93 protein-coding genes, 2 tRNA genes, 1 other RNA gene and 3 pseudogenes (2 of these 99 cut by a window edge) are annotated in these 115343 nt (G+C 58.0%); 27 read left to right on the forward strand and 72 right to left on the reverse strand.

The features are described 5' to 3' along the window. The 15 genes from pnp to rlmE form a co-directional block, all read right to left on the reverse strand. Positions 1-1321: the 5' portion of a polyribonucleotide nucleotidyltransferase gene (gene pnp, locus QOL84_RS15215; protein WP_053117036.1), read on the reverse strand. 785 nt of this gene lie to the left of the window's left edge; 1321 of the gene's 2106 nt are visible here — the first part of the coding sequence; its start codon is at positions 1319-1321; its stop codon lies beyond the left edge, outside the window. A gap of 193 nt (positions 1322-1514) precedes the next feature. Next, complete coding sequence (rpsO, locus tag QOL84_RS15220; RefSeq protein ID WP_003197723.1) at positions 1515-1784, reverse strand: 30S ribosomal protein S15; 270 nt, start codon at positions 1782-1784, stop codon at positions 1515-1517. A gap of 142 nt (positions 1785-1926) precedes the next feature. Further along, positions 1927-2844, reverse strand: a complete 918-nt coding sequence (truB, locus tag QOL84_RS15225) for a tRNA pseudouridine(55) synthase TruB (protein ID WP_283437726.1) — start codon at positions 2842-2844, stop codon at positions 1927-1929. A 4-nt stretch (positions 2845-2848) separates the two neighbouring features. Continuing rightward, positions 2849-3250 (reverse strand): 30S ribosome-binding factor RbfA, encoded by a 402-nt coding sequence (gene rbfA / locus QOL84_RS15230; RefSeq protein WP_007915259.1) that lies wholly within the window; start codon positions 3248-3250, stop codon positions 2849-2851. 160 nt (positions 3251-3410) lie between these two features. Beyond that, positions 3411-5942: a translation initiation factor IF-2 gene (gene infB, locus QOL84_RS15235; protein ID WP_158830207.1), complete on the reverse strand. Its 2532-nt coding sequence runs from the start codon at positions 5940-5942 to the stop codon at positions 3411-3413. Positions 5943-5969: 27 nt separating this feature from the next. Further along, complete coding sequence (nusA, locus tag QOL84_RS15240; protein ID WP_008088341.1) at positions 5970-7451, reverse strand: transcription termination factor NusA; 1482 nt, start codon at positions 7449-7451, stop codon at positions 5970-5972. Positions 7452-7498: 47 nt separating this feature from the next. Further along, complete coding sequence (gene rimP, locus QOL84_RS15245; RefSeq protein ID WP_129388969.1) at positions 7499-7957, reverse strand: ribosome maturation factor RimP; 459 nt, start codon at positions 7955-7957, stop codon at positions 7499-7501. 139 nt (positions 7958-8096) lie between these two features. Further along, positions 8097-8173: transfer RNA gene (locus QOL84_RS15250), tRNA-Met, on the reverse strand. A 97-nt stretch (positions 8174-8270) separates the two neighbouring features. Further along, a tRNA-Leu gene (locus QOL84_RS15255) sits at positions 8271-8356 on the reverse strand. A gap of 22 nt (positions 8357-8378) precedes the next feature. Beyond that, on the reverse strand, positions 8379-8765 hold the full coding sequence (secG, locus tag QOL84_RS15260; RefSeq protein WP_016986497.1) for a preprotein translocase subunit SecG: 387 nt from the start codon (positions 8763-8765) through the stop codon (positions 8379-8381). 4 nt (positions 8766-8769) lie between these two features. Further along, a complete protein-coding gene (tpiA, locus tag QOL84_RS15265; protein ID WP_283437727.1) occupies positions 8770-9525 on the reverse strand; it encodes a triose-phosphate isomerase in 756 nt (251 codons plus the stop codon). Positions 9526-9590: 65 nt separating this feature from the next. Next, positions 9591-10928, reverse strand: a complete 1338-nt coding sequence (glmM, locus tag QOL84_RS15270; protein WP_283437728.1) for a phosphoglucosamine mutase — start codon at positions 10926-10928, stop codon at positions 9591-9593. Positions 10929-10944: 16 nt separating this feature from the next. Beyond that, positions 10945-11796 (reverse strand): dihydropteroate synthase, encoded by an 852-nt coding sequence (gene folP, locus QOL84_RS15275; protein ID WP_283437729.1) that lies wholly within the window; start codon positions 11794-11796, stop codon positions 10945-10947. An 8-nt stretch (positions 11797-11804) separates the two neighbouring features. Then, complete coding sequence (ftsH, locus tag QOL84_RS15280; protein ID WP_016986501.1) at positions 11805-13712, reverse strand: ATP-dependent zinc metalloprotease FtsH; 1908 nt, start codon at positions 13710-13712, stop codon at positions 11805-11807. Positions 13713-13914: 202 nt separating this feature from the next. Then, positions 13915-14544, reverse strand: coding sequence for a 23S rRNA (uridine(2552)-2'-O)-methyltransferase RlmE (rlmE, locus tag QOL84_RS15285; RefSeq protein ID WP_008088328.1), 630 nt, complete (start codon positions 14542-14544; stop codon positions 13915-13917). A gap of 101 nt (positions 14545-14645) precedes the next feature. Between rlmE and QOL84_RS15290 the strand changes: the two genes are divergently transcribed. Then, positions 14646-14954 carry a YhbY family RNA-binding protein gene (locus QOL84_RS15290; RefSeq protein ID WP_129388960.1) on the forward strand — a complete coding sequence of 103 codons (309 nt, stop codon included), beginning with the start codon at positions 14646-14648 and terminating at the stop codon, positions 14952-14954. Positions 14955-14963: 9 nt separating this feature from the next. Here the strand turns inward: QOL84_RS15290 and QOL84_RS15295 are convergent, their stop codons facing one another. The 8 genes from QOL84_RS15295 to grpE form a co-directional block, all read right to left on the reverse strand. Beyond that, entirely contained in the window at positions 14964-15368 is a 405-nt protein-coding gene (locus QOL84_RS15295; protein ID WP_129388957.1) for an MFS transporter, read from the reverse strand. 28 nt (positions 15369-15396) lie between these two features. Continuing rightward, positions 15397-15873 carry a transcription elongation factor GreA gene (greA, locus tag QOL84_RS15300; protein ID WP_129388954.1) on the reverse strand — a complete coding sequence of 159 codons (477 nt, stop codon included), beginning with the start codon at positions 15871-15873 and terminating at the stop codon, positions 15397-15399. Continuing rightward, positions 15870-19091 carry a carbamoyl-phosphate synthase large subunit gene (carB, locus tag QOL84_RS15305; RefSeq protein ID WP_129388951.1) on the reverse strand — a complete coding sequence of 1074 codons (3222 nt, stop codon included), beginning with the start codon at positions 19089-19091 and terminating at the stop codon, positions 15870-15872. Before carB ends, greA begins: the two co-directional genes overlap by 4 nt. A gap of 125 nt (positions 19092-19216) precedes the next feature. Next, positions 19217-20353 carry a glutamine-hydrolyzing carbamoyl-phosphate synthase small subunit gene (gene carA, locus QOL84_RS15310; RefSeq protein ID WP_129388948.1) on the reverse strand — a complete coding sequence of 379 codons (1137 nt, stop codon included), beginning with the start codon at positions 20351-20353 and terminating at the stop codon, positions 19217-19219. A gap of 257 nt (positions 20354-20610) precedes the next feature. Then, entirely contained in the window at positions 20611-21417 is an 807-nt protein-coding gene (gene dapB, locus QOL84_RS15315) for a 4-hydroxy-tetrahydrodipicolinate reductase (RefSeq protein WP_129388945.1), read from the reverse strand. A 9-nt stretch (positions 21418-21426) separates the two neighbouring features. Continuing rightward, positions 21427-22551, reverse strand: a complete 1125-nt coding sequence (dnaJ, locus tag QOL84_RS15320) for a molecular chaperone DnaJ (RefSeq protein WP_007915222.1) — start codon at positions 22549-22551, stop codon at positions 21427-21429. Between the two features lie 296 nt (positions 22552-22847). Then, a complete protein-coding gene (gene dnaK / locus QOL84_RS15325) occupies positions 22848-24764 on the reverse strand; it encodes a molecular chaperone DnaK (protein WP_283437730.1) in 1917 nt (638 codons plus the stop codon). Between the two features lie 102 nt (positions 24765-24866). Continuing rightward, the gene (grpE, locus tag QOL84_RS15330) at positions 24867-25433 is read right to left on the reverse strand and encodes a nucleotide exchange factor GrpE (RefSeq protein ID WP_129388939.1); all 567 of its coding nucleotides are present in this window, start codon (positions 25431-25433) and stop codon (positions 24867-24869) included. A gap of 240 nt (positions 25434-25673) precedes the next feature. On the opposite strand from grpE, the gene recN reads away from it, so the two are divergent. Then, entirely contained in the window at positions 25674-27347 is a 1674-nt protein-coding gene (recN, locus tag QOL84_RS15335; RefSeq protein WP_053117017.1) for a DNA repair protein RecN, read from the forward strand. A gap of 81 nt (positions 27348-27428) precedes the next feature. On the opposite strand, the gene fur is transcribed toward recN, so the two are convergent. Continuing rightward, complete coding sequence (gene fur, locus QOL84_RS15340; protein WP_129388933.1) at positions 27429-27833, reverse strand: ferric iron uptake transcriptional regulator; 405 nt, start codon at positions 27831-27833, stop codon at positions 27429-27431. A gap of 97 nt (positions 27834-27930) precedes the next feature. Here fur and QOL84_RS15345 point away from each other — a divergent pair, with 97 nt between their 5' ends. Continuing rightward, positions 27931-28461, forward strand: a complete 531-nt coding sequence (locus QOL84_RS15345) for an outer membrane protein assembly factor BamE (RefSeq protein ID WP_129388930.1) — start codon at positions 27931-27933, stop codon at positions 28459-28461. Between the two features lie 61 nt (positions 28462-28522). Here the strand turns inward: QOL84_RS15345 and QOL84_RS15350 are convergent, their stop codons facing one another. Genes QOL84_RS15350 through QOL84_RS15360 form a run of 3 tightly spaced genes read right to left on the reverse strand, consistent with a single transcriptional unit; the run spans position 28523 to position 30675 of the window. Then, positions 28523-28837 (reverse strand): RnfH family protein, encoded by a 315-nt coding sequence (locus tag QOL84_RS15350; RefSeq protein ID WP_283437731.1) that lies wholly within the window; start codon positions 28835-28837, stop codon positions 28523-28525. Continuing rightward, a complete protein-coding gene (locus QOL84_RS15355) occupies positions 28830-29264 on the reverse strand; it encodes a type II toxin-antitoxin system RatA family toxin (RefSeq protein ID WP_008088301.1) in 435 nt (144 codons plus the stop codon). The genes QOL84_RS15350 and QOL84_RS15355 overlap by 8 nt, the downstream gene beginning before the upstream one ends. 7 nt (positions 29265-29271) lie before the next feature. Next, the gene (locus QOL84_RS15360) at positions 29272-30675 is read right to left on the reverse strand and encodes a sodium-dependent transporter (protein ID WP_283437732.1); all 1404 of its coding nucleotides are present in this window, start codon (positions 30673-30675) and stop codon (positions 29272-29274) included. Between the two features lie 119 nt (positions 30676-30794). Between QOL84_RS15360 and smpB the strand changes: the two genes are divergently transcribed. After that, positions 30795-31277: an SsrA-binding protein SmpB gene (gene smpB, locus QOL84_RS15365; RefSeq protein WP_008088297.1), complete on the forward strand. Its 483-nt coding sequence runs from the start codon at positions 30795-30797 to the stop codon at positions 31275-31277. Between the two features lie 119 nt (positions 31278-31396). Here the strand turns inward: smpB and QOL84_RS15370 are convergent, their stop codons facing one another. After that, positions 31397-32164, reverse strand: coding sequence for a GntR family transcriptional regulator (locus QOL84_RS15370; RefSeq protein ID WP_129388921.1), 768 nt, complete (start codon positions 32162-32164; stop codon positions 31397-31399). 262 nt (positions 32165-32426) lie between these two features. Between QOL84_RS15370 and QOL84_RS15375 the strand changes: the two genes are divergently transcribed. The 8 genes from QOL84_RS15375 to QOL84_RS15410 all read left to right on the forward strand — a co-directional run bounded on the left by QOL84_RS15375 (position 32427) and on the right by QOL84_RS15410 (position 42386). Beyond that, positions 32427-34121 (forward strand): lactate permease LctP family transporter, encoded by a 1695-nt coding sequence (locus QOL84_RS15375; RefSeq protein WP_283437733.1) that lies wholly within the window; start codon positions 32427-32429, stop codon positions 34119-34121. Positions 34122-34282: 161 nt separating this feature from the next. After that, the gene (locus tag QOL84_RS15380; RefSeq protein ID WP_283437734.1) at positions 34283-35107 is read left to right on the forward strand and encodes a (Fe-S)-binding protein; all 825 of its coding nucleotides are present in this window, start codon (positions 34283-34285) and stop codon (positions 35105-35107) included. Next, entirely contained in the window at positions 35104-36558 is a 1455-nt protein-coding gene (locus QOL84_RS15385) for a LutB/LldF family L-lactate oxidation iron-sulfur protein (RefSeq protein ID WP_283437735.1), read from the forward strand. Before QOL84_RS15380 ends, QOL84_RS15385 begins: the two co-directional genes overlap by 4 nt. Further along, a complete protein-coding gene (locus tag QOL84_RS15390) occupies positions 36558-37229 on the forward strand; it encodes a LutC/YkgG family protein (RefSeq protein WP_283437736.1) in 672 nt (223 codons plus the stop codon). Before QOL84_RS15385 ends, QOL84_RS15390 begins: the two co-directional genes overlap by 1 nt. Next, a complete protein-coding gene (locus tag QOL84_RS15395; RefSeq protein ID WP_283437737.1) occupies positions 37226-40036 on the forward strand; it encodes an FAD-binding and (Fe-S)-binding domain-containing protein in 2811 nt (936 codons plus the stop codon). The genes QOL84_RS15390 and QOL84_RS15395 overlap by 4 nt, the downstream gene beginning before the upstream one ends. A 129-nt stretch (positions 40037-40165) precedes the next feature. Further along, positions 40166-40444, forward strand: a complete 279-nt coding sequence (locus QOL84_RS15400) for a hypothetical protein (protein ID WP_283437738.1) — start codon at positions 40166-40168, stop codon at positions 40442-40444. Positions 40445-40540: 96 nt separating this feature from the next. Then, positions 40541-40929, forward strand: a transfer-messenger RNA (tmRNA) gene (gene ssrA, locus QOL84_RS15405). A 185-nt stretch (positions 40930-41114) separates the two neighbouring features. Beyond that, positions 41115-42386, forward strand: coding sequence for an integrase domain-containing protein (locus QOL84_RS15410; protein WP_283437739.1), 1272 nt, complete (start codon positions 41115-41117; stop codon positions 42384-42386). A 129-nt stretch (positions 42387-42515) separates the two neighbouring features. On the opposite strand, the gene QOL84_RS15415 is transcribed toward QOL84_RS15410, so the two are convergent. The 4 genes from QOL84_RS15415 to QOL84_RS15430 form a co-directional block, all read right to left on the reverse strand. Continuing rightward, positions 42516-43775 carry an RES family NAD+ phosphorylase gene (locus QOL84_RS15415; protein ID WP_283437740.1) on the reverse strand — a complete coding sequence of 420 codons (1260 nt, stop codon included), beginning with the start codon at positions 43773-43775 and terminating at the stop codon, positions 42516-42518. Between the two features lie 242 nt (positions 43776-44017). Further along, a complete protein-coding gene (locus QOL84_RS15420; protein ID WP_283437741.1) occupies positions 44018-47170 on the reverse strand; it encodes an AAA family ATPase in 3153 nt (1050 codons plus the stop codon). Continuing rightward, positions 47167-47841: an ABC-three component system middle component 1 gene (locus QOL84_RS15425; RefSeq protein ID WP_283437742.1), complete on the reverse strand. Its 675-nt coding sequence runs from the start codon at positions 47839-47841 to the stop codon at positions 47167-47169. The genes QOL84_RS15420 and QOL84_RS15425 overlap by 4 nt, the downstream gene beginning before the upstream one ends. Continuing rightward, positions 47838-50297, reverse strand: a complete 2460-nt coding sequence (locus tag QOL84_RS15430; protein WP_283437743.1) for an ABC-three component system protein — start codon at positions 50295-50297, stop codon at positions 47838-47840. The genes QOL84_RS15425 and QOL84_RS15430 overlap by 4 nt, the downstream gene beginning before the upstream one ends. 405 nt (positions 50298-50702) lie before the next feature. Between QOL84_RS15430 and QOL84_RS15435 the strand changes: the two genes are divergently transcribed. Continuing rightward, positions 50703-51305, forward strand: a complete 603-nt coding sequence (locus QOL84_RS15435; protein ID WP_283437744.1) for a GNAT family N-acetyltransferase — start codon at positions 50703-50705, stop codon at positions 51303-51305. 1202 nt (positions 51306-52507) lie between these two features. Here the strand turns inward: QOL84_RS15435 and QOL84_RS15440 are convergent. The 7 genes and pseudogenes from QOL84_RS15440 to QOL84_RS15470 form a co-directional block, all read right to left on the reverse strand. After that, positions 52508-54490: a DUF3732 domain-containing protein gene (locus QOL84_RS15440; protein WP_283437745.1), complete on the reverse strand. Its 1983-nt coding sequence runs from the start codon at positions 54488-54490 to the stop codon at positions 52508-52510. Continuing rightward, a complete protein-coding gene (locus QOL84_RS15445; protein ID WP_283437746.1) occupies positions 54474-54977 on the reverse strand; it encodes a three component ABC system middle component in 504 nt (167 codons plus the stop codon). The genes QOL84_RS15440 and QOL84_RS15445 overlap by 17 nt, the downstream gene beginning before the upstream one ends. Continuing rightward, positions 54974-56164, reverse strand: coding sequence for an ABC-three component system protein (locus QOL84_RS15450; protein ID WP_283437747.1), 1191 nt, complete (start codon positions 56162-56164; stop codon positions 54974-54976). The genes QOL84_RS15445 and QOL84_RS15450 overlap by 4 nt, the downstream gene beginning before the upstream one ends. 510 nt (positions 56165-56674) lie before the next feature. Next, positions 56675-57877, reverse strand: coding sequence for a phospholipase D family protein (locus tag QOL84_RS15455; protein ID WP_283437748.1), 1203 nt, complete (start codon positions 57875-57877; stop codon positions 56675-56677). 55 nt (positions 57878-57932) lie between these two features. Further along, positions 57933-58484, reverse strand: a pseudogene (locus QOL84_RS15460) (IS66 family transposase); the annotation flags it as partial. 74 nt (positions 58485-58558) lie between these two features. Next, entirely contained in the window at positions 58559-59926 is a 1368-nt protein-coding gene (locus QOL84_RS15465) for a DNA-processing protein DprA (protein WP_283437749.1), read from the reverse strand. Then, positions 59926-62001, reverse strand: a complete 2076-nt coding sequence (locus QOL84_RS15470; RefSeq protein WP_283437750.1) for a RecQ family ATP-dependent DNA helicase — start codon at positions 61999-62001, stop codon at positions 59926-59928. The genes QOL84_RS15465 and QOL84_RS15470 overlap by 1 nt, the downstream gene beginning before the upstream one ends. Positions 62002-62805: 804 nt before the next feature. On the opposite strand from QOL84_RS15470, the gene QOL84_RS15475 reads away from it, so the two are divergent. The 4 genes from QOL84_RS15475 to QOL84_RS15490 all read left to right on the forward strand — a co-directional run bounded on the left by QOL84_RS15475 (position 62806) and on the right by QOL84_RS15490 (position 67272). Continuing rightward, positions 62806-63231, forward strand: a complete 426-nt coding sequence (locus QOL84_RS15475) for a hypothetical protein (RefSeq protein WP_283437751.1) — start codon at positions 62806-62808, stop codon at positions 63229-63231. Between the two features lie 53 nt (positions 63232-63284). After that, positions 63285-64691, forward strand: a complete 1407-nt coding sequence (locus tag QOL84_RS15480) for a DUF2252 domain-containing protein (protein WP_283437752.1) — start codon at positions 63285-63287, stop codon at positions 64689-64691. A 484-nt stretch (positions 64692-65175) separates the two neighbouring features. Next, the gene (gene rimJ, locus QOL84_RS15485; RefSeq protein ID WP_283437753.1) at positions 65176-65763 is read left to right on the forward strand and encodes a ribosomal protein S5-alanine N-acetyltransferase; all 588 of its coding nucleotides are present in this window, start codon (positions 65176-65178) and stop codon (positions 65761-65763) included. Between the two features lie 69 nt (positions 65764-65832). Then, positions 65833-67272, forward strand: a complete 1440-nt coding sequence (locus QOL84_RS15490; RefSeq protein WP_283437754.1) for an ArnT family glycosyltransferase — start codon at positions 65833-65835, stop codon at positions 67270-67272. Positions 67273-67418: 146 nt separating this feature from the next. On the opposite strand, the gene QOL84_RS15495 is transcribed toward QOL84_RS15490, so the two are convergent. Together QOL84_RS15495 and pmrG are read right to left on the reverse strand one after the other, a co-directional pair. Continuing rightward, on the reverse strand, positions 67419-68249 hold the full coding sequence (locus QOL84_RS15495) for a phosphatase PAP2 family protein (RefSeq protein ID WP_283437755.1): 831 nt from the start codon (positions 68247-68249) through the stop codon (positions 67419-67421). Beyond that, positions 68246-68917 carry a lipopolysaccharide core heptose(II)-phosphate phosphatase PmrG gene (gene pmrG, locus QOL84_RS15500; protein ID WP_283437756.1) on the reverse strand — a complete coding sequence of 224 codons (672 nt, stop codon included), beginning with the start codon at positions 68915-68917 and terminating at the stop codon, positions 68246-68248. The genes QOL84_RS15495 and pmrG overlap by 4 nt, the downstream gene beginning before the upstream one ends. A gap of 286 nt (positions 68918-69203) precedes the next feature. On the opposite strand from pmrG, the pseudogene QOL84_RS29520 reads away from it, so the two are divergent. Continuing rightward, positions 69204-70232, forward strand: a pseudogene (locus QOL84_RS29520) (methyl-accepting chemotaxis protein); the annotation flags it as partial. Between the two features lie 261 nt (positions 70233-70493). Continuing rightward, positions 70494-71090 (forward strand): annotated as a pseudogene (locus QOL84_RS29525) (methyl-accepting chemotaxis protein); the annotation flags it as partial. A 310-nt stretch (positions 71091-71400) separates the two neighbouring features. Here the strand turns inward: QOL84_RS29525 and QOL84_RS15510 are convergent. The 8 genes from QOL84_RS15510 to QOL84_RS15545 all read right to left on the reverse strand — a co-directional run bounded on the left by QOL84_RS15510 (position 71401) and on the right by QOL84_RS15545 (position 82002). Beyond that, positions 71401-71820: a type II toxin-antitoxin system VapC family toxin gene (locus tag QOL84_RS15510; RefSeq protein WP_283437758.1), complete on the reverse strand. Its 420-nt coding sequence runs from the start codon at positions 71818-71820 to the stop codon at positions 71401-71403. Beyond that, entirely contained in the window at positions 71817-72062 is a 246-nt protein-coding gene (locus tag QOL84_RS15515; protein WP_283437759.1) for a FitA-like ribbon-helix-helix domain-containing protein, read from the reverse strand. Before QOL84_RS15515 ends, QOL84_RS15510 begins: the two co-directional genes overlap by 4 nt. 89 nt (positions 72063-72151) lie before the next feature. Beyond that, positions 72152-73480 carry a DUF1329 domain-containing protein gene (locus QOL84_RS15520; RefSeq protein WP_430458732.1) on the reverse strand — a complete coding sequence of 443 codons (1329 nt, stop codon included), beginning with the start codon at positions 73478-73480 and terminating at the stop codon, positions 72152-72154. 208 nt (positions 73481-73688) lie between these two features. Beyond that, on the reverse strand, positions 73689-75647 hold the full coding sequence (locus tag QOL84_RS15525) for a DUF1302 domain-containing protein (protein WP_283437761.1): 1959 nt from the start codon (positions 75645-75647) through the stop codon (positions 73689-73691). Between the two features lie 50 nt (positions 75648-75697). After that, positions 75698-76987, reverse strand: a complete 1290-nt coding sequence (locus QOL84_RS15530; protein ID WP_283437762.1) for a phospholipase C/P1 nuclease family protein — start codon at positions 76985-76987, stop codon at positions 75698-75700. Between the two features lie 229 nt (positions 76988-77216). Next, positions 77217-78785, reverse strand: a complete 1569-nt coding sequence (locus tag QOL84_RS15535) for an FGGY-family carbohydrate kinase (RefSeq protein WP_283437763.1) — start codon at positions 78783-78785, stop codon at positions 77217-77219. Between the two features lie 20 nt (positions 78786-78805). After that, positions 78806-80401 (reverse strand): glycerol-3-phosphate dehydrogenase/oxidase, encoded by a 1596-nt coding sequence (locus tag QOL84_RS15540; RefSeq protein WP_283437764.1) that lies wholly within the window; start codon positions 80399-80401, stop codon positions 78806-78808. 5 nt (positions 80402-80406) lie between these two features. After that, a complete protein-coding gene (locus QOL84_RS15545; protein ID WP_283437765.1) occupies positions 80407-82002 on the reverse strand; it encodes an FAD-binding oxidoreductase in 1596 nt (531 codons plus the stop codon). 210 nt (positions 82003-82212) lie between these two features. On the opposite strand from QOL84_RS15545, the gene gliR reads away from it, so the two are divergent. Further along, the gene (gliR, locus tag QOL84_RS15550; protein WP_283437766.1) at positions 82213-83229 is read left to right on the forward strand and encodes an AraC family transcriptional regulator GliR; all 1017 of its coding nucleotides are present in this window, start codon (positions 82213-82215) and stop codon (positions 83227-83229) included. A 478-nt stretch (positions 83230-83707) separates the two neighbouring features. Next, positions 83708-84073 (forward strand): DUF6124 family protein, encoded by a 366-nt coding sequence (locus QOL84_RS15555; protein ID WP_283437767.1) that lies wholly within the window; start codon positions 83708-83710, stop codon positions 84071-84073. A 395-nt stretch (positions 84074-84468) separates the two neighbouring features. On the opposite strand, the gene QOL84_RS15560 is transcribed toward QOL84_RS15555, so the two are convergent. The 8 genes from QOL84_RS15560 to mdaB all read right to left on the reverse strand — a co-directional run bounded on the left by QOL84_RS15560 (position 84469) and on the right by mdaB (position 92277). Continuing rightward, entirely contained in the window at positions 84469-84837 is a 369-nt protein-coding gene (locus tag QOL84_RS15560; protein ID WP_129388804.1) for a glyoxalase superfamily protein, read from the reverse strand. Between the two features lie 151 nt (positions 84838-84988). After that, positions 84989-86446 carry an N-acyl-D-amino-acid deacylase family protein gene (locus QOL84_RS15565; protein WP_283437768.1) on the reverse strand — a complete coding sequence of 486 codons (1458 nt, stop codon included), beginning with the start codon at positions 86444-86446 and terminating at the stop codon, positions 84989-84991. A gap of 1 nt (position 86447) precedes the next feature. Beyond that, positions 86448-87308 (reverse strand): MurR/RpiR family transcriptional regulator, encoded by an 861-nt coding sequence (locus QOL84_RS15570; RefSeq protein WP_283437769.1) that lies wholly within the window; start codon positions 87306-87308, stop codon positions 86448-86450. A 16-nt stretch (positions 87309-87324) separates the two neighbouring features. Then, complete coding sequence (locus tag QOL84_RS15575; RefSeq protein WP_283437770.1) at positions 87325-88674, reverse strand: GntP family permease; 1350 nt, start codon at positions 88672-88674, stop codon at positions 87325-87327. A gap of 658 nt (positions 88675-89332) precedes the next feature. After that, on the reverse strand, positions 89333-89560 hold the full coding sequence (locus QOL84_RS15580) for a Fic family protein (RefSeq protein ID WP_283437771.1): 228 nt from the start codon (positions 89558-89560) through the stop codon (positions 89333-89335). A 97-nt stretch (positions 89561-89657) separates the two neighbouring features. After that, the gene (locus tag QOL84_RS15585; RefSeq protein ID WP_283437772.1) at positions 89658-90551 is read right to left on the reverse strand and encodes an NAD-dependent epimerase/dehydratase family protein; all 894 of its coding nucleotides are present in this window, start codon (positions 90549-90551) and stop codon (positions 89658-89660) included. A 103-nt stretch (positions 90552-90654) separates the two neighbouring features. Next, positions 90655-91566, reverse strand: coding sequence for a LysR family transcriptional regulator (locus QOL84_RS15590; protein ID WP_283437773.1), 912 nt, complete (start codon positions 91564-91566; stop codon positions 90655-90657). 120 nt (positions 91567-91686) lie between these two features. Beyond that, complete coding sequence (mdaB, locus tag QOL84_RS15595) at positions 91687-92277, reverse strand: NADPH:quinone oxidoreductase MdaB (protein WP_105709250.1); 591 nt, start codon at positions 92275-92277, stop codon at positions 91687-91689. Between the two features lie 184 nt (positions 92278-92461). On the opposite strand from mdaB, the gene QOL84_RS15600 reads away from it, so the two are divergent. Further along, positions 92462-92776, forward strand: coding sequence for a putative quinol monooxygenase (locus QOL84_RS15600; RefSeq protein WP_283437774.1), 315 nt, complete (start codon positions 92462-92464; stop codon positions 92774-92776). Here the strand turns inward: QOL84_RS15600 and QOL84_RS15605 are convergent. Then, a complete protein-coding gene (locus tag QOL84_RS15605; protein ID WP_283437775.1) occupies positions 92766-93530 on the reverse strand; it encodes a sulfite exporter TauE/SafE family protein in 765 nt (254 codons plus the stop codon). The two genes, QOL84_RS15600 and QOL84_RS15605, sit on opposite strands and share 11 nt — an antisense overlap. 212 nt (positions 93531-93742) lie before the next feature. On the opposite strand from QOL84_RS15605, the gene QOL84_RS15610 reads away from it, so the two are divergent. The 3 genes from QOL84_RS15610 to QOL84_RS15620 all read left to right on the forward strand — a co-directional run bounded on the left by QOL84_RS15610 (position 93743) and on the right by QOL84_RS15620 (position 95669). Further along, complete coding sequence (locus tag QOL84_RS15610) at positions 93743-94624, forward strand: LysR substrate-binding domain-containing protein (RefSeq protein ID WP_283437776.1); 882 nt, start codon at positions 93743-93745, stop codon at positions 94622-94624. Positions 94625-94819: 195 nt separating this feature from the next. Beyond that, the gene (locus QOL84_RS15615) at positions 94820-95326 is read left to right on the forward strand and encodes a flavin reductase (protein ID WP_045123182.1); all 507 of its coding nucleotides are present in this window, start codon (positions 94820-94822) and stop codon (positions 95324-95326) included. 67 nt (positions 95327-95393) lie between these two features. Continuing rightward, positions 95394-95669: a LysR family transcriptional regulator gene (locus QOL84_RS15620; RefSeq protein WP_283437777.1), complete on the forward strand. Its 276-nt coding sequence runs from the start codon at positions 95394-95396 to the stop codon at positions 95667-95669. A 33-nt stretch (positions 95670-95702) separates the two neighbouring features. Here QOL84_RS15620 and QOL84_RS15625 read toward each other — a convergent pair whose 3' ends face one another. The 7 genes from QOL84_RS15625 to QOL84_RS15655 form a co-directional block, all read right to left on the reverse strand. Beyond that, entirely contained in the window at positions 95703-96263 is a 561-nt protein-coding gene (locus QOL84_RS15625; RefSeq protein ID WP_283437778.1) for a chorismate--pyruvate lyase family protein, read from the reverse strand. Positions 96264-96343: 80 nt separating this feature from the next. After that, positions 96344-96709 carry an ArsR/SmtB family transcription factor gene (locus tag QOL84_RS15630; RefSeq protein WP_283437779.1) on the reverse strand — a complete coding sequence of 122 codons (366 nt, stop codon included), beginning with the start codon at positions 96707-96709 and terminating at the stop codon, positions 96344-96346. A 128-nt stretch (positions 96710-96837) separates the two neighbouring features. After that, entirely contained in the window at positions 96838-98289 is a 1452-nt protein-coding gene (locus tag QOL84_RS15635; RefSeq protein WP_283437780.1) for an efflux transporter outer membrane subunit, read from the reverse strand. Positions 98290-98299: 10 nt separating this feature from the next. Further along, complete coding sequence (locus QOL84_RS15640; RefSeq protein WP_129388765.1) at positions 98300-101377, reverse strand: MexW/MexI family multidrug efflux RND transporter permease subunit; 3078 nt, start codon at positions 101375-101377, stop codon at positions 98300-98302. After that, positions 101374-102474 (reverse strand): efflux RND transporter periplasmic adaptor subunit, encoded by a 1101-nt coding sequence (locus QOL84_RS15645; RefSeq protein WP_283437781.1) that lies wholly within the window; start codon positions 102472-102474, stop codon positions 101374-101376. Before QOL84_RS15645 ends, QOL84_RS15640 begins: the two co-directional genes overlap by 4 nt. Positions 102475-102609: 135 nt before the next feature. After that, positions 102610-103767 (reverse strand): acyl-CoA dehydrogenase family protein, encoded by a 1158-nt coding sequence (locus QOL84_RS15650; RefSeq protein ID WP_129388759.1) that lies wholly within the window; start codon positions 103765-103767, stop codon positions 102610-102612. 228 nt (positions 103768-103995) lie between these two features. Then, a complete protein-coding gene (locus QOL84_RS15655) occupies positions 103996-104904 on the reverse strand; it encodes an NAD(P)-dependent oxidoreductase (protein ID WP_346772244.1) in 909 nt (302 codons plus the stop codon). A 122-nt stretch (positions 104905-105026) separates the two neighbouring features. Here QOL84_RS15655 and QOL84_RS15660 point away from each other — a divergent pair, with 122 nt between their 5' ends. Then, complete coding sequence (locus QOL84_RS15660; RefSeq protein ID WP_283437782.1) at positions 105027-106172, forward strand: LLM class flavin-dependent oxidoreductase; 1146 nt, start codon at positions 105027-105029, stop codon at positions 106170-106172. Positions 106173-106272: 100 nt separating this feature from the next. Here QOL84_RS15660 and rfbA read toward each other — a convergent pair whose 3' ends face one another. The 5 genes from rfbA to QOL84_RS15685 all read right to left on the reverse strand — a co-directional run bounded on the left by rfbA (position 106273) and on the right by QOL84_RS15685 (position 112825). Next, positions 106273-107196 (reverse strand): glucose-1-phosphate thymidylyltransferase RfbA, encoded by a 924-nt coding sequence (gene rfbA / locus QOL84_RS15665; protein WP_129388750.1) that lies wholly within the window; start codon positions 107194-107196, stop codon positions 106273-106275. 63 nt (positions 107197-107259) lie between these two features. After that, entirely contained in the window at positions 107260-108342 is a 1083-nt protein-coding gene (rfbB, locus tag QOL84_RS15670; RefSeq protein ID WP_283437783.1) for a dTDP-glucose 4,6-dehydratase, read from the reverse strand. A 64-nt stretch (positions 108343-108406) separates the two neighbouring features. After that, the gene (locus QOL84_RS15675) at positions 108407-110584 is read right to left on the reverse strand and encodes a prenyltransferase/squalene oxidase repeat-containing protein (protein ID WP_283437784.1); all 2178 of its coding nucleotides are present in this window, start codon (positions 110582-110584) and stop codon (positions 108407-108409) included. A gap of 22 nt (positions 110585-110606) precedes the next feature. Further along, entirely contained in the window at positions 110607-111815 is a 1209-nt protein-coding gene (locus QOL84_RS15680; RefSeq protein ID WP_283437785.1) for a glycosyltransferase family 28 protein, read from the reverse strand. A 38-nt stretch (positions 111816-111853) separates the two neighbouring features. Continuing rightward, complete coding sequence (locus tag QOL84_RS15685; protein WP_283437786.1) at positions 111854-112825, reverse strand: acyltransferase; 972 nt, start codon at positions 112823-112825, stop codon at positions 111854-111856. A gap of 567 nt (positions 112826-113392) precedes the next feature. Between QOL84_RS15685 and QOL84_RS15690 the strand changes: the two genes are divergently transcribed. After that, the gene (locus tag QOL84_RS15690; protein WP_008083343.1) at positions 113393-113737 is read left to right on the forward strand and encodes a cupin domain-containing protein; all 345 of its coding nucleotides are present in this window, start codon (positions 113393-113395) and stop codon (positions 113735-113737) included. 261 nt (positions 113738-113998) lie between these two features. Here the strand turns inward: QOL84_RS15690 and mmsB are convergent, their stop codons facing one another. Together mmsB and QOL84_RS15700 are read right to left on the reverse strand one after the other, a co-directional pair. Continuing rightward, on the reverse strand, positions 113999-114886 hold the full coding sequence (mmsB, locus tag QOL84_RS15695; protein ID WP_283437787.1) for a 3-hydroxyisobutyrate dehydrogenase: 888 nt from the start codon (positions 114884-114886) through the stop codon (positions 113999-114001). 9 nt (positions 114887-114895) lie between these two features. Continuing rightward, positions 114896-115343, reverse strand: the 3' end of a protein-coding gene (locus QOL84_RS15700; RefSeq protein ID WP_283437788.1) for a CoA-acylating methylmalonate-semialdehyde dehydrogenase. 1079 nt of this gene lie beyond the right edge of the window; 448 of the gene's 1527 nt are visible here — the last part of the coding sequence; its start codon lies beyond the right edge, outside the window; its stop codon occupies positions 114896-114898.

Raw genomic sequence — 115343 nt, forward strand, 5'->3', positions numbered from 1 at the left:
TCGAGCTCGAACCGTTGGATTCGGTGATTTCCGAAACCACACGGATGGTGTACGGGAACACGTCAGCGGCTGGCAGCATGGCCGAAACCGAACGACGGGCCAGACGGCCGTGACCGATTTCACGACGACCAGCACCACCCATGCGACCACACTCGCCTACCGAGAACGGAGGGAAGTTGTAGTGCAGCATGAACGGGTCTTTTTTCTCGCCTTCCAGGGTGTCCAGCAGCTGTGCGTCACGGGCAGTACCCAGAGTCGCGACTACCAGAGCCTGGGTTTCACCACGGGTGAACAGCGCCGAACCGTGAGTCTTCGGCAGAACACCGACTTCGATGTTCAGCGGACGTACGGTCTTGGTGTCGCGGCCGTCGATACGTGGCTTGCCGTTTACGATGTTTTCGCGAACGGTGCGGTATTCGATTTCGCCGAAAGCGGCTTTGACTTCGCTGGACGAAGGCTGGCCTTCTTCACCGGACAGCTTGGCAACAACCTGATCCTTCAACTCACCCAGGCGAGCGTAACGGTCAGCCTTGATGGTGATGGTGTAAGCCTGGGAGATCGCCTCGCCGAACTCGGCACGGATAGCGCCCAGCAGTTCGGTGGCTTCTGGAGCAGGAGCCCAGTTCCAGGTTGGCTTGGCAGCTTCAGCGGCCAGTTCTTTCACAGCGTTGATGACAACCTGGAATTCGTCGTGAGCAAACAGTACCGCACCCAGCATCTGGTCTTCGGTCAGCTCTTTGGCTTCCGATTCAACCATCAGGACGGCGTCGGAAGTACCGGCAACGACCATGTCCAGGCTCGAAGCAGCTTGCTGCTCGTAAGTCGGGTTCAGCAGGTAGCCAGTGCTTTCGTGGAAGGCAACGCGAGCGGCGCCGATCGGGCCGTCGAACGGGATGCCCGAGATAGCCAGGGCAGCCGAGGTACCGATCATCGCAGCGATGTCCGGATCGGTCTTCTTGCTGGTGGAAACGACGGTGCAGACAACCTGCACTTCGTTCATGAAGCCTTCTGGGAACAGCGGACGGATCGGACGGTCGATCAGTCGGGAAGTCAGGGTTTCTTTCTCGGAAGGACGGCCTTCACGCTTGAAGAAACCGCCAGGGATCTTACCGGCAGCGTAAGTCTTTTCCTGGTAGTGAACCGACAGAGGGAAGAAGCCCTTGCCTGGATCAGCTTGTTTTGCACCGACTACAGTCACCAATACGCTGACGTCGTCGTCAACGGTGACCAATACTGCGCCGGAGGCCTGACGGGCGATACGGCCAGTCTCGAGGGTAACGGTCGATTGACCGAACTGGAATTTTTTGATTACCGGGTTCACGGTGTCCTACCTTCTTTGTGGCTCTTGGGGGAACTGGTTTCTTGCGAATTCTTGGGCAATGTCGGGAATCGGCCCAACGCCTGTCCAGGGTAAAACGTGTATCCAGATAAAACTTGAGGCTGGGAGCCTGCAAGACGCCGGCGGTAAACCGCTGACGTCCGACAGACCACCAACCTCATAGCGCAATCGCTGATTAGCGACGCAGACCCAGGCGAGCGATCAGAGCGCTGTAACGGCTCACGTCCTTGCCTTTCAGGTAGTCCAGCAGCTTGCGACGCTGGTTTACCATGCGGATCAGACCACGACGGGAGTGGTGATCTTTACCGTTGGCCTTGAAGTGACCTTGCAGTTTGTTGATGTTGTGGGTCAGCAGTGCAACTTGCACTTCTGGCGAACCAGTGTCACCAACAGCTTGCTGGTAGTCAGCAACGATTTGAGCTTTTTCTTGAACGTCGAGAGCCATGAGGCAATCCTTTTATCAGGAAACTGTTTCAGGGAAACAGCTTCAACAGGCCAGGGACAAATCCCTGTATCTATAAATGAGTCGTGACCGTGCCTGTTAACAGCCACACTCGCCGACCTGCTGTTACACAGGCCGGTTCCGGTCATTCTGACCGAATCAGTCGACGTGGCGCGATGCGCCCGTCTTCGCTCACTTCACCGATACCGATGAAGCGACCATTGTGATCCTGTACCCGTACCATGCCGAACTTCGGCGCATCCGGGGCACGTACCGGCTGGCCATTAAGCCAGTAGAACGCGCTCGCTTCCGAGAAGTGCAGCAACGGCCAATCCAGCAGGCCGCTGTCCGATGGCATCAGGAAGCGGTCGACCGCCTCGTTGCCGCCTTCGGCATGTACCGCTTCCAGCTCTTCGAGGGTGACGGTCTGTGCCAGGGTGAAAGGCCCGGCCTGGGTACGACGCAGTTCTGCGACGTACGCACCACAACCGAGTTGCTCACCGATATCCTCCACCAGGGTGCGAATATAGGTGCCCTTGCTGCAATCCACCGCAAGACGCGCAGTATCGCCTTCGAAGGCCAGTAATTCCAAGCGCGCAATAGTAACAGAACGCGGTTCGCGCTCCACTACTTCGCCTGCACGGGCCAACTTGTACAACGGCTGGCCATCACGCTTGAGTGCCGAGTACATCGGCGGTATCTGACTGATTTGCCCGCGAAATTTCGGCAATGCCGCCTCGACATCGGTGCGACCAACGGTCACCGGGCGCTCCTGCAAAACTTCACCTTCGGCGTCTGCCGTGGTGGTGGTCTTGCCCAGTTGCGCCAGGGTTTCGTAACCCTTGTCGGAATCGAGCAGGTATTGCGAAAACTTGGTTGCCTCACCAAAGCACAACGGCAAGACACCGGTGGCCAATGGATCGAGGCTGCCGGTGTGCCCGGCCTTCTCGGCATTGAGCAGCCAGCGAACCTTCTGCAACGCGGCGTTGGATGTGAACCCCAACGGTTTGTCGAGCAGGATGATACCGCTGACGTTACGACGGATACGTTTGACCTGAGCCACCGAATTACTCCTTGGTGTCTTCAGGTTCAGCAGCGACCGGGTGCTGATTGTCTTCAGCCACGGCACGCTCGATCAGCGCCGACAAATGCGCGCCACGGACGACGGATTCGTCGTAGTGGAAGTGCAATTGCGGCACGCTGCGCAGTTTCATTTCACGGGCCAGTTGCATACGCAGGAAACCTGCGGCTGCATTCAGCACCTTGATGCTTTGCGCGATATCTTCAGCGTTGTCCTGGCCCATCACGGTGATGAAGATCTTCGCGTGACCGACGTCACGGCTGACTTCCACTGCGGTAATGGTGACCAGGCCGACGCGCGGGTCTTTGACTTCGCGACGGATCAGTTGAGCCAGCTCGCGCTGCATCTGATCGCCGATACGTTGGGTACGGCTGTATTCTTTTGCCATGATTTTGTTACCTGTTACTGCCCCGCGGCGAAACCCGCAAGGTCTGAAAGCGGCAAACGCCCGGCCTGACAAATGCCAGACCGGGCGTTGCGTTTAGAGTCCTTGTGATGCGCCACACCCTTGGGTGCGGCCGACCATCACGGCTCCTGAAGTGCGCGAGTTAGAGGCTGCGAGCAACCTGAACCTTCTCGAAGACTTCGATCTTGTCGCCGACTTTGACGTCGTTGTAGCTCTTCACGCCGATACCGCATTCCATGCCGGCACGTACTTCGGAAGCGTCATCCTTGAAGCGGCGCAGGGATTCCAGCTCGCCTTCGAAGATAACGATGTCTTCACGCAGTACACGGATCGGACGGTTACGGTGCACAACACCTTCGATCACCATACAGCCTGCGATCGCGCCAAACTTCGGCGAACGGAACACGTCACGCACTTCGGCGATACCCAGGATGTTCTCGCGAACATCGCTGCCGAGCATACCGGTCAGGGCTTTCTTGACGTCTTCGATGATGTCGTAGATCACGTTGTAGTAACGCATGTCCAGACCTTCCTGCTCGACGATCTTCCGTGCGCCAGCATCGGCACGCACGTTGAAGCCGAACAGTACAGCGTTGGAAGCCAGTGCCAGGTTAGCGTCGGACTCGGTGATACCACCGACACCGCCGCCGACTACGCGCACTTGAACTTCGTCGTTGCCCAGGCCATTCAAGGCACCGTTCAACGCTTCCAGCGAACCACGGACGTCGGATTTGAGGACGATGTTGAGCGTCTTCTTCTCGGCCTGACCCATGTTTTCGAAGATATTTTCCAGCTTGCCGGCGTGAGCGCGAGCCAGTTTGACTTCGCGGAACTTGCCTTGACGGAACAGAGCCACTTCACGGGCTTTCTTCTCGTCAGCAACAACGCTCATCTCGTCGCCAGCGTCCGGAGTACCGTCCAGGCCGAGGATCTCGACAGGGATGGATGGACCGGCTTCCTTGATTGGCTTGCCGTTCTCGTCGAGCATGGCACGCACGCGGCCATAGTTCGAACCGACCAGGACCATGTCGCCTTGGCGCAGGGTACCGTCTTGAACCAGAACGGTTGCAACCGGGCCACGACCTTTGTCGAGACGCGATTCAACCACAACGCCACGGCCAGGAGCCGACGGAGTTGCTTTCAGTTCGAGAACTTCAGCTTGCAGCAGAACAGCTTCGAGCAGCTCGTCGACGCCAGTACCGACCTTCGCCGAAACCGGTACGAACGGCGTATCACCGCCCCACTCTTCGGAAGTCACGCCGTGAACCGACAGTTCGCTACGGATGCGATCGAGATCAGCGCCCGGCTTGTCGATCTTGTTCACTGCAACAACCAGTGGAACGCCAGCCGCTACAGCGTGCTGGACAGCTTCAATGGTCTGCGGCATCACGCCGTCGTCCGCTGCAACTACCAGGATCACGATGTCGGTCGCCTTGGCACCACGGGCACGCATTGCGGTAAACGCGGCGTGACCCGGGGTGTCGAGGAAGGTGACCATGCCGCGTTCGGTTTCAACGTGGTACGCACCGATGTGCTGGGTGATACCACCGGCTTCGCCAGCAGCTACCTTGGCACGACGGATGTAGTCGAGCAGGGAAGTCTTACCGTGGTCAACGTGGCCCATTACGGTCACGACTGGTGCACGGGAGAACGACTCGCCTTCAAACTTCAGGGACTCGGCCAGGGAGTCTTCCAGGGCGGTGTCGCTGACCAGGGTCACTTTGTGGCCCAGTTCTTCGGCTACCAGTTGAGCAGTTTCCTGATCAAGCACCTGGTTGATGGTCGCTGGGGTACCCAGTTTGAACATGAACTTGATGATTTCAGCAGCCTTGACCGACATCTGATTGGCGAGATCGCCAACAGTGATGGTCTCGCCGATCTGCACATCACGCACGACAGGGCCGGTTGGGCTCTGGAAACCGTGGGCGTTGCGCTTCTTCAGCTTGGCCTTGCCGCGACCACCGCGACGGAAGCCATCGCTTTCTTCGTCGGTAGTGCGTGGCGCCACGCGTGGAGCCGGCGCTTTTTCTTTGACCGAGGCGCGATGCGGAGCGTTTTTGCGCTCGCCATCACCACCACCGCTGCGACGATTGTTGTCGTCGGCACGTGGCTTGTCCGGACGGCGCTGTTCGTTCTGCTTGTTGCGAACGTCAGCAGACGGAGCTGGAGCAGCGGCAGCGACCGGTGCGCTTTCGCGTACAGGTTCTGCAGCGGCAACCGGCGCCGCAACGGCGGCGCTGTTAGCGTTCTGCGCAGCAGCAGGCTGGTTACGCGCTTCTACTTCGGCGCGTTGCTTGGCTTCTTCTTCAGCCTTCTGACGGGCAGCATTTTCTACTGCGCGACGCTCATCCAGTTCACGCTTGCGTTCGGCTTCGATTTCTTCCGGGCTACGCTGTACGAAAACTTTCTTTTTGCGGACTTCTACGCTGATGCTTTTGCTACCAGCCACACGCAGGGTGCTGGTGGTTTTACGCTGCAGCGTGATCTTGCGTGGTTCTTCCACTTTCGCCTTGTGGCTGCTTTTCAAGTGAGTCAGCAGGGACTGCTTCTCACTGTCAGTCACATTTTCTTCGGCGGCGGTGTGCGGCAGACCTGCCTCACGCATCTGCTGCAACAGGCGCTCTACCGGTGTTTTGACCTCATCGGCCAGTTGTTTCACCGTGACTTGCGTCATGCACTTCTCTCCTCAGGCCGCGCCTAATTACTCGAACCAGTGGGCTCGGGCGGCCATGATCAACTTGCCGGCACGATCATCGTCAATGCCGTCGATGTCGAGCAGGTCGTCAATAGACTGCTCGGCCAGGTCTTCGCGGGTAATTACGCCGCGCACCGCCAGTTCCATCGCCAAATCCTTGTCCATACCCTCAAGCGAGAGCAGGTCTTCGGCCGGATGGGCGTCTGCCAGCTTTTCCTCAGTAGCGATGGCTTTGGTCAACAAACGATCCTTGGCACGAGCGCGAAGCTCGTTGACGGTATCTTCGTCAAAGCCGTCGATGTTGAGCATTTCTTCCAACGGTACGTAGGCAATCTCTTCCAGGCTGGTGAAGCCTTCATCTACCAGCACCTGTGCCAGGTCTTCGTCGACTTCCAGCTCGTCGATGAAGTTGCGCAGGATGTCGCCGGTTTCTGCTTGCTGCTTAGCCTGGATGTCCGATTCGGTCATCACGTTCAGGGTCCAGCCAGTCAACTGGCTAGCCAGACGCACGTTCTGACCACCGCGACCGATGGCCTGAGCAAGATTGTCTGCGCCAACGGCGATGTCCATTGCGTGGGCATCTTCGTCAACGATAATTGCCGCAACCTCGGCCGGGGACATGGCGTTGATCACGAACTGAGCCGGGTTGTCGTCCCACAGGACGATATCAACACGCTCACCGCCCAACTCACCCGACACTGCCTGGACGCGCGAACCGCGCATACCGATGCAAGCGCCCTGCGGGTCGATGCGTTTGTCCTTCGAGCGGACGGCGATCTTGGCACGCGAACCCGGATCACGGGACGCAGCCATTACTTCGATCAGGCCTTCAGCGATTTCCGGCACTTCGATGCGGAACAGCTCGATCAGCATTTCCGGCGCGGTACGCGACAGGATCAACTGCGGGCCGCGGTTCTCGGTGCGGATTTCCTTGAGCAGCGCACGCAGACGCACGCCAACACGGAAAGTTTCGCGAGAAATGATGTCTTCACGGGCCAGCAACGCTTCAGCGTTGTTACCCAGATCGACGATCACGTTGTCGCGGGTGACTTTTTTCACGGTGCCGGAGATGATTTCTCCCAGGCGCTCGCGATAGGCGTCGACCACTTGAGCGCGCTCGGCTTCACGTACTTTTTGCACGATGACTTGCTTGGCAGTCTGTGCAGCAATACGGCCGAACTCGATGGATTCGATCTTTTCTTCGACGACGTCGCCAACGTTGGCACCAGGATGCGTTTCGGCAACCTTGCTCGGCCAGGTTTCGATGGCCGGATCGTCGAGATCATTCTCTTCGACGACCGTCCAGCGACGGAAAGTTTCGTATGCCCCGGTGTGGCGGTTAATTTCCACACGCAGGTCAACTTCGTCTTCAAAACGCTTTTTGGTAGCAGTGGCCAAAGCCAGCTCCAGCGCTTCAAAAATTACGCTTGCCGGTACGCCCTTTTCATTGGATACCGACTCAACAACCAGCAGTACTTCTTTGCTCATCGTACGCCTCGCCTTTCGCAAGCCATTGGATCCGCGGGATCCGCGTCTCAGTCAAAACTGGGAATAATGTTGGCCTTGTCGATCATATCGATCGGCAACAGGAACTCATGGTCTTCTACATGCACCACGACATCCTGTTCTTCTACACCGCGCAGAAGGCCCTGAAAGTTGCGCCGACCTTCAAAAGGCGAGCGCAGCTTGATCTTCACTTGTTCACCGGCAAATTTTGCAAACTGCTCAAGAGTGAACAGTGGGCGCTCCATGCCAGGCGAGGAAACTTCGAGGGTGTATTCAACGGTGATTGGATCTTCAACATCCAGCACACCGCTGATCTGACGGCTGACAATGGCGCAATCGTCCACCAGCACACCGCCCTCTTTATCGATATAAACGCGCAACATCGAATGACGACCCTGAGCCGAAAATTCGATACCCCAGCATTCATAGCCCAGGGCCACGACCACCGGGGCCAGCAAGGCCTGCAACTCTTCTAGCTTGCTCGACACCTGAACCCCCTAGTGCATGATATGTGCATGCTTTGCAAAATAAAAAAATGGGCGAAACGCCCATCCTTGAAACGCCGTCGAACAGCGGCGTTGAAAGTGTCCAGCTAACAAAAAGCCCCTTAAAAGGGGCTCCTTAAACTGGTTGCGGGGGCCGGATTTGAACCGACGACCTTCGGGTTATGAGCCCGACGAGCTACCAGACTGCTCCACCCCGCGACAAAGCTGGGGCGGAAGTATACGACCGATCCCTTATAGGGTCAATGTAACCTTCCACCTGCAAGAAAGCCCGCAACAGCGGGCTCTCCTGACTAATTGGTACCGAGAAGGGGACTCGAACCCCTACACCCTATGGGCACAACCACCTCAAGGTTGCGTGTCTACCAATTCCACCACCTCGGCAAAACTACGTTTGAAACCCTTCTTACTTCTGCTCTTGAGCTGGAGGTACGTCAGTCGCTGGAGTAGCCGACTTTTGCTCTTGAAGCACCGGGACATCATCAGAAGCCGGTTGTTGTTGCTTAGGCACTTCCAACACTGCTGGATTTGGGAGACCTGCCTGAGTCAGCTGGTGAGCCTTCTCTTTAGCAAAGTAACCTAACCCCAAGCTGGTTATGAAGAAACCGGCGGCAAGTATAGCAGTAAACTTACTAAGAAAGGTAGAGGAACCTTGGCTTCCGAACACAGTATTTGAAGCACCTGCTCCGAAAGACGCGCCAGCATCCGCACCTTTACCCTGCTGCAGCAAAACCAGAGCTACTACGCCCAATGCACCCAGCAGATGAAAAACGACTACGACTGTTTCCAGCATTTTTTCAGTTTCCCGCGGCGCGACAAATCGCACCGAACTCATCTGCATTCAGGGAAGCTCCACCAATGAGCCCCCCATCGATATCCGGCATGCCGAACAGTTCGACCGCATTGGCCGCCTTCACGCTGCCGCCGTATAGAAGCCGCACACCTCGTGCGACTTCAGAATTCTCTGCCGCCAGCTGCTCGCGAATGGCTTTATGCACATCCTGAGCTTGCTGCGGCGTTGCAGTCAGTCCGGTACCAATAGCCCAGACCGGCTCGTAAGCGATGACTGCCTTGGCAAAAGCACCTACACCCAGCTCCTCGATGATGCTGCCCAGCTGACGCCCGACAACCTCAAGAGTTTTTCCGGCTTCGCGCTGCTCGAGGGTTTCCCCTACACACAACACCGGAATCAAGCCACATGCCTGTGCAGCTGCAAACTTGCGATTCAGCATTCCGTCTCGCTCACCCATAATCTGGCGGCGTTCGGAGTGCCCGATAAGCACAAGGGAACAACCTGCATCCACCAACTGACTCGGCGCAATCTCACCGGTCAATGCACCTTGCATGGATTCCACCGCAGAGTTCTGCGCACCGACCGAAATCGACTTGCCTTTCAAACCATCAATCACTTGATTGATATGCAAGCAAGGCGGGAATACCGCAACATCAACACCGCTTGGCAAGGCCAGATGACGAAGGCCGTTGATCAGCTCAGCGACGCTGGCGCGGGTACCGTGCATCTTCCAGTTACCAGCTACCATAGGGCGACGCATGCTGTACCTCGTCGGTCAAAGTGGGCGCAGATGTTACCCAACACAATCATGCCTTGCAAGCCGAATCAGGCAGAAACTTCAGTTACCAGTTTTGCCAGTTCTTCGGCATAGCTGCGAACCTGCGTTTCGTCTTCGCCTTCAACCATTACGCGCACCAGAGGCTCTGTCCCGGACTTGCGCAAAAGTACCCGGCCGCGACCCGCCATAGCTTGGGTTACTCGCGCACTGGCTTCCTTGACAGCCGGGTGCTCCAGCGGGCTTTCGCCGCCACCGAAACGCACATTGATCAGCACCTGAGGACACTTGCGCAACGCCTGACGCGTCTGCGCCAGACCTTCATTACGTGCTTTCAACGCCATCAGCACCTGCAACGCCGCAATAATGGCATCACCGGTAGTCGTGTGATTGAAGCAGACAATGTGCCCCGAATTCTCACCACCTACCAGCCAATTGCGCTCGAGCAACTCGGCGATTACATAACGGTCGCCTACATTGGCACGGATAAACGGAATCGAAAGATCCGCAAGTGCCAGCTCAAGGCCCAGGTTACTCATGAGCGTACCCACGACGCCACCCTGAAGCTTGCCACGCTCATGCAGGTCACGAGCGATGATGAACAGCAACTCGTCACCATCGACGATGGCACCCGTGTGATCGACCATCAACACCCGATCACCATCACCATCAAAGGCGATACCCAGATCCGCATGCTCAGCCAGCACCGCAGCCTGCAGTGGCTCCATATGAGTCGAGCCGCAGTTGTCGTTGATATTCAGGCCATTTGGCTGCGCCGACAGCACCACGACTTCCGCACCCAGCTCACGGAAAACGCTAGGCGCTACCTTGTAGGTCGCACCATGCGCACAATCGATAACGATCTTGAGGCCGGCAAAACTGGTGCTGGTGGGCACACTGCTCTTGCAGAACTCGATGTAGCGGCCAGACGCATCGTTGATTCGCGACACCTTGCCGATCTTGCTCGACTCGACCACCGTCATCGGCGCATCAAGCAATTCTTCGATCATCAATTCCAGCTCATCAGGCAGCTTGGTACCTTTGCCCGAGAAGAATTTGATGCCGTTGTCGTCATGCGGATTGTGCGATGCGCTGATCACGATACCGGCCTCAGCCTGGAACGTACGCGACAGATAGGCAATAGCCGGTGTAGGCATCGGACCGAGCAGCATCACATCGGCACCTGCCGACGTCAGGCCGGCCTCAAGCGCCGATTCAAACATATAACCAGAAATTCGTGTGTCCTTGCCAACGAGTACCTTGCAAGCACCCATTTTGCGGAACGCCATGCCGGCAGCCCAACCGAGCTTGAGCATGAAGTCAGGAGTGATCGGATACACACCGACTCGACCACGAATGCCGTCAGTACCAAAGTATTTCTTGCTCATAAGTGCTCCATCATTCTTATTCGGCTGATTCCACGGCCGCGATCATCCGCACCACGTCTACCGTTTCCGCCACATCATGGACGCGCAATATACGCGCACCTTTGACGGATGCCAGTGCCGCCAATGCAAGACCACCATGCAAACGCTCACCCACCGGGCGATTCAAGGCATGGCCGATCATGCTTTTTCGGGATACACCTACCAACAGAGGCCGGCCCAACGCGTGCAAGGCATCCATATGCTTGAACAAGCTTAGATTGTGCTGCAGGGTTTTGGCGAAACCAAAGCCGGGATCAAGAATGATGCGCTCGGCAGGAATACCCGCCAACGCACACTGAGCCATGCGCTGGGCGAGGAACTCAGCCACTTCGCGGGTGACATCCTGGTAATGCGGATTGTCCTGCATGTCGCCAGGCTCGCCCAGCATATGCATAAGGCACACCGGCAACCCCGTTGCCGCGGCGGCATCCAGCGCACCATCGCGCTGAAGCGAGCGGACATCGTTGATCAAACCTGCGCCCAGTCGTGCGGTTTCGCGCATGACCGCAGGCGTCGAGGTATCGACCGAGATGATCACATCCAGTTCGCGATTGATCAGCTCGACGATCGGCGCCACACGCTCAAGCTCTTCCAATGGCGATACTGCGCGCGCACCAGGTCGAGTCGACTCGCCACCGACATCAATCAGCGTCGCACCAGCCGCGACCATGGCTTCAGCATGGCGCAGGGCTGCGTCGAGCTGGCTGTATTGGCCGCCATCAGAGAAGGAATCGGGAGTGACATTGAGAATACCCATGACATGCGTCTGGGCCAAATCAAGAACCCGGTTGCCGCAAGGCAACCGGGTCAGGGACTGTACAGAAGTCATTTCAAACCTTAAACGTCAGCAGCCGGACCGCCAATCGGTGTTTCCGGACGCTCATCCCGAACGACAGGAGGTGGCGGCGTACCGGTGCCACCCGACCAGTCACGAGGCTCGCGAGGCGTGCGACCCGCCATGATGTCGTCGATCTGTTCAGCATCGATCGTTTCGTACTTCATCAGCGCATCAGCCATCGCGTCGAGCTTGTCACGGTTATCCGTGAGGATCTGCTTGGCGGTGCCGTAGCACTGGTCGATGATGCTGCGTACTTCCGAGTCGATCAACTTGGCCGTCTCACCAGAGAAGCTGGCAGCCTGACCGCCACCGCCGCGACCGAGGAATACTTCACCCTCTTCTTCGGCGTACATCAACGGACCGAGTTTTTCCGACAGGCCCCACTTGGTCACCATGTTCCGTGCAATCTGACTGGCACGCATGATGTCGTTGGAAGCACCGGTGGTTACACCGTCGAAGCCCAAGGTCATCTCTTCAGCAATACGGCCGCCGTACAGCGAGCAGATCTGACTGATCAGTGCGCGCTTGGACAGGCTGTAGCGATCTTCTTCCGGCAGGAACATGGTCACACCCAGCGCACGACCGCGCGGGATGATCGACACTTTATAGACCGGATCATGCTCGGGCACGACACGACCAACGATGGCGTGGCCTGCTTCGTGATAAGCGGTGTTCTGCTTTTCTTTCTCGGACATGACCATGGATTTGCGCTCGGCGCCCATCATGATCTTGTCTTTTGCCAGTTCGAATTCTTTCATCTCGACGATGCGTTTGCCGCTGCGTGCAGCGAACAACGACGCCTCGTTGACCAGATTGGCCAGGTCGGCACCGGAGAAGCCCGGAGTACCGCGAGCGATTACCGCCGGAGCAACGTCGTCACCCATTGGCACTTTACGCATGTGAACCTTGAGAATCTGCTCGCGACCACGGATATCCGGCAGACCGACCACTACCTGACGGTCGAAACGGCCCGGACGCAGCAGCGCAGGGTCGAGTACGTCAGGACGGTTGGTTGCAGCGATAACAATGATGCCGTCATTCATCTCGAAGCCGTCCATCTCGACCAACAACTGGTTGAGAGTCTGCTCACGCTCGTCGTGACCGCCACCCATGCCGGCGCCACGGTGGCGACCGACGGCGTCGATTTCGTCGATGAAGATAATGCACGGTGCGTGCTTCTTGGCCTGCTCGAACATGTCACGAACACGGCTGGCACCCACGCCGACGAACATTTCGACGAAGTCGGAGCCGGAAATGGTGAAAAAAGGCACTTTGGCTTCGCCGGCAATAGCCTTGGCCAGCAAGGTTTTACCGGTACCCGGAGGACCGACCATCAGCACACCGCGTGGAATGCGGCCACCGAGGCGCTGGAACTTGCCCGGATCGCGCAGGAACTCGACCAGCTCGCCCACTTCTTCCTTGGCTTCGTCGCAACCGGCAACGTCAGCCAGGGTGGTTTTCACCTGATCTTCGGAGAGCAGGCGTGCCTTGCTCTTGCCGAAACTCATCGGTCCACCCTTGCCACCGGCACCGCCCTGCATCTGGCGCATGAAGAACATGAACACCGCGATGATCACCAGGATCGGGAAGCTGGCCACCAGAAGCTGGGTCCAGATGCTCTGCTGCTCAGGCTGCTTGCCTTCGACCACAACGTGGTTGTCGACCAGATCGCCGATCAGGCCATTGTCCTGAATTGCCGGACGAATGGTCTTGAAGCTGTCGCCATCGTTGCGTTTGCCGGTGATCACATAGCCATCAACCGCTACGCGCTCGACCTTGCCATCCTTGACCTGCTGGATGAAGTCGGAATAGTTGAGGGTCTGCGGCTCGTTAGGGCTGGAGAAGTTGTTCATCACCGTCACCAGGACAGCCGCGATGATCAACCACAGGATCAGATTCTTTGCCATATCGTTCAATTAACTACCCTCTGAAGCAAGCTCCGCTACTGGCGCGCGCTTCGCATGATATTCACCGGCCTAACTTACTACATTACCTACAGCTCTGGCAGGCGCCGTCTGTAACCCTTTGTGAAACACTTTCTACACAATATTCGCTAAAGCGCTCGGGGCGAAATACGAAAAACCTATCACCCCGACAAAAAACCTCGTTTTACTCACTACGTCCGCGATAACCCCAAGCCAACATGTACTGCTCGCGCGAACTCCCACGGGACGAATCCGGCTTGATCATCTGGATCTTGTCGAATTTCTTCCGGGCATCCTTCAGGTACACGTCAAACCCTTCGCCCTGGAAAATCTTGATCACGAAATTACCACCCGGCTTGAGAATCCGCTCGGCCAGATCAAGCGCCAGCTCGCAAAGAAACATGGCTTTGGGCATGTCCACTTCGGGCGTACCACTCATATTGGGGGCCATATCGGAAATCACAAGGTCCACCTGCGAATTACCCACGGCCTCAAGGATCTGCGCGAGCACGGCGTCCTCGGTGAAGTCGCCCTGGATGAAGGTAACGTCGGGGATGCTGTCCATTTCCAGGATGTCCGAAGCGATCAGACGCCCCTGACCACCGATCAGCCGGCTGGTGACCTGCGACCAGCCGCCGGGCGCTGCGCCCAGGTCGACGACGCTCATGCCAGGGCGGATCAGCTTGTATTTCTCCTGGACTTCCAGAAGTTTGTAACTCGCACGCGAGCGGTAGCCATCCTTCTGCGCCTGCTTCACATAGGGATCGTTGACATGTCTTTTCAGCCAACCAAGGCTTGTCTTGGAACGCGCCATTGGGCACCTCGATAATAAGGGTCGTGATTAATTGGGCGGATCCACGAACCCTCGGGTAAAATGGCCGCCATTTTACAGAATCCAGACGAAAGGGTCAGATTATGCCGCTCACTCAAGAGCAGAAGAAACAGTACAAATCCATTGGCCACCATCTGAAACCAGTTTTGACGGTGGCAGACAACGGTCTGACTGAAGGTGTGCTAGCCGAGCTTGAACGCGCTCTAGCGGATCACGAGCTGATTAAAATCAAGCTCAACATCCTCGATCGCGAGTCGCGCCTGGCGCACATTGCAGAACTGTGCAAGGTCGGCAAAGCAGATCTGGTACAGGTCATCGGCAAGATGGCACTGGTTTACCGCAAGAACTTCAGCGCCAACAAGCAGCTGTCGAACGTTCATCGCTTCAAGTGATGACAAGGGTCAAGGGTGTGCTTCGCGCACCCTGCCACTCCACCCCGGAACTGGCTGCAATACCAGCACCACACCGCAAAAGCCCAGAATCAGAAAACTGAACACCAGCCAGTGCTGCGCATCCGGCCAGCCAATACGCACTGCGACATACATCGCACACGCATATAACGCCAGCAACAACACCTGCCCGCGCAAATCCCGCCATAGACTGGCAAGGCCCTCGGCCTGTACCAGCACCAAAGCCTGAAAAATCACGCATGCGGCGGCAAAACCCACCACCAGCACTTCAAATGAACTTGCGACTTCATCGATCAACAGCGGTGCCAGGCCAATTTTGCCCAACACCGGCTGCAGGCCAAGATGAATCAGCCATAGGCCGCCAACCCAGAGCATCTGGGCCAGCTGCCAAAGCATGGCGCCCGCATGCAGCGGGCGCCGACCTTCAGATGTGACGGACTTCGACAATCTCGTACTCGATAACGCCACTTGGCGTTTTCACGGCGACCACATCGCCCTCTTCCTTGCCGATCAAGGCGCGGGCCAGAGGCGAACCGACCGAAATCTTGGCGAGTTTGAAGTCTGCCTCATCCTCACCCACGATGTGGTAAGTGACGCTTTCATCGGTCTCGACGTTGGCGATTTCGACGGTAGTGCCGAAGATCACTTTGCCGGTATGCGGGATGGACGTGACATCAATGATGACCTGATTCTGAATCCGGCCTTCGATATCACGAATCCGCGCTTCAACCATGCCTTGCTGTTCGCGCGCGGCATGGTATTCGGCGTTTTCTTTCAAGTCACCCAGCTCGCGGGCCGTACCGATGTCCTGGCTGAGCTTCGGACGTACGACCTTGGTCAGGTGAGCGTGTTCTTCTTCCAGGGCTTTAGCGCCCTGGACGGTCATTGGGTATTTGATCATGCCTTCAATCCTGCGTGTAGATCCTGCAAGCGGCGCACGGTTTTTTCAGGACCGAACTTCAGCGCTTCACAGATAGCTTCGCCAGCAGCAATGGTAGTGGTGCAGTAAATCTTGTGCTGCAAGGCATTACGACGAATGGAGTACGAATCAGCGATCGACTGACGACCTTCGGTAGTGTTGATGATCAGGGTGACTTCGTCATTCTTGATCATGTCGACCACATGCGGACGACCCTCGGTCACCTTGTTCACACGGCGCACTTTCAGGCCTGCCGCTTCGATCAGCTTGGCAGTACCGGCGGTGGCAACCACTTCGAAGCCCAAGTTGATCAGATCGCGGGCCACGCCTGCAACCAGTGGCTTGTCGTCATCGCGCACGCTGATGAATGCGGTACCGCCGGTCGGCAGCACTTCGCTGGCGCCCATCTGGGCTTTGGCGAATGCTTCACCGAAGGTGTCGCCAACGCCCATCACTTCACCGGTCGACTTCATCTCTGGCCCGAGGATCGGGTCAACGCCAGGGAATTTGGCGAATGGGAACACCGCCTCTTTCACGCTGTAGAAGTTCGGAATGATTTCCTTGGTGAAGCCGATTTCTTTCAGAGTCTTACCGGCCATCACGCGCGCAGCGATCATAGCCAGGGAAACACCGATGCACTTCGATACGAACGGCACGGTACGCGAAGCGCGCGGGTTGACTTCGATGACGTAGATGTCTTCGCCCTGCAACGCCAACTGCACGTTCATCAGACCGACAACGCCCAGTTCCAGGGCCATTTTCTTGACCTGTTCGCGCATCTCGTCCTGGATATGCACAGGCAGCGAGTACGGCGGCAGCGAGCACGCGGAGTCACCGGAGTGAACGCCAGCCTGCTCGATGTGCTGCATGATTGCGCCGATGACGACGTCTTTGCCGTCGCAGACCGCATCCACGTCCATTTCGATGGCGCAGTTGAGGAAGTGGTCGAGCAGCACCGGGCTGTCGTTGGACACTTTCACCGCGTCACGCAGATAGCGCTTGAGCTCTTCTTCTTCGTAGACGATTTCCATCGCGCGGCCACCCAGTACATAGGATGGGCGCACCACCAGCGGGTAACCGATCTTGCTGGCGGCACGAATCGCTTCGTCTTCGCTGCGCACGGTGGCGTTTGGTGGCTGACGCAGGTTCAGACGCTCAACCATTTGCTGGAAGCGCTCGCGGTCTTCAGCGCGGTCGATCGCATCAGGGCTAGTGCCGATGATTGGCACGCCAGCCGCTTCCAGGGCACGCGCCAGTTTCAGCGGAGTCTGGCCGCCGTACTGGACGATCACGCCTTTCGGCTTCTCGACGCGGCAGATTTCCAGCACGTCTTCCAGCGTTACCGATTCGAAGTACAGACGGTCGGACGTGTCGTAATCCGTGGAAACGGTTTCCGGATTGCAGTTGACCATGATGGTTTCGTAGCCGTCTTCGCGCAGTGCGAGGGCAGCGTGAACGCAGCAGTAGTCGAACTCGATACCTTGGCCGATACGGTTCGGGCCACCGCCCAGGATCATGATCTTGTCGCGGCCCGACGGCGCGGCTTCGCACTCTTCTTCGTAAGTCGAATAGAGGTAAGCGGTGTCAGTGGCGAACTCGGCGGCGCAGGTGTCAACGCGCTTGTAGACCGGGAACACTTCCAGCTTGTGACGGTGAGTCCGCAGGTTCTTCTCGGTCACACCCAGCAGCTTGGCCAGACGCTGATCGGAGAAGCCTTTGCGCTTGAGCTTGTACATCAGGTCGCGGTCGATAGCGGAGAGACCAAGGGTCTTGACCTTCTCTTCGTCCTTGATCAGATCTTCGATCTGCACCAGGAACCACGGGTCGATCATGTTCATGGCGAAGATTTCTTCGACAGTCATGCCGGCGCGGAAAGCGTCTGCCACGTACCAGATGCGCTCGGCGCCCGGCACGGTCAGTTCACGCTTGAGTACGCTCATGCTTTCCGGGTTGCTCAGGTCGAGCTTCTCGTCCAGACCGCAAACGCCAACTTCCAGGCCGCGCAGGGCTTTCTGCAGGGATTCCTGGAAAGTCCGGCCGATGGCCATGACTTCACCGACCGACTTCATTTGAGTGGTCAGACGCGCGTCAGCCTTGGCGAATTTCTCGAAGGCGAAGCGTGGCAGCTTGGTCACGACGTAGTCGATCGACGGCTCGAAGGACGCCGGGGTCTTGCCGCCAGTGATGTCGTTCGACAGTTCGTCGAGGGTGTAGCCCACAGCCAGTTTGGCCGCGACTTTGGCGATCGGGAAACCGGTGGCTTTCGAAGCCAGGGCCGAGGAACGCGATACACGCGGGTTCATTTCGATCACGACCATACGGCCAGTGTCCGGGCAGATACCGAACTGCACGTTGGAACCGCCAGTCTCGACGCCGATCTCGCGCAGTACCGCCAGGGAGGCGTTACGCAGGATCTGGTATTCCTTGTCGGTCAGGGTCTGTGCTGGCGCGACGGTGATCGAGTCGCCGGTGTGCACGCCCATCGGGTCGAAGTTTTCGATCGAGCAGACGATGATGCAGTTGTCCTTTTTGTCGCGGACAACTTCCATCTCATATTCTTTCCAGCCGATCAGCGATTCGTCGATCAGCAGCTCTTTGGTCGGCGACAGGTCCAGACCACGGGCGCAGATTTCTTCGAACTCTTCACGGTTGTAAGCGATACCGCCGCCGGTGCCGCCCATGGTGAAGGACGGACGGATGATGCACGGGAAGCCGAGGGTTTCGAGAACCGCGTTGGCCTCTTCCATGCTGTGCGCGATACCGGAACGCGGGCACGCCAGGCCGATGGATTTCATCGCCTTGTCGAAACGCGAACGGTCTTCAGCCTTGTCGATGGTGTCGGCGTTGGCGCCGATCATTTCCACGCCGAACTTCTCCAGAATGCCTTCGCGCTCCAGATCCAGGGCGCAGTTCAGAGCGGTCTGGCCGCCCATGGTTGGCAGCACGGCGTCCGGACGCTCTTTCTCGATGATCTTGGCAACGGTCTGCCACTTGATCGGCTCGATGTAGGTCGCGTCGGCCATGTCCGGGTCGGTCATGATGGTGGCCGGGTTGGAGTTCACCAGGATGACGCGGTAACCCTCTTCGCGCAGGGCTTTACAGGCCTGCGCGCCGGAGTAGTCGAATTCGCAGGCCTGGCCGATAACGATCGGGCCAGCGCCGAGAATCAGGATGCTTTTAATGTCTGTACGTTTTGGCATGGGTTTGTCACTCAAATCCGCAGGTCAGTCGGCAAGCCGTCTTGATCGATTTCTGAAGTCCCGAAGGGGCCGCCGGTGCCGGGGCCACCCTCGTGGGCTTCTCTCTACAGTCTCAAGGCGAACGCTTAGCGTCGCTTGGCCATCTCGTTGATGAAGCGGTCGAACAGTGGCGCGACGTCGTTCGGGCCCGGGCTCGCTTCAGGGTGACCCTGGAAGCTGAACGCGCTCTTGTCGGTGCGCTCGATGCCTTGCAGGGTGCCGTCGAACAGCGATTTGTGAATCGCTCGCACGTTGGCTGGCAGGGTCTCTTCGTCTACCGCGAAACCGTGGTTCTGGCTGGTGATCATCACGACACCAGTGTCCAGATCCTGCACCGGGTGGTTGGCACCGTGGTGGCCATGGCCCATTTTCAGGGTCTTGGCGCCGGAAGCCAGAGCGAGCAGTTGGTGACCCAGGCAAATACCGAAGACCGGAATTTCGGTTTCCAGGACTTCCTTGATCGCCTTGATCGCGTAGTCGCATGGCTCCGGATCACCAGGGCCGTTGGACAGGAACACGCCGTCCGGCTTCAGTGCCAGGACATCAGCAGCAGGCGTCTGCGCAGGTACCACGGTGACGCGGCAGCCGCGCTCGACCAGCATGCGCAGGATGTTGACCTTGACGCCGTAGTCGTAGGCAACCACGTGATAAGGCAGCTCGGAAGCGTCGATGGTCGCGTGGCTGTCGGTCTTCAGATCCCAGACAGTCGAGCGCCATTCGTACTGAGTCTTGGTGCTGACGACCTTCGCCAGATCCATGCCCTTCAGGCCCGGGAAGCCTTGCGCGGCAGCAATTGCAGCTTCTTCGGAGATGTTGTCGCCGGCCATGATGCAGCCGTTCTGTGCGCCTTTCTCACGCAGGATGCGGGTCAGGCGGCGGGTGTCGATACCGGCGATTGCCACAACATTGTTGGCTTTCAGGTAGTCGGACAGGGACATCTTGTTACGCCAGTTGCTCGCTACCAGCGGCAGGTCACGGATGACCAGGCCAGCGGACCACACGCGGTCGGACTCGGCGTCTTCCGGCGTGGTGCCGGTGTTGCCGATGTGCGGGTAAGTCAAGGTAACGATTTGTTGGGCGTAGGAAGGATCGGTAAGGATTTCCTGATAGCCGGTCATTGCGGTGTTGAACACCACCTCACCAACGGTTTGACCGTCGGCTCCAATGGCTTCGCCGCGAAAAATGCTGCCATCAGCAAGGGCAAGTATGGCTGGCTTAGTCAAGAAGACCTCCCGTAAATAACGCATGAAAGGGCGATCGCAGGTTGTAAAAAAGCGGAGTGACGTATGGACACGTCACCCCGCTTCTTCACTGAATTATTCTGCGCGCTTTTAGTGGACACACTAAAGCTGTAGCTTACAGAAAAAGGCTTTTTTGGTCCACCGCTAAAGAGCCTAAAAGGCCGGAGAATGCGACAGGACGTCGGCTAGCGGAGAAAAACCAGCGCAAACAGGGCGTTTGCGCCGGGTTCAGCAATGAATCAGCGCAGGTCGAGCACGTCCTGCATGTCGTACAGACCTGGCTCGCGAGCATCCAGCCACAGCGCGGCACGCACCGCACCCTTGGCGAAAGTCATGCGGCTCGAAGCCTTGTGCGTGATCTCCAGACGCTCACCTTCGCAAGCAAACAACACGGTGTGATCACCCACCACATCACCGCCGCGTACGGTGGCGAAGCCGATGGTTTCGCGCTCACGGGCACCGGTGTGACCTTCACGACCGTAGACCGCGACTTTCTGCAAATCACGATCCAGCGCACTGGCAATCACTTCACCCATGCGCAGCGCCGTACCCGACGGCGCATCGATCTTGTGACGGTGATGAGCCTCGATGATTTCGATATCCGCTTCATCACCCAGCACGCGTGCCGCCATGTCCAGCAGCTTCAGCGACAGATTGACGCCGACACTGAAGTTCGCCGCAAACACGATCGGAATATCCTTGCCCGCCTCGACCAGCAACTGCTTCTGCGCAGCGTCCAGCCCGGTGGTACCGATGACCATGGCCTTGCCGGCTTTGCGGCAGAAGGCGAGGTTTTTCAGCATCACTTCCGGCAGCGTGAAGTCGATCAATACGTCGAACTCTTCCGCCACAGCCTCGATATGACCGGACAGCGGCACGCCGATGCGACCCAACGATGCCAGCTCACCGGCATCCACGCCGATCAGCGTGCTGCCAGGACGAACCACCGCAGCGGTCAACCCGGTCAATGGCGCGCGCTGCTGCACGGCCTCGACCAGAATCTTGCCCATGCGCCCAGCAGCGCCCATCACAGCTATACGTCGCATGCCGACTCCTTACAGATCGCCGAAGAAACGCTTCACACCGTCAAACCAACCGGTGGTTTTCGGCGAATGGCTGTTGTCGTCCGCCAGCGAGCTGCGGAATTCTTCCAGCAGTTCGCGCTGACGACGGTTCAGATTGACCGGCGTTTCGACCGCAACGCGGCACATCAAATCGCCTGCACCGCCGCCACGCACTGGCGCAACGCCTTTGCCGCGCACACGGAACTGCTTGCCGGTCTGGGTGCCTTCAGGGATTTTCAGTTTGACGCGACCGTCGAGGGTCGGGATTTCCAGCTCGCCGCCCAAGGCTGCATCAACGAAGCTGATCGGCACTTCGCAGAACAGATGCTTGCCGTCGCGCTGGAAAATGTCGTGCTCGCGCACATTGATGACCACATACAGGTCGCCAGTCGGACCGCCCTGGGTACCCGCTTCGCCTTCACCGGAGAGACGAATGCGGTCGCCGGTATCGACGCCGGCCGGCACTTTGACCGACAGCGTCTTGTACTCTTCGACGCGGCCGTCGCCGTGGCAGGAGTCGCACGGATCGGAAATGATCTTGCCCTGGCCATGGCAACGCGGGCAGGTCTGCTGCACCGAGAAGAAGCCCTGCTGCATGCGCACCTGACCGATGCCGCCGCAAGTCGGGCACGTCGATGGCGACGAGCCTTTCTTGGCGCCCGAGCCGTCGCATGGCTTGCAGTTGACCAATGTCGGAACGCGGATATTCACGGTGGTACCGCGCACCGCCTCTTCCAGATTCAGCTCCAGGGTGTAGCGCAAATCGCTGCCACGCTGCGCGCCGCCACGGGAACCGCCGCGACCGCCACCGAAGAAATCACTGAAGACATCACCAAAGATGTCAGAGAAATTCTGCCCGCCGAAACCGGCACCGCCGCCGCCCATGCTCGGGTCGACACCGGCATGACCGTACTGGTCGTATGCCGCGCGCTTGCTCGAATCGGACAGCACTTCGTAGGCCTCGTTGGCCTCTTTGAACATCTCTTCCGACGCTTTGTCATCGGGATTACGGTCCGGGTGATGCTTCATTGCCAGACGGCGATAAGCCTTCTTCAGGTCCGCATCGCTTGAGCCACGCTCAACACCCAACACTTCGTAATAGTCACGCTTTGCCATAAGTCTTCTGCACTCTTGAGGACGTTCGGCAAACCCCTCCTGAGGATCGCCAAACTCGTTGAGCCCCAATACAGGCCCGGACCCAACTCACGTCAATTCAACGATCCTGGTCTTTGATTCTGCGGTACTTGTGGCGTGAAAAGCAGGAGCATCTTCAGCCATACCGCCAGCATCCGAACGTTGTCGCATGCTGTAAAAATTCGCGTATTCCAGATACGCCAACGCGGGAGCTAGCTCCCGCGCGGCGACATCCTACCAGTCACTGCCTAAAGGCAGTCAACCGGCCGACCAACAACTTACTTGTGGTCTTTGACTTCTTCAAACTCAGCGTCGACTACGTCGTCAGCCTTTTCAGCTTTCTCGTCGTGCGGCGCTGCGCCTTCAGCAGGCTGAGCCTGTTCGGCGTACATCTTCTGAGCAACCGGAGCGGAGACTTTCGACAGCTCTTCAACCTTCGCATCGATGGCAGCCTTGTCGTCGCCTTTGACAGCGGCTTCCAGAGCAACCACAGCGCTCTCGATCGCAGTCTTCTCTTCGGCAGTGACCTTGTCGCCCGCATCAGCAACCATTTTGCGCGTCGAGTGAACCAGTGCATCACCCTGGTTGCGGGCAGCGGCCAGCTCTTCGAACTTGCGGTCTTCTTCAGCGTTCACTTCAGCATCACGAATCATTTGCTGAATTTCGTCATCGGACAGACCGGAGTTGGCCTTGATCACGATCGACTGCGTCTTGCCGGTAGCCTTGTCTTTCGCACCAACGTGCAGGATGCCGTTAGCGTCGATGTCGAAGGTCACTTCGATCTGCGGCACGCCACGTGGAGCAGGTGGAATGTCGGCCAGGTCGAACTTGCCCAGGGACTTGTTCTGAGTGGCTTGCTTGCGCTCGCCTTGCAGAACGTGAATGGTCACAGCACCCTGGTTGTCGTCGGCAGTCGAGAACACTTGCGATTTCTTGGTAGGAATCGTGGTGTTTTTCTCGATCAGCGCGGTCATCACGCCACCCATGGTTTCGATACCCAGGGTCAGCGGGCTGACGTCGAGCAGCAGAACGTCTTTCACGTCACCAGCCAGAACAGCGCCCTGAATCGCAGCACCCATGGCAACAGCTTCGTCCGGGTTAACGTCTTTACGCGCTTCTTTACCGAAGAAATCGGTAACCAGCTTCTGTACCAGCGGCATACGGGTCTGACCACCGACCAGAATCACGTCGTTGATCGCGCCAACATCCAGACCAGCGTCTTTCATGGCGATGCGGCAAGGTTCGATGGTGCGCTGAACCAGGTCTTCAACCAGTGCTTCGAGCTTGGCACGCGAAATCTTCACGTTCAGGTGCTTAGGACCGGTCGCGTCTGCAGTAATGTACGGCAGGTTGACGTCGGTCGACTGGCTCGAGGACAGTTCGATCTTGGCTTTCTCAGCGGCTTCTTTCAGGCGCTGCATCGCCAGCGGGTCACCTTTGAGGTTCATGCCGCTTTCTTTCTTGAATTCGTCAACGAGGTAGTCGATCAGACGAATGTCAAAGTCTTCACCGCCAAGGAAGGTGTCGCCGTTGGTAGCCAGTACTTCGAACTGGTGCTCGCCATCGACTTCAGCGATCTCGATTACGGAAACGTCGAAAGTACCGCCACCCAGGTCATAAACGATCACGGTGTGATCGCCCTTGGCCTTGTCCATACCGTAAGCCAGAGCAGCTGCGGTTGGTTCGTTGATGATACGTTTTACGTCCAGACCGGCGATGCGGCCGGCGTCTTTGGTCGCCTGACGCTGGCTGTCGTTGAAGTAGGCCGGAACGGTGATTACCGCTTCGGTCACTGGCTCGCCGAGGTAGTCTTCGGCGGTCTTCTTCATCTTCTTCAGAATTTCAGCCGAGATTTGTGGCGGTGCCATTTTCTGGCCGTTCACTTCAACCCAAGCGTCGCCATTGTCAGCCTTGGCGATTTTGTAAGGCACCATCTGGATGTCTTTCTGCACAACTTCTTCGTCGAAACGACGACCGATCAGACGCTTTACTGCGTACAGAGTGTTGTGCGGGTTGGTCACAGCCTGACGCTTGGCCGACTGACCTACCAGAATTTCGCCATCGTTGGCGTAAGCGATGATCGACGGCGTGGTACGCGCGCCTTCAGCGTTTTCAATAACTTTTGCCTTGCCGTTTTCCAGCACGGAGACGCAGGAGTTGGTAGTCCCCAGGTCGATACCGATAATTTTGCCCATGTTAACTCTCCCGAAACTTTGGATTTGGATGCCGCAGCAGTGGTGGCTGACTGCGGTAGCACTTAAACGCTTGACTTCTAAATGGGGGCCTTGCGGCTAATTTCAAGCCTTCTCGTCAATCGAAGGCGAAATTGGCGCAGGCGCCTTGCTGACCACAACCATGGCCGGGCGCAACAGGCGACCGTTGAGCTGGTAGCCCTTCTGGAACACCTTCAGAACACTGTTCGGTTCTACGTCGGCGCTTTCCTGCATGGCCATTGCCTGATGCTGAACAGCATTGAACGGTTCGCCATGCGGATCGATCGCTTCAAGCTGATAACGCTTGAGGGTGTCGTGGAACATTTTCAGCGTCAGTTCGATGCCTTCACGCATCGGACGGATGCTTTCGTCGTCCGGGTTCGACAGCTCGAGGCCGCGCTCCAGGCTATCGACGATCGGCAGCAAGTCGCTGGCGAATTTCTCCAGGGCAAACTTGTGCGCCTTTTCGACGTCCTGCTCGGCACGACGACGAACGTTCTGCAGATCGGCAGCTACACGCAGAGACTGATCCTGCGCGGCGGCCAATTGCTCTTCGAGCACTTGTACACGGGTCGCCAGGTCATCACCCGAACCTGCGGGTGCCTGATTGGCTTCTGGGTTTTGCGTATCTACTGTCTGTTCGTCAGCCATAGAATTCTCCTTTCAATTTCGTCCGCGAGCCTGACTCGCGCTTCTGCCCCGATATATGGGGCCGCAAAATCAGGCTTCAAGGGTCTTCAAGCATTAACCCTACAAAAAAGTGCCGCATTCTCATTCCCCGATGCGCTAAGAACATTTTCAGTTCAAGCAAATCGAGCTAAGGGCAGGCATTGTCAGCCAGAAACAAAACACTGTATAAATAACCAGACCTAAAGCCTGGGAGCGGCCGTTATGCTGGTGCACCTGTCCGTACACAACTACGCCATCGTTGAACATCTCGATCTCGAACTTGATCGCGGGATGAGCGTGATCACAGGGGAAACCGGCGCCGGCAAGTCGATCATGCTCGACGCGCTGGGCCTGACGCTGGGCGATCGTGCCGACAGCGGCGTGGTCCGCCCCGGCGCCGACAAGGCCGACATCCTCGCGACTTTTGACCTTGTCGACATTCCCGAAGCCAGCGCGTGGCTCGCCGAGCGCGATCTGGACATCGACGGTCCATGCATCCTCCGTCGGGTGATCACCAGCGAAGGCCGTTCGCGCGGCTATATCAACGGCACGCCCTGCCCGCTGGGTGATCTCAAGTCTCTCGGCGAATTGCTGATCGACATTCATAGCCAGCACGAACATCAGTCCCTGCTGAAAACCGATACCCACCGCCGTTTGCTGGACGAGTACGCGGGCGCTACCGATCTGGCCCGCCAGGTTCAGCTCGCCGCCCAGCGCTGGCGGCAGACTCGCCAGGAGCTCGAGCGCCTCTCCAACTCCGGTGATGAACAGCGCGCACGCCATCAATTGCTTAGCTATCAGCTTGAAGAGCTGGAAAACCTTGGTCTCGGCGATAATGAACTCGAACAGCTGGAGCAGGAACACAAAAACCTGACCAACGCCGAAACCCTGCTGGGCATCTGCCGGCAAGTGGTCGAGCAATGCAGCGAAAGTGATTCAGGCAATGTCCTGAACGCACTGACGGCCAGCCTCAATCGTCTGTCGAGCGTGAACAATTCAGTTGGCGCACTGGGCGAAGCCAGCAGCTTGCTGACCAGCGCGCAGATTCAGGTTGAAGAGGCTGTCGGCGAACTCAATCGCTTCCTCGACAACTTCGATGCCGATCCGGCCCGCCTGCAGTACCTGGAAGAACGCCTCGATGCGATCTATACCCTGGCGCGCAAGCACCGGATCCAGCCGACCGAGGTCGCGGAAATGCAGCAAAAATTGCTGGATGAAATCGAAACACTCAACGCCAACGACGAATCCATCGAGCGCCTGGGCGAGGAACTCGCATCCTATGCCCGTCATTATCAGGAGAAGGCCCGGGAGCTGAGCGACTTGCGTCATCAAGCGGCTGGCAGTCTGGCCAGCGCGGTGGAACAGGAAATTCAGCGTCTGGGTATGCCTGGTGGTCGCTTCACCATCGAACTACGCGCCAACAGCAGCGACGAACTGCTGCCCAATGGACTGGAACAGGTTGAACTGCTGGTCAGTGCCAACCCTGGCCAACCCTTGAAAGCCCTCGCCAAAGTGGCTTCCGGCGGTGAACTGTCGCGGATCAGCCTGGCGATTCAGGTGATCACCGCCCAGACCTCACGGGTACCAACACTGGTGTTCGACGAAGTCGACGTAGGCATTGGCGGCCCGACGGCTGAAATTGTCGGCCAATTGCTGCGTCGACTGGGCGAACGCGGGCAGGTATTGACGGTGACGCACTTGCCACAAGTCGCGGCGCAAGGGCATCAGCATTTGTTCGTGCACAAAGTGCGTGGCGATGAGGCAACCCACACCGCTGTGTCCAAGCTGAGCAAGACCGAACGAATAGAAGAAGTCGCGCGGATGCTCGGCGGCATCGATCTGACCAAGGAATCGTTGGCTCACGCGAAAAAAATGGTGGTTACCGCGAAAGTTTAAGATTTTGAAACAATAGAAAGCACGAAGGCGACCCTGGGGTCGCCTTCGTTCGTTTCGCGAACCTGAATTCGCGCGACATGCTTACTTTTTCTTGCGGATGTACAGCACCAGGTTGTGATCCACCAACTCGACACCGTGCTCGTCGGCAATTGCCTTCTGCAGTTTTTCGATTTCTGGGCTGACAAATTCGACAACCTCACCGGTCTCCACATCGACCATATGGTCGTGGTGACCGCCGTCGGCCAATTCGAAGACCGCGTGGCCGCCGTCGAAATTGTGACGGACAACGAGACCAGCTGCTTCGAACTGGGTCAGAACACGGTAAACCGTGGCCAGACCGACGTCCTCGCCAGCTTCCATCAACGCCTTGTAGACGTCCTCGGCACTCATGTGACGCTGCTCGGTGGAGTCGAGCATTTGCAGGATCTTGACCCGTGGCAGGGTCACTTTAAGGCCGGCTTTGCGTAGTTCGCTATTTTCAACCATGGTCAGCTTTCTCGCGATGCTGCTTCGCAGCTTCTCTTAATGCGGGTATGATCGGCGTTTACGTTGTCCCAGCCAAGATAGTGGAAGTCGCCCACCGATGCAAAACACCAAGCTCTTGCTAACCAGTTTCACCTTTGTGGGACTGCTCGCACTCGCCGGTTGTTCATTCCCCGGGGTTTACAAAATCGACATCCAGCAGGGCAATGTCGTCACGCAGGATATGATAGACCAGTTACGCCCGGGAATGACCCGGCCGCAAGTACGGTTTATCATGGGTAACCCCCTGCTGACCGACACGTTCCATGCCGATCGCTGGGATTATCTGTACAGCCTGCAACCGGGTGGCGGTGAACGCCAACAGGAACGCGTCAGCGTTATTTTTAACTCAAACGACCAGCTTGTCAGCCTGTCGGGTGATTTCATGCCCGGCGTGAGCCGTGACGAAGCCATTCTCGGCAAGGACAGCGGCACGACCAACGTGACCGCCCCTGCTGAAAACGCCGAGAAGCCGAAACCGGAAAAACCGGCCAAGCCAGGTTCCTTGCTGGATCAGATCCAGAAGGACGTCGATGGCGTGGAGACCGTTCCGGTTCCGACACCAGAGCCGCTGGACACCTCGCCGCAGTAATTTGCGAGGCAATAAAAAACCCGGAAATTCCGGGTTTTTTATTGCCTGCCGTTTGGCCTGGTCACTGATGTCGCGCTTTCGCCTCGGCAGCCTTGGCTGCCCGCAAGCGTCGAACCTCTTTCGGATCAGCCAGCAATGGCCGGTAGATTTCGATGCGATCGCCCGCCTGAACCGGTCGACTCTGCGGATCGGCAACCACCTTGCCGAAAATTCCCAGCGGGCAGTCGGCCAGATTCAGCGGCGCAAACTCATCGCCAATGCCGGACTTGAGCACGGCTTCGCGCACGGTCGTGCTTTGCGGAACACTGACCACGCGCAAAACCTGACGATCAACGGCGGCATACACCACCTCGATTTCGATCATCGTCTCAACCATGCATCTGCTTGGCGCGCTGACAGAACGCATCCACCAGCGTATTCGCCGCCTGATTGAACAGCGGCCCGAGCGTCGCGCGCACCAGAGGCCCGGCATAATCGAAGGACAGATCGAGACTGATCTTGCAGGCCTTCTCATTCAACACCTTGAACACCCAGACGCCGTGCAATTGATTGAATGGACCTTCTTCAAGGTTCATCTCGATCGACTGCCCCGGCACCAGCGTATTGCGTGTGACGAAGTGCTGGCTGAGGCCGCCCTTCGCCACGCCGACGCTGGCGCGCATATGCTCCGGTGAGCTTTCCAGCACCTCGGCCGCCGAGCACCACGGCAGAAACTCCGGATAACGCGCCACATCGTTGACGAGGTCATAGAGAAATTGCGCCGGGTACGGCAGCAGCGCTGATCGTTGAATATGTGTCGTCATGTAAGCGTTACTTCCAGAGCTGAGCGGCAAACACTACAAGAATGCCGATAGGCGCCACGTAGCGCATCAAGAACAAAGACAGGGCAAACAGTGCCGGATTACGGATCGACAATTCGTCGCGCACCGCTTCACGCCCCATCACCCATCCGGCAAACAGCACGAAACACAGGCCACCGAGCGGCAACATGATCCGCGAGGTGAAGAAATCGATCACGCCAAAGAAGTCCAGACCGCTCTTCGCTCCCCATTGGTAGAGGTGAAACATCCCGCCTTCGTTCACGAAAAATTTGGCTTCCTTCCAGATATTGAAGGAGAACACCGTGCCCAAACCGACGAACCAGCAAGTGAAAGCCAGCCAGAAAGTCACCCAGGCGCGGCTGACTTTGGTGCGTTCAACCAGATACGCCACCATCGGTTCGAGCAGGGAAATTGCCGAACTCCATGCTGCAACGGCCACCAGAACGAAGAACACCACGCCCATCAACTGACCGAACGCGACGTTACCAAAGGCAAATGGCAGGCTGACGAACATCAGGCCCGGGCCTTCGCTCGGGTTGAGGCCCGCTGCGAATACGATCGGGAACAAGGCCAGGCCGGCGACCAGCGAAACGAAGGTATCCAGCAGCGCCACACCGACAACGGTGCCGGACAGCGACGCGTTTTTCGGCATGTAGGCGCCGTAAATCATGATTGAACCGACGCCCACACTCAGCGAAAAGAATGCGTGTCCCATTGCCGGCAGCAAGCCGTCGAGAACCTTTTCCGGGTGGAAGTCGAACATGAAGTGCACGCCCTCCATGAAATGTCCGGTGGTCATGCTGTAACCGAGCAACACCAGAATCATCACGAACAGCAGCGGCATCATGATTCGCAAGCTGCGCTCAAGCCCTGCAACCACGCCTTTGGCGATCACGAAAGCCGATAACAGCATAAAAATCGTGTGCCAAAGTGTCAGGCGCCAAGGATTGGAGATGACATTCCCGAAGTACGCCCCGACCTGATCAGCCGTTACGCCCTGGAAATCCCCACGTCCCATGTCGATGATGTAATCCAGCGACCAGCCGCCGACCACGCTGTAGAAAGACAGGATCAGCAGCGCCGTGATCATCCCGGCAAACGCCCCCCACGACCACTTGGGCGAATGCCCTGCCTCGATTGCCAGTACCTTCAAGGCGTTGGCCGGACTCTGCCGCGCACGCCGACCAATCAGGGTTTCGGCCAGCATTACCGGGATACCGATCAAGGCAATGCATGCCAGAAACATCAGCACAAAGGCGCCGCCGCCGTAGACCCCGACCATGTACGGGAACTTCCAGATGCTGCCCAACCCCACGGCCGAACCGGTCGCGGCGAATATGAAAACCCAGCGGCTAGCCCAACTGCCGTGGACAGAAACCTTGTCTGTCGACATCGTTTATCACGCCCAAGCGTTAGAAAAAGAGGCCGCATTGTCCGGGATTCACTCAACCTGCTCAAGCACGCAGCATCACCGTAGCCGACAGCCGTTTATCTCCATATAATGCCGCCCCTATGGCTAAACAGAAGAAACACCCAACAGGGACCATCGCGCAGAACAAAAAGGCGCGACACGATTACTTCATCGAGCACAAGTTCGAGGCTGGTCTGGTCCTGGCCGGCTGGGAAGTAAAAAGTCTGCGGGCAAGCAAGCTACAGCTGGTCGACAGCTATGTCCTGCTCAAGGATGGCGAAGCGTGGCTGCTCGGTAGCCACATCACGCCTCTGATGACCGCAAGCACCCACGTCATCGCTGACCCGGTGCGCACACGCAAACTGCTGCTCAACCGCCGCGAGCTGGAAAAGCTTGCAGCGATGGTGCAGCAAAAGGGTTACGCCTGCGTCTGCCTGTCCTGGTACTGGAGCAAGCACATGGTCAAGTGCGAGATCGCTCTGGGCAAGGGCAAGAAGGAATACGACAAGCGTGATACCGAGCGCGAGCGCGATGCCGGCCGTGAGCTGCAGCGCGCTGTGCGCAACAAGGGCAAGGAAGACTAGCCTTCCCCTTTGAAAGCAAAGATCGTCCGATCGCGGCCCGAGCCTTCGGCAGCTCCTACGCAGGAATTCGCATTTCCCTGTAGGAGCTGCCGCAGGCTGCGATCTTTTGCTTTAAAAAATCACATCCCCTTGCGCCGCTCCGCCCGAGCCACGCGCTGAACCTCCTGCCGCACTTCTTCCAGCACTTCCTGCACATACAGGATATGTCGGCTGGAAACCTCCCGAGCTTGCTCCGCACGACCTTCGATAATCGCCAGATACAATTCCCGATGCTGAGTGATGAGCATGTCGCGGGTTTCCGTGCGCTGCTTGTACATGCCGCCAATGTTGGTCACAACGTTACGCTTGAGCAAATCGAACAAGCCACGAATGGTGTGCAGCAACACCGCGTTATGACTGGCTTCGGCAATCGCCAAGTGAAATTTCGCATCCGCCGCGCCCTCCTCCGCCCGACTGACTTCGTCGTGGCGCGAATAGCAGTCCTGCAACTCTGCGAACGCAGCGGACAGCCTTTCACGATCAACATCGGTTGCGCGTAATGCCGCGTAATAGGCACACGATGCCTCCAGAGTGTGCCGAAACTCGAGCAAGTCGCGCTGTGCTTCAGGATTGCTTTCGAGCAACTGCAGCAGCGGATCGCTGAACGTCGAACCGAGGCTTTCCACAACATAGTTGCCGCCACCCTGACGGCTGACCAACAAGCCCTTGGCTGCCAGTTTCTGGATCGCTTCGCGCAGCGACGGACGTGATACGCCAAATTGCTCAGCCAGCGCGCGCTCCGCCGGCAGCCGTTCGCCGGACTTCAGCGTGCCCTCGAGGATCATCCCCTCGAGTCGCTCGACAATATCGTCAGACAAACGGCGCTGACGTATCTGATCAAACCCCATAACTCATTTCTCCACGATCCCGACCGCTCGCCGGGCTCTCTATTCTGGCCTATCGGCGCCTTGCCGACACCTACCAGACGCCACTTGCCGAAACCGGATCAGATGCGATCTGCACCGCTGATACGACAAAAGTTTCAGGGCGACAAATTGACACACCGACATCAAGGCTTTTACCCTAGCCAACAGCGCTTGTAAATTGGTCTTACCAATTAACCAAGAACGCTGACAGTGCCTGACCAACAACAATTAGGGGCCACCCCATATGCAAACCTGGCAACAGCTCTACAGCCCGCTCGGCAGTCTCGGCGTGTCCGCACTCGCGGCCGTCATCCCCATCGTGTTCTTCTTTCTCGCGCTGGCGGTGTTCCGCCTCAAAGGCCATGTGGCCGGCAGCATCACTCTCGCGCTGTCGATTGCCGTGGCGATCTTCGCGTTCCAGATGCCAATGGATATGGCCTTCGCCGCCGCCGGTTATGGTTTCGCCTACGGTCTGTGGCCGATTGCCTGGATCATTGTCGCGGCGGTATTCCTCTACAAACTGACCGTCAAAAGTGGTCAGTTCGAGGTCATTCGCAGTTCAGTGTTATCGATTACTGACGACCAGCGCCTGCAGGTGCTGCTGATCGGTTTCTGCTTCGGCGCGTTCCTCGAAGGTGCTGCCGGTTTCGGCGCGCCCGTGGCGATTACTGCCGCACTTCTTGTCGGGCTGGGTTTCAACCCGCTGTACGCCGCCGGCCTGTGCCTGATCGCCAACACCGCACCGGTGGCGTTCGGCGCACTGGGGATTCCGATCATCGTTGCCGGCCAAGTCACCGGCATCGATGCGTTCAAAATCGGCGCCATGACCGGTCGGCAACTGCCGTTGCTCTCGCTGTTCGTGCCGTTCTGGCTGGTGTTCATGATGGATGGCCTTCGCGGCGTGCGTGAAACCTGGCCCGCTGCACTGGTGGCCGGCCTGAGCTTCGCCGTCACCCAATATTTCACTTCGAACTTCATTGGCCCAGAGCTGCCGGACATCACCTCGGCCTTGGCCAGCCTGATTTCCCTGACCCTGTTCCTCAAGGTTTGGCAACCTAAACGCACCGCAGGCGCGCAAATCGCTGGCGCCACATCCAGCGCCGCGATCACCGCCAGCGCCGGTGGTTTCGGTCAGAAACGCACAACCGTAGCTTCGCCTTACAGCCTCGGAGAAATTTTCAAAGCGTGGTCACCGTTCCTGATCCTCACCGTACTGGTGACCATCTGGACGCTGAAGCCTTTCAAAGCGATGTTCGCCGCCGGCGGTTCGATGTACAGCTGGGTGTTCAACTTCGCGATTCCGCACCTTGATCAGCTGGTGATCAAAACCGCACCGATCGTGGCCACCCCGACGGCCATTCCGGCAGTGTTCAAACTCGATCCGATTTCCGCGACCGGCACGGCGATTTTCTTCTCCGCGCTGATCTCGATGCTGGTGCTGAAGATCAATTTCAAAACTGGTCTTACCACTTTGAAAGAGACCTTCTACGAACTGCGCTGGCCAATTCTGTCGATCGGCATGGTGCTGGCGTTCGCCTTCGTCACCAACTATTCCGGCATGTCTTCGACCATGGCGTTGGTATTGGCGGCGACGGGCGCTGCTTTCCCGTTTTTCTCGCCGTTCCTCGGCTGGCTGGGCGTGTTCCTCACCGGCTCGGATACTTCGTCCAATGCCCTGTTCAGTTCACTGCAAGCGACCACCGCACACCAGATCGGCGTCAACGACACCCTGCTGGTGGCGGCGAACACCAGCGGCGGCGTGACCGGCAAAATGATCTCGCCACAATCGATCGCCGTGGCCTGCGCCGCGACCGGTTTGGTGGGCAAGGAATCGGATCTGTTCCGCTTCACCCTTAAGCACAGCCTATTCTTTGCAACGATTGTCGGTCTGATCACCCTGGCTCAGGCCTACTGGTTCACCGGCATGCTGGTGCACTAAACCAATAAAAATCCTACAAGAAGCATGGAAAAAACCGACGCCGGTTCGTGATGCCGGCGTCAGCAATTCACCACCCGGTCTGTAAGGCTGCTGAAAGCAACATTCTCTATATTCAGCAGCCGCAACAGACGGATAACCGGGACCACCCGGAGACACGCCTGATGAGCGAGCTTTTTTACAACGCTGTGCCGAACGCGACCCGCGTGGCACCGCCACTGCCCGAACCTCGGCAATACCCCAGCGAAAAACCCTCGCGGGTCTATCTGTTCGGGACGTGCGTGGTTGACCTGTTCTACCCCGAAGCCGGGATGGACGCGATCCACTTGCTGGAGCGCGAAGGGATTCGGGTCGAGTACCCGCAAGGGCAAAGCTGCTGCGGCCAACCCGCCTACACCTCGGGTTACACCGAGCAGGCGCGGACGGTGGCGCGCTCGCAACTGGCGCTGTTTGCCGGCGATTATCCGGTGGTGGTGCCGTCGGGTTCCTGCGCCGGCATGCTGCGCGAGCATTACGCCGACTTGTTCAAGGACGAGCCGCAAATACTGAAACAGGTTCAGGCCCTCGCGGCCCGCACCTATGAACTGGCCGAGTTCCTGTTGTTTGTCTGCAAGGTGCAGCTCAAGGACAGCGGCGAACCGGTCAAAGTCGCGCTGCACACTTCGTGTTCGGCACGCCGCGAAATGAACACCCACCTGCACGGCCGCGAGTTGTTGGCGCAGTTGAGCAACGTGGAACGGGTCAATCATGACCACGAAAGCGAATGCTGTGGCTTCGGCGGAACATTCAGCGTCCGCATGCCAGACATTTCCGGCGCGATGGTGGCTGACAAGACCCAAGCGTTGAAGGATTCCGGCGCACATAAGGTGTTGAGCGCCGACTGTGGCTGTTTGATGAACATCAACGGCGCATTGGAGAAACAAAAAGAAACGCTGCGCGGGCAACATCTCGCCAGCTTTCTGTGGCAACGAACCGGGGGTGCGCAATGAGCACTTCCGCGATTATTCCTACGGTCGCCGTAGAAGAAGATTTCCGCACCCGGGCGCACAACGCCCTCGGTGATCAGCAACTGCGGAACAACTTCCGCACTGCGATGGATTCACTGATGACCAAGCGGGCAGCGGCTTTCAGCGATGCCCACGAAAGAGAACATTTGCGCGCACTGGGCAATTCGATCAAAGCCCGCGCGCTCTCCAAGTTGCCCGACCTGCTCGAGCAACTGGAACAGAACCTGACCCGCAACGGTGTGACAGTGCACTGGGCGGAAACGGTGGACGAGGCCAATGGCATCGTCTTATCGATCATCCGTGCTCACGAGGCGCGGCAAGTGATCAAGGGCAAATCGATGGTCAGCGAAGAGATGGAGATGAACCATTTCCTCGAGGCTCAAGGCATTGAATGTCTGGAGTCCGATATGGGGGAGTACATCGTCCAGCTCGACCACGAGAAGCCTTCACACATCATTATGCCGGCGATCCACAAGAATGCCGGTCAGGTCGCGTCCTTGTTCCACGACAAACTTGGCGTGGAATACACCAAGGACGTTGACCAACTCATTCAGATCGGTCGCAGAGTCCTGCGGCAGAAATTCTTCGAAGCGGACATCGGCGTCTCCGGCGTCAACTTCGCCGTCGCTGAAACCGGCACCCTGCTGCTGGTGGAAAACGAAGGCAACGGCCGCATGACCACCACCGTGCCGCCGGTGCACATCGCCGTCACCGGCATCGAAAAGGTTGTCGAAAATCTCCGCGACGTGGTGCCGTTGTTGTCACTGTTGACCCGCTCGGCGCTGGGCATTCCGATCACCACTTACGTCAACATGATCTCCGGCCCGCGCAAGGAGCATGAACTCGACGGCCCGCAGGAAGTGCATCTGGTCCTGCTCGACAACGGTCGCAGCCAGGCTTTCGCCGACAGTGAATTGCGCCAGACCTTGAACTGCATCCGCTGCGGCGCCTGCATGAATCATTGCCCGGTCTACACCCGCGTCGGCGGTCACACCTATGGCGAGGTGTATCCCGGGCCGATCGGCAAGATCATCACCCCGCACATGGTCGGTCTGGCGAAAGTCCCCGATCACCCGAGTGCGTCTTCGCTGTGCGGCGCCTGCGGAGAAGTGTGTCCGGTAAAAATTCCTATCCCGGCGATCCTGCGGCGCCTGCGCGAAGAAAATGTCAAAGCCCCGGACAGCCCACACCGAGTGATGCGCGGTCAGGGCAGCAAATATTCGCGCAAGGAACGCTTTATCTGGAACGCTTGGGCGAAACTCAACAGTTCGCCAACCTTGTATCGATTGTTCGGTTTCTTCGCCACGCGCCTGCGAGCACTGACCCCGAGCAACGTCGGCCCGTGGACACAAAATCACAGCGCGCCGAAACCCGCCGCTCGCTCACTGCACGACATGGCCCGCGAGCATCTGGCCAAACAGGGAGACCGCTGATGAGCGCCAAGCAAAATATCCTCGGCAAGCTGCGGAAAAGTCTGACGGGCACTACACCGATTGCCGACGACTTTGATGTCGATCTGCTGACGCAGCCTTACACCTACACTGCCGAACAGCGCATTCCGCAACTGCGCAAACTGATGGAAGCGGTGCACACCGAAATCCACATGACCTCAGACGCGGAATGGCCGGCGCTGCTCGAGCAACTGCTGCACGACCGTCAATTGCCGAGCCTGCTGATCGCGCCGACTACAGCGCATGGGCAACGCATCACACAGCATTGGGCGAACAATCCTGATCTGCCTGCACTGAAATCCTACGACCGGCCGATGGAAGAGTGGAAAGCCGAGCTATTCGACGACACCCCGGCCAGCCTCACCGGCACCCTCGGCGCGATTGCCGCCACCGGCAGCCTGATCATGTGGCCAACCCGCGAAGAACCGCGCTTGATGAGCCTGGTACCGCCGGTGCATTTCGCCCTGCTCAAAGCCAGCGAAATCCGCGACAACTTCTATCAGGTGCAACATGAATTCAATTGGGCGCAAGGCATGCCGACCAACGCACTGCTGGTCTCCGGTCCGTCGAAAACCGCCGACATCGAGCAAGTGCTGGCGTACGGCGCGCACGGCCCGAAAGACCTGGTGGTTCTGATCCTGGAGGACCAATGACGCTTCCAGTGAATTTCCTGCGTGATGCGCAACAACTGATTCCAGCCGAGCGCCGTTTTGATGACCCTTTATCGACCCTGGCCTTCGGGACCGATGCGAGTTTTTATCGGCTGATTCCTCAGTTGGTAATCCGTGTTGAAGCTGAAGATGAAGTCGTGGCTCTGTTGAAACTGGCCCAGCGCGACAACGTCCCGGTGACCTTTCGTGCGGCAGGCACCAGTCTGTCCGGCCAAGCAATCAGCGATTCCGTTTTGATTGTGCTTGGGGATAACTGGAACGCCCGTGAGATTCGCGGCCAAGGCACGCAGATTCGCCTGCAACCGGGCGTGATCGGCGCGCAAGCCAACGCATGGCTGGCACCGTTCGGGCGCAAGATTGGCCCGGATCCGGCGTCGATCAACGCCTGCAAAATCGGCGGCATCGTCGCCAACAACGCCAGCGGCATGTGCTGCGGCACCGCGCAAAATACCTATCACACGCTGGCCGGGATTCGTCTGGTACTGGCCGATGGCACGCGCCTGGATACCGAGGACGCTGCAAGTGTTGCGGCATTTCGCGCCAGCCACGGCGATCTGCTTGATCGCTTGGCGACCTTGGGCCGCGAAACTCGCGCCAACGCCGAACTGGCTGCACGAATTCGCCACAAATATCGTCTGAAAAATACCACCGGCCTGTCGCTCAACGCCTTGGTGGATTTCGATGAGCCTGTGGATATCTTGAGCCACTTGCTGGTCGGCTCCGAAGGTACGCTCGGCTTCATCAGCGCAGTGACCTACGACACCGTGATCGATCATCCAAACAAGGCCTCGGCGCTGATCGTCTTCGCGGATGTGGAGACCTGCTGCAACGCGGTCACCGTGCTGAAAAGCCAACCAGTGTCTGCAGTCGAATTGCTCGATCGCCGCAGTCTGCGCTCGGTGCAAGACAAACCCGGCATGCCCGCTTTCGTACAACAGCTGTCGAACAATGCCTGCGCGCTGCTGATCGAATCCCGCGCTGCATCTTCCACTTTGCTGCAGGAACAACTGGCGCAGATCATGACGTCGCTCAGTGGTTTCCCGGTAGAGAAGCAAGTCGATTTCAGCGAAGACCCTGTGGAAAACGCCAAGCTCTGGGCGATCCGCAAAGACACCTTCCCCGCCGTCGGCGCCGTACGCAAAACCGGCACCACGGTGATCATCGAAGACGTGACCTTTCCGGTCGAGCAACTGGCCATTGGCGTAAACCGCCTGATTGCCCTGTTCGATAAACATGCCTACGACGAAGCGATCCTTTTCGGACACGCACTGGAAGGCAATCTGCACTTCGTCTTCACCCAGGGCTTCAACAACCCGGAGGAAGTCGCACGCTATCAGGCGTTCATGGATGACGTCGCGCAATTGGTGGCGGTGGAATTTGGTGGCTCGCTGAAAGCCGAGCACGGCACCGGCCGCAACATGGCGCCCTTCGTCGAACTGGAATGGGGCAGCGACGCCTATCAACTGATGTGGCAGCTCAAACGTCTGCTCGACCCGAACGGCATTCTCAATCCGGACGTGGTACTCAGCGAAGATCCACAGATCCACCTCAAGCATTTGAAGCCGCTGCCGGCGGCCGACGAGATTGTGGATAAATGCATCGAGTGTGGTTTCTGCGAACCGGTCTGCCCGTCGAAAGGCCTGACCCTGAGCCCGCGCCAGCGCATCGTGATCTGGCGCGATATTCAGGCGAAGAAACGTGCCGGCATCGACACCCGTGAACTGGAAGAAGCCTACGAGTACCAAGGCATTGAGACCTGCGCGGCGACCGGCCTTTGTGCGCAACGTTGCCCGGTAGGTATCAATACCGGCGAGCTGGTGAAAAAGCTCCGTGGCCGACACGCGACCCATCAGAAAACCGCTGACTGGATCGAAGGAAATTTCGCCAAGACCCTGCAAGGTGCGCGCTTTACGCTGCATGTGGCCAACGGCGCGCGGATGCTGATGGGCGCGCCGCGTCTGGCGAAGCTATCCGCGAGCCTGACCCGTCTATCTAAAGGCCAAGTGCCGTTGTGGACGAGCGCGATGCCGCAACCGGAGAGAGCCATTCGCTTCAGTCCGAATGTGTCGGACGAACGCCCGCGCGTGGTGTATCTGGCCGCGTGTGTATCGCGGGTCATGGGCCCGGCGGCGGGTGATAAAGAGCAGACGTCGCTCTACGACAAAACCCGTGGATTGCTGGAAAAGGCCGGTTACCAAGTGGTCTTCCCGGACAACCAGGACAACCTCTGCTGCGGTCAGCCTTTCGCCTCCAAAGGCTATGCCGAGCAAGCCGAACACAAACGCCAGGAGCTGATCAGCGCACTGCTGCACGCCAGTCGCGGCGGCCTCGATCCGATCTACTGCGACACCAGCCCGTGCACGCTGCGGCTGGTGCAGGACGTAGGAGAAACTCGTCTGGATCTGTACGACCCGGTGCGCTTCATCCGTACGCATCTTCTCGACCGACTGGACTTCACCGCGCAAGAAGCACCAATTGCCGTGCACGTGACCTGCAGCACGCAACACCTGGGCGAAAGCCAGGCGTTGATCGATCTGGCGCGCAAGTGCAGCAACACCGTGGTCATTCCCGAAGGCATACATTGCTGCGGGTTTGCCGGCGACAAGGGTTTCACCACACCGGAGCTGAACAGCCATTCGCTGCGCTCGCTCAAGGATGCGGTGCAGCATTGCAGCGAAGGGATTTCCACCAGCCGCACCTGTGAGATTGGTCTTACGCAACATGGCGGAATTGACTACCACGGCCTGGTCTATCTGGTGGATCGGGTGACCCGAGCGAAGGCCTGCTGAAGAAAAATAGAACCCTTGCGCGCGACTGTAGTCCACAGAATAACCCCGAAGCATCGGGGTTTTCCTTCCATACGGTTGCCCGTCCTGACGGCCAGCGAAGTCTGGATCCCTCAGTTCAAGGAGATACACATGAAACGTTCTGTACTGTTAGGTCTGTTCGTTACTGCCTCGATGCTGGCTTCCACTTCGTTCGCCGCAGACAAGCCTGCCGACCTCTGCGATGCCAATATTCAGACCATCGACAATGCCAAGGGGCAGCTGTCAGCGAACCCGGAACTGACCCAGCGCGCTGAAACCAGTGTGGCCAAGGCCAAGGCGCTGAAGGCTCAAGGCAAAATCGACGACTGCATTGCAGAAACCTCGCAAACCATCGTCGAACTGCGCAAGTCCACCGGTACCAACAACTGATCAGCGTCGCGGCCAACCTTCGGGTTGGCCTTGTGGGCTGATTGGCGTACACTGCGCAGGCTTGTTGCTCAAACAGCTGTACTGAGCAATGAGTTCGGGGCCGTTTAGGATTCGACGCCGGTTGCGAAACTCTAGGTGCATGCCGACTTGGTAACAGAAGTCGTAAATCCACTGTTGCAACTACTTATAGTTGCCAATGACGACCAATACGGTGTTGCTCTCGCTGCTTAATTGCAGCTGACAATGCTCCTGGTACCTTCGGGTCCAGCAATCATCAGGGGATGTCTGTAAACCCAAAATGATTGTCATATAGAACAGAATCGCCGTGCAGTACGTTGTGGACGAAGCGGCTAAAACTTACACAACTCGCCCAAAGCACCCTGCCCTTCGGGTCGCTGAGGGTTAACTTAATAGAAACGGCTACGCATGTAGTACCGACAGCGGAGTACTGGCGGACGGGGGTTCAAATCCCCCCGGCTCCACCACTTCAACATCTAAAGACGTCCACGGACGTCTTTTTTTGTGCCTGAAATCCAGCAAAATCAAGGCTTTAGCGTCTATTAGCGTCCATGGGCGTCCGACACAATCCACGTAACCTGGTATTCCAGATGGTATTCCAAGCCCTTCAGTGGTAATTTTTGGAATACCAATTGATGTCATGGAACACCTCATGTGCGCCCAAGCCACCCGCCTCTCTGACCGCCAGCTCAAAGCGGTAAAGCCAAAAGACAAGGACTACGTCCTCAGCGATGGAGACGGCTTACAGCTGCGCGTGAGGGTCAATGGCTCTACGCTATGGAACTTCAACTACCGGCAGCCGATTACCAAAAACCGCATCAATATGGGCCTCGGCACCTACCCAGAGCTCTCGCTCGCCCAAGCCAGGAAGAAAACTGTCGAAGCCAGAGAGCGTCTCGCTCAGGGCATCGACCCGAAAGAACAACGTAGCGAGCTGGAGCAGACAAAAAGACAGGCAACCGAGCACACATTCGAGAACGTGGCGTCTGCCTGGTTTGAACTGAAAAAGGATTCTGTGACTCAAGCTTATGCCGAGGACATCTGGCGCTCGCTCACACTGCATGTCTTTCCATCGCTGGGAACAACACCTATCTCGCAGATCAATGCCCCGAGGGTCATCGAGCTGCTGCGCCCTTTGGAAACCAAAGGCAGCCTGGAGACAGTGAAGCGACTGACCCAACGACTCAACGAGATCATGACCTACGGTGTGAATTCGGGAATGATCTTTGCCAATCCGCTCAGCGGCATTCGGGCCGTTTTCAAGAAGCCGAAAAAGCAGAACATGGCAGCCCTCCGCCCCGAAGAGCTGCCAGAGTTAATGGTCGCCATCGCCAATGCGAGCATAAAGAGAACAACCCGCTGCCTGATCGAATGGCAACTCCACACCATGACCCGCCCTGCGGAAGCCGCCACGACGTCCTGGGCTGACATCGACCTCGACAAGAAAACCTGGACGATCCCAGCGGAGCGCATGAAGAAGCGACGCGCTCACGTCATACCGCTGACCGAACACACACTTGCTCTGCTTGAGACGATCAAACCCTATAGCGGCCACAGAGAGTATGTATTCCCTGCTGATCGAGACCCGCGAACCCACTGCAATAGCCAGACAGCAAACATGGCCCTAAAACGCATGGGCTTTGAAGGTCGATTGGTAAGCCAAGGAATGCGCTCCATGGCCAGTACCATCTTGAACGAACAGGGATGGGATTCGGAGCTGATTGAAGTCGCACTTGCGCACGTGGACAAAGACGAGGTACGCAGCGCCTACAATCGTGCAGATTACATTGAGAGAAGACGTCCCATGATGATCTGGTGGAGTGAACACATCCAGCAAGCCGCCACTGGAAGCTTGTCAGTTTCAGCCATTCAGGGACGCAGAGTAAGCGTCCGGGCAACACACCTTCCTGACGCCGTCGCTTGAAGCGAAGTTGTCCACCTGAATTTTAAGTGGACACCATCGCCCTTATGCCTTGGATCAGGTAGGTGACATCGCCGGACGGTTACCGACTTTCGTCCAACAAGCCGGACAGGGACAGGCGCCACTCACTGATCATTCCCAAGCACACGAGCGTATCTGCATAGGGGATGAATCTCGCTGTGCAAGCGGCTCTTCCTCCATATCAAACTTGACTCCTTTTACAGCGTGCCTACTTAGACTATCAGGTACGTACTCTATCCCGGGCACGCTTGAGGACTTGGGCCCAAGGACAAAACCGCGATCCTTTTTGATTACGATTGTGGAGGTAGCAGCGCATGCCACATGAGAGAACAATACAATATTGTGACCTCCTTCATTCTGCACGGACTTGAAGATGACTCCGTCAAATCGAGGGTCATACTGGGTGGCAAGGTACTCTGCGACGACCTGGGTGATCAGGTAGTTCTTCTCGAAACCTGGGAGAACAGGCACGGTGATTTCGTTGTGTAAATCTCGCAGAAACTCCTGACGACCCGATTTTTCGAAATATTGAGGATCGAAAAAACTGGGCCGCTGCCCCAAATCAGCTTTCTCAAAACGACCGAAGTCCAGCAACCGCACTTCACGCGTCAGTCGAAACTCGCCGCTGATGACAGTACCACCCACCGGGGGACGCAGCTCAGCCACACATGTTTCGCGCTCGAATGCGCCGTAAAATGCAGAAACGCCAGCGGGGTTCATCCGACCTTCGCCAGATTTTTCTTTGGGCGGGGCCGCAAGATTGGAGGCAGGATCCCGACTGATCGACTCGACAGCATCAGACGTGGTGCACGAGCGGGCCCGATAGTTAGGCGGTGCGTCCTTTGGAGTGAGTATCCGCACCACCGAGTCATCGCGCGATGAGCAGGAATAGCCGTCTAGACCTTCGAAGAGCCAGCCTAAAAATTTCTTTGCGCTGTCGTTGAAGTAGCGATTGCCGTGCCTTACACCATCCCCGAATTCATGCCACTGCCTTTCCACGGCATACGGTAAAAAAGGCATCCGGATATAGGACGTATCCCTACTATAGGATTGGCCATCGAAATTATCACAGACTGCCTGGACAATGGGTTCGATATTGTCGCAGCCAAATATTTCGCTGACCCAATACTCTACGTCGTCTCCCTGCTGACCGTGACGTAGCTCGTTACCGCTCCAGTAACGATGATGCTCCCCCTCACAAATGTATTTGCCTAGGACAGCCTCCACTTGGCCTGTCACTTGGGCTAGCGGGATGCATTTGCGCGTTACGCCACACAAGCTGCAAGGAGCGGAGACCCCGCTGCGTTTGATGCGCCTCTCCAGGTACGGTTCTATGACGCATCTAAAGCAAACTACTTTCTTCACGACCATGGCAAACGACTCAGTCCTTTGAAGGATATCTGATGGATACATTATGTGGCTTCGTTCAAAGCTCTGGACGCTAAGGGCATAAAAAAATACACATACCTGGGCTGAGCAACCTGAGCCGACAGTGCGCAGAGCCGAGACGTTTCTAACCAAGCGGCAGCTCAATGACCGCCAACGCTTCGGCCGCTACCGCCCCGATATACCTTCTTCTCTATGTTCCGTGTTACCTGGTACGGCTTTCCTTTTCAACTACGGAAGAGTCTGTGATCCGCTGAGTTGTCGTTATGCTGGACGGCTTGTCGCATCCTGTAGCCCTGAAGGATTTCCGACGCTGCAGTGTTGTTTCGAACCTCATACGAGACACCACCTGGAGCGGCCGAAATTAGCTGTACCACTGTGCAAGGCAACCCAGCAGCACTAAATTTTCTTTCAACAAATTCGGTTTCAGCTCGATCGTGACTCGACATTAGGACTTGGTAGCCCTCCAACTCAACGAGGTTGCGCATCACGTCCGTGAATGCAGCAGAGTGAATCACATCGTTGTGTTGCAAGGGATCATCCAGAAGGAGCGCACGCCACCTCGACCACGGATAAGAGACACTTGCACTACACAGTATGCTGAAACCGTTGGCAGCTAACTGCCCCTCGCTCAAGATGAGTTGGGGATTAAGATTCCGGACTTCGGGAGTGCCGCCATCCTGCGTACGACGACGAATACGTGCGCTAAACTCGGTTCGGTCGGCAAAGTAGTCCGCGTTAAAAAACACCGATGTCCCGGGACTGGTGAGAAGAGCATCGTTGAAGGCGCCGATTAATTCGTTTAATGGGCGCAGGAACTGATCCGAAAAGGAGTCAGCCTCATCTTGCAGCCGTTCAGCAAGACGGCGGATCGCCTCATGTGCTGCTTGAATTCGGGCGGCCTGAGACCGGGAGGCCGTAACCGCAGCCTCAATGGCAACACGATTCGTCTCGACCGACCCAGAGCCAATCTGTGCCGCAACCATCCCGCGCAAGTTATCCAACTCTTCCTGACCGGTTGTGTTCTCCAGTGCCGCGACCAATCGCTGCCGCTCTGACTCGATTGCGTTGAGGTCAAATCGCCGACTGCCGAGTTCTGCTAGCTTGTGCTCGAAGACTGCTTGAGCTGGTGGTGGCAATAACCCGTGCGACGACCACATGCTGGTCAATTCTGTAATCTGTTTCTCAAATCCGGTCCAAGCCTGCTCGTGCTCGGCCAAGGCCGCACTCAGTCGCATATCCTCTGCTTTCGATGCGGATAGTACTTGGAGCTCGACAACATGTAAGCCATGCGCAGATTTCTGCGCAGCATCGATCTCATCGATGTCTGCCTGAACCTTGGCTAGCAATGCGGGAACGCTTTCAGGGCTAAGCCCCTCCTCTCCCCCCCTTACTTGGAAGCGCCGCTCGGATCCCGCCAGGTCAGAGATCGCACGAGCTATTTCAGTGCGTAGTTCAGCAACATCTGCTTCTAACTGTTGCAGCCGCTCATGGCACTGGTTTCGCTTACGCTGCATCTCTACCGCCCCTACTTCCATCGAGGCAAGTGCCCGCCGCGCAGCGTCGAGCCGAGCTTCCCGCTCACCTAACCGGGCATTAGCCACCGCAGCGATATCGCTCGCCGGGTCCATAAGTTCCAGGCGAGCAAACAGTTCGTTTCGTAGGGTATCTAGAGCAGTTTGCGCATTATCAACTTCCTGTGTCGCATCATCTATTTCGGCTATGGCACTGAAGGCTGCAGCTCTTTGGTTCTGAGCGAACTCCAACTCCACCTGCGCCTCATCAAGACGTGCTTGCGCGACTGGGAGCCCCTCGTCCGCTTCCTTAGCTGAAAGCTCGACGAGTTTTTTGAGTTCGCCAACAGCGAAGTGCGATTTGCAAAGAGGGCAATTGGTGTCGTGGTCGCCAAGATGCGCAGAAATTGTCGCCAGCGCGCTTGAGATAGCCCCGGCGCGCTCACGACGCTCTTCAAGTTCGAGGCGCCTACTCTCTACGAGAGAGCTGGCAGCCGCCTCCAACTCTGCATACTCTGATTCAGAAAGTTCAGGTTCATCGTTAACCGCACGATCTTGTTGCAACAACGCATCCGAAAGTCGATCTTCTAATACAGACAGCTTGGTCGACTCTACAACCAGTGCTAGCGCTGCAGAATGGCGCTCCTCGGCAACAGCAAGAGCGGCACGCGTACTCTGCAACGCCGCAAGTTCATCGTCAGCCTTTGAGCATTCCAAACGAAGCTCAGTAATAGAGGCTTCAATTGCCGAATTTTTTTCAACAAGCGCAACCCGCCGTCGACCTGCTTCAGAAGCTTCGTCTAGGTCGGTCTGAGCGCCTAGAAGAGTCGCCATACGTTCTCTCAAGCGCTGACCCCGCTTGGAGATCTCGCGCCAATTTCTATCCAGATTCTCGACCGATACCTCACGCGCCGTAAGCGCTTCCTCGCTCTCAATCTTTGCAGCACGCAGTGCTACGAGCGAAGCGCTCGCAGCGGACTGTCGACTCGACAAATTGGAATGCTGCTCTGGAATACGAGCGAGTTGCATGAGGCGGCTTTCCGCGACCTCCATGGCTTTATTCGCGTCGACAATCCGAGTCCGAAGCTCCGTAAGGTACTGCTCCAGATCAGCCGGGGAATGAGCCACCGCTCTATCTGTCACAAGCGAGAGCCGTCGATTAAGATCCTCAGCTCCACGGATGATTTGATCCCGAGGAATAGCACCGGCCGCTTCAGCCTTTCCTTCCTGACGTCGTAGCCGTTCGATTAGCGCATCCCAATGGGCGAGGCGGTCCTCGTGTCGGTTCAACTCCAGCGCAGCGGCTTCGGCCTTTCGTTTCAGGGCTAGCGTTGCTGAGCGGCCGCGCAGTCGCTTGCGTATGTGCTCTAGCCGCTCGACTCCGGAAGGAACACGAAGGGCGTTCCACTGCTCGGGAGCCTCTCTCGACATGAATCGCTGTTGTGACCCTTGTCCCAAGAAATGAGTGAGTGCCAAGTAGGTGGAAAGATTATCCACCTGCTGTCCCCAACCAGGACTGACGAGGAGACTTTTCAAGTCTGGATCTGAAGTTCCACTAGGTCCATTGGGATTACCTTCACGCTCGACCTGATGACCATCGGAGAAACTCAGACTGACAGCGTGCGAGAACTGTTCCGCACCCTCTCTCGTCAGATAATCAGCCTCGGTGTTACCTCTGCTGAGATACCGTTCGAAGTGCTTTACCTCTGACGTCAACCCCCACTCAATCGCGTCGAAGAAGGAGCTTTTTCCTAACCCGTTCGGCCCGGTGATAATGACGAGGCCGGGAACGCCCGCAAGCTCAAGATCGAAACTCCCAAATGTGCGGAAGTTGCGAAGTTGGATACGTTGAAGATAGAGGCTCACGGTGTTACCTCCGACCAGGCGTCTACGAGTGCATCCATAAGTTCAGCTCCATCTGCCAAATCAGAGTCAGCCAGTTCAAACCAACGATCAACCACGGACTGCTCTATTCCTAGCTCAGCCGCGACGTCAATAAGCGCGCTCAATCGGTCTAATGGAGCCGCAGGCTGCGGTGGTAAAGCTTCCCAAGGGCGAGCCAAAAACGTACGAGCTATAAAACCAGCGAATGCCTCATTACGCTCGTCTAAGTTCTCGGGCGGCAACCACACAAGCTTTCTAGCAACACGGTCATCGCGCTCAATCGCCAAGGCGAGCGCTCGCCATTCTGGATCATCCTCACTGCCGTCCGGCCCCACGAGCCAAAGCTGCAGGTCCAGAACCTGCCCTGGGGGCAAGTGGGAGCGAGCAACCACACCCTGATTACGATATCGACGGACACCATCACGAACCAACGCAACATCGGGCGAGATAGGCAGACGACCGAACAAGATCGGAAAGCGGCCTATGGTTACGGTGGCGATATCGACAGGTAGATGCGAGCCCCTCAGCACGTCCTCGCCAGTACCACCGCGAAAATCCGCCGACGCCAACTCATTTCGGACCACTGCCTCAAGATCTAATGCTCCTGCAGCGGAAATTACACGCGACACAAAGTCGCTCAACAGTTCGCTCATGCTTGCACTTCCCCTGTGTCAATCTGGTCTTGCCACTGTTGGCGCAACCGAGCCTCAGTGGCGGCAATATGAGCAACGACCGCTTGCCTGCCGATGCCCAATGCTCTCTGAAAACTGGCATCGACACCAACGATCACATTGCATGGAGTAGGTGGTGCGTCCATCCTCATATCTCCCAGTCCAGCATCTGACAAGGATAGTTGGCCGGCTTGCTCAAAACTTGCTGGAGCATTCAGCTCTGAAAGCAGGACAAAGGATGTCTGCCAGGCATGAAGAGTCGCCATTAATGTGATGCTCCGACCTTCGATTAGGTCTGCACCAGAGGCATAGATGGTGGATATTTCTGTACCATCCTCAGCACGGTTGTCGAAATTACCTGGCGCCACACTCCGGGGAGATGAGTTGGGCCAAGCCTCAGCAGTGGCAAGCGCAAGAGTAATTGTTCGAATGATGTTCGCCATTCTTAGCGGGCCCACCAAAACCTGTCGATCGGTGTTGTCGCCGTCGTCCTCCATAGTACATGCCGCCAACCGGAGTAGCCTGCCAAGCAAGGCCAAATCGGCTCGTAGGCGAATCCGCCAGGCAGTCCACCTCCGAGCCATTTCGGATCGTAAAATGGGCTCAATCCTCCACGTTACCCAGTTCGCTGCTTCGCTACCTGTCGTGAGGTAAGTCATCAGATGTTCATCGACTTGATCAAGCGTCCAAATGTCCATACCTGCATGTAGTTCGGCCGCGACCACATCAGCATTGATGATGGCTGACTGCATTTGCGCAGCAACTGCTGTCCCTATGATCGGAGACGGTAACGAATGAGCATGTGGTGATCTTTGCGTCAGCGAGGTTAACCATTCGTTCCAGCAGCGTTCGTCAGTCTCCATACGAACCTGCCGGGCATGAATAACAAGCCTGGCGACTGCACCGCCTAAGCTCCCAAGATCGGTCGGCTTGGCCCCACACTCGAGGTTTAATGCACGATCGGCGTTTCCCCACCAGCCCAACAAATCAATTGGACGAATACCGCCAGACCAAACGATCGAAGGTGGTATATCGGCGAGACCGATCCGCACCCGCTGCGGCTGTAGTTGCACCGCAGCGGCAAGCAGATGACGCGAGACCGGAAAGTTAGCGGCAGCAAGCCCATGATCAAGCTCTTGAGCCGCGCTAGGAGTTAGATGAGGTGGGGAGTGACGCTTCGAATCAGCAGCTAACCAGCTCACATGATTTGCTTCATAGGCGGCGCGAATATCCTCGAAAGGCCTAAACGCCTCTAACTTGGCCGCACCATGCCGTATAAACAACTCATCGACCCTGAGATCTGTTCCAGAAACAGAATAGAAGCCCTGGCGGGCAATGTCCGCTGAAATCGCACCTGCTAGATGCCTAATCGGTAAGCCAGCATCATCCGCAGCGGTGAACAGTAAATAGACCAGTAGACGGTTGAGTGCTGAAGTTGGTTGCACCAACAACTCATCCCGCTGAGTATTGAAGATGATATTTACCCGATTACGGAGACGACCTGCGATTTCGCCAATCAGACCATCATCGCGTAACCGCGGGCCTATGAATCGATCGTACGCAGTGAGGAAATCGAAGCCCATTCCGAACTGCTCTGCTTCAAGATCAATTTGCAATAATTCATCAGAGATTTCTTCAATGCCCGGCCACGTTGTCACCAGTTCGATTAAGGCCGTGTGATCAAAATCTTGAAGCGCTGCAGCGCAAAGATCGATTAGCCCTCCATCCCCGGCTCCTGAAACGAGAATGGTTGTTTCGCGATCTGCATATCGCGGTGCCCCAGGGACACCTCGGTCAGACCAATATGAGTTCCAAGGCGCATTACCAAGCTGACGCTCTCTACCAAAACCAATTGCAATGAACACAGCGCCATAGCTTGCAGCTGATAGGTCATCACCCCTTACAGATTGGTGCCGAACTCGATAGGCGACCGTGCCGATGCGTTCGATGGCGGTGACTTCTCGCAGCACCTTGATGGGTAGCGCATTCGGCCGATGCGCCTGGAGGGTTCCGAACTGACGCATAACCTCGGCAGCGACTGAATCTGCAGTACCTGCGCTCCAATTGAGGAAGGGCAGGCCTGCACTCCGAACAAGAGCACCTTGTCGAGGCCATTCATAAATATGGGGATGAAGGTTGCGCTGTACGCAACCTCGTTGCAGATGTAGGGCATGCTCTTCGCGTTCGAACACGTCCACGTGACAATCTGGCTTCAGGATCGACAGCCCCGCGGCAACAGATAATCCCGCGGCCCCCGCGCCGATTACAGCAAATCTTCTCTTGTCCCGCAGTATCCCATTAGCAACCAGAGCACTTGCCAGGTTGAAGCCTCGGACTTGCTGTGAATAGAACGTAATGCGGCTGTCGTACGACCCTATCACATAGATCGATGGCCAACCTGGTACCTCCGCACCATTGATCGAGTCCAATTCGTTCATCGCAATCCCTAGTAGATCGACATGAAGCCTATAGGCACATCGCCTCTGGCGCTAAGTGTCCGAGAATACTAAAGCGTGCAGTATGGAGCTAGTGGGTAGGTCTCGAGCGCCCCTTTTCTTATTAGCTACGTAATTGCATGGACCTGATCAGCAGGCATTTGCTGCTGTGGCACACTCGTCAGAGTTGATTGGAATGAAGTGATATGGCTGCCACTATCACGGGCAAAATCCGCAAGATTTGGATACTCACAACCTGCATTGGAGGCCCCCTCGAGAGGCTGTTCTGCAAGCGGCTCGCGTCCTGCGTACAGAGCAACAAATAACGGCCGACATCCGATGTCGGCGGTTATTTATGGAATCTCGGTATGCTTCGGCAATTTCTACTCTCAAATCGCAGGGAATCCAATGACTCGCACCCCAGTTTCAGAACAAGAACTGATCGACACCTTCCTGCCGGTCATACTGGAAAACGATGCCAAAGGCATACTTCAGGATCTGCTGGGCAACCCCTCACTTGCCTTGCACTTTATGGCGTTCGACGAGACGGACACCCGGAAGGCGATTCGTCACGTCCAGGGCATCCTTGAAGAGTGCTACCGTGCGGGTCACCTTAAGGTCGCAATGAGCCATGAAGATGGGCGCTTGTATGGCTATGCGCTGCTCTTCGAGCACCCGGATCCCTCCATTCCGCGGTACTGCCACAAAATCTTCGTATTCAAGCAGTACAGAGGGCACGGCATAGGTACCCAACTACTCCAAGCGCTGACGCTAGACGCCAGAGGTTCATGCCTGCTCTGTAGTAACGAACTGATCCCGTTTTATGAGAGCGTTGGTCTTGAAGTGAAGAGTACCTACACAGCTCCAAGCGCCCAGCAGGGCTTTGCCTTCACAAGCGAACTCTATACAGGCCTCACGATCATGGGGAGCCCAAGCGCTGGCAGCTTTGCGCCGGTATTCATGCTCAACGATCAGGACATCAAGCAGCTTATGGTGTTGGGTGCAGGCTAGTAGCGCTAGGATACCTGCTATGTGCAAAACCAACAGCATCCCACCCTTGATCCGAAGCTTGGAGAATTACCGTGTCAAACGCACCCGTGTCTTTCGAGGACCCGAGAGCATCGCCGCAGAGGCATTGTCTCGGGAGGCAATTGCTCCATTCCTGAATGACCGCGGTTACACCGTGATTGCCGACGAGAGGATCCCTCGGGCGACGCTGTTCAGCAGTTCGTTTCCGTCCAAGCTCCCGATGGCCGGAAACTGAAGATGCGGGTTCGGCTCTGCTGGCGCCGAGGGGGCAGAAACCCCAACGAGAAGAACTATGCAGCGGCCCAACTGATTGCCCGGCTGCGTCCAGGTGGGTGGGATACGACGCTGGAGTATCTAGCCGAGCGAGACCGCCAGCACGGGATTACCCACAATTTGCTCCTTCAGCGGGATGGGGACGAAATCATCTATGCCGCTCTCCTTCCCGTGGAAGCAGTCAGTTCGATTTGGCACCGCCAGCGCGACGTAAGCAACGAGCTACAACGCAGGGGGAGCATGGGGCGAATCAGGAAGAACCATGCCGAGAATGGCTCCAGCCCTACGCTGTGGTTGCAGGACGACAGAGCTCCGGATGCACACAAGGTATCTGATGCACTTTGGCAGTGGCCTGGAGTGATCGATCTGGCAGAAATCGCCCCTCAGGTAGGGCGAGAGTACTTCGACGACACTTTTGACGACTGTCCTTCCCCTGATTATTCGACCCCCGGCCGAGACGAAGGGAGTCGACTTTCTGTTGTTCGTTCAGAGGTTCGTCGGGATCCTCACATGCGCCAAGCCGTTCTCGAACGCACTTCTGCGTGAGCGGGAGGGGTGTGGAGTAAGCCGAGATTTCGCCGGCTTCCTGGATGTGCAGACCGCTAATTAGACTTACCATTTCTTACACAAGCAGGTCGCGGTAGGGATGGCAGCTACCTGCCACCCCCCGCACAGATCCGTACGTGCGGAACTACCGCATACGGCTCCTGCCTCGGGTGCGTGACGCGAAGCGATCTTCAGGATGCGGGTGTGCATTCTTTGGGCTCGGTATGTAGTGATCTGAGAGCAACCCGAAGCGAGACCATCGCAGCCGATTTCGCTGGCTGCGTCGGACGGTTACCCTGAATCAAAGAATTGAGTCAACATTCAAGGGAAGCACAGTCTCTGAAATGGGGGCGAGTCGGTGACGATTAAGTCCAGGAAGCTGGGATCAGACCATCACCCTTGACGCTCCAATTCTCTACGGAGTGGGTGAGTGGGATGTCTTTCCAGATCTCCTTGCCAGCGTGTTCCAGAACAATGATCTGGAGGTGGGACTTTGAACGCGTGAGCCCCTGGGACAGGACGTTGAAAATGCGCTGTGTCGCGATCACATCTGTAGGACGTTTTCTCTTGAGCTCCTGAACATCCTCGTCAAGGCTGTTGTCTCCGCTGTGGCTGCTTGGGAAATACACCTGGCTTGGCTGGTCGATCACCAAGAAGCTGAAGGGCGGCAACTGTTTGTTCTCGTCAAGCGACAGGTACTCGTGGATCGCGAGGAAGGCTGCAATGTGATAGCCCATCCAGTTGGCGCCGCTACCTACCTCCCACAGGTAATCTTTCCGGTTCCCATGGCTGTCAAAGCGGAGCGTCAACTCCTTTCTGTCGAGCTTGATTTGTGATCCCTCGGGTGCTTCGAGACCTCCGAAGGCATCGGCGTAGTCCCCTATCAACTCTCCAATCGTATAGTCGACCCTGCGTTCTTGCTCGGTGCGATCTGTCAGGCTCAGGGTGTTGTCGAAACCCCGGATGATCCTATCCAGTTCTTTTAGACGCGCGAGGATATTGGCATCAGCGGAAGTTGAGCCGATGCGCTTGAGCAGTCCTGAGATATCACCGGCGAGAAAGTAGATCTGACCAATCGCGTTTTTCAGCTTTTCATCCCTGTTCAGAATTTCATTTTTTTCAGTACGCAGCTTGGAGAGCGTTTTTTCCTCTGCGGAGAGTTTGCGTTTGAGGCTGGAGAGACGGTTGTCGACTACCGGGTTTTCCTGCAGTACATCCGATATCTGAGTGATCTTGTTGACCTTTGCCTCAAGCTTGTCGATGACAGCGGGAAGAACTGAAGTGGTCGAGCCGCACGCCACACACTCACCCTTGGACTGAACGTTCTTTTTAAGCCACTCAAGCCCAATTACGTGGGATTTTTCAGTGTCGATCGCATCAATGAATTTCTTGCTACTTTGCGAAAGGCTGCTGTAGCCGCTGATGTCGGTAGCGAGGTTTTCCACGATTTCCTGCTGAGCGACCTCCTTGGCCAACGCGGCCTCGAACGTTTGGTTAACGTGCAGGCGATGGGGTTGTAGGAGCGTATGTTCGAGCCTTTTCTCGTTATAGGCATCGACCACAGACTGCAGTTGAGCAATTTTCCCCTCAATGGATGCGGGCATTTGGGCGGGCAGCAAACCGATTTCGATGCAGCTGTGCAGCATCCTGTTCACTTCGTAATGCCAGTTGTTTTTTGTTCGCTCAATAACGGCAAGCTCCTTCTGGAGGGCCTCCCTTTCCTTGGCTGCTTCCTCACGTCGACGCTCGGTCATGACGTAGTCTGCATTCACGATGCCAAGAGCGTAAGGCATCGCTCGCGTAAGGCGCTCCTTGTGCGTCCAGGAGTCAGTTTTGAAGAACAGAGTGTTTGGGTTGGCGACGATGTGCTGTGGAAGATAGTTAAAGGCAGCCATGTCCCGGAACGAGCTCCTGCTGTCCAGTTGAGAAGGTTTGTCTTCATCCGAATGTGGCAGGTCGCTCATCCTGACCAGACCGTTGAATTTGTCCTTGAAAGCAGTCACGTTCAAGTTGCAAGGCAAGATTTCTGGCAGCACTCCGGTGAATGGGGCGAGGTAGTAATCGCTGGATGTTTGTTTTGCCCCTGGCGTTCTTCTCGCGACTATCCAGGTTTCGTTGCGAATAGTGATTTTCAGTCCAAACCATTCGACCTTGTTCCGGATGAAGCCGATCGGGATCTGGCACTTACTTGAGCCGAGCGCGTAGTCGATGATGTGGACAATTGATGACTTACCGGTGCCGCTCAGGCCATGAATGATGTTGATCTTGCCGGGCACGAATTCGATTTCCCGGATGGGATTCGTCTGGTTCTGTGGCCACAGCAGTACGGCATTAATCTCGAATTTCATTGGGAATCCCGAACAACAGCTTATAGATTTGGGGTGTAGAGACGCTGGCTAGCCAGCTGGATAGCTGCTTGGTGGTTTTGAGCATCTCAGCGGGTATCGACGCTTTGGTGCCGTTCGGCCATCGGATGACGAGACTGGTAAACACATCCCCGTCTTCACTTGGCTCCTTCTCTACCAGTTTGGCTGCGACTGCCAGGTTCAGCCCCTGCAAGGTTGAGGCGGTGTATTCCTGAACACGACGTTCCAGATCAATCTTCAGAATCGGGGTGTCACGAAGGACGTTGTCTATGGCCGAGCTAGTGTTTCGCTTGGAGAGGGCAGCACTGCTCGCCGGGTTCCAAACGATAGGAAGCACCAGCAAAAGTTTGGGGAGATCGATAGGATGATCGTTCCCTGAAGATTCATATTCCGATATGAAGTAAGCGAGCAAAAAGCAGGCGAGTGAGCTGTTGTGGATCAGGTGTCGATCCATATAGGGGGCGCTCATTCATCACTCTCGTTAGCTGTATGCCAATGAATCGGGTGATCCGTGTCGACTCCATTTGCCTGATGGTGGTAGGTGCCCATGAACAAATAACGGAAGTTTGATTTGACGCGACCGATGCTCAGGGAAAAGCTTGGCGGGGTCGATGTCTGCAGGTAGATCGCCTTGAAGTCATCCTCTCCAAATTCTTCAGGTTCTTTGCCTGACCTAATGCAATGCGCGTCGCAATTCGCCTTCCACCTGTCACTCAATTCGGACTCAACCTCACACAGGTCGCTGGGCAGGATCCGGTTGGCTTTCAGCAGTCGAGTACGCTCGGAGTAAGCGGCCCAATAGTGGCCCAGCTCGGTCTGGATAGGCCTTTGCGGAATATTTATTTTTTTAAGCTGATCTATGAACGACAGCCCCAGTGATCCGTATTCTTCGATCAACTGTACAAAGTTAGTCTGCTCTTGAGTCAGCGGTCTCCAGGCTTCCTCAAAGAACGCTTCAAAAAGCATGTGTTTTCGGGTGAAGAACGGCTTTGAGGTTGTCCAGAAGGGGATACCTTGTTTCCACGAGGCTTGGCAGTCAGCGAACAGTTGACCCAAAAGACTTTGATAAATAGTTTCGTGGCAATGTTCCAGCCCGTCTGGAAACTGAAGGGCAGTGTAGATCGCCTCCTTGAGCGTCTCGTCATCCATTGCGTCGGCAACGTGGAAGCGGGTGATGACGAAGGCGAGGTCTTCATCACTGAAGCCGGTCGCCTCTGCGGCTATTTCTGCGACCGAGCCGGACATTCCACTGGCATGCTGACGCAAAGACTTGATTGCCTCGGCGACCGATGTAGGAGTGGTGGCCTTGGAAAGAGTGCTGATTAACGTTCCATCGGGCACTGTGCGGTTTGTCACCAGTACAAACTCAAGAGAGGCGAATTCACTTTTTGCCGCCGCGAGTCCTTTGAGCCAGTTTCGAAGGGTGTTCCAGACGTTCTTACTGCTGTCCTGGAGTGAATGATTCTCGCCGGTGGTCAGCTTGTCCTGTTCCAGAATGACTTTTGTCCCACTGGAGAGCGGTATCTGCTCTTCGACGTCGTCAGCTGTTTCAATGCCAAAGCGCGTCTCTGTGTGAGTGCTATGAAAAATCCTGTGTAGCACTCGTTCATACTGGTAGCCGAAGCCCGCTGCGCTTGCGCTCGCGTTGCTATTCATCGTTCCTTCTCTTGACGTTGTTCGCATTTAGCGAGATCGATGGCGCAGGATCGAAAGAGGATCCAATCCGCAGGGGCAATGAATTTACCTGCAATGATGTCGGGTGGCTACTACTGGCTCCGTGCTGCCCGAGGGGGGGCCGGGGTGGGGCAAGCGGCCCGATCACCCGTACACTCCCTTGGTCAGTGACGCTGCCAATGGAATGCTAGACGCGTTGCTTCCACCGGCCCGTGAGCTGAACCTAAATCCATGGCGCGCCGGCGTCGCTTTGAGAATAAATTGCCTACCCATGATGTCCGCTTGCCGGCATCCATGACGTGGGAATATTATCCAGCCGATTGCCCCACCTTCTAAGTTGCGGATCCGAGTGCGGGCTGACCGCACAGCGGCGCGCGTTCCGGCGCTGACAAATTGAGCGTGTCGAGGAAAAGGCGCATCCACTTGAGCTGGTCGCCTGAGGAGATGCGTTCGATTTCGCCATTGCTGTCTTTGTCGGACTTAAGCTTTTGTTCACCCCTCGTATGGGTTCTCCTCGCTTTGACCTCGACGCTGCATCTTCAGCACTATCACCACATCGAGCACTGCTAGGTTTTCCACGGGGTAGCCACCTTTTTTCCGTTTCGCGTTCTCCAATGCCGCTCTAAGAAGGAGTGCTTCCTCCAGATACTTGTAACCGGCGCTTGCTCCCCAAGGGCTGCTCGATCCGGTTGAGCGAAGCCATTTGGATACAGGGTCATTTGCTACGTGGTAACGATCAGGAAAGAACTGACAAAGCATCTCTGTGAATACAGACCTGCGTGTCTCTACCTTCTCTTCTGTAAGGCGATTGATCTCAATCACTACTACCTTGTCTCGATCCTGAGAGGTAGCCTCCAAGACTCGAACGAGCGACCTTGCAAACTCACGAAAGTCGCTTTGTTTACCCCGGCGCTCCCATCCATTTGCTTGAAAGCGACTCCCATCACCGAAGTCCCAAAGCTGTCGGAACTCCTGGTAAAACGTTTCATTTTTGCTGTCAGACCAAATCCGGGCCCGTGCGGCAGATTTGAGGAGGTGCACCAACTCGGCCTGGTGATATTCGAAGGTGAGCATCTGACTTCTGCGGAAATCCAAAGCACTACCTAGCTGGGCTACCGCTTTTGACGAAGGTAGCTGCAAGTTAAAGACCCGGCTCGACATGTCCGGATCCTCCTTGGCGGAGGCTGGCTTACTAGACTGTTTCGCTTCTCGGTATCCGTTCAGCCAACTTTGGTTGAGGATGACGCATGAGTCCTTCAGCCTTAGTATCCACTGCTTCGCTGCGTCATAGGTTTTCTTGGGGATTTTTGAATAACCGTTGGCCTCACGGTTAGTAGCAAACGCTGCTTTTGAGAGGTTTGACGATCCCACCAACGCATAGCATCTTCCATCTGATTCACGCCAAAAGATGGCTTTCGGATGGAAACCGTCAATTAACTCAGCAACCAAAAACTGAGTGTGCCGGTATCTCGGTAGCCATTGAATGACCTTTTGGCAGGCCGCTTTCCTAGTGATCCCGAAATCTTTCCCCACGATGAAGGCAAATGATTTGCAATGGCGACCTAACTCTACATCAACGTCCCACTCAGTCAGGTAAGCGCTCAGAATGTAAAGCTCTTCAGCCTGGCGAAATGCGCGGTGATAGATATCTTTGAGGTCGCTGCCGCCGCTTTGCGGCAAAAGAACGAGATCCATGTAGTAAATTTTCCTTCTAGCCTTCGTATGCGTCCGGGCATCCCATCTTGCGTAACTAAACCGGTTGCCACCTATGCGGCACCAGCTCCGCAATATCACTCGCCCGCTGCGTCGGCAGGCGCGTGAGGACGTCCTTCAAATAGCATACGGATCATACCCGTTGAGCCGCGCCGACTGGATCAAGCTCATGATCGCCGCCGCCCGTTTGCCGCTGCGCAGCGAACCTGCAAAGAGCCAGTTTTTGCGACCCGCCCACGGTCGAATTTTGTTCTCGCACCAAATATTGTCAATGGGTACGGCCCCGTGATCGAGATAGCGCCGTCCAGCGTTTGAGGCCGTAATGCAGAGCTTTGCTTTTCGCCGAGCCGTCGTGCACGATCTGGTGCTGGACGATCATCCAGGCGTGCAGAGCATCCATCACAGGTACAGCTTTTTCTTGCCGTATTCGGCGGCGTAAATCCGTTTCAAGGTCGCGGACTTCGCTCTCGATTTCGTAAAGCAGCTGGATGTAGCGCAAGGCCTGTTCGGCGAGCTAGCTCTTGTTGGTGGCGTGCAATTTGAAGAACTTGCGACGCGCATGGGCCACGCATCCGATCTCGGTGACGCCGAGAGGCCTAGGCCTCCTTTCGACGAGTTATGCCGCGCAGTCGGCCTTACCGGGACGATTAACCACCTACAGCGCTACTTAAACAACTCAGATCGCTTAACGACGTAGCCCACAGGCTTCTTTTGCTTTTCGATAACACCCTCTTCAACGAGGCGCTGAAGCCATGCTTTTGCCTGCCCATTTGTCACATCTAATGCAGCAGCAATATCAGCATCTTTTGTCGGGGTTATCAGTAGTTTTTTAATCAGATCTCTTACCGTCGCAAAAAGTAAATCAGCGTGATCCACTTGTACCCCAGGGAAGGAGTCCATTATTTCAGACACAACTTTCAGCGTCGGTTCAACAGCATCTCTGCTGACACTAGTACTTATAGGAAGTAGAGGTTCACAAGACGCTTCTAGCGACCTCTGCGACTCTGTCATTGGCTCAGATACCGACAAGCTCTCTATTTCATCAGCGGACGATAATGAGAGTTCTGGTTGCTGAGGCACGTCTGTGCTAGAAACCTTGATCGCGAATATTTGGTTAAAGGCTTCGGCATCCGGAGGATTCGGCCAAAGTATCGCCCCCCGATTACCCAAAGCATCAAGGCCGGCAGAGGGCTCACCCGTCGATCGAACAAATACAGGCACATACTGGAGCTTATCCAACTGCTCCACAGCACCAGCCCATGTCCCGCCTTTGTTATGGTCCGTGTTAACGACCAAGGATGCATCGGCCAGCGCATAAATGAGTTTATTACGCTGCATAGCATGACCAACGTTGAAGCCGGCATTAGGATCATAAGCAGAAACGAGAACTAAGTTTCCATCACGCAAGGAATTCCTTTCCTCACGACTCATGGCAGTTCGCTCTAAGTTTTCCGCTAGAACACCAATAACCTTGCCACCCGACTGCAATGCACCCCGCATTGCAGCCAGATCAACCCCCCTGGCCCCTCCCGATATAAGTGTTCTGTTAGCACAAGCTGCCAGCCCGCCGATGGACATGGTGTAGTCGACCAATGCATCGTCGATTTTCCTCGACCCGACGACAGCGAGCCCACCCGATTCAAGCAGCGAAATATCTCCACACCCGTAGAGCACTGCTGGCGCATCAGCACGAAGACGAGCTTTAAGACGTCGCGGATACTCAGGGTCAGCTCGACTAATGACCCAGATAGCCCGCGTCTGCCATCGCTCGACTACCTGGCTCAACAAGAAGCCCCGTCCCAGCAGCCGTTGTAGTCGACTTTCATCAGCTATTGGCCGACATAAACGAAGGATCTCAGTGGATTCCGCGGTAAGAAGATCGGCAGGTTGTTTTTGGATCTGATGTAAATGACTAGCTAAACGCTTGTATTCGGCAGGCGATAGTAGGTCTGGCGTTTGTACGCCACGTCCAACAATTAGCGGTGCCGTAAGCAACAGTATCGCCTGCGTATTGGGTGAAAGAGGTGACATCATTCATCGTGGCCAGTTAGTGAAAGGGCCATAGGCCAAACCTCATCGCAACCGGCTTCTCGTAACAGCCAAGCTGCGACAGTTAGAGTCCATCGAGAGTTGACGATGTCGTCAACCAAGAGCACCGGTCCCGCGTGAATTATCTGATCGATTTTAAGCGACCCATCAATGTTGCGGGCCTGCTGAGTAGAATTTGCCATGGTTTTTTGCTCTGGCCTGTCCTCCGTCTTCGCGAGGACATTGTAAAAGGGTAGACCTAACGCACTGGCTAGCCTTTTTGCAAAATTGGGTACGATCTCTGGATGCTTCAGAGACGGAATCGCAGCAACCCATTCTGGAGCGGGATTTGGCCTCCAGTTTTTAATCATTTCGACACATGCCTGAACAAGCTCATCGGAAAAATAGCCGTCAAGATATCTATTATCTCGCACAATGCTGCCCCAACCGGCGTCTCCCCATACACAAAGAGCCTTACCGGGCTGGGCTTGACGATTGGCCGGAATCAGCCCCCTTACGCCATATAGCGGCATTCCGCCATCAGGCCACTTTTTGCGAGGTTCGATGGGAAGACTCGTACGCCGCAGGAAGGCGACCGCAGCTTTGACCAGGCCAAGATTCACTGCACTGGGCAATGGAGGTAAAGCTGGCTTCTTGACCGTACCAGGGACTCCGTCCAGTGCATCAATCAAAAACGCCATATGCTGGCCGAATGGTAACCCGACATAGTCCCTCATCTGTTGGTGTTCGCCCTGTCGCAGCGAGGTCAGCCGCTCTGCGCGATCCCAAAAGCTTTGATTAAGGTTTGCCGCGGTAAGTTGCCACTTAGCACCTTGTTTAGCGATAGGTGCTGGCGCCTCCAGTGAAAGCAACGCCACAGTTTTTTCGACCCGGCCCTTACTCAGATTGACTTTGCTGAGCAGCTCCGGAACAGATAAGCCATCAGGTGCATCTTCAAGCGCACCTAGAACCTCCGCGACCTCCTCTTGCGTCGGGAAAGCGCTACGGATAAACCAATCGGTGATTTCAGTCTCCTCCTCACCACTGAGTAGCACACCGTAGGCAGCATCCAACGCACGCCCCGCACGACCTACTTGCTGGTAGTAGGCGACCACGGAACCTGGCATTTGATAATGGATCACAAACGCTAGATCGGGCTTGTCATAACCCATGCCCAACGCCTGTGTGGCGACAAGAGCCTTGACCTCATTGTTAGACAGGGCTAGCTCAAATTCCTCCCGACGATCACCAGTCTGCCCTGTATAGGCTTCGACGTTAAAGCCTTGAGATTTCAACCATCCCGCTACTAGAAGGGCATCTCGCACGGTCAATGTGTAAATGATGCCGTGCCCATCCAATGCGGCCAACCTTTCAGCAAGCCATGCAAGACGCTCTTCTTGGCGAGGAAGACGGATGGTTTGTAACGAAAGCGATGCACGATTGAGATCTCCACAAACAACCTCAATGTTGGGACCAAGCACCGCCTTTAAGTCATCCATAACCCGATTGTTTGCCGTAGCGGTGGTAGCAAGCAAACGAAGGTTGGGAGGCATAATTTTGACCATCCGCTCCAGCAATCGATAGTGTGGGCGGAAGTCGTGCCCCCAATCGGAGATGCAATGCGCCTCATCGATAACTAGCAGGGAGATTTGTGCAGCGATCAGCGCCAAAACCTGGGTACGGAAACGATCATTAGCGAGGCGTTCGGGCGATATCAGGAGGATATCAATGCCACCGGCAATAAGCTGGCGTTCAATCGCAGCCCAATCTTCCCTGTTGTCTGAGTTAATCGTGGCCGCTCGGACACCCATTCGCTCTGCCGCTACAACCTGATTTCGCATCAAAGCCAGCAATGGCGAGATCAGTAACGCAGGTCCAGCGCCAGCCTCCCTTAGCAGCTTCGTAGCAATGAAATATACGAAGCTCTTACCCCAGCCGGTTTTCTGAACGACTAACAAGCGTTCCTTACCCTCAACGATGTGGCGTATAGCTTCTTCTTGGCCATCCCGGAAGGTAGCATCGAGTCGTCCCGAACCTAAACGCAGGAGCTCCAAAGCACGCGCTGCATTATATTCCATGGTATTGCTCTCCATTTACCGTCAGATAGGTGATTGCTGATCCGTTGAGCAAGGTTCGAGTCATCCACTTTCCTCAATCCGTTAACTCGCAACGAACGGAGAGCAGGAGCCCCTCACCGCCTCGCATACCCTATCAGAGCGTGTCGGACGATGTAGGCCACTTCGAGCAGCTTTTTTTGCAGGAGTACCTGCAGGGCGAATGCGGTACCGAGCCTATGGCAGAAGGCGGCTGACCTCTCCCCCTAAAAAGCCACAACCACTGGAAAAATTCATTGGAGGCGACGAAGGTTAAAGTGTGGGTCAAATTCTCAATCCAGAACAATAACGTTTAAAATCAATCAGTTATTTTAATACAAGCCCGGCTACAAGCCGGCTCACCGCCGAGTAGGAGGCCAGTGACTGCGCCCGAAAGCTTGATTTGAGCTGCTATCATGGGAGCAAGCTTTGGATCGCCGCAAAAATAGGGATTTAGAGAGTTTTACAATCGGTATTCCAAAAAGTATTCCATAATTATTTTTAACCGATAAATTATTTTTTAATTCAATAGGTTGAGTGATCGATTCAAATTACCCCAGCCCACCAACTCTCAACGACAAAGCCCGCCAAGTGCGGGCTTTGTCGCATCTGGAGATCCCGTTCACCAAGCCGAACTGATCCTCATCGCGCAAGCCCCCCTTCCCCCCGCCACAATGCTCTCCCCTCACCCCCACACTCAAATCCCGCAACATTTAATCCGCACCACGTTTAAGTGAGAGCTCTCGATGACCTCTATGCTGCAAACTCCAAAGCGCAACGAGGTTGAACATGAATACCTGGATCGCCGCCGTCATGGCTGCCCTGCTCTCCCTGTCCGTCCACGCAGCCGAGTCTCCCGCGTCGCGAGTCGAGCAAGTCGTGTTCAAGGCGGGCGCCGACCATCTCCAGATCAAGCAATCGATCAAGGGCGAACAAACGGCGCAGTACACGCTCAACGTCAAGGCTGGGCAGATGTTGACCGTCGATTTCAAGCCATCCAGCACATCGGCGTATTTCAACATCAGCGCCAAAGGTGCGGACAGCGCGCTGTTCAACGGTTCGATGATGGGCAATCACTTTGCGGGGGTGCTGCCTGCCGACGGTGAGTACACGGTTCAGGTCTACCTCATGCGCAATGCCGCGCGACGTAACGCGGTGGCGAATTACACGCTGTCGATAAAGCTCGCCAAGGGTGATGCGGGCACGGGCGGATAAACCGCAAAAGCGCTTCTACACTCACAGCGCCCATTCCGCCACATCGAGCCACCATGACTGCCCTTAAAGACCGCATGCAACAAGGCAAGGACGCGCGCAAGAAGTGCTCGCGCAGTGATCAGGCTGTCACCGGCAAGATGAATCGCGATCCGATTCCGTTGATCAAGGCGTCGAGTCAGGGCCGCGTCGAGTCGCTGGTCGAGTTGCGTTACGGGCGCATGCTGGTGTCGCCCTTCACGTTCTTTCGTGGCAATGCGTTGTTGCAGGCGCATGACCTGGCGGGCACGGCGACCATGGGCCTGAATCTGCCGATCTGTGGCGATTGTCACCTGATGAATTTCGGTGGTTTCGCCACGCCGGAGCGCAATCTGTTGTTCAGCGTCAATGATTTCGACGAGGCACATCCCGGGCCTTGGGAGTGGGACTTGAAACGCCTGGCCGCAAGTTTTGTGGTGGCCGCGCGTGATCTGCGCCATGGCGAGTCGGTCGAGGAAGAGGTCTGCCGCGACATGGTCGGCGCTTATCAGGCGACCTTGCTGGAGTGTGCGGAGCAAAGTTCGCTGGAGAACTGGTACGAGTCGATCAGCTATACCGACCTGCTCGCCCAGGCACGCAAAAGTACCCTTGAGCATGTCGAGCGCGCCATCGAGAAAGCCGAGCGGCGTACTCACGCTGAATTGCTGCCGAAGATCAGCGAGCGTGACAAGCATGGGCGTCTGATTATTCGTGATGACCTACCGGAAATTTTCCATCTGCATAAAAACACCACGCTGCTCGATGCCGAGGATGACTGGCTGCGGCTGTCGGACTGGCGTCCGCTGTACGACACTTTCATGCGTGATTATCGCGGCACGCTGCAGCCCGACCGGCGCGAGCTGCTGTCACGGTTTCACGTGCAGGACTTGGCTTTCAAGGTCGTCGGTGTCGGCAGCGTCGGTACCCGCTGTCTGGTGGCGTTGCTGACCGACGATCAGGAGTTCCCGCTGTTCCTGCAATTCAAGGAGGCGCGGCGCTCGGTACTCGCCGATTACGTCAAAGCCAAATCGCGGGTACGCCATGAAGGTCAGCGGGTGGTCGAGGGGCAGCGCTTGATGCAAGCCGCCAGCGACCTGTTTCTCGGCTGGACCACTGGCCCCAGCGGTCGGCATTTCTATGTGCGGCAGTTGCGCGACATGAAAATCTCCGCCGAACTGGAAACCTTCGACGCCGAAACCTTCGCCGCTTACGGTCGGGTCTGCGGCCGCGCGCTGGCTCGCGCGCATGCCAAGGCGTCCGGGTTAGCGGCGCAGATCAGCGGTTACATCGGCAAGGGCGATGCATTGGCCGATGCGTTATTGAAGTACGCGCAACAGTACACCGCGCAGAACGAACGTGATTTCGAACGTTTCCAGGATGCCTGTCGCAAGGGCCGTTTACGCGCTCGGTCGGAAGCCGATTTCGCCGCCGATCATCTGCCCTGAACCGGGCTAGACAGGTTGCCGGAGAAATGAATTTTTCTTCACTGCCCCTTCACAATCAAACCTGTAAAGTCCGCTCGCTCATTCAAGAAACTACGGTTCGCCCGCGGCTCTCCCGCGGGCTTTTTTTTGCCTGGCGTTTGCCGTCGAAGCGATAAACCCAGGTGTCTTGCACACCGTGGCGTAGTGAATGGCGGGCCTGTGGATGAATGCGGATCAACCTGAACCCGGCCGATTCAGCAACACACCGGATCCGCACGCCTCAACGTCAGCGATTCGGCGCCGACCGTAAACGCAAATTCCATTTGCTCCTCCTCAAAACGGCCAATGCAGGAGCTGCCGCAGGCTGCGATCTTTTGATGTTAAAAAACAGGTTCAAAGGATCGCAGCCTTCGGCAGCTCCTACAGGGGTATGTGCAACAAGCAGGCAGAATTTATAGGGCATTTGTGTTTTCCTGTCCCCTGATACCACTCACCGGAGCGCCCGATGCCGCTGCTGTCCCTGCCCTGCCAACGCCTGACGCTGGCGATACTCGCGCCGGATCAGGCCGGCCTCGAAAGTGAGTTCTACCAACGTAACCTGCGCCACCTCGCGCCCTGGTCACCGATTCGCACCACCGAGTACTTTTCCACCGAGCAGATTCGCCGACGACTCGAAATTCAGGCCAGCGCCTTTGAAGCCGGGCTGGCGATGCATTTCGCGTTATTGACACAGGACGGTCAGCAGATGATCGGCGCGTGCAATTTCAGCGGAATCATTCGCGGGGCGTTTCAGGCGTGTTATCTGGGTTATCACATCGATGAGGCACATCAAGGTCAGGGGCTAATGCGTGAAGCGCTGGAGGCCGGTATCGCCTACATGTTCGATACGCAGAACCTGCACCGGATCATGGCCAACTACATTCCCGGCAATGAACGCAGCGCACGGCTCTTGGAAAAGCTCGGGTTCGAGCGTGAGGGTTACGCCAAGGCGTATCTGAACATTGCCGGGCGCTGGCAGGATCACGTGCTGACCGCGTTGATCAACCCGGCATTCGAGGCGCCGGACCAGCGTTGGTCACGACGACTGGCGTGAGTTTCACAATTTGTTAAGCATTGGCGAAGTATGCTCAGGCCTCCCGCCCCTTCCGGTTGCCTGAATGCCATGTCGCGTGCCGCCACTTCATTGTTTCTGCTTGCCGCTTTGCTGTTTTTCTTCGCCCTCGGCAACCATCAATTGCAAGGCTCCACCGAGGCTCGCGTCGCCGGCATCGCCATGGAGATGCACCTCGACAACGACTGGGTGACACCTCGGTTGTTCGGCGAACCGTTTCTGGAAAAACCACCGCTGAGTTTGTGGCTCGATGCCGGCGCCATGCGGCTGTTCGGTGTGTCGCCGTGGGCGGTGCGGTTGGCGTCGGCGGTGGCCGGCTTACTCAGCGTGATGTTGCTCTACGGCATGTTGTGCCGTTTCGAACGGCCGAAAATGATCGCCTGGACGGCCGGGATTTTGCTGGCGACCATGGCCAGTTACTGGAGCAATGTGCGCGGGGTCGGCGAGGATGCGCTGCTGGCGCTCGGTGTAACGGCGGCGTTGCTGGCATTTTTTCAGGCACAACGCGCATCGAGCGTGGGTAACTCGTTGCTGTTTGTCGGCGGAATTGCCATCGCCACGTTGAGTAAAGGAGTGCTGGGGCTGGCGATGCCGGGGGTGGTGATTTTTGCTTACTTGCTGGCCGACAATCTGCTCGACAAGCGCCTGAAAGTCGCTGACTGGCTGTGGCCAGGATTACTGACTCTGGTCGGGCTGATTCCGCTGATGATCTGGCTCGCAGTGCTCTATCAACATGGCGGCGCGCAAGCGGTGAAGGAAGTGCTGCTGACCAACAGCGTCGGCCGCTTCAGCGGATCGTTCGTCGAGGCCGGTCACTATGAGCCGTTCTCCTACTACTTGGCCAAGCTGCCGGAAGCCTTTCTGCCGTGGAACATTCTGGTTTATCTGGGGCTGTGGCATTTTCGCAAACAACTGAAGGCCAACCGATACCTGCTGTTTTTCAGCCTGTGGATCGTTGCGCAATTCGTGATGCTGACGTTGGCGTCGAGCAAACGCACGGTGTACCTGATGTCGATGACCCCGGCGGCGGCGGTGATTGCGGCCGAGTTTGCCGGTGTGTTGTTCGACAAGCTGAAAGCGTACGAATCCGCCCATGGTTTTGTCAGCCGAATCGCGAGGCATCGTCAGGCATTGGCCGCTGCTGTGCTTACCGTAGTGATCGGCAGCTACCTCGTTGCCGCACAGTGGACGTTGCCGAACGCTGATAAACACCTGTCGTTCCTGCCGCTGACCGAACACATTCAAGCGTTGCGAGCGGACGGTCATCAGGTTGCGTTGTTTCAAGCCAATGAACGGGTGGGCGGGGCGAGTGTGTTCTATACGCAGAGCGTTCTTAAAGGCTTGGATACCGAGGCGCAATTGCGCGAGTTTCTCGCTGCGGCAGCCACCAATGTGGCGGTGATCTCGGCCGACACCGAGCCGGCCGCACCGCTGAAAGTGTTGAAGACCATGATGGTCGGGCGCCAGGCGTACTACTTTGTCAGCAACTGAAGCAGACTGAATACAACCTTTGTGGCGAGGGGATTTATCCCCGTTGGGGTGCGCAGCGCCCCCTCTTTTGATTCAAGAAAGAAGGGGACTGCTGCGCAGTCCAACGGGGATAAATCCCCTCGCCACATATCCCCCTCGCCACAGGGTTATTCGTTGCTCAAGGGAGTTGCCAAGGTGCTGGCGGGCTCTGGCCGTTGATGCTTCTGCAACACCGGCAGCTCCAGCCGCGCCCGGCCATAAAACGCCAGTGCCGTCAGTAAACAGGCCAGCCAGACGAAGATTCCGGCCCAGAACGTGTGGGACATGTAGTGCCAACCTTGCAGGACCCGTGTCGTGCCATAGACAAAACCGAGCAGCAGCGAACCCCACAGAATCGCACTGGAAAAGCGCCACTGGTAACGGCGCGCAACGAAGTACAACGCCAGCATGGTAAAGCCGCCCGACGCATGCCCGCCCGGCCAGCAGCGTCCCTCTCCTGCTTCATGGAACAGCTGGAAATTGTTGTACCACTCCACGTGAGCCATTTTTCCACCGTAAAGCGTGGTCTCGATCGGACAGTAAACGCTGGTGTGCGCCTTGAGGAAATGGATCACGCCGGTGCAAACGGCAAACGCAACGACGACGAAGAAAAAATCCCTACGGTGATCGGCGGCAAATCGCAGCAGCGGAGCAACTTTGCTTCGCTCGAGAAAAGCCCCCAGTCGCGGGCGCTTCTGCGGATTGACCAACGGCCAGACCACCGAGAGCATCGCGCCGATCAGGGCGATTTCCGCCGTCCAGTTCGGAATGATCCGCGCCCATTTGTGCGTGAGCTTTTCGAAGAAGTGGATTTTGTCGAGCGGGAACGTCTGGGTCAGCGGATCGAACAACAGATTGCTGAAGGCGATGTCGATTTTGGTCATGTCGAACATCAGGAAGACCAACGCCGCGCAGGCCAGCGGGATGCCGAAGTTGTAAGCGTAAAAACGAGTATTCATTCGGTGGTCACCGTGTGCCAGTCGGAGGCTTCAATGAAGCCGAGCATTTTCGGCGCCGCCGGACTGGCAGCGGAAACAAACAGCGAAGAGCCGTAGCCGGGATCGGATGCCGGCACCTTCAGGTCTTTTTCGATCTGCGCCATGCATTCGCTGTGGGTCACCAGAATCAGGTTGCGACCCGGGATCTTGTGCGCAAGCGCCTCCTGCAACATGCGCCCCTTGCAGCTGATCAACCAGTCTTCGCCGGTCGCCGCACGGTTGAACATGTACCCGGCGGTCTGCACGGTGCGCACCATCGGGCTGTTATAGATGTCGGCATTGTTCAGCCCCAGTTGCTCGAATTGCGCGCCGACCGCGACCGCCACGCTGCGCGAGCGGTCGGTGATGCCGTCATTGCCACTCAGGCAGCGCGCCTTGGAGTGATCGCAACGCTCGACATGGCGCACCAGCACGATCATCTCGCCCTTTTCCCAACCCGTTGCCAACGCCTGCGAGCCAGCCACATTGCCATGGGCCAGGTCGGGGACCGCCCCCGGGGCGAGCAACCACAACGTCAGCGGTATCACCAGTGCCGATGCCGCCAACACCACCCAGGTGTTGCGAAAACGCGCCAGACCGCTCAGATCGATCGAGCGTTTGACGCCGAACAGACTCAGTCTCAATTCCACAAAAAGCCGCCTCGCCAGCCTGCATCACTTGTCATTCGATGCGGCGAAGGTACAGAGGCGGGCGTCGGCAGCCAGTGAAACCCATGTGAAAAAAGTCTTGGGATCCGTTGTTACAAATTCTGTCCGACAAAATCCTTTCAGCTCTCGGATTTGCGGCCGATACAGACCTGCTAACACCCTTGCTGGCTCAAAAAAACAACAATCTTCCAGCCTAACTGACGACAAGAAACCCTACGTTTCTGGAGGATTTGTGATGAATAGCTGGTTCGGCAACATCAGCGTGAACATGAAACTGGGCCTGGGCTTCGGCCTGGTACTGGCCCTGACCTGCGTGCTGGCCCTGACGGGCTGGACCAGCCTAGGTGGCCTGATCGACCGCAGCAACTGGATGAGCGACATCACCCAGCTCAACGCCGGCCTGACCAAACTGCGCGTGGTGCGCCTGCAATACATGCTGACCAACGGCGACGAAACCGCCGCGCAGAACGTGCAGACCACCCTTGAAAGTTTTGCCGAGCAACAACAGAAGCTGATCAACAGCTTCAAGAGCCCGGAAAACGTCAAACTGCTCAAGGAGCAGGCAGCGACCATCGCTGAATACCAGACGTCGCTGAATAAAATGCGCAACGCCTACCGCACCGGCAACAGCGCGCGCGACACTATGAGCGCCAGTGCCGAAACCGCGTACAACCAGATCGAATCGATCAGCAAACGCGTGCAGCAGATGGACATGAGCGAGCAGCGTTTCGCACAGTTCCAGGCGATCACTACGGCCAAGGAAGCGTTTATCCTCGCGCGCTACGAAGTGCGCGGCTACACCGCCACCACCAACGCCGAGACCGAACAGAAGGCCGTCGCTCAACTCGATGTAGCCATCTCCACCCTCAAGCAATTGAACGTGCATTTCGCTGACACTCAGCAGGACGCTCTGCGCCAGCTGGAGACCGCGCTGGGCAACTACCGCAGCGCGTTGATGGCGTTTAAGAACGCCAACACTGACGCGGTACAGGCTCGCAAGGAAATGACCGATCAAGGTACCGCGATCGTCAACACCAGCGAGCAGCTGTACCAGATTCAACTCGACCGCCGCGATGTCGAAAGCGCCCAAGCACGCACCTTCCAGTTGATCAGCACGCTGCTGGCACTGCTGGTGGGCGTGATTGCGGCGGTGATCATCACCCGTCAGATCACCCGTCCGCTGCAGGAAACCCTGGCCGTGGTCGAGCGCATCGCCAGCGGCGACCTGACCCAGAACGTCACCGTCACCCGCCGCGACGAACTCGGCGTGCTGCAACAAGGCATCGCGCGCATGGGCGTGACCTTGCGTGATTTGATCAGCGGCATCCGCGACGGCGTCACCCAGATCGCCAGCGCCGCCGAAGAGCTGTCGGCCGTCACCGAACAGACCAGCGCCGGTGTGAACAGCCAGAAGATCGAAACCGATCAGGTCGCCACCGCGATGCACGAGATGACTGCCACCGTGCAGGAAGTAGCGCGCAACGCCGAAGAAGCCTCGCAAGCCGCTGCCGCCGCTGACGGCGAAGCCCGTGAAGGCGACAAAGTGGTGAACGAAGCCATCGCGCAGATCGAACGTCTGGCCAGCGAAGTGGTGCGTTCGACCGAAGCCATGAGCGTGCTGCAACAGGAAAGCGACAAGATCGGCAGCGTCATGGACGTGATCAAAGCCGTTGCCGAACAGACCAACCTGCTCGCCCTCAACGCCGCGATCGAAGCAGCGCGCGCCGGTGAAGCCGGTCGTGGATTTGCCGTGGTCGCCGACGAAGTTCGTGGCCTGGCCCAGCGTACGCAGAAGTCCACCGAAGAAATCGAAGGCCTGGTCGCCGGTCTGCAGAACGGCACCCAGCAGGTGTCGGCGGTAATGAGCAACAGCCGCGCGCTGACTGACAGCAGCGTGGCGCTGACGCGCAAAGCTGGCCTGTCACTGGAAAGCATCACCCGCACGGTGTCGAACATTCAGTCGATGAACCAGCAGATTGCTGCGGCGGCTGAACAGCAAAGCGCCGTGGCTGAAGAGATCAGCCGCAGCATCATCAACGTGCGCGATGTGTCGGAACAGACCGCCGCAGCCAGTGATGAGACGGCGGCGTCGAGTGTTGAACTGGCGCGTTTGGGTGGTCAGTTGCAGCAGATGGTCAGCCATTTCCGCGTTTGATCTTCGTACAGCGCTAAAGCAAAAAACCAATCGCGGGCAAGCCCGCTCCCACAGGTTTTTCAGTCGTTCACAGATGTTGTGTTCGACTCATAACCTGTGGGAGCGGGCTTGCCCGCGATTGCGTCAGGCCTGTCACCTGGATGCCCCGGAAAACTCGCATCATGTAGGAGCTGCCGCAGGCTGCGATCTTTTGATCTTCGCTTTTGAACAATCTGAAGCAGGATCAAAAGATCGCAGCCTTCGGCAGCTCCTACAGTGCCATGTGGGTAGCGAGCTTTCTCAGGAACTATCTACTTCGCTTTAGTGATCCTCAGGCTGCCCACGGGTTAATCATCTCCACACCGCTGAACTCGAAATCCTTCACGTTACGGGTAGCGATGGGGGCGCCATGGGTTCGGCAGATCGCAGCAATTTGCGCATCGGCCATCGAAATCGCGCGGCCTTTTGATTCGCAATCCGCAACAAGCGTTGCGTACTCGACAGCGGCATGAGCGTCGAAAGACAAAATACGTCCGGCAAAGTCTTCTTCGAACATCGCCATGGCATGGGCTTCAAGTTTTTGTTTGCGCTTTCCGGAAGGCAGCCGAGCGATGCCGTGAAGTATTTCTGCCACGGTCACGGCACTCACTGCCAGCTCCATCGCGGGTTGCGCATCAACCCAGGCAAGCACCCGGGACGCTGGCTCGACTCGCATGAACTCTGATAGAACGTTGGTATCAAGCACTATCATTCGGAGAAATCCACCGCAGTGGCTTTCTCTGAACGCTGCGGCAAATCGAGGTCTATTCCGCCGACAGCACTGAATCTGTTGCGGATTCGGCTGCCAAGGCCACCGGCACGGTCTACCGTTGTCAGAGCCCGGCCTAAAATAAGTCGAGCCTCTTCCTCCATGGAATGCCCATTGTGAGCCGCGGTGATGCGCAGTTGTTCCTTGAGCTTTTCATCAAGGTTTCGAATTGTAATGCTGGCCACGACGCCTCCTGCAATCAATGAAATCATTGATTGCAGGCTAGCACATCTTCAACTATCAAAACCCGGCAACTTTACCAATGGTATCCCGCTTAACGAGTCCCACGCTGGCGCAACGCCGACGGCATGAAATACGCGTCCTCCGGCACCGGTTGCGCAAAATCCACGGTCTCCGCTTCTTCGTTATCAAGGTTCTGCACGTAGTAACGGCGCGCCTGCAAGTCGTGGAAGACGTCCAGCGCACTCCAGGTGGTCGGTAGGTCGTAGAAGTTTTTCAGGTAGGCCATCGACACGCGCCACAACTCCCCTCGCCCATCGTATTGATCGACCAGTGCGGCGCCCCAGCTGTCTTCATCGAGAAACAGCACGCGTTTGGAATAGATGTGTCGCGAACCTGGTTTGAGGTTGCCTTCCACCACCCAGACCCGGTGCAGTTCGTAGCGGGTGAACTGCGGGTTGAGGTGGCCGGGGGTGAGCAGTTGCGCGTATTTCACGTCGGGGCTGCCGACTTTGTAATTGTTGTAGGGAATGTAGATTTCCTGTTTGCCCTTGAGCTTCCACTCGTAGCGATCCGGCGAGCCGTTGAACAGGTCGGTGTCGTCGGCGGTGCGCAGGCCATCGGAGGAGGCGATTGGCGTGTCGTAGGCGAGGTTCGGCGCACGGCGTACGCGGCGTTGGCCGGCGTCGTAGATCCAGGCCTGGCGCGCGTCCTTGAGCTGGTCGAGGGTTTCGTGCACGAGGGCAGCGCCACCGGCCAGTCGCGCCGGGCTTTTCACGAAGGCGAGGTAGTAGAACAGGATGTTTTTCAGGTCAGCGAACTGGCCGTTCGGGCGGTAGTAGTTAAACAGCGCTTCCTGCTGCGAAGTGACCAGCGCGAAGCTGCCGTTACGTTGGACCGGCGCTTCGGAGGCGCGGCGCACGACGTAGATGCCGCGATAGCGGGTGATGTGGTTCCACAACACTTCGATGCCGTCCTTGGGCACCGGAAACGGTACGCCGCCGTAGGCATCGGAGAAGCCGCTGCCGCCTTCGAGCAACTTTGCCGAGGTGGCGTTTTTCAGGGTGTTGTCGTACAGCCATTGCGGCGCCGAGCCGGAGCGGCGGGACGGGTAAATCGGCATCTGGAAGGTGTCGGGATAGCTGTTGAACAAGGCGATCTGGCCGGGGCTGAGGTGCGTTTTGTACTGGTCGAGATTGGCTTTGGTGATGGTGAACAGCGGTTTGTCGGCGGCGTACGGATCGGGGTGATGCTGACCCGACTTGTAACCGGCGGGGGCTTGGGTGATGCCGCCCGTCCACGCTGGGATGGTGCCGGCGGCGTTGCCAGCCCGCTCGGCGCCCATGGGAGTCAGGGTGGTTTTCAGTTGTTCGGCTTGTTGCGGGGTGATGGCGGCGAAAACGCTGCCGGCGGCCAGACTCATGACGAGCGCGAGCGTGGTCTTGGTCAATCGTGAAGTGTGAAACATGATCAATCTCCGAAATGGGAGTGAGGTCTGCAATGCTCCGCAGTTCCCCTGTAGGAGTGAGCCTGCTCGCGATAGCGGTGTGTCAGACAACACCTACAACGACTGAAAGTCCGCCATCGCGAGCAGGCTCACTCCTACAAGGGGGGCGTCGATATTCTGGGTATCAAAGGAAATACTTGAGGTTGAACCCGACGTTGTCGCGGTCGCGGATGCCGTTGTTCTGCCCGCCGCCGTAAAACTCGGTGTACTGCAGTTCGGCCTCGAGCTTGTTCTGGTAGTTGGCCTTGATCCCCAGCGTGTAGGCCTTGCGCCCTTCGATGGTGTTGCCGGCCTGGTAGCTGTTGCCCTGGAAGTCGTCCTTGTAAACGATGTAAGGCGAGACGTTGACCCCGGCGTACACGTCGTTCCACGTGCCGTTGAGCATCGCCGTGTAGCTGTAGGAATCACGGTTGACCTGATCGTCGCGATCACCGCCCGACACATAGGAATAGTTACCGGTACCCGCGTAATAACGGTTCGTGCCGTCATAAGCGGTGTATTGCAGACTGCTGCCGCGCAGGTGTTCGGAGGCCAGTTCGAAGATGCCGAACAGCGAGTCGAACGAGGCCGTCGGGCCGAAGTTGTAGATGGTCCCCAGCGAGGTGTTGAACGCTTCGACACGTTCGGCGTTGTTGATCTCGCTGTTGAGGTTGACCATCTGCCCACCGACATTGATCGACCGACCCGTCACCGCCACCGCCGCACCGTTGGCCAGGTCGCCAATCAAATCGTTGGTCGCCGCGACGCCGATCGGCAGATTCGGTCGATAAGCGATTTCACCGAACACCGAGGCCTCGCCCAACGTCGTGTTGAAACTGAAGCCATACATGCGGATGTCTTCGGCGTAACGCCGATGCGCCTGGATATTGCCCATCACATCAGCGGTGGCCAGACCGTTGGCGAGCGCTCCCGCCTGATCGCCCGCGACGCCCGCCAGCAGGTTGGTCAGGGCGTTCATGTCGATGCCCTTGTAACCGCCGAGATCCGCCGCGATGGTCGGTTCCTTCGCGTGGTAGTTGACCATGTACAAACCGAACTCGGTGCTGTTGAGTTGCTCGGCGATGTAGCGAAACGCGAAGCCAAACTGGCCGTCGTTGCGCGCGTTGTAGTCTTTGCCGATCGACGCCACTTTCAAGGTATTGCCGTAGGCCGGGGTCACCCCGTTGGCGTACAGCCCGGTGGATTTCAGCACCGGCCCCAGCAACGGGTTGTTGCCCAGCGCGCTGTACAAACCGATGACATTGCCAAATCCCGGCACCGGCGTATCGAGTGCGGTGCCGCTGAAATTGTTGTAACCGGTGTTGCCGCCGTCAGCGAACAGATCGGTCTGCGAGTAGAAAGTGCCGACCGGATCGATGCGAGTTTCCTTCCAGTTGGTCTGGTAGAAACTCTCCATGGTCAGCGAATCGGTCAGGCCGATGTTGAAGCTCAGCGCCTCGACCGGCACCAGCACTTCTTTCACTTCGGCGCCGGGCAAACGGTACTTCGCGGCGTCCACCGGGTTGGTGGTGTTGATCCCGCCGCGATAGAAAATCCCCTCGCCCCAGTTGAACACCTGACGGCCGACACGCGCGGTCACCGGCATCTGCGCAACGTCCCAACTGCCGTGTACATAGGCGTCGAGCATCTCGATGCGGCTGCCGGCGATGTCGCGGGTCTGACTGGTGAAGCGGTCGTCCTGCGGGTAACTCTGGCTTGGTTGCGAAGGGCTGTTGTTGTCGTAGTAGTTGTTGCGCTTGTCCATCAACTGCGTGTCGTAAAACGCGGTGCCGCGCATGAACAAACCGTAGTTCTGATAGTTGGCTTCAAGCTCGGAGGTGATCTTGTACACCTCGGAAACCAGCCCGGTGTCGAAGTTGCGATTGCCGTCGTTGGTGTTGACGTCATCGTTACTTTTATCGCGACCCTGCACCCGCCACAAACGACCGTAGGACAAGGTCGTGTCGAACGAGCCGGTGACCTGTTTGTCGAGCACGCTGAATTCCACCGCGTGCGCGCCATCGACTGCGCACAGTTGCAGCAAGCCGGCGAGGCCGACACCGGGCAGCGCGGCGCCCGTCAGGCGCAATCGAGTGTTGATCATGTGTTCCTCCTTCCCTGTTTTTTTATTGTTTTTTTATCCTGCCGCGAGGGCTAGGGTGCCAATCCCGCGCTGACGTAAATCCGGCTGTGCGCGCCGAAATGGCCGAGCAATTTGAACAGCTGCTGATTGAGCGCCGGATGGTCGAAATTTTCCCGTTGCAGCTGATTGCCGCTGCTGAAATCACTGGTCGCTGGCGCCGTTGCAAGCCACTGGCCGATGGCCTCGTCGAAGGCTGCGGAATCGTCGACCGACTCGGCGCTGACCACTTCACGCAGGTAGTCCACCGAGTACGGCGGATAGCGTTTGTCCTGGGCGACATCGACGTAAGCGTCGAGCATCGGATGCGCCTGACCGACGCGCAGCAAGCGGCGCAGCCAGGTCGACTGGTACTTCTCCACTTCCATGTGCCGCGTGGCGACGCGCTCGATGGCGGCCTGTTTGTCTTCGGCGAAACCGGCGATTGCCTTGCCTTCCAGCAGCAGCAGACTGGCGAGGTCGACGCCCGGCAATGGCTTGGCGTGATAGGGCTGGGTCAGGTCCTGAATGTGGTGCAGGCCCCAGCCAAGAAAGCGATAGCCCCAGTACGGATGACCGCTGGCAAACGCCAGTCGCGCCAGCCCCATGTATTGATACGCGCGCCAGTCCGGCCAACTGCGTTCGAGGAACCCGGCAGCCGCGTAGACCACCGCGCTTTCGTGGAAGAAGCCCATGTGAAACGGCGCCTGCGAGCTGTATTGAAACCGTGCATCGCCGAACGGCTGCGGGCCGAATCCGTAGAGCGCGCCGACGTTACCGGGGTTGTCGCTGAACAGATTGATGTCGTGACCGTAATCCGGCTCATCGGCGGCGCTGGCCAGCACCGCCAGTGGGGCGACTTTTTCATGCTCGGCGACAACGATAAAGCGCTGGCGATTCCATGGTGAAAGGGTCTGTTCGACCATGACTTGATCGGCTTGCAGATGCGTACGTTCGGGCAGGTCTTTGCCCGGCAATGGCTGAATGACCATCGCCAGATGAATCTGCGGATTGATGCGCAACGCGGTAAGGAAGTCGTGGCGCAGATTGTCACTCGGCGTGGCGGGTAATTTCAGGATGTCGGGGCGCGGCGGGTATTGAGTGAAGTGCTTGCGGGCGAAGGTTTCCTGCTCCTCCAGCAGCGCACTCACGGCCTCGTATTGCTGCGCAAGAAAGGTTTCCAGCGGCTCGACTTCGACCAGTGGCGCGTCGCGCAAGGCCGGCAGATCCTGCAATGCCAGATAGCTGCCCACCGTATGGTTCGACCAGCCCCAGGCACTCGGGGCCGTTGCACAAAGCAGCAACAGGAGGAAGGTCAGCTTCATGGCTTGTGGTTCTTATTGGAGAGGCCGTGGGGGATGAGCCTAACAACCGACCTCGCTGCTGACACTGTCCGATCTCACCAGAAAAACTCTCCGATGGCGCCATTCCAAATCTCAACACGATCCCTGTAGGAGCTGCCGAAGGCTGCGATCTTTTGATGTTGATCTGAAAAAACAAGATCAAAAGATCGCAGCCTTCGGCAGCTCCTACAGGGGGATTTATGGTGGGTTTTCAGGCGGGGTAGCCGGTGATTTTGCGGATGCTCTGGTACAGCGGTTTGAGTTGGCGGTACATGCGCAGGTAGACGTCTTTGTACAGTTGCTCGTAGATTTTTTGTGCCTCGGGTTGGGGGTGGAAGACCGCACCGACTCGGGTCATCGCCGCGATGGCCGTGGGGAAATCCACGTGCAATCCCAACCCCACCGCACAACAAATCGCCGCGCCCAGGCCCGACGCTTCGTAGACATGCGGACGCTCCGCCGGCAGGCCGAAAATATTTGCCGTCAGTTGCATCGCCGCATCACTTTGCGAACCGCCACCGGCCACGCGCAGACGCTTGATCGACACCTTTGAACGCCGCTCGATATTCTCCATGCCCTGACGCAACGCATACGCCAACCCTTCAAGAATCGCCCGGTAAATATGCGCGCGGGTGTGCACATCGCCGAAGCCGATCATCGCGCCTTTCGCCTCGACACCCGGCTCGCGAATCCCCGGCGACCAGTACGGTTGCAGCATCAAACCCATCGAACCTGGCGGCACCGCATCGACCAGCGCATCGAACAGTTGCTCCGGCTCGATACCCTGCGCTTGCGCCTGCTGCATCTCGCGCAGACCGAACTCGTTCTTGAACCAGCTGACCATCCAGTAACCGCGATAAATCATCACCTCGCAGTTGTACTGATCCGGCACCGCCGAGGGGTACGGCGGAATCAACGGGACGATTTCCAGATAGCGCGAACGGGTGCTGGTGATCGTCGCCGTGGTGCCGTAAGACAAACACACCGTGCTCGTATCGACCACGCCGGAACCGACCACTTCGCAGGCCTTGTCGGCACCCGCCGCAATCAACGGCAAGCCTTCCGGAATACCGGTATGGCGAGCGGCTTCAGCGGTGATGTAGCCAAGGGTTTCACCGGGTTTGTGCAGGGTCGGCAATTGCTCGGGCCGCACCGCCAGCGCCTGCCATTTCCAGTCACTCGGCGCAGCCCATTTCAGGCGTTTGAAGTCGAACGGCAGATAGCCGACGCAGCAGCCCACCGAGTCGACGAAGCGTCCGCAAAGACGATGGGTGAGAAACCCCGACAGCAGCAAAAACTTGTCCGTCGTCGCCCACACCTCAGGCTGATGCTGAGCGATCCAGTTCGCCTCAGCCTGGGCACGAAAATAATCCACGGTGCCCTGCGCGCCGACCAGTTTGAACAGCCAGCCCCAAGGCCCTTTGATCCCGCCTTCGACTTCGCTCTGACGCTGATCGAGCCACAGAATCGCCGGACGCAATGGCTTGCCCTCGGCATCGACGTTGATCACCGTACCGCGCTGAGTGGTCAGCGAAACACCGGCAATCTGCGAACGATCAATGCCAGTCTGCGCCCACACCTGCTGACAAGCCTCGCCGAGTTTCGCCCAGTAATACTCCGGATCCTGCTCGGCCCAGCCCGGTTGCGTCGAGTAATACGCCTGCAATTCAACCTTGCCTTTGCCGAGCAGATTGCCCTGCAAATCGAAGAGCAGCGCGCGCACGCTCTGGGTGCCGTTGTCGATCGCCAGCAGGTAACGCTTGTTCGGGTGGTTATCCATGGAGCTCTCTTCAAGGGGCATCAACGCGTGGCATCCGGCAAACCGTGATGGCGTTGCCACAACGCCTGATAACGCTGTTCTTCCTGCTGCCAGTGCTCGTCGCTCCAGCCGAGTCGTGGCTGGCAGAGTTGGCGGATGGCGGTGAAATAATCTTCGCCGCCACGAGGCAGCAACAGGCCAAGACGCGTGCGGCGCAGGAGCAGATCGTCCAGATGCAGAACCATTTCCGCTTCACAGGCGAAGGCCAATTCCGCCCACAAGGTATCCGTAGCGCCGACCGTTGCGTGGCCGATGTCTTTGATCAGTTGCGCCAGCCTCGGCAGGTCGCGGCCATGCCGTCCGGCCAGGCGTCGCCACTGCTGGCTGCTCAATTGCGGAATTGTCAGTGCAGGGGCGGCGGCAAAAACTGGCGCGGCGTCATCAACGAAGGGACGCGAAAGCATGTCTGCGCAGGCCTTGAGCACTTCGATGGCTTGCGGGCGGAACGTGGTCAGTTTGCCGCCGGCCAAGGTCACGCAACCGGGCTCCTGCCACAGCACATGTTCACGGGTTTCGTTCGAGGGTTTGTCTTGATGATCGCCCGCTGCACTGCCGACTACCGGACGTACGCCCGACCAGGTCGACAACACGTCATTCGCCATCACTTCTGCGCCAGGGAATTGTTGCGTGCAGGCGGCCAGCAGATAGTCGAGTTCTTCAGCGCTGATGCTCGCGCTCTGATCCAGATCTTCGCGATGATCAAGATCCGTGGTGCCCACCACCGTCGCGCCTTCCCACGGAAAAACGAACACCGGTCTCCGGTCGCGCTCATGCAGAAACGTGAACGCCTGCGCCACCGGCAGACGCCAGCTCGGCAGCAATAAATGACTGCCGCGTAACGGCCGTAATTGCCGTGGAGTCTCAGTCGGGCGCAAGCGTTCAGCCCACGCACCAGTGGCCACCGCGAGCACACCACAACGCAATTGCAGGGTCGCGCCGGCTTCGCAATCTTCGATCTGCACGCCGCACACTCGGCCGTTTTCTCGCAGCAAATGTTCGACGCGAACGCCGTTAACCACGACCGCGCCATCGGCGCGCGCCTCGCTCAATACGCGCATCACCAGCCGCGCATCGTCGGTCAGTGCATCGACAAAACGGGTGCCGCCGAGCAAGTCATTTTCCTTCACGCCAGGCGCCAGATAACGCAGTTGCTGCGCGTCATGAAAACGATGGCTGCGCCGACCCGCCAAGGCGTCGTAAACGCTTAGCAAACCACCCAACACCCGAGGCCCGGGAAAACCACCGCGATAGTGCGGCATCATGAAACTCATCGGCTCGACCAGCCCCGGCGCTTCGTCGAGCAAGCGCTGACGCTCGCGCACCGAATCACGGGTCAGGCGCCATTGTCCTTTAGCGATGTAACGCAAACCGCCGTGTACCATTTTCGAGGATCGGCTAGACGTGCCCCAGGCAAAATCCCGTTGTTCCAGCAACAGACAACGCCAACCACGGCGCGCCGCTTCACGCAGGATGCCGGCGCCGCTGATACCGCCGCCGATGACGATCAGATCCCAGGTTTCCCCCGCCAGTGTTGGCAGAATCTGCTGGCGCCACGCGGCGTTCCAGTCCTGACTCATGGCCGTCACTCCGGCAGCAGCGTGCCGGGGTTGAGGCGCCCGGCCGGATCGAAGTGTTTGCTCAGCGCCTGCAAGGTATCCATCGCCAATGCGCCCTTCTCGCGCAACAGATACGGCGCGTGATCCTTGCCGACGCCGTGCTGGTGACTGATGGTGCCGTGGTTGTCGACGATGGTCTGGCTGGCCGCGTGTTTGAGCGCTTTCCAGCGCGCCAGCGTCGCGGGGTAATCCGCCGCAGGGCGAAACACGTAGGTGGTGTAGATGCTCGAGCCTTCGCCGTAGACGTGGGACAGGTGGGTGAATACATGCACGCGCTCGCCTTCAGCGGCCAAGGCCTCGCGCAGACTGTTTTCGATGAGGTTGAGCAGGTTGTCGACGTTGCTCCAGTCGGTGGCGGTTTCGAGGGTGTCGACCACGTAACCGGCGTTCCACAGATTCTCGCGCAGGTAAGGGAAACGGAAGCGGTTCTGCGCCCATTTCTTGCCGAGCAAGGTGCCGGTGAATACGCCGCCGAAGGCCTTGAGATGCTGCCGCGCCTGGGTCAGCGACAGCGCGTTTTGCCTACGATTGCCGGTCACGCCGAAGGTCAGCAGGCATTTGCCCTCTGCCGCCCCCCTTAGCTTCAGGTATTTTTCCAGCCAGGCGATTTGCTGCGGATGACCGGCCAGCGCCAGTTGCGTTTCGGTTTCCACCGCATTGGACAGGCGCAACATCGACAGCGGTACGCGCGCCTGGGCCAATTGGCGGATGGCTTGCAGGGCCTTGGTCCAAGAGGGCAGAAATACACCGTAGAAACGCTCATCCGCCGGCAACGCGCTGACCCGCACTTTGACCTCGGAAATGATCCCGAAACGGCCTTCACAACCGAGCACCACTTCGCGCAAATCGGGTCCGGCGGCCGAAGCCGGGAAGGTTGGAATGTGCATCGGCCCGGCGAAGGTTTCCAGTGTTCCGCCAGCAAACAACTGCTCGATCCGGCCATAGCGCAACGACTGCTGACCGCTGGAACGGCTAGCGACCCAACCGCCCAATGTCGACAGCTCCCACGACTGCGGGAAATGCCCCAGCGTGTAGCCCCGCGCACGCAACTGACTTTCCACCTGCGGGCCACTCGCACCGGGGCCGAACGTTGCCAGCAGGCTTTGTTCGTCGAGATCGATCAGGCGATTCATCCGCGCCAGCGACACCGTCACCACCGGCCGCGCTGAATCCGGCGGATTAATGTGCCCGGCCACCGAGGTGCCGCCGCCATACGGGATCAGGCACAAATCCTGTCCATGGGCGAGCGCCAGCAATTGGCGAATATGCTCAGAGGTCTCGGGAAACGCCACGGCATCGGGATAATTGCCCAGCGCACCTTCGCGCAACGCCAGCCAGTCCGGCAGGCTCTGGCCCCGGGCATGCAACAAGCGGTCATGGGCATCGACGCTGTACAAGGTATGCGCCTGCAACCGCGAGGCCGGTACGCGCGCCAATGCCGCTTCAAGCGTGGCATCGGCCAGCGCGCGCCCCTCGCCCAGTCGTTCATGAAGAAACTCCGCGCCCTGGGCCGGCAGTTCGACCACCGTGGTTGCATCTCCCCAGCCGTTCCAGCGTCGCATGCGTGTGTCCTTTTTGCCGTCAGATCAGTGATATTTCAGGCCCCCATACTAGCCAGCGGCCGCAAAGTGTCACGGTCGCATCCGGCCAGTTCGTGTAGCCAATTGAGTCAAACGTCGCGCAAGCGTCAGCCATTTACTTTAGTCGGGGTTTCAAATTACCTTTCAGGCTATTCGTCCGCCTCCACTGCCGTTGATCAAAGGAATGGGATCATGCAATCGCTTGGCTTCACCTCGGTTCCGCCGCTGCTCAAATACCTGCGCCACGCCGAACAACTGGGCATGGCCGTCGAGCCTGCGTTGGCGGCGGCGGGTTTGCAGGCGCAGCAGTTGAGCGACAACACCCTGCGCTTGCCGGGCGAGGCGCATGAACGCTTGCTGGATTATTTCTGCGAACATTCGGGCGATCCGTTGTTCGGGCTCAACGCGGCGAATTTCGTCCTGCCCAATTCGTGGAGCGTGCTCGGTTACATCACCATGAACTGCGCGACCCTCGGTGATGCGATGAGCCGGATCATGCCGTTCGAGAAACTGGTCGGCGACATGGGCGTCAGTCGCGCCGAGGTGCAGGATGGCCATGTTCATCTGATCTGGACCTGTCGTTATCAGCGTCCGCGGATTCGTCGGCATCTGGTGGAGAACGTGCTGGGGTCATGGCTGCAATATGCACGCTGGATCGCCGATACGCAGATGTCGCCGGCCGCTGTCTGGCTTGAACATTCATGCCCGACCGAGGCGACGCCGGCGCAGTACGAGGCGTTTTTCGATTGCCCGGTGTTGTTCGATCAGCCGTATTCGGCGCTGATCGTGCCGCTGGCGTATTTGCAGCTGCCGTTGCGTCAGGCGGATGCGCAATTGCTGCGAACCCTGGAAGAACATGCGCTGGGATTGATGGCGACGCTTGCGGATGCGTCACTTGAGCAGCAGGTGAAGAACATTCTGCGGCAGTTGCTCAAGGAGGGGTTGCCGCGCAAGGAGCAGGTGGCCGAGCAGCTCGCGGTTTCAGTGCGTACGTTGCAGCGGCAGTTGCATCAGGCGGGGACGTCGTATCAACAGATTCTGGATGATTTGCGCCAGGAGCTGGCTGAGCATTATTTGCTCAACAGTACGTTGCCGATTCAGGACATTGCGCAGTATCTGGGGTTTACCGAACCGAGGTCGTTTCACCGCACCTTCAAGAGCCGACGCGGGATGCCGCCGGGGGAGTTTCGGCAGATGCATCGCGGGTGATTGTTCCGGCCTCTTCGCGAGCAGGCTCACTCCTACAGGGGGCCGTGTCGGACACAGAATCTGCGTTCACTGAAGATCAATTGTAGGAGTGAGCCTGCTCGCGATGAGGCCTCTCGCCACAACGCAATAAACAATTTCAAAAATGATGTTTAAGGACACCCGGCGTTACGCGAAACAGCCCACAAATCCTTGCGCCATAACCTACGCCTAAGCCAGAATCCGCCGGCTTGTGCGCCCTGAGCATGCTGCGTAACTTGATTCGGTCACTGATTTCCAGTGATCGGGTTTAGTAGCCCGGAATATTTGGGGCGTATAGCTCATCAAGCAGTCGGGTCTTGCCTGAACGTTATGGTGGCTGTGCGTAGGGCGCCCTCGGGCGCGCCGGTTTCCCAGATCCCCGGTCTACTAACCTGCGCATAGCTGCCTCCACTTCTTTTAGTAGAGAAGCGGTGGCCAGCTTAATTTGAGGATCTGGTTAATGTTAAAAGTTACGCCAAACCCGCCGGCCACCGACCCGGCATCCCCCTACGAATCCCCCGATTCCAAGAGATTCCACGAAGCCGCCGAGCGCGCACTCGATCACTATCTCGGCCCGCCAAATGCCGACCTCATGGCCGCGCCCTACTCCCCCAACACGCTGTACATGGCCAACCCCGAAGCCGATACCGAATCCCTGCTGGCCGACGCCAGCGAAACCCTTGGCTCCGCCACTGTGATGCTCAACAACCATGCGGCGCTGTTTGCAGGCACCCACCGCAAGACTTTGCAGGGTATTGCGCAAGTGGTGATGGTGGCGGAAATGGCGGTTAATCGCGTGTTGGACAGGTTAGTGCCGACCGAGTAACGCAAAAGCCCACCGCCCAACTGGAAGGGTTGGGTGGCTGGCTTCTTTTTGCGGTGTGTCATTTTCCCCTCACCCCAGCCCTCTCCCGAGGGAGAGGGAGCCGACCGAGGTGTCTGGTGCTATACATCGACCTGAATGACCGAGTCGATTATGGATTCGACTAAGCAGGTTCAGGTCGGTGTATCTCTCAAGCATCCCCGGGTCAGTCCCCTCTCCCTCCGGGAGAGGGCTAGGGTGAGGGGGCGACCGTGGGATGTTCGCTAAATACGACGACCTGAAAGTGCTGCCGTGAATCCATAATCGCTGCAGATCTTTCAGGTCGATGCATAACGACAAGACAACGCGGTCAGTCCCCTCTCCCTCCGGGAGAGGGTTAGGGTGAGGGGCTTTTCGTTCTAGAGGCTAATCGCATTGGTAAACACCAACCGATTGCCGAACGGATCGGCGATGGTCATGTCCTGGCTGCCCCACGGCATGGCCTGAATCTGCGGGTGCGAGAACTTGTAGTCCTTGGCCAGCAGTTGCTGCTGGAAAACCTCCAGTTCATCGGTCTCGATGCGCAGCGCCGAACCCGGGCTTGCATCGCCGTGATGCTCGGACAGGTGCAGCACACACTCGCCACGCGACACTTGCAGATACAGCGGGAAGTTCGCCTCGAAGCGATGCTGCCAGTCGATCTTGAAGCCGAGGAAGTCGACGTAGAATTCAACGGCCTTGGCTTCATCGAAGATCCGCAGGATCGGGGTGGTTTTGCCGAAGCTCATGGGGTGCTCCCTGACTGGTTGGCCCCGCAGCGTAGCTGGGGTGGATGTCAGCAATTCGGCTTGGTCGCGACATTCTTTAATCTCAGAGTGCCACTATGAGACGTGGATCAAAAGATCGCAGCCTGCGGCAGCTCCTACAGGGACATTGAGATCAATGAAAACCTTCGCGTAAATCACCTTCGCGTGCCAGAAACCGCCCTTCCCTGCGCCCGTTCGCCTGCCCGTCGCGATAACTCAACACGCCATTGATCCACACGCCATCAATCCCCTGCGCCGGTCGTTGCGGATCGTTGAAATCCGCCACATCACGTACGGTCGCCGGGTCGAACAACACCAGATCCGCCCAATAACCTTCACGAATTTCGCCCCGCTCCTTCAAGCCAAATCGCGCCGCCGACAGCCCAGTCATCTTGTGCACGGCGGTGTGCAGCGGAAACAGCCCGACATCGCGACTGAAATGGCCCAACACGCGTGGGAAAGCGCCCCACAGGCGTGGATGCGGGAACGGGTCTTCCGGCAGCCCGTCAGAACCGACCATCGATAACGGATGGGCGAGGATTCTTCGTACATCGGCCTCGTCCATGCCGTAGTACACCGCGCCGGCGGGTTGCAGGCGTTTCGCGGCGTCGAGCAGCGGCAGGTTCCATTCGGCGGCGATGTCGATCAGGTCGCGACCGCTGACTTGCGGGTGCGGCGTCGACCAGGTGATGGTGATGCGATGCGCATCGGTGACTTGCTTCAAATCCAGCGTCGAAGAACTCGCCGCATAGGGGTAACAATCGCAGCCGACCGGGTGGGTTTTTGCCGCTTCTTCCAGCGATGCGAGTAACTGCGGACTGCGCCCCCAGTTACCGACACCGGCACATTTGAGGTGGGAAATGATCACCGGCGATTGCGCATGTCGACCGATTTTAAAAGCTTCATCCATAGCCTCCAGAACCGGCGCGAACTCGCTGCGCAAATGGGTGGTGTACACCGCGCCGAATGCCGTCAGCTCTTCAGTCAGTTGCATGACTTCATCGGTGGACGCGTTGTAGGCGCTGGCGTAGGCAAGACCTGTGGATAAACCCAACGCACCGTCCTCAAGGCTTTCACGCAATTGCTCGCGCATCGCGGCGATTTCATCCGGCGTCGCGGTGCGGAACAGGTCGTCCAGATGATTGCTGCGCAGCGCTGTATGGCCGATTAATGCGGCAACATTCAGCGTGGTGTTCGCTGCTTCCACCGCCGCGCGGTAATCGCTGAAGCGCGGATAAACGAACGCTGCCGCCGTACCGAGCAGGTTCATCGGATCCGGCGGATCGCCCTTCAACGTCACCGGCGAAGCGCTGATCCCGCAGTTGCCGACAATCACTGTGGTCACGCCCTGGCTGAGCTTTGGCAGCATCTCTGGCTGACGAATGACCACGGTGTCGTCGTGGGTGTGCACGTCGATAAAACCCGGCGCCAGCACGCGGCCGGCGGCGTCAATTTCTTCAGTCGCCGTGGCATCGGACAAATCGCCGATGCGCTCGATACGGCCATCGCGGATGGCCACGTCGGCCTGGTAGCCGGGCGTGTTGCTGCCATCGATGATCAGGGCATTGCGAATCAGGGTGTCGTACAGCATGTCAGTCTCCCAGCGGCAGGTGATCGTCGCCGCCACGGTATTCGTCGAGGGCCAGTTTGATCCGCCGCAGACGCTCTTGATTGTCTTCAGGATTGGCCAGCGCCAGCTCGGTGGCGAGCACGTCGATGGCGAGCAGCATGCCGTAGCGCGCCGCCGTCGGTTTGTAGATGAACGAGGTCTCCGCACCTTGCAGCGGCAGGACAATGTCGGCCAGTTCGGCCAGCGGCGAGTCGGCGCGGGTGATGGCGAGAATGCGTGCGCCGTAGTTGCGCGCCAGTTCTACGGTCTCGAGCAATTCCGGGGTGATGCCGGTCAGCGAGCAGACGATGAGCACTTGCTCGGCGTTGAGGCTGGCGGCGGTGACGCGCATCATCACCGCGTCATGACACACCGCAATCGGGTAGCCGAGGCGCACCAGCCGCACCTGCAATTCGTCGCTGCACAGCGTCGAACAACCGCCCATGCCGAAGGCGTGAATCATCCGTGCCTGGCCGAGCAGTTTCACTGCGTCAGCGAAGCGTGATTCGTCGAACCCGGCCAGATGCTGGCGCAGCGTGGTTTCGATATCGCCGACGATCTGCCCGTAGAACGCCGACTGTTCAGGCCTGCCCGCCGGGTCGAGAAAACGGCTGCCAACGCCGCTGGCCTGGGCCAGTTGCAGGCGCAGATCACGCAGGTCGCGGCAACCGACCGTGCGGGCAAAACGCGACAGCGTGGCGGTGCTGACTTCGGCGCGTTGCGCGAGATCTTCGAGGCTGGCGCTCGCGGCAAAACCAACGTCGTCGAGCATCAGCCGGGCGATACGACCTTCGCCGGCGCTGAAGGAATCCTGGCGGGCGCGGATCTGGTAGAGGATGTCCATGGGCGGCGGGCTCCGGTTACAGCAGGTAAGAAAGGCCGACGGTCAGACCGAAGGCGACCAGCGAGATCAGCGTCTCAAGCACGGTCCAGGTCTTGAACGTCTGCGCGACCGTCATGTTGAAGTATTCCTTGATCAACCAGAAGCCGCCGTCGTTGACGTGGGAAAAGATAACCGAGCCGGCGCCAGTCGCCAGCACCAACAGCTCCGGGTGTGGATATCCCAGACCAATGGCCACGGGTGCAACCACGCCGGATGCGGTGGTCATGGCCACGGTCGCGGAGCCGGTGGCGATGCGCATCAGCGCGGCGAACAGCCAGCCCATGATCAGCGGCGACAGATGAAATTCGTGAGCGAGGCCGACGATTTGGTCAGTCACGCCGGCATCGACCAGAATCCTGTTCAGCCCGCCTCCGGCGCCGACCAGCAAAGTAATGCTGGCGGTCGGTGCCAGGCATTCGTTGGTGAATTTAAGGATCGATTCACGGCTGAAACCCTGGGCGATGCCCAGCGTCCAGAAGCTCAGCAAGGTCGCCAGCAACAGTGCAATCACCGAGTTGCCGATGAACAACAGGAACTGGTTGAAACCGCTGCCCGGCGTGGAAATCAGGTTGGCCCAGCCACCGATCAGCATCAACACCACCGGCAGCAGAATGGTCGCCATGGTGATGCCGAAACCCGGCAGTTTGTCGCGCGGTTCGCGGTCGAGGAATTGCTTTTCCAGCGGGTTATCTGCCGGCAATTGAATGCGCGGCACGATGAATTTGGCGTACAGGGGACCGGCAATAATGGCCGTTGGAATGCCGATGGCAATCGCATACAGCAAGGTCTGCCCGACCGAGGCCTGATAGGCCTGCACCGCGAGCATCGCCGCTGGGTGCGGCGGCACCAGTGCGTGCACCACCGACAGGCCAGCGACCATTGGCAAGCCAACCATCAGAATCGACACACCGACGCGCCGCGCCACGGTGAACGCGATCGGCACCAGCAAGACAAAACCGACTTCGAAGAACAGCGGCAGCCCGACCAGAAAAGCGATGCAGACCATCGCCCAGTGCGCGTTCTTCTCGCCGAATTTATCGATCAACGTACGCGCCATCTGCTCGGCGCCGCCGGATTCGGCCATCATCTTGCCAAGCATCGTCCCCAACGCGACCACCAGCGCAATATGCCCCAGCGTCTTGCCCACCCCGGCCTCATACGCGCCCACCACTCCGGAAGCCGGCATCCCGGCCACCAGCGCCAGGCCGATGGAAATCAGGGTGATGACAATGAACGGGTTGAGCCGGTAACGGGCGATCAACACGATCAGCGCAATGATGGCGACGGCGGCATAGACCAGCAGCCAATAGCCGAAGGAAGGCGTCATGCGGTACTCCTCGAAAGGGTCACGTTCGAATGGGTTGTGAAACTCATAAATCATTTCGAGATCGAGATTTCAAACCGCATGAAAGTAATTTTCGTGGAGAGGTAAGACGTGTCGCAAATGGATATGTCTTGTCGTGATTAATGAAAATCGCGGGGCGCGATTTTCATATTTATGCAGCCAACGCAAAACCCTGTAGGAGTGAGCCTGCTCGCGATTGCGTCGTAACAGTCAATATCATCACTGGCCGAATGACAGCTATCGCGAGCAGGCTCACTCCTACAGTTTGATTGCATTGCATCAGGTACAACGTGGATAACCTGTGGGAGCCGGCTTGCCAGCGATGACGGTTGCACATTCAACTTAGAGGCTGACTGATCGACCGCTATCGCTGGCAAGCCAGCTCCCACAGGTTCGCGTCCAACCCTACGTTGTGTTTCTCTAAGCCAGCCAAGCGCTATACTCGCCTTACATTCCGTAGAGTCCCCGCCATGACCTCCGCGCGTCGCACCAGAAAAAAACTGACAGCCGATACTCTGATCCGCGCAATCGCCAGCTCGACAGCCATAGAGACGGGCCAAAGTGTCGAGACAATTGAGCGCAAACTCAAAGTCAGATCCAGTAAGTTTCTAAATTTGTCCCTGGCCAAGTAGCGTCGACCTCAAGTCCACAATGCCTGCCGAACCCAATACTCCATGGGTTCGTAGTTGCAGTTCAGCCCCTGACTGATTGCTGCAAAATAAGCCTCTTTGTTTCGCTCCCAACTGCTGTAATCCAGCGGCACGTAGCCCGCCTGCACGGCCATGACATCCGCCAATAATCGCGACAAGCGCCCATTACCTGTACCTGCTGAACTGGCGACGTTCAGAGCACCATAGGTCTGACGCAATACAAGCGCAAAGCCTTAAACGAAAACGGCTACCCGATGGCAGCCGTTTTGAAGATTTTGAAGGGTGATAGCAAAGCCTGGCGGGCTCAAACACCCATCACACCATTTCGTTACGAATCCATTCAACCACTGACGTGCGTTTCGGCGCCCAGCCCAGCAGTTCGCGCGCATGTTTGCCACGCACTCGGCTGTTGGAGCCGAGGCCATAGTTGGCCATTTCGTAGCCCCATTCGGCTTCGGCATCTTTCAATGGCCAGTCTTGTGGTTGGCCCAGGTTCAGCGCTTGGGCCATCGCGGTGGTCATGTCGATGAACGACGCTTCACCGCTTTCAACGAAGTAGAACGTGCCCGGAACGTTTTTGGTCAGCGCCAGCAGATACAAGGCGACGACGTCTTCGATGTGCACGTTGGACCAGATGTTCTGGCCGGTGCCGACGTGGCGCACTACGCCGCTTTTGCGTGCCTGCTTGAGCAGTCGCGGCAATTGCACGCTGTCGCGATTGACGCCCAGGCTGTGGCCGTAGATCAGCGTGTTGCAGATGACGGCGGAATTCACGCCATCCTTTGCCGCGGCGAGGATCAGGTTGTCGATGGCCACGCGCGCGGCTTTGTCGGCGGTCGGTTCTGGCAGGTTGTCTTCAAAGTAGATGACGTCGCTGGACTTGCCGCCGGATGCATCGCCAACGATGCTTGAACCGCTGGTGTGCAGGAATACTTTGTTGGACCCGCGCAAGGCATCGAGCAAGGCTTCGACCGCACCACGATGGTCGCTGCTGGCGGCGTTGATAACGGCGTCGGCAGCGCGGGCATGTTCGGCGAGCAGTGCTTTGTCATCCAGAGTGCCGATGACCGCGGTGATGCCCAGCGCTTTCAGCTCGGCAGCCTGTTCGGTGCTGCGCACAAGCCCGGTGACGTTATGCCCGGCCTGAACCAGACCGGTAGCGATCGAGCCGCCGATAAAACCGGCAGCGCCGGTGATGAATACGTTCATGGAGAAACTCCCTGCGTGAGTAAGTGATGGGACGAGTATCGGCCCGTGAGCCCGGGGGAAAAACCCGCTCCCGCCCAATTCACTCTTGCGCAGAGGTCACGAATCAGCCCTTGAAATCGGCGCTGGCGTAGGCGGCGAGTTTGCTCTGAATGAAGTCGAGGAAGCACTGAATGCGCAGCGCCAGTTGCGAGTTACGGTAGTACACCGCGTTGATCGGCTGGCGATAACCGCTGTTGAATTCGCCGAGCAGGACTTTCAGGCGACCGGCGCGGATGTCGTCGATGGTCATGAAGTGCGACAGGCAGGCGATGCCCTGACCTTCCAGCGCCAGATGGCGCACAGTCTCGCCACTGGAGGCGCTGATCGCTGGCGTGATCGGCCAGCGGTCGCCGTGCACGTAGCGCAGCGGCCACTGGTTTAGACCTTCGTTTTGGGTGAAGCCGAGCAAGGTGTGTTCGCTCAGATCGGCGACTTGCTGCGGTGCACCATGTTTTTTCAGGTAGGCGGGGCTGGCGACGATCAGCAGCGGGCTGCAACCGAGTGAGCGCGCATGCAGCGTCGAATCGGCGAGGGTGCCGATGCGAATGGCGATGTCGGTGCTTTGTTCCAGCAGGTCAATAATCAGGTCGTTGCTGTTGAGTTCGAGCTGGATGTCCGGATAGAGACGACGGAATTCGTCGATGTACGGAACCACCGCGTGGAGCATAAATGGCGAGGCCGCGTTGATGCGCAGGCGCCCGGACGGGGTTTGCTGGCGTGACGACAGGCGTTCTTCGAGTTGGTCCATCTGGTCAAGAATCAGCTTGGCGTGTTCGAAGAAGTACTTGCCCTCTTCGGTCAGGTCCATGCGCCGCGTGGTGCGGTTGATCAGCGTGGTGTCGAGCTTGGCTTCCAGCTTCGACAACGTGCGACTGACCGCCGACGGCGTCTGGCCGACCTGTTCGGCGGCGGCGGAGATGGAACCGCACTCGATCACGCAGACAAAAATCTGCAACTCATCGGATCTGGCTTTCACGGGTGTCCTCTTTGAGATCGCCAAGATCGCAGCCTGCGGCAGCTCCTACAGGTGAACGCTGCAGGAGCTGCCGCAGGCTGCGATCTTTCGCTGTTACCGCCGATAGTAGCCCTAAATCACTTAAGCCTTAAGGCCAAACACCTCGGTCAGATGCTGCTCGTAACGCGCCACATCCCCTTCGATGTTTGGGCGTTTCATCACGTCTACACACAAAAAGGTCGGCAACCCGGTCATGCCCAAAAATTCATTGGCCTTGTGGAACGGGAAGTACACCGCGTCCACACCTTTGGCTTCGAAGAAATCGGTCGGGTCATCGAACGCTTGTTGCGGTGCGTTCCAGGTCAGCGACAGCATGTATTGCTTGCCCTGAATCAGACCGCCGCTGCCGTACTTCTGCGAGGCGTCGGAGCGGGTGCGGCCATCGCTGGCGTAGAGGCTGCCGTGGCCTTCGGTGAAGACTTCGTCGAGGTACTTTTTCACCGTCCACGGCGCGCCCATCCACCAGCCCGGCATCTGATAAATGATCACGTCGGCCCAGAGGAATTTGGCCACTTCTTCCGCGACGTCGTAACCCTCGTCGATGAAGGTGGTTTTGACGTCGAGCCCGCCCCGATCGAGCACGCTCAGCGCCGCTTCATGCAGCGTGGCGTTGTAGCGACCGTCGGAGTGAGCGAATTTTTTACCGCCATTGAGCAACAGCACTTTTTTCATGAGAAAGCCTCGGCGCAGCCATTGGGCTGGGTGGAGAAGGGAAACTGGAATGGCGGCAGATTAACGGTCCGCCTCGCGCGGAATAAGCCGTGATTGCGCAAAATACATTTGACTGAAAAGCACGAATCGAATGCCGATTATTGCCATAGCATGCGCGGCCATCTGCATTTGAGGAGTTGTTTTGATGAGTGAACGCTTGGGATTTATCCTGCACGCCAAGACCCGCCCGGAGAAAGCCGAGGCCTTTGAGGCACTGTTTCGCGCCTATGTTGAACCGAGCCGCGCCGAGCCCGGCTGCATCGAATACCACATGTTGCGCGACAAGGAAGATCCGTCGCTGTTTATCTTTTACGAGATCTGGGCGAGCCAGGCGCACCTGGATGTGCATTCGAATTTGCCGCACATGAAGGAATTTTTTGCCCAGCGCATGGAGTATCTGCAACAGGATTTCGATATCCGCCAGATCGAAATGCTCAGCGATTCATCGGCTATCCGCTGATCAGCAAATGGGCGCCGAGCGCGCCCAGACCGATGAAAAAGACCCGCTTGAACAGCGCCGCACTGATGCGCTGACGCAGCCACTGACCGAGCAACATGCCCAGCACCGCCGGAATCAGCGCCAGCAACGAGGCGCTCAATTCGCCGCCGCCCAACGCGCCGCGCCAGAGCAGACCGCCGGCCAGCGCCAGGGTCGAGACGGTGAATGACAGGCCGAGCGCCTGCACCAGTTCATCACGGCTCAAACCCAGCGCCTGCATGTAAGGCACGGCAGGAATCACGAACACACCCGTGGCGGAAGTGATGACGCCGGTGATCAAACCGCAGACCGGGCCGAGCCAGCCTTCATGGCGCGGTTTGACCCTGAGTGTCGGCAGACACAACCCGCTGAGCGCATACAGCAACAGCGCCGCGCCGAGTCCGCGCACCACCCAATGCCCGCCGGCCATACCGATCCACAACGTGCCGATGCCGGTACCGAGGAAGATCATCAGCAGCATCGGCCAGAGGCGTTTGACCAGCCCTTGCAGATGCCCGCCGAATGCCAGTTGCCAGAGATTGGTCAGCGTCGCCGGAATGATCAACAGCGCGGCTGCCTGCGAGGGTGCCATAGCCAGACCGAGCAGGCCCATGGCGACAGTGGGCAGGCCGAGGCCGATGATGCCTTTGATCAGACCGGCCAGCATGAAGGTCATGATGACCAGCAGGGACAGCGCCAGGCCGAGGTGTTGGTAGAAGTCTGCGAGTGTGTTCATGGCGTTACTGTGCGCCAGTCGGGGCGGGGTGAAAATCTGCCATATACTGAGGCTGCCTCTCTATTTGCAAGAGGCTGTAATTTTTATTGCGGCTTCTGGCTTCATCGCGAGCAGGCTCACTCCTACATCAGATCTGTGGCGAACACAAAATCTGTAGGAGTGAGCCTGCTCGCGATGGGGCCGGCATAATTACCACAAGAACGGCTGCCGACATGCACTTCGATCTCACCGACCTGCGCCTCTACCTGCACATCCTCGACACCGGCAACATCACCGCAGGCGCTGCTCGCGCCCATTTATCGCTCGCTGCCGCCAGCGCGAGAATCCGTGCGATGGAAGCCTCGCTGGGCATTGATTTTCTTCAGCGTGGCCGTCGCGGTGTCACTCCGACACCCGCCGGCACAGCGCTGGCGCAACATGCCCGCGTGCTGTTGCAACAGGCCGAGCGCATGCAGCAGGATCTGGCGGATTACGCGCAAGGCGTCAAAGGTCAGATACGTTTGCTGTGCAACACCACGGCAATCACCGAATACCTGCCGGAAGTGCTCGCCGAATTCCTGCAACGCCATCGCAATCTCGACATCGATTTGCAGGAATTGCCCAGCGCACGCATCACTCATGCGTTGCGCCAGGGTGCCGCCGACATCGGCATCGTCTCCGACGCGGTCGACACCCGCGATCTGCAAACCCGAGCGTTTCGCGACGATCCACTGGTGTTGATCGTGCCTCTCGACCACCCCTTGGCCGGCTCGAACGAGGTCAGTTTCAGCGACACCTTGCAGCATGATTTTGTCGGACTGCGCGCTGACAGCGCACTGGCGGTGTACCTCGAAGAACAGGCACTGCACACCGGCGCACGGATGCAGATGCGGATTCGCGCTGACGGTTTCGATGGGGTGATGCGCATGGTCGCGTCGGGCGCGGGCATTGCCATCGTGCCCTTGGCGGCCATCGAGCGCGCGCCATCGCCAGCCTGCAAAAGCCTGGCGCTGAACGAGCCTTGGGCGCAGCGCAAATTGCTCTTGTGCGCGCGCGAATTCAGCGCGCTGCCGAGTTATGCCAAAGCGCTGCTGGAGACCTTGTCTGCTGCTTGAAAGGGGTGCATTGCCGGTTGATCACGCGGGCGAATATTTCTGCAAAATAAGCACAAGGAATAGCTTGCAAGGTACGTATACATACGTACTATATCGCCAGAGCGAACGTGTTGCCCGATACCGTTTTCGCACAACGACAACGGACAAGGAAGAACGGATCGGCTCCCAATGACCTACATGGAATGAGGTGACGCTGTGGTTGATTCAACGGAGTTTCGTAATGCAATGGCGATGCTGGGGAGTGCTGTCACCATCGTCACAACCGATGGCCCCGCCGGGCGTTTCGGGTTTACCGCTTCGGCGGTGTGCAGCGTGACGGATTCGCCGCCAACGCTGCTGGTGTGTGTCAATCGCTCGTCATCCAATCACGAGCATTTCAAAACCAACGGCGTGCTGTGCGTGAACGTGCTGACCGGTGGCCATCAATCGACTTCCGGGGCATTTGCCAACCGGCAGTTGACCATGCAGGAGCGCTTTTCCAGCGTCAACTGCCAGACTCTGGTGACCGGTTCGCCAGTGATTGCCGAGGCGTTGGTCAGCCTCGATTGTCGTGTCGCCAAGATCGACGAGGTCGGCACTCACAGCATCTTTTACTGTGAAATCCTCGAATTGCAGCACAGCGAAGCCACGGAAGGCCTCGTCTACTTCAATCGCAATTACTACCGTCTGAACGACGAGTTGCGCCTGGCCCCGGATCAGTGATTGTGCCTGCGGGTTGACGTGTGGCAGCGCTGCACGTCGGCCCGCCGGTCAAAACAGGGAAGTGCCCATGCTATTCAATGAAGACAACTTCGCGGATATCGACCTGAACCTGATCATCATCTTTCTGGTGTTGTTTCGTGAGCGCAGCGTATCCCGCACTGCCGAGCGCCTGAACGTCAAACAACCGGCCATCAGTGGATCGCTTGCGCGGCTGCGCAAGCGCTTCGATGATCCGTTGTTTCTGCGCTCCTCGCGCAGCATGCACCCGACTTTCAAAGCGCAACAACTGGCGCAGGCGTTGACCCCGGCGATCAGTCAGATTGAAGCGGTGATTCGGCTGTGATCTTGCGGGAGCGTGCTCCCGCAAGGCTTCAACTCATGAGGCGGATTTCAGACCCGAGGTGTACTCGATGCGGGCCCAGAATGCGGGCAAAAAGCACTCGCTGACCAGCAGCGGCGAACCATTGCGGGTGAAACGCGAACGCCGCGCCAACAGGCGTTTGGCCTGTGGCGCGAAGCGATGGGACAGTGCCGCCAACGGCGCACCGGGGGATAACAAAGCACACTGAAATGGCTCGCGCAGGGTCTGCTCCGAAGCGTAGAGAATCTCCGCCAGTGGGCGTCCGCCGTAGTTATTCAACTCTGCCCAGTCGCTGTTCAGCGCAGGCATGCTGGTCAGGCTGCGCGCCGTGACGCACGCCTCGCCATCCAGCTTCATCACCACTTCACGCACCCAGCCCGTGCTCTGCGCGGGCACGTCCAAGGCCTGCGCCTCGTCCGGGTTGAGCGCGCCCTGGAACTGCTCGACGACTTCGATGGAATAGGCGCCCATGGCCTTCAAGCGCGGTGTCAGTGCGCCAGGCAGAAACAGCCAGTGCTGTTCCGCGCCGGTCAATTGCGCCAGTGGTCGCGACGACCAGTAATGACTCGTATCCATAACTGCACTCAACCTCCCTGTTGATCGTCAATCCATTGCTGGCGCTGAAGAACGAATCCTTCAGCGCCGCGTTGTCGTTGTCACGCGGTAGTGCTGTCTTCGGTTACCTGATGCTTGCTGATCACATCGACGGTCTGTTCATCGAACTTGACTGCCGTGAGCAGCGAGTCGAGCAGGCCGGGAAAACGCACGTCCATGTCTTCGCGACGTAGCGACAGCAGGTTTTCCCGACCGTAAGGCCGTTGCCAAATCAGACCGCTGTCCCGCAGGACTCGCCAGTGGTGAGTCATGGTCGACTTCGATGCGCCCCGGAGAATCCGGCCGCATGGATGTTCCTGGCCATCGGCCAACACTTTCAACACGGTCAGACGCAACGGGCTGCCCAATGCGGACAGAACATTCTCCAAAAGGATCTGGTCCTGATTGGGGTGATTCGGGACGTTCATAGGTAGGTACCTTTGATGATATAGGCGGGAGAAAACTTGCTTGAATTCGTCTATACGAGAACAGTAAGACTATACACAACAAGCCCCTCCCGGCGACAGCCGTCCCGCTGGCTACGCCACGTCTGTCACTACAGCCCGGCGCTCTGCGCCGCCTGCAACGGTTGTTCCTGGAACCCGCCGCCCAGCGCAGCCATCAACGAAATCGAGCTGTCGATGTGCTTGCTGTTGAGGAACGCCAGACGCATTTCGTCCTGAATCAATTGTTGCTCGATGTTTAGCGCATCGAGGAACGTGTCCTCCCCGGCCTTGTAGCGTGACTGCGACAGATCGTAAGACGACTGGGCAATCGTGCAGGCATCACGCTGCACGACAATCTGCTGTTCGAATGAGCGCAATTGCGTCACCGAAATTGCCACCTCGTGCAGGGCCGAACTGAGCACGCGGTTGTACTGCGCGATCGAGCCGTCCAGCTGCGCATTGCCAGCCTTGAGGTCGGAGCGCAGGCGCCCGGCATCGAAGATCGGCAGCGTCACCGTTGGCGCAACGTTCCAGAACTTGCTGACGCCGGCGAACAGCGCATCCCCGGTCAGCGCGTGCGAGCCTGCGGCGGCGACCAGATTGATGTTGGGATAGAACGTGGTCTTCACCGCGTCGATGTTTTTGTTTTCGGCTTCGACGCGCCAGCGCGCCGCGACGATGTCCGGACGGCGTCCGAGCAGTTGCGCCGGCAATTGCGCCGGCAACGCCACGACGCTGGCTTGCAGACTCGCCGGACGTTCGATGGTCTGCGCGCGATCGACGCCTTTGCCGATCAGCGCCGACAATTGCAGACGAGCGATTTCGATGTCCTCGTTGGCGCCAATCAGTGTCGACTCCGAACGCGCCTTGAGGCTCTGCACCTGTTTGAGTTGCGACAGGTTATCGAGCCCCGAGCCGTAGCGTGAATCGGTCAGCTCGACCAGTTTGCTCAGACGCTCCAGATCGCGGCGATTGAGCTCCGACACCTGCCAGGCATAGGCCAGCTGGTTGTAGGCCTTGACCACGTTGACGGTCAGAATCAGGCGCGACGATTGCAGATCGACTTGCGCAGCCATCGCACTGTTCAGCGCCGACTCCCAGGCGGCACGCTGGCCGCCCCAGAGGTCGAAGGTGTAATTGAAATTGACCGCCAGATTGCGTGCGGTGAAGTACTTGTGCCCCTCGCCGCTGTAATCCTCGAACTTCGACAGTCGACCGCGAGTGACGCCGGCCTCGGCGTCCATTTGCGGATAGCGTTCGGCGTCGCGCAAGTCGAGAAACGCATTGGCCTTGGCCACCCGCGCCGTGACTTCCTGCAAATCCGGGTTGCTCGCATAAGCCTCCTCGATCAGCGCGCCGAGGCGTGGATCACCCAACGATGTCCACCAGTCGCTGCTCGGCCATGCGGCCGCCGGCAGTTTGTCTTTGAGGCTGTCGGAAGGCGCCTCGCCAAGCGATAACAATTTGCCTTGGTGATTGATCCCGGCGTAGTTCACACAACCCGCCGACAACAGGATCGATACCGCCAGAGGCGCCAGCATGAAGCGTGTAATCCGATACATGAAAACGTCCTCAGAAGGTGGTTTGCGGCGCACTGGCCAAAGCGGTTTCAGGGACGCTGGCCGACTGCTTGATCGAACTCAGCAGGGTGTAGACCGACGGCAGAATGAACAGGGTGAACAACGTACCGATGAGCATCCCCACCACAATCACCAGGCCCAGGCCAAAACGGCTGTTGGCGCCGGCACCACTGGCGAACAGCAACGGCGCCAGACCGACCACCATCGCCGCAGTGGTCATCAGGATCGGCCGCAGGCGGACTTGCGCGGCGTGCTGAATGGCTTGCACACGATCCATGCCTTGCTTGCGCTGCAGTTCGTTGGCAAACGCGACCATCAGAATCCCGTGCTTGCTGATCAGCCCGATCAGGGTGATCAAACCGATCTGCGTGTAGATGTTCATCGAAGTCATGCCCAGCGCCAGCGGCACCAGTGCGCCACAGATCGACAGCGGCACGCTGATCAGGATGATGAACGGATCGCGGAAGCTCTCGTACTGCACGCTCAGCACCAGGTAGATGATCACCAGGGCCAGACCGAAGGTGAACGCCAGGCTGTTGCCTTCCTGTACGTATTGGCGCGCGTCGGACTGCCAGTCGAAACTGAAGCCGGCGGGGAAACTTTCCGATTGTTTTTGCAGGAACTCCACCGCAGCCCCCAGCGTCACGCCCGGTGCCGGAATGGCCTGGAACGTCGCGGAGTTCTGTTGGTTGAACTGGGTCAGGCGATTCGGCTCGACCTTGACGCTGAGGGTTGCCAGCGTCGACAACGGCACCGGATTGCCCTTCTGGTCTTTGACGTAATAGAGCTTGAGTGTTTCCGGGGTCAGGCGGTCCGAAGAGATCGACTGTGGAATCACATCGTACGAGCGACCGTGGAACGAGAACCGGTTGACGTACTTCTCACCGATCAGACTGTTCAGCGTCTCGCCGATGTCCTGCATGCGAATGCCCAGGGCGTTCGCCTTGGCGCGATCGACCTGAATCTCCACCACTGGATTGTTGAAGTCCAGATCGCTGTCGACCACCGCGAACAGACCGCTGGCCTGCGCCGATTTCTTGAGCTGATCCATCACGTTGAACAGCGCCAGGTAATCCTGATCGCTGCGGATCACCATCTGCACCGGCAAGCCACCGGTGGAACCCGGCAGAGGTGGCATCTGGAACACGAAAATGCTCGTGCCTTCGATCTGGTTCACCTTGGCCTGCAAATCCGGCTGAATGGTATTGGCATCGCGGCCGCGTTTTTCCCAGTCCACGAGGTTGATCCCGCCGACGCTGTTGGACAGGCCGTCAGTACCGTTGGCCACCCAGTTGCTATAGCCCTCGGGAATTTCGTTGAAGGTCTCGTAGAGCTTGTGTGCGTAGGCCTCGAGGTAATTCAGGTTGGCGTGCTGCGGTGCCTTGATCGCGGTCAGCAGAATGTTCTGGTCTTCCAGCGGCGCCAGTTCGGTCTGCGCCGAGCGATAGAGAAACGGCAGGCTGAAGAAGATCACCAGGGCCACGGTCAGGCTGATCCAGCGCCGCGCCAGCGAACCGCCGAGCAACACGCCGTAACGACGCGACAGGTTCTGGAAGAAGCGATCAGCCTTGACCGCCATGAAACCTTCGCTGGTTTTCGCATCCAGCAAACGCGTACTCATGATCGGCGACAAGGTCAACGCGACGATGCCGGAAATCACCACGGCGCCGGCCAGGGTCAACGCGAATTCTTTGAACAGCGTACCGGTGAGGCCGCCCATCAAGCCGATCGGGGCATACACCGCCGCCAGCGTGAAGGTCATCGCCACCACCGGCCCGGCCACTTCCCGCGCGCCGATCAGCGCCGCATCGAACGGAGTCTTGCCCTCCTCGATATGCCGGTGGACGTTCTCCACCACGACGATGGCGTCGTCCACCACCAGTCCGATGGCCAGAACCATGGCGAGCAATGTCAGCAAATTGAGACTGAAGCCGAACATCTGCATGAGCATCGCCGCGCCGAGCATCGACAACGGAATCGTCACCAGCGGAATCAGTACCGTGCGAAACGTGCCCAGGCAGAGGTAGATCACCAGCACCACGATCACCAGCGCTTCGAGCAGGGTGTAAGACACCTCATCGATCGACGACTGAATGAAGTGCGCGACTTCGAAAGGAATCTGCACGGTCACGCCCGGTGGCAGGGTTTCCTGGATCTGTGGCAGCAACTCACGCACGCGCTTGACGATCACCAGCGGGTTGCCGGTAGGTGCCGCATCGAGACCGAGGAACAGCGCCGGCACATCGCTCATTGCACCGCTGGTATCGGTGGACGCCGCATTCAGCTCGACCGTGCCGACATCGCGCACTCGGATGATGTTGCCGTTATCGTTGCGCAGCACCATGTCGCGAAAGTCTTCGACGCTGTTCAGGTCAGTGTTGACCCGCAGGTTGCTGACCACATACAAGCCTTTGACCTGGCCGGGTGCGGCCTGGAAGTTGTTGCCTTCGATGGCGGTCGAAACGTCCTGTCCGGTCATGCCGTAGCCGGCCAGACGTTGCGGGTCGAGCCACAGGCGCATGGAGAGTTTCTGCTCGCCCATGATGTTGATCTTGGCCACGCCTTCGATGCCGGCGAACATCGGTTCAACGACGCGGGAAATGTAGTCCGACATTTCCGGAATGGTCAGGTTGGAACTGGCAAACGCCACGTAAGCCACGCTGGTGAAACCACCCGAGGTGCGCTCCACCACCGGGTCGTAGGCATCCTTGGGCAAGCGATATTTGATCTGGTTGACCTTGGCCATGACCTCGGTCAGCGCCGCGATGGAATCACTGTTGAGCGCCATGCGGATCGTCACCTGGCTGCGACCCTGGGTCGACGCCGAAGACAGATAATCGATGCCCTCGACCGAGGCCACCGCCTGGCTGATCGGCTGCGTGACGAAGCCTTGCATCAGCTCCGAAGAGGCACCCGGATATTGGGTCGTGACCGTGATGGTCGACGTTTCCAGCATCGGATACTGGCGGATCGGCAGGTTCATCAGCGCACGGACGCCGAACAACAGGATCAGCGTGCTGACCACCACGGCCAGCACCGGCCGGCGAAGAAAGAGGTCGGTGAAATTCATTTTTCCAGCCCGCTGAGTTTGAGAGCGATCGTGTCCGGGATACCTTCCACGGCGACGCCGTCATGCAGTTTCAATTGCCCTGATGTGACCACCTGCGCACCGTCGTTCAAGCCCTTGTCGACTACGGCCCAGCCATCGCGACGCTCGCCGACCTTGATGCTTTCACGCTTGACCTTCTGCACACCGGCTTCGTCGGTGTAGACCGAGAACACACTCTCGCCATAGGCGTTGTAGGTGATGGCGGTTTCCGGGATGAGCAATTCGGCGGTTTGCGGCAACGTCACCGAAACCCGTGCATACATGCCCGGACGCAGAAGCTTTTTGGTATCGGTGATGACCGCTTGCACGTTGATGGTGTGGGACTGGTTGATCTGCGGATCGACCGCGACGATCTTCCCGGTAAACGTCTGGTCTGCCCAGGCATCGACCTTGGCCTGCACCGTCTGGCCCAGTTGCACCCGCGAGCCATCGCGTTCGGCGAGGGTGAAGTTGACCCGCAGCACGCCGGGATCCGTCAGGGTCGCTACGGCGCTGCCAGCCTGCAGATATTGGCCGAGGTGTGCCTGGCGGATACCGAGGGTGCCGGCAAATGGTGCACGGATATGCCGCTGGGCAATCTGCGCCTGCATCCGTTCCATGTCACCTTTGGCCGCGTCGTATTGCGCACGGGCACTGTCGAAGGCACGACGGCTTTCTGCACCCGTTTTGGCCAATTCCTGGACGCGGGTGAACTGCGCCTTGGCCGATTCGAACTCGCCCTTGAGGCGTACCAGTTCGCCCTGTTCCGGCGCGTCATTGAGTTTGAGCAGGACCTGCCCCGCCGCCACTTGATCGCCGGACTCGAAATCGATGTCCACCACTTTGCCGCTGACTTCGGCCGAAACCAGCACCTGACGCTGCGCTTCCAGTTTGCCGATCGCTTCAAGGTAGTAGGTGTACGGTTGTTTTGTGGCCACGGCCAGACCGACCCGAGTACTCGGGATGCGCTGGTCGGCAGCCGCTTGCGGTGGCGCCCAGAAGCGCCAGCCAAGCACCGCGGAAAAGATCAGCACAAGAAGAAGAAATACAATCGATTTAATGATATTTCGGGCAAGCATATGGCACTCCCTTGACTCTTTATTGCGAGCACAAAAGTTCAGTTATTAAGAAAATAAAGGCTGTTGCACAAAACAGGCGCGTTATATATCCCTGTGGCAATTCACGTTTAACGCGCCTGTCTTGTTAGTTATCTGTCAAGCCGCTGCCAGCGCATTGGTTTTATCCAGATAATATTTACCGATACCGTGCAAGTTCAAAGGCGACAAGGTGAAGTGCTTCGAACCGGTATGGATATCGCGGAAGCAACGCTCGAGGAAATGCGACTTGTAAACCGCCTTCGAACCCGCCATCGAAAAGATCTGATTGACCGCGTTCACCGAGTTTTCGGTGAGTACCGATGCCGCCAGACCGACCCGTGCACTGACCGGTTCACCGAAGGTTTCACCGCGATTGATCACTTGGTGAATCGCGTCTTCGAGCAGCAACTGGGCGGTGTGCACCGACGAGATCGCGCGACCGGTTTTCTCGAAAATCACCCCTTCAAGGCCTGGATCGGCATTCACGGCGCGGTCATTGCGGAAGTGATCGACTGCGGCCCGGGCCACGCCCAGTACGGTGGACATCGCCGCCAGTGTGCCGAACTCGTAGTAACCGGTGGCGTAGGCACGCGAGCTGCGCGCCTCGGGCGATTGCTTGAGGCTTTCGGTGTCGAGGGAGAAGGCTTTGTTGACCAGCACCTGCGAGCATTCGAAGTGATGGCTGCCGGTGCCGCGCATGCCAAGGGTGTCCCAGGTCGGGAGGATTTTGCATTGGCTGGCCGGCACGAAGAACATCCGCACTTCTGGCGTAGTGTTGTTTTCGGTGCCTTTGACGGTGGCGGTGCAGACCAGCCAGTCGGCGTGCGCCGAACCGCTGGCGAATGCCCAACGGCCGCTGAGCAGATAATCGTCACCCATCGGCAACGCTTCGCCACCGGAGTGGATGGCGCCGATCACAAAGCCGTCGCAGTGGCTGTAGATCGCTTCAGAAGTACTTTCCGGCAAGTAGTCGGAGAGTCGGCCCATGGCCACCTGCACCGCCAGCTGCCAGGACAGCGACGCGTCGTGACGGGCAAATTCGAGCAACAGGGCGGAGGTGGTCTGGATATCGACCTGGGATCCGCCGAACGCTTTGGACACCGAAGTGCGGCCAAAACCATCCTTGAAAAATTGAGACATCACATCCTTGTGCGTCGCGTTCGTCTGCTCGCTGTAATCCCGGTGTTGAACGATCAGCGGGTTCAGTGCACGTACCTTCTCAAGCCATTCACTGGATTCGGAGGGAAGGCTGTTCCATTGCATTAGATTCTTCATAACGGCTCCTAGCTATTATTTATTAAGGGTCAGCAGATGAAAAAACAGACAGAATTTTATTGTTGTTAAACCCCGATAAAAATGTACGTCTACAGTCGTACATTGACAAGCGTTATTATCAGACTTCTTGCATATTTCAGTAAAAGACCCATAACTGTCCGACAAAAACTCCAGGCGTAAAGTGTCAGCCGAACTTGCACGCAAGTTACGGTCTGTACAGTTAATTTATTACCGGGAGCCGGCGCGTCGGTCACTGACCTCCGAGAGTGATGCCCAGTCCTGATCGGCCTGACCATGGGCCATGCCATCGAGCAGGTTGTCCTTCAACACACTGGCAAACGGCAGCGGCACCTGCGCAGCTTCGCCGGCTTCCAGCGCCAGGCGCACATCCTTGAGCCCCAGCGACAGTTTGAATCCGGCAGGCTCGAATTGTTTGTCGACCATCAGTTTGCCGTAGCCCTGATAGACCGGAACCGCGAACAGCGTCGAGGTGATCATCTCGATGAAATCCGCGCGGCTGATGCCGTAACCAGTAGCCAGGGTCGAGGCCTCGGCGGTCGCTTCGATCGCGGCGGCAATCATCAGGTTGGCCGAGAGTTTGGCAACGCAAGCGCTTTCAGCGTCCGCGCCGAACGGCCAGGTCTTGCGCCCCAGCACGTCGAACAATGGCTGCACCCGCGCCAGTGCCTCAGCGGCCCCGGAAGCGAGGATATTCAGGTTGCCAGCCGCCGCGACGTCCACCCGGCCCAACACCGGCGCCGAGACATAACCAACACCGCGCGCCTGGTGCAGGGCGGCCATTTCCCGGGCCAGGGCGACAGACACCGTGGACATGTTGACGTGAATGCTGCCGGGCGCCAGACCGTCGATGGCAGCGGCATCGAGAAACACCGCACGAATCGCGGTGTCGTCGCCGAGCATCGAAATCAGCACCTCGGCGCGAGCGGCAAGCGCCGGGCTGTCGACGGCTTCAGCGCCAGCAGCGACCAATGCTTGTAGCGGCGCTGCCGAGCGGTTCCACACACGCACTCGATGCCCGGCCTTCAGCAGGTTCAGCACCATCGGTGCGCCCATCGTGCCCAACCCGATAAATCCCAGTTCCATGTCGCGCTCCCGTCTAGATGAGGTCTTCGAAATCCGTTCGAACGATGATCCACGATTGCGATTGTACGTGTACAGGCGTACATTTCAAGTGCCGCGAAGATTTAACCTTCGCGGCAGGGTTTCAAACGAACCTTTACCCAAGGCAAGGAGGCTTTATGCAATTCGGGATCTACACCGTTGGCGACGTCACGCAAGACCCTACCAACGCCCGTACCCCCAGCGAATCGGAACGCATCCAGGCGACCCTGCAAATTGCGCAGAAAGCCGAAGACATCGGTCTGGATGTTTTCGCCACCGGCGAGCATCACAACCCACCGTTCATCACCTCCTCCCCCACCACGCTGCTGGCGTACATCGCCGCAAAAACCCAGCGCATCATTTTATCGACGTCCACCACGCTCATCAGCACCAACGACCCGGTGCGCCTGGCCGAAGAATATTCGCTGCTGCAAAACCTCTGCAGCGGGCGCATGGACTTGATGCTCGGGCGCGGCAACACCGCACCGGTCTATCCATGGTTCGGCAAAAGCATCACCGACGGCCTGCCGCTGGCGATGGAAAACTATCGCCTGCTGCATCGGCTCTGGCGCGAAGAAGACATCAACTGGAGCGGTCGCTTTCGCACCCCGTTGAACAACTTCACGTCCATTCCGCGCCCGCTGGACGACCTGCCGCCCTTCGTCTGGCATGGCTCGATCCGCACCCCGGAAATCGCCGAACAAGCGGCGTATTACGGCGACGGTTTTTTCGCCAGCCACATCCTCTGGCCGCGCGAGCATTTCATGGCTCTGGTCGAGTTCTATCGGGCGCGTTTCGCCCACTACGGCCATGGCACGCCGGAGCAAGCCATTGTCGGTCTCGGCGGGCACATTTTCATGCGCCGCAACTCTCAGGATGCCCGCCGCGAATTCCGTCCCTACTTCGACAACGCGCCGGTGTATGGCCACGGTCCATCCCTGGAAGAGTTCATGGAGATGACCCCACTGGCCGTCGGCAGCCCGCAGGAAATCATCGACAAGACACTGACCTTCCGCGAGTACTTCGGCGACTATCAGCGCCAGCTCTTCCTGTTCGACCATGGCGGCATTCCGTTGAAAACCGTGCTGGAACAACTCGACATGTTCGGCAAGGAAGTGCTGCCGGTGCTGCGTGAAGAAACCCGCAAACGCCGCTCGCCGCTGGCCGCCGAAGCACCGACCCACGCCAATCGCCTGGCACATCTGCAATCGCTGCAGATGCCGCCTGCCGACCAACGCCCGAACGCTAAAACCGCCCAGGCGGACAGCGTCACCGGCCACTAAAACCGCAGAAAGCGAGCGTGCTCGCAAAGGCGCTCGTGCGGGGTGTTGACCCCGCCGAGCGCTTCGCCGGCAAACTCGCTCCACCTGACGCTTTGAACAATCAGGCCGCGCCCTTCAGCGAGCGCTGGGCATCCAGCACTGTCAGCACATCATCGTTGATCAACCGCGCCAGATACTGACCGTAACCGGTCTTGCTCATGCTGCCCGCCAGCACCAGCAACTGCGCGTCATCGATCCAGCCCTTGTTGTAGGCAATCTCTTCGAGGCAGGCGATTTTCAGGCCCTGACGTTTCTCGATGGCCTGGACAAAATTGCCCGCTTCCATCAACGCGTCGTGAGTCCCGGTATCCAGCCAGGCCATGCCACGGCCCATCACCGAAACGTTCAATTGGCCACGTTGCAGGTAGACATTGTTGACGTCGGTAATTTCCAGTTCGCCGCGTGGCGACGGCTGGATCTCGGCGGCAATGCGCAGCACTTCGTTGTCGTAGAAATACAGGCCGGTGACGGCGAAGTTGGACTTCGGCTCGCTCGGTTTTTCGCAAATGCTCAGGGCCTTGCCGTTGGCATCGAATTCCACTACGCCGAAGCGTTCAGGGTCCGCCACGTAGTAGCCGAACACGGTCGCGCCCTCTTCGCGGGTCGCGGCCTGCAACAGCGTTTCGCCGAAACCGGCGCCGTAGAAAATATTGTCGCCGAGCACCAGGCAGACGTTATCGTCGCCGACGAATTCGCGACCGATGATGAACGCCTGGGCCAGGCCGTCCGGGCTCGGTTGCACGGCATAACTCAGGCTCAGGCCCAATTGGCTGCCGTCACCGAGCATGCGCTGGAAACCCGGCAGATCTTCGGGGGTGGAGATGATCAGGATCTCGCGAATTTCCGCCAGCATCAGCACCGACAGCGGGTAGTAGATCATCGGTTTGTCATACACCGGCAGCGACTGTTTGGAGACGCCCAGAGTGATTGGATGCAACCGCGAGCCAGCGCCGCCCGCCAGCAGAATTCCCTTGTACTTGGCCATGCCTGTTTCCTTTTCAGCAATAGATGACTGACGCCAGCCGGCGTCATTGAACGGGAGTTGATTTCAAGCCACGCGGGCTTCTTGCAGATGATCGCCGAGGCGTTCCAGGGCATAGGCGCCGGAGATCACACGAATCCACCAGGCGCGATTGTCGAGGTACCAGTCGACGGTTTTTTTCATGCCGCTTTCGAAGGTTTCCTGCGGCGTCCAGCCCAACTGCGCCTGAATCTTGCCGGCATCGACGGCATAGCGTTTGTCGTGGCCCGGACGATCCTTGACGAAGGTGATCAGGTCGCGGAAATGCGCGACCCCGGCCGGCTTCTGCGCACCACGTGCTTCAAGCAGATCGCACAAGGTGTGCACCACTTCAAGATTGGTTTTTTCGTTGTGGCCACCGATGTTGTAGGTCTGCCCCACTTCACCGTTGCTGACCACCGCATACAGCGCCCGGGCGTGATCTTCGACAAACAGCCAGTCGCGGATCTGCGCACCGTCGCCATACACCGGCAGCGGCTTGCCTTGCAGTGCATTGAGAATCACGTGCGGAATGAGTTTTTCCGGAAAGTGATAAGGCCCGTAATTGTTCGAGCAATTGCTCATCACCACCGGCAAACCAAACGTGCGATGCCAGGCGCGTACCAGATGATCCGAACCGGCCTTGGTCGCCGAATAGGGCGAACTCGGCGCATAGGCGGTCGTCTCGGTAAACGCCGGATCTTCAGGTTCCAGATCGCCGTAAACCTCGTCGGTGGAAATATGGTGGAAGCGGAACGCCTGCTGACGCTCAGCGTCCAGACGGTTCCAATAGCCGCGTGCGGCTTCGAGCATGGTGTAAGTGCCGACGATGTTGGTTTCGATGAAGGCCTGCGGGCCGTCGATCGAACGATCCACATGCGATTCAGCCGCCAGATGCATCACCGCGTCCGGTTGCAGGCGCGCGAAGATTTCGTCCAGCGCCGGCTTGTCGCAAATGTCCACCTGGCAGAAACGATAACGCGGCGAGTCCGCCACCTCGGCCAACGACTCGAGATTGCCGGCGTAGGTCAACTTGTCGACATTGATCACTTCGCAGTCGGTCTCATTGAGCAGAAACCGCACCACTGCCGAGCCGATAAAGCCCGCGCCCCCTGTCACTAAAATTTTCATCAGCGCCTCCCCTGGCAAAATGATGATTCACAGTCCTTCGATACTGCCCGCCTTCAGGGGCGGTTCAGTTCAGCAATGCCACCCAGTATTGCGACAGGCCTTGCTCAAGAATCAGCAGCGTCTGAATGCAGACGAAGCTTTCGTCGGTGGTGGCCGAGGTCGAGTTGAGCGGGCCGAAACCACCGTCCTGTTTCTGGTGAGAGGCGATCCAGTCCTTCGACGCCTGCAAATGAGTCGGCTGAGCGTCGAGCAGGTACATCGCCGCGATCGCCATGTAAGTACCCACCAGACTGACCGCTTTGCCCGGCCGATAGTGGAACGAGCCGTTTTCCAGTTGCAGGCTTTGCAGCCATGCCACGGTCTGCCGCGCGTCGACGATGCGCCGGTTGAGAATGAACAGCGTGGACACCACGCGGTACACCGAAAACGCGTCCGGTGGATAACCCGGCTTGTTGCCGAATCCGCCGCCAGCGGAGCGGCAGCGCAAGGCGAACGCCAGTACCGCTTGCTCATCCGCCGCCTTGGCGCTGAGCGCGTGCAACGACAGCACGGCAAGGTTGGTGTGCCAGATATCGGAACCGAAACCCGCCACGTCACCGAAGCCGCCATCGGCGTTCTGGCACGCTTGCAGATAGCCGACACAAGCCTCGGCATCGGCCGGCAACGCACCCAGCACGCGCAGCGACAACACCGCACAGTACGTGGCGAACACATCACTGAGGTGCCCGGGCTGTTCGGCAAAACCACCGTCGATATTTTGCGAGGCCTGGATGCAGTCGATCAGGCTCGCCTTGTTTTCGATTTGCAGACCCAGCGCATGCAGATCGGAGATCACATGCAGACCGGAAAACACCTGCCACGTCTTGTCGGCGCGAAAGCCCAGCGGCGTGGTCTCGGCGGTCAGCCCGTAAGGTGTCTGGTTGGACGCCCGAGCCTTGGCCAGCCACGCGAGATAGCGCTGCAGATCGACATTGATCGACGGTACGCCACGCGGATGAATGTCCTGCACATCACCGCCGCCATCGATCACCTCCAGCTCGCGGCTTACCAGCGCGGCATCGTCGTGCGCTTGCACAACGCTGGCCGGCGCAATGGCTTGCAAAGCATGGGCTGCGGCGAGCTGGGTTTTCAGGCTCTTCAAGTGCAGCGGCAAGTACGTCAGGTTGCCGATGCTGAAGATCCCCGGCTGACGCGGCGGCGCCCAGAACTGGCGAATGAACGGCACGGTCGGGTCATCGGGCGTCGACCAGAAATAGCCTTTACCCATGAACAGCCCACCGTTGCAGGTGTCGTGAAACTCCAGCAATGCGGCTGTCACCGAGGCCCGATCGCTGTCGCTCGCGCCGCCCGGCAAGGCCTGGATCACTTGCAACAGCAACGCCACGTCATACGCCGTCTTGATCGGAAATGGCGACTCATGATGCTTGTAGGAGGTGTGCCAGTCGCAGCGAACCTTACCGTTGATGCCGACCCGATCCCAATAGCCGCCGTAGGCCGGGTCGCGGAACAGCGCCAGGGTCTGCAACAGAAACGAGCGCGCCAGATTCGCCAGCGCGTTGTCGTCACGCACGCTGGCCAGACGCGCCAGCACCAGACTGACTTGCGCCCGCACCGCGCAACGGCTCAGTGCGACATCGACACAGGACTCGCTATCGCTGCCGGCCACGCGGGCAATCAGGTTCTCTGCGTGCACTTGCAAATGCCCGATCAGACCGAGGCCCACAGGCTCGTTGCCGATCCGCGCCAGCAGGGCCGTGGCGCTGATGTCGAGGTCGATCGACGTCGCCAGTTCCAGCGGCGTCGACCAGTCGCTGGTGTATAACCCGGCGACCGTAGACCTGGCGTAGAGCGCTTCGACCCGCTCCAGCATGGCGGCAATCACCGCGCGGTTGCTGGCGTCCTCGGGTACCCGACGCTGATAGGCAATCAATGCTGCCAGCGCATCCAGCTGCACCGCCAGTGTTCTGCAACGGCCCGAACCATGCGGCGTCCAGTAGCGATCGGCAAGTTCATGAAACCCTGCGTTCGCGACGTCGTGCAAACGCATGAGCCCTTCATGGGCAAAACGCAGCTGCGCAGCGTCGCCGTGTTCGGCCTGATAGAGCGTTGCGTCGATCTGATCCTGCAACTGCTTGTCGCTGGAAATCGCGACGTTCCCACTGGCATCGGTGACGGCAAAAAAACCGCCGAATTCGATGTCCTTGAGGCCTTGATCAAATTGAAACTGCGGATGCAGCGCCATGGTGAATCCCTCTTCCTTGAGGTTAAGCCGCTTTGCTTTCGGTCAGCGGCACAACCGTGTCGTTGCACAATTCGATGATACGGGTCGCTGCGCGTGCCGCGCCTTCGCCATCCGGGGCCGCTACTTGTCGATGCGGCGCGTAGTACGCCGGCGAGCGGGTGTCTTTCTCCAGTTCGGTTTGCACCAGCTCGACGAGACGGTCGCGGTCGTGCCCCAGGTGGGTCGGGAAACCGAGCAGTTCGAGGCGGCGCAACGCTTCAAGTTCGTGGTACTCCGACTTCGATGGCAGCACGAACAGGGTCGGAATCTGCAACGCGGCGATTTCCGTTACGGTGATCCAGCCCGGTGCCGAGATCAGCAGTTCGGCTTCGCGCAACAGGCCCATCCAGTCCGGGTAATACGGCACGCAAACCACACCGTCCTGCGCCTGAATATCCTGACGCCCCAGCAGCACCAACTTCAGCTGCGGATTGCGTTCACGCAGGATCCTGAAGCTGTCGAGGTAAGCGGCGAGCAGTGCATCCTTGTTCTGCGCAAACATCGTCGTGCCACTGATGGACGCGACAATGAACGGCGCATCGCCAAGGTTCAGTTGCTCACGCACGTTCAGGCCGCTCTGCACATTGATGTCGCGAATCATCGGCCCGACAAAGTGCGCCTTGCCGCTGACCAGCGCTTCGGCGACCGGTGTGCCCTGATCAAGAGCTGCCACATACGGCTTGTCGGTCAGCACCAGTTGGCTCTGATTGATCATCCAGCTGAACTGGCTGTGCAGTGCGGAACGCGCACGCGCCATCTCCAGAGCATTGACCTCGAAGCCACCGTCGGCCAGGTCATGGTCTTCCAGCTGGCAAAGGGTAAAGTCATAGCGCTCGGTGACGAACACCAGTGGCGTACCGCTGAAAATCGCTGCCAGGCAAGCGGCCATGTTGTAATCCGATACCAGCACGCTCGGTTTGTATTCGGCGATCAGCGCCAGATAAGACAGGATTCGCTCACCGGACAGAAAAGTATTGGCGATATAACCGCCGATATAATTGTTCCAGTCGAGTTCTTTCGACAAGTTGCTCTTTTTCGAGTAATCCACCAGACGGCCGGCAATATCTACCACTTCGATGCCGGACTGTTCGAACAGCGGCGTGAATGTCGGCTGCAAAGAAGCCAGCGCCACGGTCAGGGGCATAGTCGGGCTTTGCTTTTTTATCGCCTGAGCGATGGAAAGCGCACGCATGTTATGACCGGAACCTGTCGGATTAGGGGCAAATAAAATCATTCTTGAATCTCCATTAGTTGAACAACGCCATGAACCACAGTGTTTTCCAATACATCCCTTATAACCACTGAGTGGGGTTTTATAACCGCACCATCACCAACACTCAGTGGACCAACCAAGAGCGCGCCCTCACCGATGACGCAACGACTGCCTATCCGCACGGGAGCCTCTTCCCAAGGCAACGAGCGGAATGAATGATCGTGGGTTGAAGCAACAATCGTGGCGCCCGCCGCCACCTCGCTGAACGCGCCGATCGACACGCCGCCGGCGGCTTCGATGATCACACCTTCACCGAGCCTGACGCCCGTGCCGAGCTCAATGCCGCCGAGCTGCGACATCCCGCCCTGACGGCTGCTGCGCCCGATCAGAATGCAGTCGCGGGCGATTTCCGCCGATGTACCGCCGCGCAATTCAGCGTCGATCAATGCGTCGTCACTGATGTCCCAGGTGGCGGCTTCCGGGTTCAACGATTTGAGCCTGGCCACCGCTTGCGTTGAGCGATCGAGCATCGATGGCAAGCCCGAGCGGGCTCTTTCACGGACTTTTGCCAGCACTTGTTCCGGGCTCGGACGACCGTCCTCGACCACCGAGCGGAAGCCGATGAAGCGCGCCGGGCGCCCCACCATGATGGCGTCGGCCGGCACGTCTGCGGTGACCAGCGCACCGGCGGCGATCACTGCGCCAGCGCCAATGCTGACACCAGCGTTGACGGCAACCTTGGCGCCCAGCCAGACATTCTCGGCAATACGGATCGGGGCTTGCGCGGTGCCCATGCATTGCACACCGGTGGCCAACATGCTGGAGGTGCCGATTGCGGCAAACTGCACGTCGCAGCGAAAACCGATAAAACAGTCATCACCGATCTGAACATTTTGCAGACGGGTGCCAGCGCGCACCCAGACATGGCGGCCAAGTACGCTGCCACTGTCCACTGTCGTCGAAACTTCAATTACGTTTACGTCGTCCACAATCCAGCCTCATTCCATGATGCCAAGCACAAGTGATTTGACGCACAAAGATATCCCGCGCACGCAGTCAATCGATGCGAACTCAATCATTAACTATTTATTTAAAACTTCTCTCAAAGCACGCAAGACATTGCGTCCGCGCAACTTATTAACTGACTGTTCCATTCAGTTATCGTCAATACTTAACGACAGGTGAAAGCTCACGCTTGTGCCAATGGCCAAGTCAGTTGCCTGTGTGAGAAAAAACGAATTCAAGTCGGTCCGTGACTCAGGTGTAACTCCATCAGGGTGGGATTGTCCTTTAGTACGAATGTTATAGTACAGACGATTTTCTTTTGCAATAGGTGTCCGAATGGTTATCTCGTTTTAGTCTAAAAATTTATTGAACTTTTATGGTGCATGGCAGTATTAATTCCGTCATATGTGCACGGCAATGGTGCAACACTGACTGTTACGCGAGCATTGCTGCTCAGCGCTCATAGGCATCAGGAGGTCGACCTCAGACATCCGGGCCGCTCCAGCTGACGCTAAGTTGGCGGTTCAATCCGTCATTTGCCTGGAGCCTTCATGTCCGCCCCCATCACCGTTCTGCGTGACACCCACCCCCTGCCGGTACTCGACGCCTGTAAGTGGGAAAAACTCGAAGGCGACCCGCACACCGTCAACCTCAACGCCTATACCAGCGAAGACGGCAGCAAGATCATGGGCACGTGGATCTGCACACCGGGCAAGTGGCGCGTCGAATATGTGAAGTGGGAGTACTGCCATTTCCAGGAAGGCTACTGCGTGATCACCCCGGACGGCATGGCGCCGATTCACTTGCGTGCTGGCGACATCTTTGTGATTGAGCCAGGGATGAAAGGCACGTGGGAAGTGGTCGAGACCGTGCGCAAGTATTTCGTGTTCGCCTGATAAAGCAAAAGATCGCAGCCTGCGGCAGCTCCTACACGGGAATGTGTTCCTGTAGGAACTGCCGCAGGCTGCGATCTTTTCGGCCGCACAAAAAAGCCGGGAAATCACCCGACATGATTTCCCGGCAAATATCCCACGTTCACACAATTCCCTGGGGGAGCTAGCCTGCTAGCGATTGCGGTGGATCTGACAAAAATAAGTTGCCTGACACTCAGCCATCGCTAGCAGGCTAGCTCCCACAGTTTGTCCAGCGTTGTCTCTCTATTGCGGTTTGCGGTAGCTGTTGATGATCGCCGAGAAGTCTTTCCCGCCGTCACCGCGCTGGCTCATCGCCTGATACAACTGCTGCGCCACCGCGCCGAGCAACACCGGTTGGTGCGCCTGACGTGCCGCTTCCGTCGCCAGTCCGAGATCCTTGAGCATCAGCTCGGCACCGAAACCACCGGTATAGCCGCGCGATGCCGGCGCCGTTTCAACAATGCCCGGCCACGGGTTGTACATTTCCGAACTCCAGCAGCGCCCGGTCGAGCTGTTGATGATGCCGGCCAGAACCGACGTATCGATGCCCAGCGCATCGCCCAGCGCCATCGCTTCACTGACACCGACCATCGAGATCGCCAGCAGCAGGTTGTTGCAGATCTTGGCGATCTGCCCGGTGCCGACTTCACCGCAATGGACAATGTTGCGGCCCATCTGCGCCAACACCGGTTGCAGGGTGGCGAACAGTTCCGGGGTGGCGCCGACCATGAAGGTCAACGTCCCGGCGGTCGCACCACCGGTGCCACCGGACACCGGCGCGTCGGCCATGGCCACGCCTTGTTTCGCCGCAGCGACTGCCACATCGCGAGCGGTCTGCGGATCAATCGTGCTGCAATCCACCGCCGGCACGCCTTTGCCGATGCCGGCGAGCACACCGTCCTCACCGAGCCAGACACTGCGCACATGCACAGCCGCCGGCAACATGGTGATCACCAGCTCAGCATCCTCAGCAGCTTCACGCGCCGAAGCGCGAATGCTGCCGCCCAGTTGCTCCAGTTCCGCCAGCACGGTTTTGTTCAGGTCGACCAGGTTCAGCGAATGGCCGGCCTTGATCAGGTTGCGCGCCATCGGCGCGCCCATGTTGCCCAGCCCGATAAATGCGATTTTCATGGCCGTTCCTCAGCGCAGGTTAATGGTGGTGTTGACGCCGTCGTTGACGCTGTCGTCATCGAACCAGCGCGCCGTGACCGTTTTGGTCTGCGTGTAGAACTGCACCACTTGCTTGCCGTACGGGCCGAGGTCGCCGAGTTTCGAGCCGCGCGAACCGGTGAAGCTGAAGAACGGCACCGGCACTGGAATCGGGATGTTGATACCGACCTGGCCGACGTCGATCTCAGTCTGGAATTTACGCGCCGCCGCACCGCTCTGGGTGAACAGGCCGGTGCCGTTGCCGAACGGGTTGGCGTTGACCAGCGCAATCGCCTGATCAAGGGTGTCGACTTCCAGCACCACCAGCACTGGGCCGAAGATTTCCTGGGTGTAGATCTGCATGTCGGTGCTCACGCCCGAGAACAGGGTCGGGCCGACAAAGTTGCCTTGCTCGTAGCCCGGCACCTTGATATCGCGG

This window comes from Pseudomonas helmanticensis (assembly GCF_900182985.1).
Lineage (GTDB): Bacteria > Pseudomonadota > Gammaproteobacteria > Pseudomonadales > Pseudomonadaceae > Aquipseudomonas > Aquipseudomonas helmanticensis.

Coding starts and splice junctions, on each gene's coding strand:
- QOL84_RS15430 (WP_283437743.1), bottom strand. CDS start 50,297: ATGAACGAATTGGACTCGATCAATGGTGCGGAGGTACCAGGTTGGCCA.
- QOL84_RS15510 (WP_283437758.1), bottom strand. CDS start 71,820: ATGATAGTGCTTGATACCAACGTTCTATCAGAGTTCATGCGAGTCGAG.
- QOL84_RS15445 (WP_283437746.1), bottom strand. CDS start 54,977: ATGAGCGCCCCCTATATGGATCGACACCTGATCCACAACAGCTCACTC.
- QOL84_RS15395 (WP_283437737.1), top strand. CDS start 37,226: ATGACGCTTCCAGTGAATTTCCTGCGTGATGCGCAACAACTGATTCCA.
- QOL84_RS15290 (WP_129388960.1), top strand. CDS start 14,646: ATGCCGCTCACTCAAGAGCAGAAGAAACAGTACAAATCCATTGGCCAC.
- QOL84_RS15440 (WP_283437745.1), bottom strand. CDS start 54,490: ATGAAATTCGAGATTAATGCCGTACTGCTGTGGCCACAGAACCAGACG.
- QOL84_RS15355 (WP_008088301.1), bottom strand. CDS start 29,264: ATGACGACACATATTCAACGATCAGCGCTGCTGCCGTACCCGGCGCAA.
- rlmE (WP_008088328.1), bottom strand. CDS start 14,544: ATGGCGCGTTCCAAGACAAGCCTTGGTTGGCTGAAAAGACATGTCAAC.
- QOL84_RS15380 (WP_283437734.1), top strand. CDS start 34,283: ATGAGCGAGCTTTTTTACAACGCTGTGCCGAACGCGACCCGCGTGGCA.
- QOL84_RS15370 (WP_129388921.1), bottom strand. CDS start 32,164: ATGGGGTTTGATCAGATACGTCAGCGCCGTTTGTCTGACGATATTGTC.
- mdaB (WP_105709250.1), bottom strand. CDS start 92,277: ATGAAAAAAGTGCTGTTGCTCAATGGCGGTAAAAAATTCGCTCACTCC.
- greA (WP_129388954.1), bottom strand. CDS start 15,873: ATGATCAAATACCCAATGACCGTCCAGGGCGCTAAAGCCCTGGAAGAA.
- QOL84_RS15555 (WP_283437767.1), top strand. CDS start 83,708: ATGTTAAAAGTTACGCCAAACCCGCCGGCCACCGACCCGGCATCCCCC.
- tpiA (WP_283437727.1), bottom strand. CDS start 9,525: ATGCGTCGCCCTATGGTAGCTGGTAACTGGAAGATGCACGGTACCCGC.
- QOL84_RS15360 (WP_283437732.1), bottom strand. CDS start 30,675: ATGTCGACAGACAAGGTTTCTGTCCACGGCAGTTGGGCTAGCCGCTGG.
- infB (WP_158830207.1), bottom strand. CDS start 5,942: ATGACGCAAGTCACGGTGAAACAACTGGCCGATGAGGTCAAAACACCG.
- rfbB (WP_283437783.1), bottom strand. CDS start 108,342: ATGAAAATTTTAGTGACAGGGGGCGCGGGCTTTATCGGCTCGGCAGTG.
- QOL84_RS15350 (WP_283437731.1), bottom strand. CDS start 28,837: ATGGTTGAGACGATGATCGAAATCGAGGTGGTGTATGCCGCCGTTGAT.
- secG (WP_016986497.1), bottom strand. CDS start 8,765: ATGCTGGAAACAGTCGTAGTCGTTTTTCATCTGCTGGGTGCATTGGGC.
- QOL84_RS15625 (WP_283437778.1), bottom strand. CDS start 96,263: ATGGATACGAGTCATTACTGGTCGTCGCGACCACTGGCGCAATTGACC.
- mmsB (WP_283437787.1), bottom strand. CDS start 114,886: ATGAAAATCGCATTTATCGGGCTGGGCAACATGGGCGCGCCGATGGCG.
- QOL84_RS15480 (WP_283437752.1), top strand. CDS start 63,285: ATGACTGCCCTTAAAGACCGCATGCAACAAGGCAAGGACGCGCGCAAG.
- QOL84_RS15295 (WP_129388957.1), bottom strand. CDS start 15,368: ATGCTTTGGCAGCTGGCCCAGATGCTCTGGGTTGGCGGCCTATGGCTG.
- QOL84_RS15390 (WP_283437736.1), top strand. CDS start 36,558: ATGAGCGCCAAGCAAAATATCCTCGGCAAGCTGCGGAAAAGTCTGACG.
- QOL84_RS15660 (WP_283437782.1), top strand. CDS start 105,027: ATGCAATTCGGGATCTACACCGTTGGCGACGTCACGCAAGACCCTACC.
- QOL84_RS15585 (WP_283437772.1), bottom strand. CDS start 90,551: ATGAACGTATTCATCACCGGCGCTGCCGGTTTTATCGGCGGCTCGATC.
- ftsH (WP_016986501.1), bottom strand. CDS start 13,712: ATGGCAAAGAATCTGATCCTGTGGTTGATCATCGCGGCTGTCCTGGTG.
- QOL84_RS15565 (WP_283437768.1), bottom strand. CDS start 86,446: ATGCTGTACGACACCCTGATTCGCAATGCCCTGATCATCGATGGCAGC.
- QOL84_RS15540 (WP_283437764.1), bottom strand. CDS start 80,401: ATGAGTCAGGACTGGAACGCCGCGTGGCGCCAGCAGATTCTGCCAACA.
- QOL84_RS15560 (WP_129388804.1), bottom strand. CDS start 84,837: ATGAGCTTCGGCAAAACCACCCCGATCCTGCGGATCTTCGATGAAGCC.
- QOL84_RS15575 (WP_283437770.1), bottom strand. CDS start 88,674: ATGACGCCTTCCTTCGGCTATTGGCTGCTGGTCTATGCCGCCGTCGCC.
- QOL84_RS15470 (WP_283437750.1), bottom strand. CDS start 62,001: ATGGAATATAATGCAGCGCGTGCTTTGGAGCTCCTGCGTTTAGGTTCG.
- folP (WP_283437729.1), bottom strand. CDS start 11,796: ATGACTTCTGTACAGTCCCTGACCCGGTTGCCTTGCGGCAACCGGGTT.
- carB (WP_129388951.1), bottom strand. CDS start 19,091: ATGCCAAAACGTACAGACATTAAAAGCATCCTGATTCTCGGCGCTGGC.
- QOL84_RS15425 (WP_283437742.1), bottom strand. CDS start 47,841: ATGAGCGAACTGTTGAGCGACTTTGTGTCGCGTGTAATTTCCGCTGCA.
- QOL84_RS15375 (WP_283437733.1), top strand. CDS start 32,427: ATGCAAACCTGGCAACAGCTCTACAGCCCGCTCGGCAGTCTCGGCGTG.
- QOL84_RS15645 (WP_283437781.1), bottom strand. CDS start 102,474: ATGCTTGCCCGAAATATCATTAAATCGATTGTATTTCTTCTTCTTGTG.
- fur (WP_129388933.1), bottom strand. CDS start 27,833: ATGGTTGAAAATAGCGAACTACGCAAAGCCGGCCTTAAAGTGACCCTG.
- QOL84_RS15400 (WP_283437738.1), top strand. CDS start 40,166: ATGAAACGTTCTGTACTGTTAGGTCTGTTCGTTACTGCCTCGATGCTG.
- QOL84_RS15635 (WP_283437780.1), bottom strand. CDS start 98,289: ATGTATCGGATTACACGCTTCATGCTGGCGCCTCTGGCGGTATCGATC.
- QOL84_RS15520 (WP_430458732.1), bottom strand. CDS start 73,480: ATGAGTCTGGCCGCCGGCAGCGTTTTCGCCGCCATCACCCCGCAACAA.
- QOL84_RS15465 (WP_283437749.1), bottom strand. CDS start 59,926: ATGTCACCTCTTTCACCCAATACGCAGGCGATACTGTTGCTTACGGCA.
- QOL84_RS15600 (WP_283437774.1), top strand. CDS start 92,462: ATGAGTGAACGCTTGGGATTTATCCTGCACGCCAAGACCCGCCCGGAG.
- QOL84_RS15640 (WP_129388765.1), bottom strand. CDS start 101,377: ATGAATTTCACCGACCTCTTTCTTCGCCGGCCGGTGCTGGCCGTGGTG.
- QOL84_RS15495 (WP_283437755.1), bottom strand. CDS start 68,249: ATGAATACTCGTTTTTACGCTTACAACTTCGGCATCCCGCTGGCCTGC.
- QOL84_RS15525 (WP_283437761.1), bottom strand. CDS start 75,647: ATGATCAACACTCGATTGCGCCTGACGGGCGCCGCGCTGCCCGGTGTC.
- QOL84_RS15610 (WP_283437776.1), top strand. CDS start 93,743: ATGCACTTCGATCTCACCGACCTGCGCCTCTACCTGCACATCCTCGAC.
- QOL84_RS15490 (WP_283437754.1), top strand. CDS start 65,833: ATGTCGCGTGCCGCCACTTCATTGTTTCTGCTTGCCGCTTTGCTGTTT.
- rpsO (WP_003197723.1), bottom strand. CDS start 1,784: ATGGCTCTCGACGTTCAAGAAAAAGCTCAAATCGTTGCTGACTACCAG.
- QOL84_RS15690 (WP_008083343.1), top strand. CDS start 113,393: ATGTCCGCCCCCATCACCGTTCTGCGTGACACCCACCCCCTGCCGGTA.
- QOL84_RS15475 (WP_283437751.1), top strand. CDS start 62,806: ATGAATACCTGGATCGCCGCCGTCATGGCTGCCCTGCTCTCCCTGTCC.
- QOL84_RS15415 (WP_283437740.1), bottom strand. CDS start 43,775: ATGGTCGTGAAGAAAGTAGTTTGCTTTAGATGCGTCATAGAACCGTAC.
- nusA (WP_008088341.1), bottom strand. CDS start 7,451: ATGAGCAAAGAAGTACTGCTGGTTGTTGAGTCGGTATCCAATGAAAAG.
- QOL84_RS15530 (WP_283437762.1), bottom strand. CDS start 76,987: ATGAAGCTGACCTTCCTCCTGTTGCTGCTTTGTGCAACGGCCCCGAGT.
- QOL84_RS15545 (WP_283437765.1), bottom strand. CDS start 82,002: ATGCGACGCTGGAACGGCTGGGGAGATGCAACCACGGTGGTCGAACTG.
- QOL84_RS15345 (WP_129388930.1), top strand. CDS start 27,931: ATGCAAAACACCAAGCTCTTGCTAACCAGTTTCACCTTTGTGGGACTG.
- QOL84_RS15605 (WP_283437775.1), bottom strand. CDS start 93,530: ATGAACACACTCGCAGACTTCTACCAACACCTCGGCCTGGCGCTGTCC.
- dnaK (WP_283437730.1), bottom strand. CDS start 24,764: ATGGGCAAAATTATCGGTATCGACCTGGGGACTACCAACTCCTGCGTC.
- rfbA (WP_129388750.1), bottom strand. CDS start 107,196: ATGGCCAAGTACAAGGGAATTCTGCTGGCGGGCGGCGCTGGCTCGCGG.
- smpB (WP_008088297.1), top strand. CDS start 30,795: ATGGCTAAACAGAAGAAACACCCAACAGGGACCATCGCGCAGAACAAA.
- QOL84_RS15410 (WP_283437739.1), top strand. CDS start 41,115: ATGTGCGCCCAAGCCACCCGCCTCTCTGACCGCCAGCTCAAAGCGGTA.
- QOL84_RS15675 (WP_283437784.1), bottom strand. CDS start 110,584: ATGGCGCTGCATCCGCAGTTTCAATTTGATCAAGGCCTCAAGGACATC.
- rbfA (WP_007915259.1), bottom strand. CDS start 3,250: ATGGCAAAAGAATACAGCCGTACCCAACGTATCGGCGATCAGATGCAG.
- QOL84_RS15435 (WP_283437744.1), top strand. CDS start 50,703: ATGACTCGCACCCCAGTTTCAGAACAAGAACTGATCGACACCTTCCTG.
- glmM (WP_283437728.1), bottom strand. CDS start 10,928: ATGAGCAAGAAATACTTTGGTACTGACGGCATTCGTGGTCGAGTCGGT.
- QOL84_RS15535 (WP_283437763.1), bottom strand. CDS start 78,785: ATGGATAACCACCCGAACAAGCGTTACCTGCTGGCGATCGACAACGGC.
- QOL84_RS15385 (WP_283437735.1), top strand. CDS start 35,104: ATGAGCACTTCCGCGATTATTCCTACGGTCGCCGTAGAAGAAGATTTC.
- QOL84_RS15455 (WP_283437748.1), bottom strand. CDS start 57,877: ATGGATCTCGTTCTTTTGCCGCAAAGCGGCGGCAGCGACCTCAAAGAT.
- dnaJ (WP_007915222.1), bottom strand. CDS start 22,551: ATGGCAAAGCGTGACTATTACGAAGTGTTGGGTGTTGAGCGTGGCTCA.
- QOL84_RS15570 (WP_283437769.1), bottom strand. CDS start 87,308: ATGGACATCCTCTACCAGATCCGCGCCCGCCAGGATTCCTTCAGCGCC.
- recN (WP_053117017.1), top strand. CDS start 25,674: ATGCTGGTGCACCTGTCCGTACACAACTACGCCATCGTTGAACATCTC.
- grpE (WP_129388939.1), bottom strand. CDS start 25,433: ATGGCTGACGAACAGACAGTAGATACGCAAAACCCAGAAGCCAATCAG.
- dapB (WP_129388945.1), bottom strand. CDS start 21,417: ATGCGACGTATAGCTGTGATGGGCGCTGCTGGGCGCATGGGCAAGATT.
- QOL84_RS15680 (WP_283437785.1), bottom strand. CDS start 111,815: ATGCGTGCGCTTTCCATCGCTCAGGCGATAAAAAAGCAAAGCCCGACT.
- QOL84_RS15620 (WP_283437777.1), top strand. CDS start 95,394: ATGCTATTCAATGAAGACAACTTCGCGGATATCGACCTGAACCTGATC.
- QOL84_RS15630 (WP_283437779.1), bottom strand. CDS start 96,709: ATGAACGTCCCGAATCACCCCAATCAGGACCAGATCCTTTTGGAGAAT.
- gliR (WP_283437766.1), top strand. CDS start 82,213: ATGCAATCGCTTGGCTTCACCTCGGTTCCGCCGCTGCTCAAATACCTG.
- QOL84_RS15450 (WP_283437747.1), bottom strand. CDS start 56,164: ATGAATAGCAACGCGAGCGCAAGCGCAGCGGGCTTCGGCTACCAGTAT.
- QOL84_RS15650 (WP_129388759.1), bottom strand. CDS start 103,767: ATGAAGAATCTAATGCAATGGAACAGCCTTCCCTCCGAATCCAGTGAA.
- rimJ (WP_283437753.1), top strand. CDS start 65,176: ATGCCGCTGCTGTCCCTGCCCTGCCAACGCCTGACGCTGGCGATACTC.